The organism is Bacillus sp. FSL K6-2944, assembly GCF_038005385.1.
In the GTDB taxonomy this organism is placed as follows: domain Bacteria; phylum Bacillota; class Bacilli; order Bacillales; family Bacillaceae_G; genus Bacillus_A; species Bacillus_A cereus.
The window spans coordinates 1-115,343 of the sequence record NZ_JBBOTE010000005.1 but is presented as its reverse complement, the minus strand read 5'-3'; the positions used below and the strand labels follow the sequence as shown (position 1 = coordinate 115,343).

Below are 115,343 nucleotides of genomic sequence, written 5' to 3'. Positions count from 1 at the left end.
TTGATTGCGAACAGACTGATTCTGTAAATCCACCTGTTCTTTTTTTATCATGTGCATGGCTTCTACTCCTGCAAGAATACATGTAGCTGTGCCAAAAGATTTAAATCCTAACATAGAGTGTACACGTTTTTTAATGAACCGGTGGTCTTGCTCCACTACGTTATTTAGATATTTTATCTGCCGAATTTGAGTGCCTAACGGCACTTTTTTCTCGTTCTTTAATTTGGTGATAGCAACTGGATAAGCAGGATTTTTATCAATTGTAATTGTACGAGGTTTTGAGGCATGAAAAGATTGCAAAGCTTTCTTAAAGAATCGCTTTGCAGCCTTATGATTTCTAGTTTTACTAAGATTGAAGTCAATCGTATTTCCCTCAGAATCAACCGCACGGTATAAATACATCCATTGCCCTTTTACTTTTATATACGTTTCATCCACTCGCCATGAATCATTTGTTTGTTTAAGATGACATCGGATACGTTTATCCAGTTCCGGTCCGTATTGATGGACCCAGCGCATAATCGTTGTATGAGCTAAAGATAATCCAAAAATAGGAGCATATGATGTTTGTCTAATTGCCTATAATAATCCTTGAATTTTTGCTATTTTGCGTTCTACAACAAGAACCCTGTGATTAAGCCTAAAAGTAACTCAAAACCTTTAGTTATCCGGATTTTTCACGCTATGCTTTTCTTATTCCCTCTTTTCGAGGGGAGGGGCAAAAAACACCCAAATACGATTGCATTAGTTGTTAATTTTCCCTAATTCATCTAAAAAGGCTGGTCGATTGTGATACGTTTGTTTTAATTTCTCAATGAATTCTCGTACTAATTTTTCATCTCCTACACGTTGATAGGTTTGTATGATCTGACAAATATTTTTATACATCTTTCTGTCCCGAGCCACTTGAGCCAAATCTTGCATATGTGTGATAAAAATCTGATGTGTTTCAGATGGGTAATCCGGCAACAAAGATTCATATAGATGTAGAATGGTCGCAGGATGTTTGTGACAATAGGCTAATAATTTGTTTGGTAAGCGTTCCAATATTAGAATGGATTCATACATATGCGATCGGTATGCTGTTGATTCGAATGTAGAAAGAATGTGTTCCCGTATTTCTAACCAAGATGATGGGTCATACAGTATTTTCAGTTTTTCATAATATGTAAAGTCATCTTTAAGAACAAATGCTAACCCTAATTGACGTTGGTTTTCTATATCTCCCAGATTTTCATAGGCTTTATACCGATATGTTTTCCATTTCTTCAAAAGCCCTAGAGCATTTTTATCCTGCTGTTCCCCGTCTAAGCACAGTTTTATAACTTTTTCATACTCACATAGGTGAAAAGCATGTTGAATCGCCTTTTCTCGAAATTCACTATATTGCAGATTGGTTTGTATAAATGCTTCTTCTTTGCTACTTCCATCATATAATTGAATTAACTGTAACTGTATTTTTTTACATTGAGAAGTACGATAGGTACCACTCCACCCTTCTTTTGAATTGGAGGATATCATTTGTTCTAATGTATTATCCAATTGCCTCCGCCATTCTGGATTCGTACAAAAATAAATACATATGTTCAACAGAGCAAATTCCCATTCATTCCAGTCGGCATGACGCTCATGGGATGCCTCTTGTAAAAGTATCTGGAAAATCTGCTGTTGTGTTGATTCACTCATTGTATCCATATAGGTACTTACGATATGGTCTATGCTTGCTATACTTTCGTCAATGATACCACCAACTATACCATCTGAATCATCACATCCTTGCAACATGTCGATCATCATGGATAGTACGATGATACACATATGAACAGCTTTCACTGTGTCTCCATCTGTTGCTGTTTGGTCGACTTTCTCTAAGACTAATTCGGCACCTTGTACTGCATAGCTCACATCCCTGTACTCTATAAACCCCCTATCTTGTACAGCATGAATATATTCATTTATAATTTGTGAGCAACTGTTTACATCGTCATGAGCAGGGGCGTGTTGAAACAAGAGTTTCGTTTCCATTTCAGGATATTGATTCACCATATCACAAATAATCGTTACCAATTCTTCGTTGCTCTTCTGTAACAGGGCATGCCGGATATCATATGGTTGTATGCGGGAATCCTTATTTGTTTTATAGTCTCTTATAGCATAAAGTACAGCAACTTGATGCTTACAATATATTCCATGCGTATAAGGACAATTACAAGTTGTATGTGTAATGAAATTATCTGAGTCTAAATCCACTGCAACCTGATAACGTTTCGAACCAACTACTGTCATTCTATAAGCCGATTGCGCAGTATTTTGGGTGGTACCAATCTTCCCTTGTTGAAAGTATGTATAACCTCGTTGCAGAATCATATCGTCTATGTAGTCCTCAAAATTAGAAATATGCATGGTATTCGTTCCCCTCCTAATTTATAAATCTCTCTTCTTATGAAAAATCAAAAATTATTTTTATTTTCGTTGTATCCTCTTTTTTATAAAAATATGCAATTTTGGTACAAAGTTTAAAAACATAAACCAACGGAGAATGAAGATCGATGTTTAGGACGAATCCCTTTTTTCCTGAACACGGCGCTATGTTGTGGGCTGAACGGCAACACCATGTTCTTTTAGAGGGATTCGATATAAATAGCGAATCTCCTCGGAATTTGTATGAATCATGACGAATCAAACATTTGTTTAAAAGCAATAGTTTTACTTATACAATTTATGCGTGCAACAGCAATCAAAACCTATCAAGGGGATTCTCTTCACGTGTATCACGTCTTCGCCAAATTTTGCAAGATATGATTAAGTATAATAAATATCTACTAAGGGGACAGTTACACACTCCTTATATAATTAGGAAGAAACTTGATTTTTTCTTTCAAAGTGTCAATCATTTTTATCCATATATATCCTCGTTGCTCGCCCCTCATATTCTTTGACTAATTTATAAAAAGAAGAACGCTTTATATTATATTTTCTCATTGCCCCGACTGCTGTAATCTCTCCAGACTGCCATTCCCGGTATGCCTCAATAAATTGATCTGTAATTTGTACCGGTGGTCTTCCTAAATGTTTTCCTTTTTTCTTTGCTAATGCAATCCCTTCCGCTTGTCGTTGTTTAATATCATTTCTTTCCTTTTCTGCAAAAGCGGATAAAATGGTCAGGGTTGCTTTTTGTACAGCTTGCTGAATCACATCGTTTGTACTTTCGCCATTATAATTCACATTAATAAAGGGCTCTTTAATAAATTGCAAATTAATACGCTGTTGTTCAAAATAACGAAATTCTTCTAACACATCATTCATACTACGACCTAACCTTGTCAAAGAATCAAAAACAATTGTATCGCCTGAACGAGCTAATCGTTTTAACATTTGATAATTTTCTCTCTTCATATTTTTACCAGATTGCTTATCAATAAAAATATCCCGATCTTCTATTCCAAGATATTTCATATTTTCAATCTGACGTTCTTCATTTTGGTCTTTACTGGAAACTCTGACATATCCAAACTTTTTATCTTGCAACATTTTCACCTCAACCATAATTATAGCTCATTTATATCTGTAAAGGTATATAAAAATTAAAGATGTCTGTAAAATAAAAAACTAACTTTTATGGACGTGCCTTTCCCTATGTTTCTATGTATCTGAAAAAGTACACCTTTACGAACTGTTAAATAAAAAAGAACAGACTATTGAAATAGTCTGCCCATAGGTAAAAGATGAAATGAAAGTTACGCAAATATATAGTATAATAAATTTCTAAATAATAAAAGGTATTAACAAAAAAAGAACGGTTCTATTGGCATAGTCCGTCCTTCGAGAAGGGAATAATGACAGTTATTCTTCTTAAGTATACTTAATAAAACAGAAAATTCAATCTATTATATATTGAGAAAATATTCATCTTCTGAAATAAGGTGGTTGTTATGAATAAAGGCGATGCCATTTTAAGATTGCTATCAGAAATTAAGTTGGAACTTAAGGAAGTAAAAGAACAGGTGGAACAAATGCAAATAAAGTTAGATACATTCAAACAACAAAGTCAAGTGAAGAACAAAGTAGAGCAAAAGAAACAAAAAACAAAGATAAACGCTGATAAAAAAGATAAGCAATATTGGAAATATCCAGCTAAAATGAAATAACAAATTGAACAGTGCCTTCCCATGATATATAATGAGTATGCACCATTCTTTTATTCAGTTGTGGGAATGCGAGAATGATACAACCGTAGACGTCTCTTATTTCCTCCTATACTTTCCACACATGAAATGTAAAGGAGTGCTTGTGTATATGATTTTTTTATATCGATTTGACGTAAAGGAGAATCATATTCATTTTGTTTTAAATGAACAAATCGCTGCTGATATGCTTCCGCAATATGATGTCCTGTTGAAACCATTAGTGACATTTTTAGCTGAAACGTTACAATTGTATTGCTCGTTAAGTGAGCAACCCACTTTGTTAACAAGTAAAATACAGGACAGCGGTGAAATAGAAGTAATGTCAAATCAAGAATTAGGACAATGTATAGATGGATATATAAAAGACCGCATGATTTTGAAAAATGGCAAACGAATTGCCGATATTTTAATGGAAATTCGGAATGCTCATACCATATACCACTAAACTTAGAGGACTAGTTATAGATGTGAAAATATTCAATTATAAAATGAATAGAACAGAATGCTTTTTTATTTTTCCATAGTAACATGAAAAAATAGAAGTAAGTTGGATACACATAGATATAGAAGACAGGAGAGGGGTTATAGTGGACAAATCATGGTCTGGAAATTCTACACAATTATTACAAGAAATTGATTGGAAAATGAGCCGAATTGAGTCTATCCTTCAGCAGGTTTCTGTCGACGGATTAATAGAAGAAGCATATGAGATTCACGAGATGCTTATAAAAGTGTCCCAGTTATTGCTCATCTTACAACAAGACCTCAAAATGACACCACTGGCAAAAGGACTAAGTTTACAACTCCAAAGTATACAGGAACAGTACAATCGATTGTTTAGTAAGGGAGAAATATCTCTAGACATTTCAGAATAATCTGACAATAACAGAGAGACATCTCATGCGATGGGATGTCTCTCTGTTATTGTTCCAAAATATGGCGTACTTCCGACATATCCATATTGGTAAACTTCGAAATATCTTCTATATCCATGCCATTTTTATGCATGCCTCGGATAAGTTGGATTTTTCCTTCTTGAATCCCTTCTTCTTTCCCAACTTTTTTCCCTTTTTCCATACCTTCTTCTATACCAACCTCACGAGCATGTGCTAATTTCGCTTGTTCATCAAATAACACTTTTTCACGTGCTTCATATGCGAGACGGAAAGAGCTACTCTGACTCATATTTTCCCATTTGTGGATTGCCTTCTGTAACATTGGATCTTGTTTCATGGCGATATCCTCCAACGTGTGGGTTAAATGTTCATCTTCGTGCGCTGGTAGTAAAAGTAACCAACGAGCGAATTCATTTTCCCACGGATTAATTTTTTCTTCTCTCCATTGTCTTACTAGCTTTGGAATCTCGATGAAATGTATTTCTAGGTCTTCAAGTAACACTTCCTTCTGTTGCCTGCTCCAAAATTGTCCGACTGTATGCATATCATCATAATGAGGAAAGAGCTTAAAATCTAATAGATTGATGGCAATCGTTTTTCGCAAAGAGCGGTAAGGCATACCCTGCTCTAATTGGGATGTATATAACTTACTCCAATAATACAGGGAGCGTTTCACAATTTCTTGTGTATTTCGCAACTGAATTTCAATATTAACTTTTGTTTCATCTTGAAGTGTCGCTAATATATCTAGTATGGATAATTTATCTTCTTCGTATTCTTTATGGAGGTGTGGGTCTTCAATTTTTAGCGATACTATCGGTATAGATAAGGATTCATGCAAGATTGCATTTAAAAAAGAAATCAGTAATTCCTCTTGTCCCTGTACACCAAATAATTGCTTAAAAGCATAATCAACTCGTAAATTCACTAAAGGTTGATTCATAGAGTGAGTCACCTTTCTTATTTCGTATTCTGTCTTTTTTGTTATTCCCCTTTTTCGGGGGAATGGGCAAAGAAAGTATATATCTATTGTAGCGGAGGAAGGAGAGAAGAAGCAACCTTTGTTTTGGGTGTTTTATTTTATTCTTTTTATTATGATACGTGAAATTTTATAAACCTCTTGTATATGCACTTATTCTCACTGATTTATATCCCTTTCTACCTGAAATATTTACTATCCATCTTTTCATCCCCTTATCTATTCGGATGGATGCTTTTTATCTTTCAAGACCTAAATTGTGTTCGGCGCTTTCTTCTCTTTCGTTATAGAGGAATCTGAGCATTCGTTTTTTATCACCCTCGGCTAATAAATTGGATTCAATTGTCATTTATTAGGTGATATTCAAGTGAACAGAACATTATCCTGTACATCCTGAATTACATGTGAATCGTCAAATGGGCCGAACAGTAATACACCGCTCGTTGCTTCAACTCTTCGTACGTGCATAATCTTTGTTTCTCAAATAATTTCGGATGTTTCTGTCTATAGTATTGGAACAATTCTTCTCCATTATTTCGTATACGATACCGACGCGTTTCTCTAATTGTACCTTTGATTTCTTCCGGATCAAATTGTCCTAGAATTTGTAATGCTTGTGAAGAGGGAATTTCTTTCCCTGTCACATAGGCATGGATAAAAATGATTTCTTTTATTGTGATATACGTGTAATATAAATTCCCACCCATAGAAGCCCCCTCTTCTCGTTTTATTTTTATATCCGTACATAACTAGGCAGATACACGAAACTAGCTGTTTAGCCCATCAGTACGTAAAGCGCTTGTTTCACTTGTTTATCGTCCACTCGATAAAATACTTCTGTTCCTTTGCGTTCATGTGATAACACTTTATGATTTCTCATTTTATGGAGATGTTGTGAAACCGTAGATTGCGGCAATGTTAAAATCTGTTGTAATTCGGTCACATTTAAAGTCTGTTTCCTGACTAATTGATGTACAATTTGTAGACGGACAGGATGTGCCAATACTCTCAGTATTTCCGCACCTCGTTCGAGTTCATAATCAAGATCGTTGAGCTCCATATAAAAAACATTTGTCATCTTCTTTCGCCTCATTCTTTGTTCAGGGTATTTTCTTATATACACGTGTTTTCATTCGCAAAGAATCTAACATGTTACACGTACAAACTATCTTGCACCGTTCTCTTTCTCCCCTTATACTAAAATAAATACAATTTACAATAAGAGGTGCTATATGAATAAAACAGAATTAATTACGCAAGTAGCAGTCAAAACAGGACTAAAAAAATCACATGCCAGTTTAACTGTAGATACCCTATTAGAATCCATTCAACACGTGTTGCAAAATGGTGACAATGTCCAACTAATTGGATTTGGGACATTCGAGGTCCGAGAACGTGCTGCACGAGAAGGACGGAATCCAAGTACGGGAGAATCTCTTATCATTCCTGCGAAAAAAGCACCTGCCTTTAAAGCCGGTAAACAATTAAAAGAAGCAGTAAACAACTAAATATGTATCTGTCTGTCTATCTATCAGACTACAGAAGCATGAAATCATTGGGATTCATGCTTTTTTTATAATCGAATCGTTGAAATCGCATGTTTATAAATCAGATGATTTTTATCATCGAATTCTACCAAAATAGAAAATGCATCATATTCTTTTACAATTCCTTTCATATGAAATCCATTGATTAAAATCAAAGAAGTGACCTTCTTCTTTTGTATGACTTCTTGTAATAACCGTTCCTGCATCGATACGGTATTTCTAGCTCTTTCTTTTAAAATAGGTTGTGATTTTTTCTCCATCCTGCATTCCCCCCTCGTATTCTCAAACTCTTTCCAGATACTGTTCTAATTCCTCCAGAAGCTGTTTCGCTCCTTCTGGACTCAACGTCAGCTGTCCGTCCGCTAGTTTGATGTTCTGGGAAGAAATTTCTCCTGTTACAAGACACGTACCGTCCGATTTATATTTCTGTAAAATTACACTTTCCTCTTCTACAAATATTTCTATGGCATCTTTTTCGTGGATATCAAGCGTACGCCTTGTTTCCCTTGGTATCACAATCCGTCCTAACTGGTCTATTCTTCGTACGATCCCTGTTGATTTCATCCTTCTGTTTTTCTCCTTTTCAAATAGAATATTTTCTCTCTTGTTACCGTTTTTATTCGGGTGAAATGTATGTATACTTTATAACATATTGTTTACAACACGGGAAGCTATTCATGTCTACATCCTATATTTCCTATTTACCAAAAAATTAAGAAGAAACAAGAAACACTTCGGAAATTAACAAAACTATATGGATTCACACATCCGTTAGTGGTCGCCTATAATCAAGAATTAGATCCATTAGTCGTTCTTGCCATGCGCTATCTTTCCTCTTGATGAAGGAGAAATTCGAATTCTTTATACACATGTCTCCTCTATTTTACCATACTTTTTCATAGAATGGTTTTTATAACCATTTTCGCATAAAATTTTTCTTTTTGTACATCCTAACATGACAATCCCATCCTACTACTGTTATTTGCACCAAAACTACATCTGTTTCGTTGGATTGTCATTGCTTATTTTTCCTTAACTCCATTCAAAATGAGGGCAAGACATGTCAAATATACATCGTTTTGTCCTTATTTTATGATTTCTCTCAAAAATAAAATGGAATACATCACCTAGAAAACGTATAAAAAAAACAGATTTCACATATAGTAAAAACAGCAATTCCATCCTACATCTATAACAATTGTATACCGATTATCTGACACAATCGACATTGGAATTGCGCTTTCTCCCGAAAGGCTTACGGACACAGAAAGACGTACTGTATTTCAGTACGTCTTTTCTCATACATCCCTATTTACCTTAACAAATCGGCGTTCCGATTCTTTCATTTTTTAATCGAATCTGTTCCTCTTCTTCGATTCTTCTGTTTTCTAACTCACTTTCTAATTTCCGATACCACTTTCCCTTTTTACGTGTGAAATACGTCTTTACTTCTACATACGGTATCCAAATATCACGTGCCTGCATTCGTTCCATCACACTATCTATCATATACTCTTCTTCAAAGCGTTTAGGTTTTCGCAAATACACGGCGATAAAACCTCGATATTCTTCTTGTAGCCATTCTGCGATCAAATTCTTCTGATTCTGCTTCAAACGTGACCATTTCTTGTTCGTTTGGAGAATTTGACCATTCACGATATCATGATTTTTCATCGTTCTCCCTCACTTTTCTCACCGTTATTTATTCTTTTATTATACCATATTCTCATTTTTTTCAATGACAGACTATGCAACTATACCCCAAAAGGCTAACAGTTCCGCAAGGAACAGGTCGTATTTTCTTCCGTTTCTCTTCAGAAAATCTCCACCTTTGGAGAGGGCCACTTCACCTTGTTTCGCAGCCCTCTCCATCCTTGCCCAACTCTTTTCGGCACGTCAACGTATCGTTGCGGTTCTGGTGCAAAAAAGCGAAATGATTTGAAAATGCTCTTTCAAACTTGGCAATACTGGTGCTATTACTAAAAAAAGGTGTGTGATCAGTATGGAAAAAGAAAATATATTCAAATGGAAACAGTATCAGCCTGATATCATTGTATTAACCGTACGTTGGTACCTGCGGTACAACTTAAGTCTTCGTGATTTAGTGGAAATGATGGAGGAAAGAGGATTATTCTTAGTACATACAACAATTATGCGATGGGTGCATCAATATGGACCAGAATTAAATGAGCGTATTCGAAAACATTTGAAACCAACCAATGATTCTTGGCGTGTGGATGAAACATACATCAAAATCAAAGGAGAGAAAATGTACTTATATCGCGCGATTGATTCTGAAGGAAACACGATTGATTTTTATTTAAGTCGTAAAAGAGATGCGAAGGCTGCCAAACGTTTTCTAAAGAAAGCCTTGGCTTCTGTTCATGCCACAAAACCTCGTTCGATAACTGCTGATGGCGATAAAGCCTATCCTGTTGCAGTACGTGAACTAAAGGAAGAAAAGTGTATACCACACGGTATACCACTTCGTGTAAAAAAATACTTAAACAATATCATTGAGCAAGATCATCGGTTTATCAAAAAACGGATTCGGAATATGCTAGGATTGAAATCATTCCCTACAGCTATAAAAATGATTACTGGAATAGAAGCTATGCATATGATCAAAAAAGGACAAACTCTCCAAGGGGAGAAGTCTGTCCAAAAGCAGATATATCTTATCAATGAACTCTTTGGTTTAACAGCATAAAGTTCCATTCCGTTAGGAATCTTCTATTCTTTTTTCACATTCCACTATTGTTGCACCAGAACCCTATTAAATAAGTAGCTCAATTAATCTTTCATTCAACTGGCACTTTTATCTGCCAAACACTATTTATTTCTTTATCATTTTAAAAACATTTTAACCAAGGGAAATAAAAATTCCCTTGGTTATTAATTTTATTATATGATCAACCATCTAATTTTTTTGTTTCTTTCTTCTTCCAAAGCTTTCCTGGCCAAAATGCAAATCGTCCTAGAACCACTGTAATAGCAGGGACAAGAAGCGGCCTTACAATGAATGTATCTAATAGTACCCCTATTGCCGTAACAAGACCAAATTGAACAAGTACTTGAATCGGTAAAGTAGCTAACACCGCAAATGTTCCAGCTAAAATTAAACCAGCAGACGTAATAACGCTACCTGTTTGAACAACTCCGTTTTTGACTGCTTCAAGGTGTGGCTGGCTTCTTTTATTCTTCCATATTTCAGAAACCATAAATATATTATAGTCCTCTCCTAACGCTACCAAGAATACAAATGAATATAGAGGGATTGCTCCTTGTATTGCGGGAGCATCCATACCATAGTGAAGTAATAGCCAGCCTGCTCCTAATGCAGAGAAGAAAGATAATACAACTGTTAAAATTAAATAAATCATTGCAACAATAGAACGCAGGTACACAAGTAATAATAATGCGATAATACCAATCATAACAGGGATAATTACATCTTGATCACGCTCGGTAGTTTGTTTTGTATCATATAATGAAGCTGTCTCTCCCCCAATCCATATATGATTCTCAGCATTATTTATTTCAGATTTTTTCAGCATTTGTTTCAAACTTTTCCTTAACTCAGGGATTTTATTCATGCCTTCAATTGAATATGGATTTTCTTGTAAGGAAACCTCATACATTTGTAATTGACTATTGTATTTCCCTTTTATAGGTTCCGTTACTTGATCTACAAAAGAAAGTTTTTTTAATTCTGTTGTGACAGGTATGTCCTGCTCTTTTGTATCAACAACAATTTGTACTGGTGCTAATTCTCCAGGTGAAAAATGATCTGATATTAAATCAAATCCCTCACGTGATGGCATGTCTTTAGGAAATGATTCTAATAAATCGTACGTAAAATGAATTCGTGGAACAAAAGATGCCAAGCCACCCAATAGAAATAGTGTCAGCAGAATAATAGTCCACGGTTTACGTATCACAAGGTCTCCAAGTTTTCTGCTCAGAAGTCCTTTCGATTCCTTTACCTTAATCACTTTCTTTTTCTTCCTAGCACGTTCTCCATTCATCTCATTCGTTCTTGGTATGAACGGAAAAAATGCTACTCTTCCCAAAATAGCTAATAATGCTGGTAAAAGCGTCAATGAGGCAACCCCCATAAGAAACACAGCCACACTAAATGGCACTGCAAATCTATGGAAAGAACCAATATGAGCAAGTAAAAGGGTACCCAATCCAACTACCACTGTAAGAGCGCTCATGATAATTGCGCCACCCGATTCTTTAATAGCAAGTTGCAGCGCTTTAAATTTATTTCGTTCTACTAATAAAAACGCTCTATATCTCGAAATAAGAAATAAACAATAATCAGTACCGGCTCCAAATAAAAGTACAGTCATAATTGAAATTCCTTGTGCATCAGCGGTAATCCATCCTTTATCTGCTAAAAAGCCTAAAGTTGGACTAATTACCCCATAAGCAAATCCAACTACAATTAAAGGTAAGATTGCTAAAAGTGGTGAGCGATACAGAAGAATAAGTAAAACTAGAACAAGTAACACTGTTGCAACTAGTAATTTCACATCAGCCTGACTGAATAAGCTTACTGCATCAGTCTGAATACCAACTGGCCCTGAAAGACGAACATGCAGACCAGAATCAGAAATGTCTCTTTTAAAAGGATCATCTGCCAAAGTATTCTTTATAACACGCTGCAATTCATTCATATTCTCTTGAAGAATAGCTGTTCCTGCTGTTGTGTTGAAAAATACAGGAGTTACAAGAGATGTACCATCTTCTGAAACACTCTTTGCTAATGCTTGCTGTGGTATGGTATCAAATGGTGGTAACATTGATTGATCTTTTAATGGTGTATTTTTAAGTTGTTTGTAAGTATCTTGAATTGCCTTAAAGTCATTTTCTTTCAAACCCTTGTCTCTATGCCAAACGATAAGAGCAGGGTTTCCAGCATCATTAGGAAACTCTTTTTTAATTAAACGACTAGCTTGTTGTGATATAGCATTTTTAGGAAGGTTTGGAGCTGTCTCATCCTCAACGGTATTAACTGCTGGCCATGTAAATGATAAAACAAGGGTTAATAAGACCCATACCAAAATAGTAATCCACCTTGCTTTTGGTCCCCCAACCAATTTCCCCCAAGTATATAGAGAATGCTTTTTCATTGTAATCCACCTTTCTAACTAAACTTTTTTCATTAATTATATATACTAGTTAGTTAATTAATCAAGAACTATTAGGTTAATATGCTATAATAGTTGTAACTTCGAAAAGTCAGGAGCGAACACAATTGGAACAAAAACTGCGTCCTCTGGGAAGACCACGTCAAAATAAGAATACACTCCCTACAAAAAATAAAATTGTAAATACTGCCACAAAATTATTTTTAAGCAAAGGATATCAACTTGTTTCTATGGATGATGTTGCTAAAGAATGTGACGTGACAAAAGCAACTGTTTACTATTATTATGCTACTAAGGCTGATCTTTTTACGGATACAATGGTTCAAATGATGTTTCGAATTAGAGAAAATATGTATAGGATTCTTTCAACAAATAAGCCTCTTAAAGAACGCTTACTTGATGTTGCAAAAATCCATTTAACCACTACAATGGACATTGATATAAAAAGCTTTATGAGGGATGCAAAGATTTCCCTGTCTGATACGTACTTAAAACAAATGCAAGATGCAGAAGATAAAATGTATGAAGTATTGGCACAAACCATAGATAAATCAATAAAAGAAGGAGAAATCCCTAAAAATCACTCGCTTTTAAGTGCCCATGCCTTTGTTGCTTTGCTGTACGTTGGAGGATACAGAGATGTTAATCAAAAGCCCCTAATCCCTAATATAGAAGATTTTGCAAAACAACTTGTTGATTTTTATTGGACTGGATTAAGTAAGTAGGAATGCTTCATGATGATCTTTTCTATAATACTCTCCTTTATCTATTTAAAAAAAGCGTCTTGTATTTCACAGGCGCTCTTTTTTATCAATAACAATTCATTTCGGTACAATTTTAATTAATTCCTCTATTATTATTTAAGATTTTAATTCTTCAAATCCATAAACCAACACTTTTTATCATTTGAAAAATAATTAATCAACTTGCAAGAACGAACTTTATGATAACTATCTTGTAACTACTCAGCCACCTTTCGGTGTCTTTTTTAAATTTTACTAGTTTCATATGCCTCCCATTTGTAAATACTGAGTATATCAAACAGGGGAGGTGAATCTTATGGTCGATCGAAAAATTATTTTAGATACATATAAAAAAGGACCTGAAGCTGTTATTTCTTTATTTGAAGAAACATTTTCTAAGTTAGAAAAACGTATACAAGAACTAGAAAATGCTTCAAAAAAAAACTCCAAAAATAGTCATAAGCCACCTTCTACAGATGGTTTGGGTAAGCCCGTTACAAAAAGTTTGCGCAAACCGTCTCATCGTCAAACGGGTGGCCAGTTGGGCCACAAGGGACATACTCTTGGTTTGACAGCGACTCCAGATCATACGATTACACATTCTCCTACATATTGTACTTGTTGTCATACTTCCTTGAACCACGAGCCTGTAAAAGGGTATCGCATTCGCCAAGTGTATGACTTACCACCTATTCAGATCGAAGTGACAGAACATAAAGTAGAACAGAAAGAATGCCCACATTGCCATTCTATCCAAGAAGCCCAATTTCCTTCGACAGTATCTCGTCCTGTTCAATATGGTCCAAATATAAAAAGACTGATTCCCTATTTAACGCATTATCAATGCATTTCTTTGAAGCGAACAAAAGAATTCTTTCAGGATTGTTTTGGACATTCTATAAGCGAAGGAACCCTGGTAAATCATACACAGGCTTTCGCTTCTCAATTGCAGCCATTCATAAAAGAAGTAAAGGAAAAGATTCTGCAGTCTCCTGTTGTCCATTTTGATGAAACTGGTATGCGTGTAGAAAACAAAACACAATGGTTACATACTGCCAGTACACCGGAGGTGACATTGCAACATATTCATCAAAAACGTGGAAAAGAAGCAATGGATGCTGGAGAAATCTTGCCATCTTTTTCTGGAATTGCGATGCATGATGGTTGGAAATCGTATGATGCGTATACAGATTGTCGTCACGTTTTATGTAATGCCCATCTCTTACGAGATTTACAAGGAATTATAGATAGTACTGGAGAACAATGGGCACAACAGATGCAGAAATTTCTAACGCAAGCGTTGACGATGAAAAAGCAATCCGAAGGTACCATGCCAAAAGCGACGCAAAAGAATCTGTTTATTATGTATCAATCCATATTGAAAGAACAACAGATTCTTTCCACGAAACAAAAGAAGAAAGGAAAGCAGACGCCTTCTCAAAATTTATGGAATCGCTTCGTCAAGTATTCTGACAGAATTCTAGCGTTTTTAGAACATCCAGCCATTCCATTTGATAACAATCAAGCAGAACGGGATATTCGGATGACGAAAGTAAAACAGAAAGTGTCTGGGACTTTCCGAAGTAAGAAAGGCGCAGAATCTTTTTGTCAGATACGAAGCTTTATGAGTACCATGAAAAAACAAAAACAATCGGTCTTACAAGCGATAAACCAAGTCATAGAAACTAGAACGGTTCCTTGGAATAACACGACTTCATAAGAGAATTTCTCTATTTGGCATAGATTCTTTCTCTGATTGGAGTATTTTCTTTTCATGTTTTCGAATCGGAAACATGTATTTGGCCTGTTTTTTTATTTGAAGAAGCTGAGTAGTTACAAAAAAATGTAGAGGAAAAATGGAATCCGCATGTATTTTCTGATATATTAAAAAAACTAAAAAATGAAACAACGAAAGAAACGACGGAACAGCAAACAGAAGGAAACAAAAAACAGACAACTCTACAAGAAAAGGGAAAAGAAAACGAGACTGCGAAAGACAAGAAAATTGAATTTTCAATGAACGGTGTAAAAGAGCTAAACAACAAAATAAAGCAAGAACAAAAAGATATAGCAAAAGAAAAGCACAAAAAGCAATCCATGAGTCGATAGAAAAGAAAAACGATGGATATGTTCATGATCTATCGTTTTTCTTTTCTATCTTTCGGAAAGGGATGGAGTATGATGGATGCAAAAGTGACGGAGATCTGCTATCAAATCGTATGTGTATTTGAAAAAAGTTTCTTGGAACATTTCAAAGAACAGGAAGATGGAAAGATTACATTTTTTTCTTTTGATTTGGAAGATACAAACCGACAGTTTCCTACGCAATCCCTCACATATACTTCTTATAAAAATTTGTTTGAAGAACAATATAAAGATGCATTTTTGACAAGTATCGCATCGTTAGACGAGAAAGAGCTACGTCACACATTAGGCACTGGTACATTGGAGACGATGATAGCGAAAAATGCAATCATTCAAATGCAGTATGAAGAAATCACAAAAGAACGGGATGTAGATAATGATGGAACACCTGACCGCATAGATATAGACGATACAAAAAATGCTGTTCAAACTGGTGGAGACTTGGACAAAATCAAAAACGCAACCAGTAAAGAAATACAAGAGGAAAATGAAAAATGGACAGGGGAGAAAACAAAGAAAAATCGTCACGATAGGGGGATTTAATCATGCGTGTATCTTTAAATATTGTAAAATGGTCACTACGAACCATATTAAAACTATTGATATTCGCCGTTATCATTTCATTTGCGATCATTAAACTTGTGTTCTTTGTAATACTAGTCATCTTTTCACTTGGGGCTTTTGCTTCAAAGATGCATAAATTTTGATACCATATGATGGTTCAAACTGTTTCTTATACATAATATGTATTCCATTTTGAGTAGCCATTCTTAGCTACTCTTATTTTCAGATTTTTTGTATTCAATTAGGCTTAGTGACAGGTGAAGTAAGGAGCCCATTAGGTATAATTGTAGTATGAGAGATGATTCTACGATATAGGAGGCGTTTGTTTGAAAATTAGTGCCTATCCACTTTCTTATACCATCGTAGCACCCAGCGGAGAAATGTACCCGACGCAAGAAGTGGTCATGTATACAGCTTCACAAGAACGTGCGATTCAATTACTAGGGGTAAACCCAGCATCTCCGAGCAAATCGGTAATTTTGTAATTTTCAGAATATTTTATGGGATGGGATTTGATTAAAATCTAATTTATTTCAACAGAGCTCTTAATCCTTCGATTTCATCTTCCTTTGTTCCAATTTCTCTTTTAATTCGTTCTTGTTCCCAATGTTCTTCTATAACCTTGTTCATGTATTTTTGTTTGTTATATTCTCTTTTACATGACCAACAACACAAGAGATTTGTCTTTGGAATACCATCTACAAAAATTGTGTCAAAATTGGATATATGTGTTTGTTCACCACAATTCATACACCGTTTTACCACACGGTACTTATCATTCTTTTTTAATTCGTACTTTTTTGATAAATATTTAACCCTTCTTACGCTTATACTTAGTGCTGCGGCAATATCAGCTTGTGTGCCCCATGTATATATAGTTCTTAGTATTTCTTCTTCTGATTTCCCTTCCTCTTGAAACTTTATCACATTTTTTCTCAAAGGATGTGTCAATATAATTTCCTCCTACTATGTTTGTACTTTTAGTTTGAAAAAGTACATTTTTTTCATAGTCTAGGCAAAGTAAAACAGGAACATACATCGAACTCTGTTCTAAATTAACATTTTACATTATGTGATTTCGTCACAGAAGAGTCATTCTGTGCCACTTTTTGTTATAATAGCTTTGAAATATATTAAATTTGGAGGTATTAAGAGTGAAAAAAAGTGACATAGAACTCGGAGGGTTCGAGAAATTTCTTTTTGAGCAAGGGAAACGTCCCAATACTGTACATGATTATTCTCGTCATATTTGTAATTTTCATCGATGGTTAGTTACTGAAGGTAGCTCAATTCACGACATTACGCGTTATGATATTCAACAATATATCAATTTTTTATCCATTCAAGGAAACCAAGCAACAACCATTACACCGAAATACAGTGCTATCGTAGCTTATATGAAGTTTGTCGGAAAAGAAGAACTTCTAAATCATATAAAACGACCAGAAGTTAGGCATATTCGTAATATTTCTCCGAAATCCTTATCTAAAAAGCAGAGAAATCGATTATTGAGAGAAGTTGAGAAGTCTCAAAACCTTAGGAATATCGCTATTGTTTATACAATGCTTTATACAGGTGTTCGAGTATTTGAACTTGTGGCTTTAAACCGTGATGATGTTGAAATGAAAGAACGGTCTGGATTTATAATTATTAGAGATGGTAAAGGTGGTATTTCAAGAAAAATTCCTTTACCAGCAGAAAGTCGTTATCATCTACAAAACTATTTACAAAAACGAACAGACTTGGAAGTTCCGCTGTTTCTTTCTAATTTTAGAAAACGATTATCTAAACGATCAGCCCAAAGAATATTTGAACAATACGGCATTGGTGCACACATGCTCAGACATACATATGGACGTGAACTTGTGGCTTCTGGTATTGATCTTGCAACAGTTGCTGATTTAATGGGGCACAATGATGTGAATACAACCAAACGCTATGCAGCTCCTTCAATGAGTGACTTAGAGCAAGCTGTTGAAAAAATATTTAATAGTTAGGATGAATGAAATGAAACAACATTGGAATTTAGATCGAGAAATTACTTCTTTTATACTGAGTTCTGAAGAACTAAAATTAGTTAATGCTAGATATAAACTAACTAGAATCGGTTTTGCAGCTTTACTTAAGTATTTTCAATTGTTTCATCAATTCCCAACGAAAAAAAGTCAAATTCCATCTGACATGCTACACTTTCTTTCTAAACAATTAAATCTTTCTTTAAATTCTTATCACACTTACATTCTTGATTCTAAAACAGCTAGAAAACATAAACAAGAAATACTTGATTTTTTTGGTTTCAAAGAAGAACAAGATAAAGACCGAGAATTCATTCGAACATGGCTCTATAATCGGATCTACGAATATAATTTAGATGCTAATCTATTGAGAAAACAGTTATATATCAAATATCGAACAGAGAAAATTGTAGCTCCTCCCGAGTGGCAAATAAATCAACTGATTCAGCAACTTATTTTTCAGAGAGAACAAGATTTTTATCAAGAAACTTATAATAAACTTTCGGATAGTACTTTGAAAAAAATTGATGATTTACTGGACTACTGGGGATATCTAGAAAGTCAAGAAAGCGGTTCTAATGAAGGTGAAACATCAGAAATCACATTCCGAAAATTAACAATGGGACCTGGACGTTTGAGCCAAGCTACATTATTTAATGAACTTGATAAATTAAAAACTTTGCTAGCTTTAGAGCTACCTATGAATTTATTTTCTGAAATACCACCTAAAGTACTCCAGAAATACAGGTTACGTGCTACTTCTGAAGATAAAACAGAGTTGCAACGTCACAAGAATCCGATTAGGTATACATTACTCGCCACTTTTTTCTGGTTAAAAATAAAAGAATTGAACGACAACTTAATTGAGCTCCTTATTACTTTGATTCATAAAATTGATGGTCGCGCTGAGAAAAAAGTAAAAATGGAAATGATTTTAGAGGTAAAAAAAGTGTTTGGAAAAAATAAAATGTTAATTGATTTACTCGAAACAGCACTTCAAAATCCCGAAGGGACTATAAAAGATACCTTATTTCCAGTCGTAAAGCCACAGATTCTTGAGGATATCGTGAAAGAATTAAAGTATAAAAAGTCTATGTATCAACAAAAAGTTCACTGGAAAATCCGTAATTCTTACAGTAGTTCTTATCGGACAGCCGTAACAGAAATATTAAAATTACTTGATTTTAAATCTAACAATCATCTTCATCAACCTGTTATTGAAGCGATTGAACTTCTACGAAGTTATAATGGTTCCAAACAAATCACATTTTCACCGCATGAAGCTATTCCCCTTGGAACAGAAATCATTCCAAGGAAATGGTATGATTTAGTTGTAACAGAAGATAAAAATGGAGATATACGTGTGAATCGAATCAACTATGAAATCTGCGTTTTACATGCCTTAAGAGATAAATTGAAATGTAGAGAAATTTGGGTTGCTTTTTCTCATCGTTATCGGAATCCAGAAGAGTATTTACCAGCTGATTTTGAGGAAAATCGTATTCAACATTATGAAGAATTAAATCAACCTTTAGAATCTCAAGAGAAAATAGATGACCTACAAAAACAACTACGTGCAAAACTAGATATGTTAAACAATAATATTCCTAAGAATAAAAAAGTGAAAATTTTAAGTAAACACAATGGGTGGATATCAATAGCACCAAATGAATTAAGCCCAGAACCAAAACAATTAGGTCGTCTAAAAAAAGAACTGTCCAACCGTTGGTGGATGACAAATTTGATCGATATTTTAAAAGAGACAGCGCTAAGGACTGGTTTTATCAATCACTTCCAAAGCTTAGCTACTCACGAACGATTAGATCGGGATGAAATCCAAAAAAGATTATTGCTATGCTTGTATGGCATAGGAACAAATACTGGAATTAAACGGGTATCTTCTGGTGATGCCAGTATGCAATATAAAGCACTTTTATATGTGAAGAGAAAGTACATACATGTAGAAAATTTAAGAATTGCAAATCAAAGTGTAGTGAATGCAATTTTAACTGAACGAGCTGAAGCTATTTGGGGACAAGGTACCACTTCTTGTGCTTCCGATTCCTCACGCGTAGTAGCTTACGATCAAAATTTAAGGACACAATGGTTTCCTAGATATCGTGGACCAGGTGTTTCTGTTTATTGGCACGTTGAGGAAAAATCAATGTGCATTTATTCTCAAGTAAACGCACCTAATTCTTCTGAAGTGGCTGCCATGTTACATGGATTACTTAATCATGATACAGATAAAGAGATAGATCGTAATTATGTAGATACACATGGCCAAAGTACAGTGGGTTTCGCCTTTTGTCATTTACTGGGTTTCGAACTGTTACCACGCTTTAAAAATATTCAATCTCAAAAGCTCTATAAAGCATCTGCGACAGATTGTTATGATGATTTGTCTCCTGTCATTGCGAAACGAGCTATTAATTGGGACTTAATTAAGCGGCAATATAACGAAATGGTTAAGTATGCGACAGCACTACGAGTAAATACTGCTGATACAGAAGCCATTTTGAAACAATTTTCTAAGAATAGCTCTCATCCAACATTTTTAGCATTTCAAGAGTTAGGAAAAGTGATTAAAACAATGTTTTTGTGTGATTATTTAGCTTCAGAACAATTAAGAAAAGAAATCCATTCTGGATTGAATACGGTTGAAAATTGGCATTCAGCAAGTGATTTTATTTTTTATGGCCAAGGTGGGAAAATACGTCGTAATGAGCTCGAAGAGCAAGAGGTTGCCATGTTAAGCTTGCAATTAATCCAAAACTGCATCATTTATATTAATACTTTAATCATCCAACAATTACTTAGTGAAGATGAATGGAAAAATCGTTTGGACGAAGAAGATTATCGAGCACTTACACCTATGATTTACTCTCATATTAATCCGTATGGTGAATTTCGTTTAGATATGGATAAAAGAATGGCTATTTAAAAGGAGAACCGGCATCATTAATTATATAAATATTTTCAGAATATTACAAAATTACCGATTTACTCGGAGATGCTGGTTCTACCCCTAAGAGATGGGCATTACATAAAACGTGACGACAATCTGTATACGCATCATACGATTTCCAACCATCATGCATCGCAATTCCAGAAAAAGATGGCAAGATTTCTCCAGCATCCATTGCTTCTTTTCCACGTTTTTGATGAATATGTTGCAATGTCACCTCCGGTGTACTGGCAGTATGTAACCATTGTGTTTTGTTTTCTACACGCATACCAGTTTCATCAAAATGGACAACAGGAGACTGCAGAATCTTTTCCTTTACTTCTTTTATGAATGGCTGCAATTGAGAAGCGAAAGCCTGTGTATGATTTACCAGGGTTCCTTCGCTTATAGAATGTCCAAAACAATCCTGAAAGAATTCTTTTGTTCGCTTCAAAGAAATGCATTGATAATGCGTTAAATAGGGAATCAGTCTTTTTATATTTGGACCATATTGAACAGGACGAGATACTGTCGAAGGAAATTGGGCTTCTTGGATAGAATGGCAATGTGGGCATTCTTTCTGTTCTACTTTATGTTCTGTCACTTCGATCTGAATAGGTGGTAAGTCATACACTTGGCGAATGCGATACCCTTTTACAGGCTCGTGGTTCAAGGAAGTATGACAACAAGTACAATATGTAGGAGAATGTGTAATCGTATGATCTGGAGTCGCTGTCAAACCAAGAGTATGTCCCTTGTGGCCCAACTGGCCACCCGTTTGACGATGAGACGGTTTGCGCAAACTTTTTGTAACGGGCTTACCCAAACCATCTGTAGAAGGTGGCTTATGACTATTTTTGGAGTTTTTTTTTGAAGCATTTTCTAGTTCTTGTATACGTTTTTCTAACTTAGAAAATGTTTCTTCAAATAAAGAAATAACAGCTTCAGGTCCTTTTTTATATGTATCTAAAATAATTTTTCGATCGACCATAAGATTCACCTCCCCTGTTTGATATACTCAGTATTTACAAATGGGAGGCATATGAAACTAGTAAAATTTAAAAAAGACACCGAAAGGTGGCTGAGTAGTTACGATTTTAAGTACCCTGAATAACTCCTGTAATTCCTTGCACGCCACAAAAGAGAAATCAAGAATGTGACTTCTCTTTTGCTTATATAGCATGAATCGTTTCGATTCCTTTCAATGTACGTGAAGCATGGCGAAGATTTTGAAAGGAATCAAAATCCACTTATTGATTACCCTGAATGGGTTCCGCAAATTTGGAACTCATACTAAAATATTTACATAATCGCTAGTACGTTAAACCCCTTTGAAAAACGATTTCAGTTTTTCAAAGGGGTTTAACGTACTAGGGTTTCTTTGCCCATCCCCCGAAAATTTAGGGAATCGATTAGGAACCCTGATTTTCCTAGTTTAGAGCACTCCCTATTTATCCTCCCTAAATTTAAGTAACACGAGAAACAGAGGACTGTAACAAAATCATCGTTATATCATGAAATCGAAAAACGTGAGCTACTGAGGAAAGTTTAACTTTTCTGTATTTATCTTTGTAAATAGCAATACTCAAATATCCCCGAATTGAGTAAGATAGACGGATTCAGAGACATTCCTCTGTATAGAATTAATCATTAATGTACCCTTTGGGGGATGGGCAAAGATCCCCAAATTGAAACATAACGGCTTTTATGTGCATACGAAACATTGCACCGTTAAGCATCTAAATAACCTTATCGAACAAGATCATAGACATATCAAGCGATGTTTTGTTAAATCCGCAGGATTTCAAAGTCTTCGCCATGCTTCACGTACATTGAAAGGAATCGAAACGATTCATGCTATATATAAACAAAAGAGAAGTCACATTCCAGACTTCTCTTTTTCGACGTACAATGAATTACAAAAATTATTCAGAACTGCTTAAACTACAGCCGTATTTTGTAAGCCGGTTTATATTTTTTCAAATTTTGCAACAGAACCCTTGAGAAGTAGAAATTTTTTTGTTAGTCATTCGGTTCATTTTTCACCCTTCTTTTTTTTAAGTTGATACGCTTACGATTTTGAGTTTTAAAAATAGAATTTCGAAATATATTCTTTTGTATTGGGAGACGGATGAAAGTATCTTTCCAGTCTTGAGATTGATAATGAACAAAATACCCTAAATAATTCACTCCAAAATTTTGCAATTTTACAAGATGGGCACATAAGAAAAGAAATGCAAAGATAATGCCATATAGCCCGAAAATGGCAGCACTTATAATGAATAAAAAACGTAATAGTCGAATAGAAAGACCTAATCCATATTGTGGAATAGCAAAAGAACATAATGCGGTTAAAGCAACTACCACGACCGTTACAGGACTGACTAGCCCGGCTTCTACCGCAGATTGTCCAATAACAAGCCCTCCAACAATGCCCACTGCTTGTCCTCCCGCTTTGGGTAACCTGATTCCAGCCTCCCTTAGACATTCAATGGTACAGGCCATTACAAATGTTTCTATAAATGTTGAGAAAGGAACGCCGCCTCTACTAGATTGAATAAAGATAATCAATTGCCATGGAATAAGACCTGGATGAAAAGAAATAAAAGTGATGTATAAGCCTGGTAATAGTAGTGCCAATAAAAAACAAAATAAGCGTAATAAGCGGAATGCCGTTCCAATCCACCATCTTTCCGTATCATCTTCAGGAGTATGTAATAATAATGCCAAGGTAATGGGAGTGAGTAAAACAAATGGTGAACCATCTAAAATAATAGCAACTTGTCCTTTTAGTAGACCTTGTATAACCCGATCAGGTCTTTCAGTCTGTATCATCTGAGGGAATGGTGAATATGAGTTATTACTAAGAAGTTGTTCTAAACAGCTAGTGTCTAAAATATCATCTATGTCGATAGCACAAATTCCTTCAGTTATTGCGGTTACGAATTTTTTGTTTGTAAGATGATCTAAATAAACTACTGCCACATCACGTTGTGTTTGCACACCTATTGATGATTTTTGTATAGATAAATGGGAAGATTTAAAGTTTCGTCTTAACATAGATACATTAATAGACAGTATTTCTACAAAGCTTTCTTTTGAGCCATGTATGTTACTTTCAGTTGTTGGCTCAGAAATCGCTCGATTCATTATTTTAGAAGTACCTAAGATAAAAGCGATGTCCATATTTTCTAATAATAATACACAGGAACCAGCGAAAAGATGAGAAATGATAGTATCTAATTCAGAAACAATTTGGATATCGCATAATTCAATACGGTTTGTAACGGTAGATACAGTGATATTTTCGTTTTTAGATTGGGGTTTGATTGAATGTTGTAATAATGGGCGCAAGACATAATCTTGCAGCATTTGTACATCTGTGATTGTTTTTAAATAAATCAAAACAGCTTGCCGTGAAAAATCTGGAATATCAAATTCTCGGTATGTGGTATCAAAATTAGATGATAATCGATATTGTAAGTTTTGCAAATTGAGACTTAAATTACAAGATAATGTGGGTGGATGTTGCATAAAATCATGCTTCCTTTTTTGTATATTCATTTATGATATGTTTAGATATAAATTAGTATGTGACTTACTTGGTGTTTTATACCATTCTGGGTTCTGGTGCAAATAAAGGATACATTCCCCAAAAATAATGAGGATTCCTACTGGAATCATTCTTTACGCTGTTAATCCAAATAATTGATGAATAAATTCTTTTTGATTGCGAACAGACTGATTCTGTAAATCCACCTGTTCTTTTTTTATCATGTGCATGGCTTCTACTCCCGCAAGCATACATGTAGTTGTGCCAAAAGATTTAAAACCTAACATAGAGCGTACACGTTTTTAATGAAGCGATGGTCTTGCTCCACTACGTTATTTAGATATTTTATCTGCCGAATTTGAGTGCCTAACGGCACTTTTTTCTCGTTCTTTAATTTGGTGATAGCAACTGGATAAGCAGGATTTTTATCAATTGTAATTGTACGAGGTTTTGAGGCATGAAAAGATTGCAAAGCTTTCTTAAAGAATCGCTTTGCAGCCTTATGATTTCTAGTTTTACTAAGATTGAAGTCAATCGTATTTCCTTCAGAATCAACCGCACGGTATAAATACATCCATTGCCCTTTTACTTTTATATACGTTTCATTCACTCGCCATGAATCATTTGTTTGTTTCAGATGACATCGGATACGTTTATCCAGTTCCGGTCCGTATTGATGGACCCAGCGCATAATCGTTGTATGTGCTAAGGATAATCCTCTTTCTTCCATCATTTCCACCAAATCTCGAAAACTTAGATTGTACCGTAGGTACCAACGTACAGTTAATAAAATTATATCTGGTTGGTAATGCTTCCATTTAAACAAATTGTCCTTTTTCATACTGATCACATCCCTTTTGTAGAGTAATCGTATCCGTATGTCCCAAATTAGAAGATTACTTGCAATTAACCTAACTTTTTTGCACCAGAACCGGAATGTTTATGTAGGAGGTCAAAAGGTTTTGGTAACTACTCAGCCACCTTTCGGTGTCTTTTTTAAATTTTACTAGTTTCATATGCCTCCCATTTGTAAATACTGAGTATATCAAACAGGGGAGGTGAATCTTATGGTCGATCGAAAAATTATTTTAGATACATATAAAAAAGGACCTGAAGCTGTTATTTCTTTATTTGAAGAAACATTTTCTAAGTTAGAAAAACGTATACAAGAACTAGAAAATGCTTCAAAAAAAAACTCCAAAAATAGTCATAAGCCACCTTCTACAGATGGTTTGGGTAAGCCCGTTACAAAAAGTTTGCGCAAACCGTCTCATCGTCAAACGGGTGGCCAGTTGGGCCACAAGGGACATACTCTTGGTTTGACAGCGACTCCAGATCATACGATTACACATTCTCCTACATATTGTACTTGTTGTCATACTTCCTTGAACCACGAGCCTGTAAAAGGGTATCGCATTCGCCAAGTGTATGACTTACCACCTATTCAGATCGAAGTGACAGAACATAAAGTAGAACAGAAAGAATGCCCACATTGCCATTCTATCCAAGAAGCCCAATTTCCTTCGACAGTATCTCGTCCTGTTCAATATGGTCCAAATATAAAAAGACTGATTCCCTATTTAACGCATTATCAATGCATTTCTTTGAAGCGAACAAAAGAATTCTTTCAGGATTGTTTTGGACATTCTATAAGCGAAGGAACCCTGGTAAATCATACACAGGCTTTCGCTTCTCAATTGCAGCCATTCATAAAAGAAGTAAAGGAAAAGATTCTGCAGTCTCCTGTTGTCCATTTTGATGAAACTGGTATGCGTGTAGAAAACAAAACACAATGGTTACATACTGCCAGTACACCGGAGGTGACATTGCAACATATTCATCAAAAACGTGGAAAAGAAGCAATGGATGCTGGAGAAATCTTGCCATCTTTTTCTGGAATTGCGATGCATGATGGTTGGAAATCGTATGATGCGTATACAGATTGTCGTCACGTTTTATGTAATGCCCATCTCTTACGAGATTTACAAGGAATTATAGATAGTACTGGAGAACAATGGGCACAACAGATGCAGAAATTTCTAACGCAAGCGTTGACGATGAAAAAGCAATCCGAAGGTACCATGCCAAAAGCGACGCAAAAGAATCTGTTTATTATGTATCAATCCATATTGAAAGAACAACAGATTCTTTCCACGAAACAAAAGAAGAAAGGAAAGCAGACGCCTTCTCAAAATTTATGGAATCGCTTCGTCAAGTATTCTGACAGAATTCTAGCGTTTTTAGAACATCCAGCCATTCCATTTGATAACAATCAAGCAGAACGGGATATTCGGATGACGAAAGTAAAACAGAAAGTGTCTGGGACTTTCCGAAGTAAGAAAGGCGCAGAATCTTTTTGTCAGATACGAAGCTTTATGAGTACCATGAAAAAACAAAAACAATCGGTCTTACAAGCGATAAACCAAGTCATAGAAACTAGAACGGTTCCTTGGAATAACACGACTTCATAAGAGAATTTCTCTATTTGGCATAGATTCTTTCTCTGATTGGAGTATTTTCTTTTCATGTTTTCGAATCGGAAACATGTATTTGGCCTGTTTTTTTATTTGAAGAAGCTGAGTAGTTACAAAAGTTTTTTTATCTTCATTTCATTGGAAATGTGAAATTTTATATTCTAAAATAAGGGTCATTCCAACTAAAAAGATGATGCCTATGTAGTGAATCGATGGAATAAGGATACAACATAGAATGACTTCTAAGCATAGGGTACTTCTTTTTAAAACTTCGTAATTTAATTTTTTTTTGTCATATAAAGAACAAAGAAATTGTAGATTCGGATACACCATATAAAAATTCCATAATAAGAGCGCGGGTAAACCAAACAAACACAATTCAATTATAAATATATTTGTCATCATTGTATCTAAAGCATGGTTGCCACTAATAAAGATACCTGGAAGAGCTAAGCCAAGTATGAGTACAGTAATAGGAATAATAAAAATATAATAATCGATAAGGAATGTGAAGGGCTGAATGTAAAGATGTTGTTGTTTTCTCCATCGAGATGATTTGAAATAAATAAGAACATTTACGATAAAAAATAGCAAGATAAAGAGTAGTGGCAATATAATTCCTCCTGATGAATGATATCTTCTCAATTTTTTCTTTGCTCTATAAGTATACAAGCATGTTTCAAATAACAGAAAGTTACTTCTTTTGTGTACAGAAAATTGTCGTTTTTGTGACATACAGAACGAAAAAGACTAAGATTTAAATACATCCACAACTAATATGGAATCCTTTATACCAATACTTTTTTTCAAGGAGTGGAAAAAACATTTGTGAATTGCAACATTTTTAATGGCCTTTGCGAACCCATAACTTGTTTTGTTTTTTTAATTTTGTATTGCTATAATTCAAAATGTAGCAACGAATGTTCTACTACAAATACCCAAACATCTGGAAAGGACAACAGAAATTTGCATACTAAAAATAATATTTCTACTCGTATTATATCTCTTGATATTCTTCGTGGCTTTGCTTTGATTGGAATGTTAATTATACACGCCGCTGGGTTGTCAAAAAAACAAGAAATCCCGATGTATTCTATGGATTTTTACTTGGATATTTTTAATAACATGTTTATTCATTTTAAGTTCGTTTCTATTTTTTCATTTTTATTTGGCGTTGGATCTTATTTCTTTTTTTTACGCGCGCAACAACGTGGATTGCATAGTTATCATCTTTTTTCAAGGCGATTAATTACGCTGCTTCCTATAGGGATTATATCGATACTGATTTGCCCTCAGATAACTCCTATTTTAATCATCTATAGTTTATTCGGATTTAGCTTACTTCTTTTCTTTAGACTAATGTCTAGAATGATTCTACGCATTGCGGGATTAATCATAACATGTAATATACTATTAGTAATGGGAGCTATGGTATTGGGAGGCCCCTCCTCCAAAAGTTTTAATATTTCTGTTCAAATAATTTGTTACGCTGTCACTTATCTATCTGTAATTTTTAGTATGATGCTATTAGGACTATATGTAGGGAAAATTAATCTTTTTCAGCAATTATCACAACAAACGGTCATGATCAAAAAAATTCAGAAGATGTCATGTTTTCTCAGCTTACCTCTAATTTTAGGAGGTCTATGGACTATTTATATAAACCCAGATATAGAGCATAATATTTCTTTTCAAGGACTATGTTATATAACGGCTTACCCCTTATCAATATTTTATTTGTCTTCCATCATTCTTTTATATAATAAAGACCATTCTTTGTATATTTATAAACCGCTCAGTTATGTAGGACGGATTTCATTAACGACTTATATTGGGCATGCATTGCTTCTTAAACTTCTTCCTTTATTGTTAGGTTGGACATCTGGCTACACACTAGTACAAAGCTTGATACTCTCCTGCATTATATTTACTATGCTAATTATTTTTAGTTTTATTTGGTTGCAGAAATTTAAACAAGGTCCTATCGAGAAAATTTGGCATCTATTAACATTTGGAAACAAAGCAAGAGCATAACATGAGGGGATTTCACAATTTATCCATTTTTATATTTAAAAATGGATATACAAGATCAAATTCAATAGTTTTACCTAATGAAAATTTAACAAAAAGGGATGTAGAGACGTTTTTATTTTCCACATCCCTTTTTAATTGGAAAATATTCGTATATGGCCCCATATTTTCCTTTTGGTTGTCATACCCCACATTGCATTGCAAATTGTAAATGGGGGAAAGAAGTATACCAGTTAGGAAAGCATTTGTCTGGGGAGGAAAATGTGAGAGCAAAGAATGCAGAATGGAAATGGGATCAATTGTGTGAGGATACATGCTAATATGTATGGAAGGAAGTAAATTTGTTTCAATACGATGAACATAAGCCGTATGCTAGCCAAACGAAGCCAAAACCTGAGCTTAGGTTTTGGCTTCGCAACATATGATGCATGCAAACTTAGGTGTTATTTTTTTATATTAATTTTTCCAATGGTATTAAATTCATCATCAGATTGTAAGGAACGAGTTAGTTCATTACAACGTAAAATTTTCCCATCTTTTAATTCCAAAATCGCTATGATTTCTACGACACCACGATTCCCATTTTTCTTCTTTACATGAATCTCATATCTTAGCGTTGCTGTCTGCTTCTCTTCATCAAATAAAAAATCGTAAAAAGGTGACAATGCCAGTGTGTCTACTATACTTTTTAAAGTTTCCATATGAGTATGAAACCCTTGTATATTCACCTCTGTACCATCCGTAACTTGCATATAGGGTTTCTTTACCCATCCCCTCGAAAAGGGGGAATAGCAAAAAAATAGTGGCAAAACCCTTATAAATAAAGGATTTCAATTTCTTTTTAAAATAAATATGTCAAAACATATACAGTTTAATTGACGTGTTTCAAATATTATTAAGTTGTATTTTTGAAATGGGAAATACAAGATTTTTAGCCATATCATAAAGTGTAACTTTTTGACATGATGTATAAATTTCTAATGAGTTAAGCTAGGTCACCCATTTCGGGGATTTGGGCAAAAACACCCAGATTCCACGTTCTTTTAAAACTTCAGAAACATCACGATAGCTGAAAAAAAAACAACAGTAGTAGCCGATGGTTATCAAAAGAATATCTTTTTCGAATGGTTTTCTTTTAAAATATTTCATGTGTGATCCTTCTTGCTTCTTTTTTCTAGAGTGTAGCCTCATTTAAAAAACTTTGCAACAGAACCAAACCATCTATGCTATATACAAACAAAAGAGAAGATATTTCAGATTTCTCTTTTTTGACATACAAAAAATTACAGAAGTTATGCAGAACCAAACTTTGCAACAGAATCCTGTATCCTATATATGTAAGTCGAATCCTTGTAAAAATGAAAGCGTTTAAACAAACTTTCTCAAAGGTTATTTTCGTATTCTTCGCCGTCCCCTTACCTTGTTATAATCAAGGTAGATTCAGAAAAAACATTTCACAAAGGGGGCTTATATGTATGAAGAAAAAATATTATAAAGTATTGGCTATCTTTCCATTAGCATGTATGTTAAGTACACCCATGCTAGCAGCACCCGTTTCTACCTTTGCGGCAGAAACACAAAACGAACAAGGAACAAAAGCTATTGATAGGGCAACATTTGAACAGGATTTGAAGTATGCAATGACAAGTATACCCGCGATTATTCAACCTAATGGTACTGGAAAAATATACAATCCATTTCACACCACCAATCCAGCTATAATTAATATGGTATTTTCTTTAGAAAACTTTAAAGATGTCACTGCTACAGAAACAAAAGATATAACAACAGCGGACGATATGCAAGAAGCAACGTATGAAAATGTCACAGATTTAAACCAAACACATATCACACCGTCTAAAACGATTACCAATACAGATTCCTTTACGTATTCCAATTCAGAAGGAGCAAAATTAGGTGTAGAATTAGATCATACATTCAATGCAAACGTAAGTATCCCAGGTGTAGGAGGGGCCGGTGGCTCTACAACGGAAAAAGTGTCTACTGAATTCTCTTATAATCATACAAGCTCGAATACAACCAGCCATACAGAACAAATTACAATACCTTCTCAGACTATCGTAGCGGCACCACATGGAACGACACACTATATAGGGAAAGTACAACGGGTTGAATTTTCTGGAACAACGGAGAATACAGGCTATATTACAGGTACTATAGAAGCTGAGACAAATTTCCGTAAAGCTACCGAATATGGTCCAGGGACCGGTCCTTATGATTATACGCAAAATGGAAAAGAAAAAGTAGATATCTATGATGTATTTAAACAAGCGCTTACAAATCCAGCTTATAGGGGCTTACCAAATTATATAGAATTAGATAATGTAAATAAAAGAGTCATTTTAAAGCAACCAATTACTTCTACCTTCACAGGAAAATTAGGGTTTAAATCTGATGCGAAAATTGAATTTATACCAAGTGATCCAAATAAACCAAAAGTTCAAATGTCTTTAACCGACTATCAAAACCCTGAGAAACGTGCTCAATTATTAAAATAACGAAAAAAAGATTTTATTATGCATGAGAATGGTTCTGTTGCAAAGTTAAAAAAGTATAACTAGGTCGATATAGTAAAGATAGAATTTAAGCAATCATCATTAATTGTTGTACTTCTTGGTATGACGAAAAGGCGAAGTCTTGTGAAAGACTTCGTCTTCGTTTGTAAAGGGCATGAAGAGCCTCAATCCCTTTTATTGTACGTGAGGCATGACGAATACTTTGAAACCCTGCGGATTCAGCAAAACGTCGCTTTACATGCCTATGGTCTTGTTCAATGATATTGTTTAAATATTTTTTCACACGAAGTGGCGTACTGTGTAATACACACTTTTCTTCTTTTAGTTCACGTATCGCAACAGGATAGGGGTATGGCAACATCGCCATCAAGCTAAGGAAAAAGAGATACCCCCAAGCCGAAAAAAATAGGGGTATCTTTTTTCATATATTTAATTCTATTTCTTTGTTCATGCAACAAAATTTATACTTTTTTCCGCTATTACAAGAGCAATTCTCATATATATTTTCTGGCTGTTTACAATCTTTGAGTGCTTTTTTTAAATCTGATACATGGGTGTTTTTGCCCAAATCCCCGAAATGGGTGACCTAGCTTAACTCATTAGAAATTTATACATCATGTCAAAAAGTTAGACTTTTTGACATAGCTAAAAACCTTGTATTTTTCATTTCAAAAATACAACTTAATAATATCTGAAATATGTCAATTAAACTGTATATGTTTTGACATATTTATTTTAAAAAGAAATTGAAATCCTTTATTTATAAGGGTTTTGCCACTATTTTTTTGCTATTCCCCCTTTTCGAGGGGATGGGCAAAAACACCCACCATGGTGGCATCCATGATACGAATACGTTTAAAATAATTGTAACTACTCAGCCACCTTTCGGTGTCTTTTTTAAATTTTACTAGTTTCATATGCCTCCCATTTGTAAATACTGAGTATATCAAACAGGGGAGGTGAATCTTATGGTCGATCGAAAAATTATTTTAGATACATATAAAAAAGGACCTGAAGCTGTTATTTCTTTATTTGAAGAAACATTTTCTAAGTTAGAAAAACGTATACAAGAACTAGAAAATGCTTCAAAAAAAAACTCCAAAAATAGTCATAAGCCACCTTCTACAGATGGTTTGGGTAAGCCCGTTACAAAAAGTTTGCGCAAACCGTCTCATCGTCAAACGGGTGGCCAGTTGGGCCACAAGGGACATACTCTTGGTTTGACAGCGACTCCAGATCATACGATTACACATTCTCCTACATATTGTACTTGTTGTCATACTTCCTTGAACCACGAGCCTGTAAAAGGGTATCGCATTCGCCAAGTGTATGACTTACCACCTATTCAGATCGAAGTGACAGAACATAAAGTAGAACAGAAAGAATGCCCACATTGCCATTCTATCCAAGAAGCCCAATTTCCTTCGACAGTATCTCGTCCTGTTCAATATGGTCCAAATATAAAAAGACTGATTCCCTATTTAACGCATTATCAATGCATTTCTTTGAAGCGAACAAAAGAATTCTTTCAGGATTGTTTTGGACATTCTATAAGCGAAGGAACCCTGGTAAATCATACACAGGCTTTCGCTTCTCAATTGCAGCCATTCATAAAAGAAGTAAAGGAAAAGATTCTGCAGTCTCCTGTTGTCCATTTTGATGAAACTGGTATGCGTGTAGAAAACAAAACACAATGGTTACATACTGCCAGTACACCGGAGGTGACATTGCAACATATTCATCAAAAACGTGGAAAAGAAGCAATGGATGCTGGAGAAATCTTGCCATCTTTTTCTGGAATTGCGATGCATGATGGTTGGAAATCGTATGATGCGTATACAGATTGTCGTCACGTTTTATGTAATGCCCATCTCTTACGAGATTTACAAGGAATTATAGATAGTACTGGAGAACAATGGGCACAACAGATGCAGAAATTTCTAACGCAAGCGTTGACGATGAAAAAGCAATCCGAAGGTACCATGCCAAAAGCGACGCAAAAGAATCTGTTTATTATGTATCAATCCATATTGAAAGAACAACAGATTCTTTCCACGAAACAAAAGAAGAAAGGAAAGCAGACGCCTTCTCAAAATTTATGGAATCGCTTCGTCAAGTATTCTGACAGAATTCTAGCGTTTTTAGAACATCCAGCCATTCCATTTGATAACAATCAAGCAGAACGGGATATTCGGATGACGAAAGTAAAACAGAAAGTGTCTGGGACTTTCCGAAGTAAGAAAGGCGCAGAATCTTTTTGTCAGATACGAAGCTTTATGAGTACCATGAAAAAACAAAAACAATCGGTCTTACAAGCGATAAACCAAGTCATAGAAACTAGAACGGTTCCTTGGAATAACACGACTTCATAAGAGAATTTCTCTATTTGGCATAGATTCTTTCTCTGATTGGAGTATTTTCTTTTCATGTTTTCGAATCGGAAACATGTATTTGGCCTGTTTTTTTATTTGAAGAAGCTGAGTAGTTACTATTTTTGTTCACACGCACTGGAAAATGGTTTTGATGTACATGAAGTGGCACATATAGCCGGTCATTCTAATATACACACTACATTACTGTATACAAACCCATCTCGAACAAGAATGTTAGATAAATTGAACCTACTTTGAAACAGTAGGTTTTTTCTATTTTATGTAAATCATCTGACGGACTAGAGCATGAACCGTCTCACTACCCCTAGAAGCCATGCATATGATAAAAAAAGAACAGGTTGATTTACGGAATCAGTCTGTTCAAAATCAAAAAGAATTTATTCATCAATTATTTGGATTAACAGCGTAAAGAATGATTCCAATAGGAATCCTCATTATTTCTTGGGAACGTATCCTTTCTTTGCACCAGAACCGAAATTTGTAAAAAGAAAACGCAAATTTTCAGGGGCAGATTTAGCTACCATTTGTATTTGGATTAGCCAAAGGGTGGCCAGTGATTCTTTAGTCCGATTATGTAGTAGGCTTCATGCAGTTACAGGTACTGTACTTAGCCCGGAGGGCTTAAATAAACGATTTAATGAAAAATCAGTGTTATTTTTAAAACATATCTTTTCTTTATTATTACAACAAAAAATCTGTGAACAGACTCACATTTCTAATCAACTTCTTGCTCATTTTCAACGCATTCGCATCATGGATGCCACCATGTTTCAGGTACCTAATACGTTGGAGCATATATACCCTGGTTCAGGTGGATGTGCGCAAACAGCTGGAATCAAAATTCAATTAGAATATGATTTACATAGTGGACAATTTCTTAATTTTCAAGTGGGGCCTGGAAAAAATAATGATAAAACATTCGGCACAGAATGTTTAGATACGTTACGACCAGGCGATTTATGTATTCGTGATTTAGGGTATTTTTCATTAGAGGATTTAGATCAAATGGATCAACGGGGAACATATTTTATTTCACGCTTAAAGTTAAATTCAAATGTATATATCAAAAATCCTAATCCTACATTTTTTCATAATGGTGCACTCAAAAAACAGACAGAATATGTAAAAATCAACTTGCAAATGATGATGGAGCGCTTGTTACCTGGTGAAACTTATGAAGTAGGTAATGTTTATGTAGGAGATCAAAAAGTTTTGTTTGCCCGACTCGTTCTGTATCGTCTAACAGAAAAACAATTACGAGAACGACGAAAAAAACAAATGGAAAGTGAAAAGAAAAAAGGAAAACCATATTCGAAAAAAAGTAAAATATTATCTGGGTTGAATGTATATGTAACTAACACTCCGTGGGAGTGGGTTTCGATGAAGCAAGTCCATGAACTATACTCTTTACGTTGGCAGATAGAAATAGTTTTTAAAACGTGGAAATCATTGTTTCATATAGATCATTGTCGCACGGTTAAACAAGAACGAATAGAGTGCCATTTATACGGGAAACTGATTGCTATTTTCTTATGTTCTTCTACCATGTTTAAAATGCGCCAACTTTTGTTACAGAAGAAGCAAAAAGAATTAAGTGAATATAAAGCGATTGGAATGATTCAAGATCACCTATTTCTCCTCTATCAAGCCATACAAAACACCCAAGAGATAACAAAGCTTCTGGTTCACCTGTTCCACCTTCTAGAGAAAAACGGGCGGAAATCTCACAGATATGAGAAGAAAACTGTCTTTGATATCATGGGTGTCCATTATGAGTATAATATAGCTAGGGAACAAAAGAAAGCTGCATAATTTTAAAAATAAAACTCGTTAGAGTTTATTTAGTATGCGGATTTTTAAGAACAATCAATCTGTTGAACAGTTTATAACCCTTTTGAAGGGAATTTCAGTTTATTTGTTCTCTTAAGTTGATGGGCATGTATCGTGAGGCCTATTTCACTGTTTTGTACCATAACCGAGGGAAGCATGTAATGACATTTTTTGAATAAAATAAAGCCCTCTTTTTCAAAAAATCCTATGTTCATGTCATCAAAATATAAAATATGACCTTTCCCTAAAGTTATTTTTATGTTTGTTAGAACCTTCCGGATTCGTTATCTTTAGTAAGTCAATGAAAAGTAACTTTGGGAGGAATCATTTTATGAAATTAAACAAAATCATGTATGGAACACTATTATCTACCACACTATTAAGTAGTCAATATGTGATGACTACGCCAACATATGCTGCTGAAAATACAGGTGTGGTCTGGGAAGATAAAAACAAAAATGGGAAGATGGATGAAGGGGAATCCGGAATTGGCAATATTAAAATGGATTTATTTACGATTAATGGATCTTTAATGAAAAGCTCTACAACGGATTCACAAGGGAAGTATTCTTTTGGTGATGTGGCCGATGGGAAGTACTATGCGAAAGTAAACGTTCCACAAAATTATCGCTTTTTTGGAACCAGTCCTTATTTTGGTAGTGATGGATTAACGAAATACATAACTGTAACTCAAAATAATTTAAAAAATTTAAATGCAGGGTTGGTGAAAAGTGAAACACCACCTCAAGTAGAGCATGGTTTATTAGGAGAATACTATACAGGGGTATTTTTTAATAATAAAGTAATGGAACGTGTAGACAAAAATATTACTATTAGCGATTTACCCGACGCATTAGGAAAAGTCCCAGAAAATTTTTCAATTCGCTGGACTGGAAAAATTAAAGCGCCTCAAACAGGGGAATATAAAATTATTACCAATTCTGATGATGGTGTACGTGTCTATATTAATGATGAAGCTGTAATTGATGATTACAATGTAATGTCAAAAACAAAACATACTAGCCGATCTATTTCTTTAAATAAAGATGAATTATATAATATTAAAATAGAGTACTTCAATGGACCTGGTGCAAGTATAATGGAATTATTATGGTCTATTAATAATGGACCTGAACAACAAATTTCAAGTGATAGTTTATACTCTAAGTAATTTGAAAACACGAAGGTTCCTATAAACCGGCATCCTTGAGTGAATCGGTAATAATATGAAAACTAAACATGGAAAATGATTTATATATACATGATATAAGGATCTGATGCAAAAAATATAATATTTGTGCAATGAAACTTTAAACCTTGGACATACTGATAGTATTACTCTACAAAAGGTGTGTGATCAGTATGAAAAGGGACACTTTGTTTAAATGGAAGCATTATCAACTGGATATCATTGTATTAACTGTACGTTGGTACCTACGGCACAATCTAAGTTTTCGAGACCTGGTGGAAATGAAGAACGAGGATTATCCCTAGCTCATACAACGATTATGCGCTGGGTCCATCAATACGGACCGGAACTGGATAAACGTATCCGACGTCATCTTAAACAAATGATTCATATCGAGCAGATGAATCATATATAAAAGTAAAAGGGCAATGAAGGTATTTATACCGTGCGGTTGATTCTGAGGGAAATACGATTGATTTTTATTTAAGTCGTAAACGAGATGCGAAGGCTGCCAAGCGTTTTCTAAAGAAAGCCTTGGCTTCTTTGTCATGCCACAAAGCCTCGTTCGATAACTGCTGATGGAGATAAGGCCTATCCTGTTGCGATACGTGAACTAAAGGAAGAGAAATGTATACCACTTCGTGTGAAAAAATATTTAAACCATATCATTGAGCAAGATCATCGATTTATCAAAAAACGGATTCGGAATATGTTTGGATTGAAATCCTTGCAAACAGCTACAAAAATGATTGCTGGAATAGAAGCTATGCATATGATCAAAAAAGGACAAACCCCCCAAGGGGGGAGGTCTGTCCAAAAGCAAATGTATTTTATCAATTAAATCTTTGGTTTAACAGCATAAAGTTCCATTCCGCTAGGAATCTTTTTCTTTTTTTCATATCTCACTGTATTTGCACCAGAATCATTTTCATGTACTAACCAAGAATGAGAATTTTGAATATGCCGTTTATAATCTTCAACTGTAATTTCTCGTTTACCTTGTTCCAAAAGATACGTTCCAAACACTTCAAGTTCTATGTCACTTTTTTTCAAACTTAACCTCTTTTTTTATTATATTCAGTCTTATTTTAACAAAAAGTGTCACAGAATAATAGTTCTGTGACACTTTTTGTTAGTGCATCTTTTCAAGAGGATATGGCATGGCAATATCTAAAATTAAGTTGTTACTTTGAATGATTAAATCATTTAGACGTTTGAGCTAAAAGTGAAACCACTTTAATAGTCATGATAATTTTCTGAATATTTAAAAATGTCCGTTTTACTCGGAGATGCTGGTTCTACCCCTCATACGTATCAATAGCGGAATGAATCATTCGTTTTAAACTACCTTTAGAAGGTGGTTCTACTTTCCATTTGCGATAAGCTTGATCAGATAAATCTTCCATATCATGTGTAAGTTGTACTTGTTCTTTTAGCCATTGTATCAATTGGAGATTATCTTTTGAAGTGATCTCTCTGAAACCAAAGAGATCACGAATGATTTTTCGATGATCTGTATAACTTCTTTCTTTTCCGCCCCATCTATAATGTTCAAAAAAATCTTCAGGTAACGCATCTATTTGATGTGCTAAATGTTGAACAATATCTTTTGAGATATCTTGTTTTTCGCTTGGAAAACGAGCTTCCTTTTGAAAATATTTTAGTAAGACAGCAAATCCCAGCCGATTGGCGTTTGTTTTTTTACTCAATACTAAATGACGTTCATTTGGTAACAGCATATAGTTCTCTAATAATTCTTCTTCAGTCCAACTTTTTTTCAATATTTCCCCTCATCTCATTACGTTTATTTAATAAATAGTATAATTGAGAGAGAGCATAGCCTTCAAGAACACCCTGTTTTACTATTACTGGAAAAAATCCTGCGGACTAGAGCAGCTACCCTGTCACTACAGCCTGATAGTACTGTGGCGACACCTCAATATTACCTTTGTAAAAGCCCATTATGAGGGAGGCAATATACAGTTTCCCCTTTATACTTAAGTAAGTAGGTTACTAGTATCCTACTTTATCCATACATAGAAACGGAGGAGTTTATATTGCGAAAACGTTATAAAAAGTTAGCTACTATTATACCGCTTACAAGTATGTTAAGTATGTCAGCGATTGCGGTTACACCGGCCACATCTTTTGCAGCGGAAACACAAAAAGCTGATGTTTCATCATCACAGGAGGGATTGATTCAAGGTTACCAAATGGAAAATGGTAAGATGACTCCTGTGTATAAAAACAAACTTACTAAATTTGATACGGATGGTGATGTGGACCCAGGTCTTCCATTACTCCCAGAAAATCCATATAATCCAATTCCAGATCATGGAACGGCATATGTTGAATCGACAGATATAGGAGATACTGTTTATTTTGAGCCATTTGCTAATACAATTGATGGTGGGGTATTAGGTGGTAAAAATATTAGGTTTCCTTCCGTTATTCCTTCAAAAAAATATCCAACGATAGGATATTTTGTTCAAAAACAAGCGAACGGACAAATTAGAGATGGATATTATAATCCAGAGGATTTATCTCTGATTACAGATTCAAATCATTTATCAGATTACGGATATACACAAGCCCAAATCGATCTGGTTCAAAAGGACCTGAATCAAACATATAGTGTGATATGGGACGGCACAAGTAAACTAAAACGAGAAACAAACTATAAACTGCTTCCAGATGCTTCGGGTCTGCAGAATGATGCAGCTGCATTCGGTTATAATCAAACGTTAACTTCGGGTGTATCAACAACGAATATGTTTGGATTCGCAACAACAGCTGGATGGAAGATGGGGATAAAAGTGTCGGTTGTTCCTCTTGTTGCAGATGTTACTTCAGAGATTAGCGCCAGTTTAACAGCTAGTTTTCAGCATACTGTAAATGTTACAAAACAAACGAGTTCGCAAGTTAAATTTGATATATCAAGAGTAGATAACCCTGACTATAAGTATAATGATTATGCGGCGGCTGTATACAAAATACAGTCAGATTATACACTGTTACCTGGTAAAGGATTATCATCTATTGTGGGGTCGCAAGAACTACAATACGATAATGCTCCACGTATAGCTGGATTAGCAAATACAAATTACGCATATGAAGGCTCAAAATATTACTTCACAGTAACACCTGGATCACACAAGAAAAGTGTGTAATTAAAAAGCGCAGATTACGCAACCTGAGTTCTATATTTATATGGACTCAGGTTGTTTAATTTCTTTTGAAATCTTTGATGATTATAAAAAGGGTTTCTTTGCCCATCGCCTCGAGATGGGGGAATAGCAAGAAATTTAGTGATAAAACCCTTATAAATAAAGGATTTTAATTTCTTTTTATAATAAACATTTCAAAAACATATACAGTTTAATTGACATGCTTCAAATGTGGTTCTGGTGCAAATAAAGGATACATTCCCAAAAAATAATGAGGATTCCTACTGGAATCATTCTTTACGCTGTGAATCCAAATAATTGATGAATAAATTCTTTTTGATTGCGAACAGACTGATTCTGTAAATCCACCTGTTCTTTTTTTATCATGTGCATGGCTTCTACTCCCGCAAGCATACATGTAGCTGTGCCAAAAGATTTAAAACCTAACATAGAGCGTACACGTTTTTTAATGAAGCGATGGTCTTGCTCCACTACGTTATTTAGATATTTTATCTGCCGAATTTGAGTGCCTAACGGCACTTTTTTCTCGTTCTTTAATTTGGTGATAGCAACTGGATAAGCAGGATTTTTATCAATTGTAATTGTACGAGGTTTTGAGGCATGAAAAGATTGCAAAGCTTTCTTAAAGAATCGCTTTGCAGCCTTATGATTTCTAGTTTTACTAAGATTGAAGTCAATCGTATTTCCTTCAGAATCAACCGCACGGTATAAATACATCCATTGCCCTTTTACTTTTATATACGTTTCATCCACTCGCCATGAATCATTTGTTTGTTTCAAATGACATCGGATACGTTTATCCAGTTCCGGTCCGTATTGATGGACCCAGCGCATAATCGTTGTATGAGCTAAAGATAATCCTCTTTCTTCCATCATTTCCACCAAATCTCGAAAACTTAGATTGTACCGTAGGTACCAACGTACAGTTAATAAAATTATATCTGGTTGGTAATGCTTCCATTTAAACAAATTGTCCTTTTTCATACTGATCACATCCCTTTTGTAGAGTAATCGTATCAGTATGTCCCAAATTAGAAGATTACTTGCAATTAACCTAACTTTTTTGCACCAGAACCCAAAATTGTATACATCTCAAATTGAAAAGGGAATACCGTATCGTTCTCTTCGTAAAACAATTGCGATTAACTTATTAGATTTTTATCTGTTTCCAGATTATGAAGATCTGCATACAGTTGGTCAATTTTGGAGTCAACAACAAAAACAAGTATTACTTAATGATTTGGAGATTCACTTCATTGAGATTCCAAAGTTACTGCAGCAATGGAGGGAAGAAAAAATTAATCCGTGGGAAAATGAATTCGCTCGATGGCTGTTATTGCTACCAGCACATGAGGATGAGCATTTGACTCACACATTGGAGGATATTGCGATGAAACAAGATCCGATGTTACAAAAGGCCATGAACAAGTGGGAAGACATGAGTCAAAACAGTTCTTTCCGATTAGCTTATGAAGCCAGGGAAAAGGTATTATTTGATGAACAAGCGAAATTAGCACATGCTCGTGAGGAAGGAAAAGAGGAAGGAAAGATGCAGTTAATTCGTGGAATGCATAAAAATGGTGTATCCATAAAAGATATTGCAAAACTTACTGGATTACAAGAAACCGAAATACAACGATTCTTGGGGACGTAATTTTTTTATATAGCAATTTATTTTACCCTTACAAATATTGTTAAAGCTCTCTTTCTATAAGAGGGCTTTAATTTTATATAAGAAAACAAAGATTCATCAATTATACTCCTCATTTTTCTTCTGTGGCTCCAAAAGGAAAGAATCGTTGCCGTAACCTTATAGAGTTAAAGTATGTAAGTTTTACGTATTAAATGGAAATAACATTAGATATCGTAAAAAAATTAAAAGGAGAGAATACTCTTGAAGGATAATATTGCAAAACGTTGTATTTTATCTATTCAATATAATAAACTTGACGATTCTTTTTTTGCGTTTTCCATTACTGATGTTAAAAGTGATATATATAAAGACTGGAAAACAGAAATTACTTTGTCTGGAAATATTATCACTGAAAGATTAGTAGATGATTTTGAAAATCCCTTCTGGAATCCTGCAGAAGGGACCGTTTTTATTGGATTGAAAAAGCAGATGCTAAGTGTCAAGCTAATGCAAAGATATGACCAACATACTGAAGATGAATGCTTCTTAATCCCCGTTCAAGATTTTTCATATATTACTTCAATACTAAAAATACAATGGGGTATGTATTTAGTTAGAGTCTGTTTTTATAACAATCAAGGGGTTGTCATACATGCCAGAGAAATTAACACCAGCATTAGCAAAGATAACATCCAAGCGAGAGACATGTTGCATAAATTCTTCTTTGAAATTAATCCTGCTTTGAGTAAATGGAAAACCCTTTTAGGAGAAGGAGCGTATTGTAATGAAGGACAAATTTATATTGTATAGAGACCCAAAAGAACGTGGTTTTTTTGAAGAGAAAGAAGAATTCATGTATCCGCATTTGTTTATTGATGCCTGTGATATTAAAGATAATTTGCACATGAATTGTAACGCAGTATATGTATTGTTTGAATCAAAAGCTCATTACCCTAATACACCACTTTATATAGGTAAATCATCAAAAGTTCGTGATAGGATGCTTTATCATTTAAAAGGATATGAACCTACAACACGTTTTTATGCAAGAAGAGGACTAATAAATTTTGTACTAATTTATTTTGAGATAGGATCTTATACGTATGAATATACTAACTTAATTGAAAAACAATTGATAAGGGATTACAAGCCTTTGTTAAATACACAGTACATTAAATCCTTCCAGGAAAAAAGAATGAGAATGGAATAAGGGGATTTTTGCCCAACCCCTCCAAAAGGTATATTAGCTCGGTAGATTCCCTAAAATCTGAAATTTAGGGAATCCTTTAGGAATCCCCATTTTCCTAGTCTAGAACGTTCCCTATTTATTCTCCCTAAATGCAAGGTTATAATCAAGAGAAAATCTACAGGAAAGAGGAATTTAAATGGGGAATGTTTATGGATATGCTCGCGTGTCAGCTGCACATCAAGATTTAGAAATACAAATCGAAGAATTACAACGATATGGTGTCGATAAGCTATTTTGTGAAAAGATATCAGGTAAGAATGTGAATGACCGTACAGAATTTAAGCAGTTACTAGAAGTAGTGCAACCCGGTGATACTGTGGTTGGTTACAAATTAGATCGAATGGGACGATCCATATCTGATGTGTTGAAGACCTACGAATCATTTACTAAGAGGGGGATTCATCTCGTTTGCATATCTGACGGGATTGACACACGCCGGAACAACGATATTATGACCAAAGCAATGATTACGCTGTTGGGGCTGTTCGCGGAAATGGAACGTAATTTCATTCGTGAGCGGACGATGGCCGGTAAACTCAGAGCGAGGGAACATGGAGTAAAGTTTGGACGTAAAGGAAAAAACAAGGATTTAGTAGATCATGCCATTGATCTTTGGAAAACGAGAAAGTACACGATTAAGCAAATCGAGAAAAAGACGACTGTAACAAAATCAACATTATATCGTGAGATTGAAAAACGTGGGCTAATGAAAGAATCTTAACTTCGCTGTATCTATTCTTACGAATATAATCACTAAAATGTCTCTGAATCGAGTAGGGCAGACTGATTCAGAGACATTTCCTTTTATGGAATAAATCCTTAATGTACCTTTTGGAGGGGATGGGCAAGAAACCCCATCTTGTTGTTCATTTCAGTTCCTCCCTCTTTATAAACAAAATTCAAAAGTGCCTAAAAATATACAGGAATGAGTGATTTCTTTTGATAGTACTATCATGATAGATTCTTTGGTTATGAACTTGATATTCACTTTGATAACTACCTTGGTAAAGAATATTCGATTCTGATTGTCTGATATGCACTTTCAAAATTTGTCTATTTAAATAAACTTTGCTACTGTCCACAAATCCATAAAATTTAATGATAAAATATAAAAGGAAAGTTTAATCAATTCAGAAAACTAGAGAGGGGAAAACAGCTATGTCACTTTTACAGCAACATTTTGAAGAAAGACGTGAATTTATTTTTACCCGTTTAAAACAACCACACTATGTGGATCAGAGCATTGAAAAAATTCGACAGGCTCAAAAAGAAATCAAAAATACAATCCGCGCAATTAAGGATATGTTTCTTCTGGATAGAACAACAGATCCTTGTTTACCGGATATAGCTCAAGTTTCTCTTCAACACATTATCAACTCCGATTCACTTGAGAATATAAAAACCCTCGTTCTTTCATCTGTTAGAAAATTAGATGATGAAACGCGAGCAAACATATTAGATGAGACACTCAGTGTTGTAAATAAAGTTACGAATTTAGAACGTACTGTCTTTGTTATGATGTTTAACTCAAAAGAACAACTCCTTATGGATTTTTACAAAAAAAAGCGTAGATCACAAACAGAGCTTCATTTTGATGTTGCGGATAAAGAGGGATTTGACCTGGAGTTTTATCAAACACGTATTGAGGAATTGCGGAATGATATTCGTGTGGTAGCATTTAAAAAATTCTGTTCTAATGAACCAACGCCAGATGATTTAGAATCCTTTAAAGAACGTTATGAAACGGCCATATTGCCAAAAGTACAAGAGATTGTTTCTCTCATTGAACCAAGTCTCATAGGGTTAGATGTATTTTTGAACCCAGTGATTGGATACGGTACGAATCAAATTACATTAGATGACATGATAGAAAAATTAAGTAAAAATCTTACGTTACTTCATAAATTATCAAAAACCGAGTATTGTCCAACCGTTGAAATGACTGCAAAAGAATATGCTTTTTTAGAAGCCATGAATGATTCTAAAAAAGTAAAGGAGTTGCAACGATCCAAATGATTACTATTCAAGATGAAGTATATCAGCAAGTAATAGAAGCTAAAAAAGAAGTTACAATTATCTTATTGAAGGGTTTTAGAGTAACTGGACAAATTATTGCGGTGAATAGGTTTACAATTTTAATTAATGTTGATGGTAAACAACAATTGATATATAAACAGGCTATATCGACCGTAGCTGTATAAAAAATACATAGTTATTGCAGGGATTAGATTATATATTATGAAAAAAAGAACCCTTCATAAGGATTCTCATTGAGAAATTAACAATGAAATTGAATTTTCTGTCTTATTAATTTAAAATAGAGTATGAGCTGTATGAGTTTTCTGTCATCGAAACCCTTGTACGAAAGAGAGATAGGATTATTCCTATCTCTCTTTCGTATTATTATTGAAATCTCATTCCAGAGTGTTATAACATAAAAAAGGGAATTGAGTGGTGAAAGACTCCATTCCCCTGAATTGCTCATTTGTCAACAAAATACCTGGTAAAGGAATCCTGCGTTTATTGTAGGATTCTTTTACTTTGTCTTCAGCAGAAAATGCAATACGGTATAGGCCATCTTTCTTGCTGAACATCCTCTTTTAAGTGCTAATTGTAGGAATAACTTTTGTTGGAATTTCGATAGTTCGATTTCTACAAAATGTTGAAATGCATGATATTCACGAACTGGAGTATCTTCCATTTAATAAAAGATACATGATAGCTAAGTTCTATATGTACTATTTTGGCAATGTCGATCCAGATTGTGTAATCTGAGGCTGTACATGAATACGAATTTGACAGGTAGAGAAATATTGTTTGCCATTCTCCCAATCATTCTCTATTTCTTTCCATTTTTTGAAGTCTTGTCGTTGGTACTTGTCTTCAATTCCGATGACATCTAATTTATATTGTGTTTGTAGACGTTTGGTTGTCGTTTGTAGTTGTTTTTTCATTTCGTTTGCTAATACCTGCTGGAGCTGTTTCATGGAATATTGGTGAGCTAGAGAGGAATGCATCTCCGCAATTTTTCCATCTAATTTCACATATATATCGACCTTAGGGTGCGTGGGGTTTGTCACATCGAGTTCCATGCGTTGGTGTACACGATGAAACTCATAGGTAATACGTTGTTTGTTCATCGGAACAGTAACAATCCCTCTTACTTTTGAGCTAGTCATATACTGTAAGGCGGCAGTATCTTGTGCGTTTAACATTGCAACCAAGCGATTATCGGTACCTTTAAATAAGGCAGAGCCACTTAATTCTACGCCTTGTTTTGTACGAAATACAACGGGAAGGACAAAACTTTTCTTTGCGATGATTTTACTGTGAATATCGCCAATTCGCTTTTTCTCTATCATTTGTGCATTTTTTTGTGTATGTTCCGATAGCATCCAAATATATTTTGCAGGTAAATATTCAGGACCTGCGTTTTGAGCTAAAATATGTGCTGCACGACCCTTAGCCACAAATAGCCGAATATTTCTTCTCATCGCTTCATCACGTGTATATACATCCAAAATATTTTGTAACATATAGGGTGTTCGTAATACTTCTTCAGAAAAAATAATGACTTGTATGTGTGGGAAAAATAAAGGACGACTAATTTTCTTTGCAATCATGCGGAAATGTGCAAAAATACTTTCTCCTGTAGAACTTAGATTAATATAATTTTTTTGTGTAGCTGTGCCACGTTCGGAAGCACTGAATGTATTGGGTAATACCATTTGATAGGTGCCTTTAATGGCCGCATGTGAGGATTGATCATAGGCAGCACCAACAACAAATCCTAATTCTTCGATTTCTCTTCGTTCCGCACACGCACATAATAGACAAAGAAGGGAACCTGCAAAAATGAGTTTCAGAATCGCTTTCATATACACTCCTTCTGTTAAGAATTGGTATGTATACTAGCGTGTGTTGTTTGAAATATAAATATGTAAGAAAATAAAAATATGACGCACATAGAATTGGTTCAGACAATAAAAATGGAGTGATTGTATTTGTCACCTATCCTATGGGGCCAATGTAAAGGGATTCAAGTAAAAAATTATTGGTATATTATTGTACACCCACACTCATATGATGTTTAGCATTGTACTACATATAAGAATGAGATACAGAAACAATCCCATGAGAAGTATATATTTCATATAAGTTGTATCATAAAAATCGCTCAACAAAATGACACCTACAATTGTAATCAACATAATAGACAATAATACGACTGGATGCAAATAGAGCGGGTTTTTGGTTACATAGATGACGTAACAAGAAAAAGAGATCATGAATAGTAAGAAAGCAACGAAATTAGATTTATACATACAGAATTCCTTTCTCAAAAAATGTATACAAATATTGACGAATTGTAGCGAATCCGTATGGATTTCGTACGAAGGATGCCGAATCAAACGTTTGTTTAAAATATAAAGGTCGGGATAGAAGTCCTCTATAGTTGATACATCAACAATTTACCATCAAAGAAATCCCCTTGATAGTCAGTTTGTATTCGCCATATATTGCAATTGAACCATAGGATAGTAACAAATATGAAAAAAGATTGAGCGCATTCGCTCAATCTTCCAAATGACAGCTTACCACAGCTTATAGAATATAATAGCAAACATGTATCTGTTTGTCTTAATACTTCTATTTTTTCGTATATTCAAATACACTCAATGTATTTTTACGTATCTTACCTTTTTCAATATCTGATTTTTTTAAGTCATATTGATATAAAGCGGATTCACAATCCCCATACATTGGATTTGGGAACATAATAAACTTTTCTCCAAATACTTCGTGCATCTCTTCTACCGCTTGATTTCTATCTTGTACAGATTTTTCATCAAATCCAGTAAAATCAGATAAATTATCTCCAAAGAATAAAACAATATCATGTTCTGACGCAACTTTTTTTCTTCGCTCTTCCTTCCCTTTTTCTTCTTTGCCTTGCAATAAGACATGCTCTTTATCAGCTTGCGGGATATTCAGTTTCTGTAAGTTTTGTAAAGTAGCATCTAATTGACTCTGTTTGCGATTTGAAATGTAGTAGATCGCCACACCTTTTTCATTTGCATATTGTAAAAAGGAAACGGCGCCAGGAAGAGCTTCTGCTTTCGCTTGTTGAATCCATTCTTCCCATTTATAGGGATATTCTTTTCTTGTTTTCACGGTCATAGCTTGATACGGACTATTATCCACAACTGTTTCATCTAAATCTAAAACGATGGCAGCCTTTTTCTCGGTACCTTTGGCAAGTGCTGTGTCTAATTTCATTTTCCCTATATTATATCCTTGATGATAGAGCGCTTTGACTTCTCCGGCCGTTTGATACCAAGCATCGGCCATCACTTGTTGTTCGGTTAGTGAAGATGGTTGTTTCGGCTGTGTTTGTAGTGACTGACACCCTATAAGAGAAAGAGAAAAAAGTGTTAGAGCTATACTTGTTTTGAAAATGGGTTTCATTGTGTATAACACTCCTATATGTATGTTTTGTATGGTATGCGCTTACTTTACGGGAATTATATTAAAAATACAATGCTCTTTTATTAGAAAAACACCTTCGGTCATTTTAAGGGGCCTTATAGGATTATGTATTTGTTTTAATTCATTTATATATTTTTCTACTCCGCGTAAATTTAAAGCGTTTATTAGTCAATCTGAAGAGTTTGTTTCAAGTGAGTTCGTATACAGTTGGTACACAAAACCATTCGTTTCATATAGATTGGTTGTATCAACATGATCAAAGCTAAAATATATCATGATAATCAGATCATCGATCTGTTGTTGTTCATTTTCAACTGCATTCCTCCCCATTCCAATCCCCTTTAACGTTAACCTTGCTACGTAAAAAAACTTTGATATAACTTCGGTTAACTTAGTTAACATGGGTTAACCCATTTGAATCAAATAAAAGACTAGTTTAGGTAGAAACCAAAACAGGACAAATTCCATGAAAAAATGCAAACTGTATATACATTTGGATTTTTCTTCAAATAAAAATAATATTCATATCATAATATGCAAACGTCTTACATATTATTGTGTAATTATTACAATTGGTATAGAATACAAAAAAAGTATCACTCTTTTTCATTCATTTTTCAGCTTGCACATGAGGAAGTTATTGCGTAATCATCTTCTCGCAGAATATAGCAAGGGAGAGTGTTGGTATGTTTAACCACTCGCTATTTAGGGATTCTAAACCATTACTACAAGAAATCGATCGAAAAATGAGTATAATGGAGTCTATACTGCTACTTCATTCCACTTCTGGCTATGTGGATACAAAAGAAGTATATAAGGTTCACCAAATCCTTTTAGAAATGTCGAACTTGTTGCTGATTTTGGAACAAGAGCCTACGATGGCATCACTTGCAAAAGAGTTAAATCTACAACTACAAACCATCCAAGAACAGTACAATAAAATCATTGGTATAAGCTAAAAACAGCACTTTTTAAAGAAGAAATGAAAATATCCTCATTCTGATACGAATGACATGTAACTATAAAAAACAAAAAGACTTGGATACAAATCCAAGTCTTTTTGTCAGCAAGTACATACTCGTCTAGAACAGGTAACACACTACTTGAAATCTTTGTTCGTATAGCAAACAATAAAGATTCCAGCAATGGGATGTTTCTTTTTACTTCTTATATATCTTTACCCTGTTCCTTTCATTGAAGAATCATCTATATCTCTGCGAGAAGAACCAGGTCTAAAATATCATATATGAAATAAATCTTTTTTAATCATTTTTCACCTGCAATGTCATAAACACTATACTCTCTTTCGTTCATTTGTACAGATATAACCGAGGCGAAAATCATAAAATCTATGTAAGGATTCTGTTGCTCCAGCAAACTCCAGTATGAATGGAATTTCTTTTTTGGATTGATAATAAATTTGTTTTGCTTGCGGTATTTTCCCGTCTGTTTGTATTCGTTTTAAGCCTACACCCAATTCACGATGTAACACACGAGCTATGTTGTTCAATACATCCACAGATCCATGTATGCGTAAGCGCGCACGTTTATATATTTTTCCTTTACCTTGGCCATGTACAGTTCCTAAATCATGTAATAGGCCTCACGATACATGCCCATCAACTTAAGCATTTTTACTACCCCCAAGTACAAAAAAACGTTATTCTTTCTTAATAGACTATAAGGAAGGGTGACGTTTTTTTATGAATCTCTCGATTCAAGAGGAGTTGCAGCCATTTGCAGAAGAATTACAGCGCTATATCACACCTGATTTTTTGGAAGAACTCGCAAGAGAGATGAAATTTGTAAAGAGAAAACGCATATTTTCAGGATTAGATTTAGCTACCATTTGTGTTTGGATTAGCCAAAGAGTGGCCAGTGAACCTTTAGTCCGATTATATAGTAGGCTTCACGCAGTTACAGGTACTGTACTTAGCCCCGAGGGCTTAAATAAACGCTTTAATGAAAAATCAGTGTTATTTTTAAAGCATATTTTCTCTTTGTTGTTACAACAAAAAATCTGTGAGCAAACTCATATTTCTAATCATCTTTATAATTATTTGTAACTACTCAGCTTCTTCAAATAAAAAAACAGGCCAAATACATGTTTCCGATTCGAAAACATGAAAAGAAAATACTCCAATCAGAGAAAGAATCTATGCCAAATAGAGAAATTCTCTTATGAAGTCGTGTTATTCCAAGGAACCGTTCTAGTTTCTATGACTTGGTTTATCGCTTGTAAGACCGATTGTTTTTGTTTTTTCATGGTACTCATAAAGCTTCGTATCTGACAAAAAGATTCTGCGCCTTTCTTACTTCGGAAAGTCCCAGACACTTTCTGTTTTACTTTCGTCATCCGAATATCCCGTTCTGCTTGATTGTTATCAAATGGAATGGCTGGATGTTCTAAAAACGCTAGAATTCTGTCAGAATACTTGACGAAGCGATTCCATAAATTTTGAGAAGGCGTCTGCTTTCCTTTCTTCTTTTGTTTCGTGGAAAGAATCTGTTGTTCTTTCAATATGGATTGATACATAATAAACAGATTCTTTTGCGTCGCTTTTGGCATGGTACCTTCGGATTGCTTTTTCATCGTCAACGCTTGCGTTAGAAATTTCTGCATCTGTTGTGCCCATTGTTCTCCAGTACTATCTATAATTCCTTGTAAATCTCGTAAGAGATGGGCATTACATAAAACGTGACGACAATCTGTATACGCATCATACGATTTCCAACCATCATGCATCGCAATTCCAGAAAAAGATGGCAAGATTTCTCCAGCATCCATTGCTTCTTTTCCACGTTTTTGATGAATATGTTGCAATGTCACCTCCGGTGTACTGGCAGTATGTAACCATTGTGTTTTGTTTTCTACACGCATACCAGTTTCATCAAAATGGACAACAGGAGACTGCAGAATCTTTTCCTTTACTTCTTTTATGAATGGCTGCAATTGAGAAGCGAAAGCCTGTGTATGATTTACCAGGGTTCCTTCGCTTATAGAATGTCCAAAACAATCCTGAAAGAATTCTTTTGTTCGCTTCAAAGAAATGCATTGATAATGCGTTAAATAGGGAATCAGTCTTTTTATATTTGGACCATATTGAACAGGACGAGATACTGTCGAAGGAAATTGGGCTTCTTGGATAGAATGGCAATGTGGGCATTCTTTCTGTTCTACTTTATGTTCTGTCACTTCGATCTGAATAGGTGGTAAGTCATACACTTGGCGAATGCGATACCCTTTTACAGGCTCGTGGTTCAAGGAAGTATGACAACAAGTACAATATGTAGGAGAATGTGTAATCGTATGATCTGGAGTCGCTGTCAAACCAAGAGTATGTCCCTTGTGGCCCAACTGGCCACCCGTTTGACGATGAGACGGTTTGCGCAAACTTTTTGTAACGGGCTTACCCAAACCATCTGTAGAAGGTGGCTTATGACTATTTTTGGAGTTTTTTTTTGAAGCATTTTCTAGTTCTTGTATACGTTTTTCTAACTTAGAAAATGTTTCTTCAAATAAAGAAATAACAGCTTCAGGTCCTTTTTTATATGTATCTAAAATAATTTTTCGATCGACCATAAGATTCACCTCCCCTGTTTGATATACTCAGTATTTACAAATGGGAGGCATATGAAACTAGTAAAATTTAAAAAAGACACCGAAAGGTGGCTGAGTAGTTACAAGAATTTATTCATCAATTATTTGGATTAACAGCGTAAAGAATGATTCCAGTAGGAATTGTCATTATTTCTTGGGAATGTATCCTTTATTTGCACCAGAACCAAACCATTCGTTCCATATAGATTGGTTGTATCAACATGATCAAAACTAAAATATATCATGATAATCAGATCATCGATCTGCTGTTGTTCATTTTCAACTGCATTCCTCCCCATTCAAATCCCCTTTAAAGTTAACCTTGCTACGTAAAAAACTTTGATATAACTTCAGTTAACCGAAGTTATATCAAATAAAAGAATATTTCAGGTAAAAACCAAAACAGAACAAATTCAATGAAGAAATTCAAGCTGTATATACATTTGGCTTTTTTTCAAATGAAAATAATTTTTATATCATAATATACAAATGTCTTGCATATTATTGTGTACGTACGGTAATTGGTATAGAATACAAAAAAAGCATCACTCTTTTTCATTCATTTTTCAGCTTGCGCATGAGGAAGTTATTGGGTAATCATCTTCTTCTCGCAGAATACAGTAAGGGAGAGTGTTTGTATGTTTAACCAATCGCTATTTGGGGATTCTAAACCATTACTACAAGAAATCGATCTAAAAATGAGTATAATGGAGTCTATACTTCTACTTCATTCTACTTCTGACTATGCGGATACAAAAGAAGTATATAAGGTTCATCAAATCCTTTTAGAAATGTTGAACTTGTTGCTGATTTTGGAACAAGAGCCTACGATGGCATCACTTGCAAAAGAGTTAAGTCTACAACTACAAACCATCCAAGAACAGTACAATAAAATCATTGGTACAAGTTAAAAACAGCACTTTTTGAAGAAGAAATGAAAATATCCTCATTCTGATACGAATGACACGTAACTATAAAAAAAGACTTGGATACAAATCCAAGTCTTTTTGTCAGCAAGTACATATTCGTCTAGAAGGCTTAGTGACAGGGTAGCTGCTGTAGTCCGCAAGGTGGTTTCCAGTTATAGTAAAAAATATGGGTTTATCATTAACATAATTGTTTGCTTTTTTACAAAAAGGTTCATAACTCTTAAAGTTTTGAACCTAAATTTTATATGCAGGAATTACAGGGTTTCGCTCGATGTCATAACTTATGTTTATAAACAGCAAAAAATTGAATGACTTTTGATAAAATACCGTATGCTTCAAAATATGCAATCTTATTTTACTTTTAATGGAAATCATTCTGCGGAGTAGAACAGATAGCCCATATGGTGAATTTCATTTAGATATGGATAAAAGAATGGCTATTTAAAAGGATAACCAGCATCATTAATCAAAGAGTTATATTCATAAAATTCAAAAATATATTTCGCTCGAAGATGCTGCTTCTACCGCTCATAGATTTTAGACAGATACAAAGATTTAGCGTAAACGCAAAATCTCTTTTTGTAATATATTTCCGATTTCTTTTAGCATGAGTGCTGGGGGACTATTTTCTACAACATGTTCACTTAAATAAGTATCGAAATATAGTATGTACCCGTTTTCTTTTTGAAATACTATTTTCCCGATTTCTCCAAAGGTTTCATGGTCAAATATATAGTGAAAACTGGATTCTTCTAATTTTCTACGCACCGTTACTCCTTCAGGTAAACGTAATTTTTCACCATAAATGGCATTTGGATTTTCTATAGTGAATTTTTTTCCCAATATTTCTGAAATACGATGGTTGATTCCTACCAGGATCTCTTCCATAAGAAGAACATCCATCCCTTGCGAATGTGATTGGCAAAATAAAATAACTTCTTTTAAATTTTCATGTGCAGTTATAAGTTCTTCTTTTGTAATCATGTCAATTTCTTCTTCATAGTCTATCATCATTATGAAAAGCATTTGAACATCTTCATCAATACCGACTACAAGCGTATCTAGAACGTTTTGTGAGATAGATTTCATTGTCGTAACCACCTTTGTTTATAAATATAATTATAAAGATAATTTAATTCGAATCTTCAGCTTGTTCTTCACCGTGACCAAATAAATTTAAATATTCATCAAAAAAGTCGTAGATTACAAAAACTTGATAACCTTATAATTTCATCTGTATAAGTCGTCTTCATTCGTATCCATTCGCTCCATTCTATATTGTTAATGTGCGCTCAATGCATTGTTTATTTGATGTAAAAGCTCCAAACGCCCATTTCGTAAACGCATATATTCATTCTCCTTATTCAAGTGATAGCCACTTCTTTTGTCTAACTCATAATAGGGGACGATAACGTTTTACGCAAGACTGCATTCAAAAATCCCATTAATTGCTGTCTTCATTTCCTTGGGTTCCAAATAATTGCTTAAAAGCAAAATCAATACGTAAATTGATGCAATTATTCATTCCGAGGCCTCTCTTCTTAGCATTTCATACCTCTATCATATCAAATTTATTTCAAAAGAACGAACTGATGAAACACAACTCATCTATTCATAATGAAGGGAGACAAATAGTAGAATAATACACTAAAAATGATTATATCAGCTGTGTACGAACGATTCATACATCCAAAATCGACTATTATTTTAAATATGCAAAATTTGGTCGTTATCTAGCGAATCTCTCCAGACTTTGTACAAATCATGACGAATCAAACATTTGTTTAAAAAGAGGAGTTTCTATCAATGCCATTTATATATGTCATAGCAAGCTCATTCTGTCATACAAATATCCTTGACAATCATCGCGTCTTCGTCAAATTTTGCAAAAGATGATTGGGAATACTAGGTATGAGCTAAAGTTCCAATTACAATCCTTATATAATACGAAGAAACTCGATTGTCTTTTTTCCATATAAATCTCGATTGCTACTTTAACAAAAGGGTCGAGATGGAAAATGATTATATTTGGTTCTGGTGCAAAATTTAAAAAAATAAAGAACGGATTATAAAGTGGCGTTTGAGTTTAAGCAACCGCTACTAATTTTTGTAGTGCATCGTACGCCGAAAAAACGGAGTCTAATTCAAGACTTCGTCTCTGTTTATATATAGCCTGAATCGTTTCAATCCCCTTTATAGTACGAGAAGCATGACGGATACTTTGGAATCCAGAAGATTTGGCAAAGCGTCGTTTTACATGTCGATGATCTTGTTCAATAAGATTATTATGATATTTGATGGTACAGTGTTTGGTATGTGTATAATAATCGTCTTTCTTCAATTTTTTGAATGCACAAAGTAAAGCCGGAGCCTTGTCTGTCGTAAGAACCGATGGTTCTCCAAAAGCTTTGACGAGTCGCTGCATAAACATATAAGCCGCTTGATGATCACGAGTTCTACGAAGTTGAATATCCAAAGTATGCCCATCTCCATCAATTGCACGATACAGATAGCGCCACTCCCCTTTAACTTTGATGTAAGTCTCATCTAAATGCCAAACAAGGTGTGTCGTTTTGTTTTTCTTTTTCCAGATTTGATAAATCAAATTGCCATATTCATGAACCCAACGCATGATCGTCGTAGGGTGAACGGATATGCCACGTTCTTTCAAGATTTCAGGAACATCACGATAGCTTAAAGAAAAACGACAATAATAGCCGACGGCTATCAAGATAATGTCTCTCTCGAATTGTTTTCCTTTAAAATATCCCATATGTTATGCTCCTCATCTCATTTTTTCTACAGTCTAGCTCAGCTCCAAAAACTGTGCAACAGAATCGTCTCAATTCACTTAATACTTTTTCGTCCAATTCATTTCTGCATTGACAGCAAGTATATAACATTTACGTTAATGTAAATACACTACAGAAAGCCAAAGTCCAGTAATTAAACTTAATCACTGGACTTTGGCTTTCTCAATTCTTTTCAGTACTAGCCCCTTCTCCGCCAAAAAACAACTCACTTTTATTGGTTCTGGTGCAAATAAAGGATACATTTCAAAGAGCAATGGGGATTCCTATCGGAATCGTTCTTTACGCTGTTAATCCAAATAATTGATGAATGAATTGTTTTTGATTTTGAACAGACTGATCCCGTAAATCAATCTGTTCTTTTTTTATCATATGCATGGCTTCTACTCCCGCAAGAATACATGTAGCTATACGAAAAGTTAAGTCCTAACATGGATCGTATACGTTTTTATGAAACGATGGTCCTGCTCTACGATGTTATTTAGATATTCTATCTGCCTGATTTAAATGCCTAACGGCAGATGTTTCTCTTTCTTCAACGTTGTGACAGCAATTGGATAAGCAGGGTTTTTATCAACTGTGATTGCACGAGGTTTTGAAGCATGAAAAGACTGCAAAGCTTTTTTGAAGAATTGGATTTCGCCTTTTCCGTATACAATGAACTACAAAAATTAATAGCTACTGCATAATTATTCCCTCTTATTTCTCCACCCGTTTATGCTTTTTTCACACTTTGCAACGGAACCGTATAATTTTTAAAATTTCTCAACGTATGAAAGCTAGTCACTACTAATCCATTATTGTATGGTGGTATATGTCACACACAATCATTTATTGGAGGGATTTTCAAAGATGAAATTGAGAAAAAAGAAACCCATCGTGATTTCTAGTATTCTCGCTTGTTGTAGTTTTATGATAGCAACGCCCCATTCTACTGCAGAGGCAAGACATCAAAAAGTAGGAACGGAACAAGTGCAAATGGAAGGACATGTGATACAAAACACAATGACAGTAAATCTGCCGTACACGTTAAGTAGTGAAGTAATCACAATTATTCAGGGTAATCCCCAATATATCCAGTTAAACCGAAAACAAATCCATTTCACACAACCGGGAACATATATCATTCAAACCAAGGGATGCCTAGGAACGGTCGATAGGTATGTATTTGAAATTACAAAATAAAAGAACGTGATCCATGTATCAAAAATTTTAAACATATTTATTTTCCTTTTACCTGGTATTTCAATGGATGATACGACAATCGGAAACCGAACGGGAACACATCAATACAAACCAATATATTGCCCTCGTCGATTCTTAGAATCGGATAAAAACATTCTAACTTCAAAAATAATGAAAGAATCTTAAAAAAACTGGGAGGTAATCACTTTATGATAAAGAGAGTGAAAAAAATAATTACAATGGCTTTATTATGTATGGTAGTAACTGGAACAATTTTTTCATTCTGTACGGGAGCATTGGCTGAAGAAATGAAGACGAAGTCGCCCTCCTATCAAACTATTACAGAAATAAAGGATTGGGGCGCAGTGATAACAAAGGTGATTGTCAATGTAGGTAAAATGGTTCCTGCTAAATCTGTTACAACAGATACGTTTAAAGTACATGTGACTAGAAGTGACAATCGCTTAGCAGATCCTCTGTTGGAGAAAGGGTACCGGAAAGTGACAAGCGCTTATGTCGCGGACAAGAAAGGGAATCCTGCTGATAAAAGAGGAAGCCATGTCGTGTTAGAAATGGAAATTGGTCCGTCTCTATCTTTAGGATCACCAATGCATTTTGATGAGCAATCATTTTCAAAGGACTGGATTCATAGTAAGTATAGAATTACGCAACAAAAAGATATTGTGACACCAGGTGGGAAAATATCAGGACTACTTATTGATACCTATGCAGGTGGATCCATAGATTTAGTAGATAAATTTTCAACAGGGAAAGCTACTTATGATGATGTTACGTTAACATATGCAGATTTTAAACCCGCTACAGATTATAAGAAAAATCCTTTAATTATTTGGTTACATGGTGGAGGGGAAGGGGGAACAGATCCCACAGTTCCACTTGCTGCAAATAAAGCGGCCAACTTTGCATCCAGTCATATACAATCTTATTTCGATGGTGCGTATGTTTTAGTCCCGCAAACCCCAACCTACTGGATGGATGGGGTTACAAGGGGCGGTGATGGGACTTCCAAATATGAAAAACCTCTTATGAATTTGATTCAAGATTATCTTGCTCTACATAAAGATATTGATCCTAACCGAATTTATATTGGTGGGAATTCTGCCGGCGGTTACATGACAATGAATATAATCCGAAAGTTCCCTAAATCTTTTGCAGCTGCCTTTCCAACATGTGAAGCGTTAAGTGATCGACTGATTTCTAATGGAGATATCCAGCGCATGAAAGATATTCCGATTTGGTTTGTTGCCGCTAAAACAGATACAGCTATACCGGTTCAGGATTTTGTCATTCCGACATATAATCGTCTGATAAATGCTGGCGCAAAAAATGTGCACTTGTCCTTATTTGACAACGTTGTTGACACGTCAGGTTTGTACAAAAAAGAAGATGGCACACCATACGAATATGATGGACATTGGTCATGGATTTACGTATATAACAATGAAGTATTTGATGGTAAAATGACTCTAATGGAATGGTTAAATAATCAATCATTAAATCATAAATAAAGAAGGAATATCCCCGAAAAATACTGAAGTAGAAATCATCTATCAAAAAAGAATCGTATACGTTATCCAGACCTAAATCACGAAAGATTATATTACATCGTAGGTATCAACCATATAGTTAACAACGTGATAGCTGGTCGATAATGTTTCTACTTAAACGTCTTTTTTTCTCTATACGAATCACACATCTTTTATAGGGGGCCCAGTTAGATATTTTAACACACTGCATGAATAGCTTAGTGATGGACCATTATTAAAGTAAGATCATACAAGTGTTGTAACCGCCTGTTAAAACATCCATTTTGACTTATCTAGCATGTTTAAAATTCGGAAATTTCCGTCATAAACATTAGTTTTTTGAACCAGAACAGTAATTAATGATAGCAAGCTTAAATAGACTAATAATGTTTTTATATAAAGGAGGAATAGACAATTGAAAACAGTTAAAATGATTTGTTTAGTTGTATGGAGTATATTACCATTCATTGCGTTATTTACTTTTTCATTGCCGTCTTATGCTCAATCTGTACCAACATGTGATGGTAAAACCGCTACGATTATTGGAACAGCAGGTGATGATGTAATTCAAGGAACAAGTGGAACTGATGTGATTGTAGGATTAGATGGGAACGATCGTATCTCTGGGTTAGAAGGAGATGATATTATCTGTGGTGGAAACGGAAATGATACAATTTATGGGGAATTTGAAAATGCTACTGGTATCTTTCTAGGTGGAAACGATCGTATTTTTGGTGAAAGTGGGAATGACATATTGATGGGGGATTTTTATAATTTTAATACGCTTCTTGCTGTAGGCGCTGCGGCTGGTAATGATTATATAGATGGCGGTTCCGGTGATGATATTATTAGTGGGGGTGTGATGAATTTTAATGTTACTACAGCTGTTACGGACCTAGGATCTAGTAATGATATTCTAAATGGCGGGGAAGGAAATGATACCATGTATGGCTGGACGAAGACATTTACTACTACTCTTATAGGTACCGTATTAGTGAATGATGGTCAAAATACGTTAGATGGGGGTCCTGGTGAAGACATTATGTATGGTGATTTTGAAACTTTGAATGGAAATCTAACTACTATTAATGCTTTGCGTGATACAATTAATGGTGGAAGTGGAGATGATAGGATTTATGGTGATGTTAAGAATGGTAATGTAAATATAACACCTACGCTAAATGGAAATAATGATACGGTTGATGGTGGGAATGGTTTTGATCAAGGGGATGCTGGACCTGGTACAGATACTTGTACGAATACCGAAGGAATTTTGAATTGTGAATAGTAAGATAGAATTCGTTTTGGGCTATGACAACATCGTCATCCTCCCTTGTACGTCGAAAAAGAGAAGTCTGGAATATGACTTCTCTTTTGTTTATAAATAGCATGAATCATTTGGTTCTGGTGCAAAAAAATTAGGTTAATTGCAAGTAATCTCAAAACCTTGGACATACTGATAGTATTACTCTATAAAGGTGTGTGATCAGTATGAGGGGTAGAACCAGCATCGCCTAACAGGCCTCACGATACATGCCCATCAACTTAAGGCTTTTTACTACCCCCCAAGTACAAAAAAACGTTATTCTTTCTTACATAATATAAATGAGAAAGGGTGACGTTTTTTATGAATTTCTCGATTCAAGAGGAGTTACAACCATTTGCGGAAGAATTACAGCGCTATACCACACCTGAATTTTTGGAAGAACTCACAAGAGAGATGAAGTTTATAGAGCGAAAGCGCAAGTTTTCAGGATCAGATTTAGCTACCATTTGTATTTGGATCAGCCAAAAAGTGGCCAGTGATCCTTTAGTCAGATTATGTAGCAGGCTTCACGCAGTTACAGGTACTGTACTTAGCCCTGAGTGTTTTGTGCAAGCGGAAAATACAGAGAGTTGCAGCGAAAAGTGCAGAGGCTAGCAGCTCGATTTTTTAAATGGTAATTTTAGTATTTCCAGAAGACAACGCATTGCGTAAACGATAGCTTTCTCCTGTAAATGCAATAATGTGGGCATGATGGACCAAACGGTCCACCAATGCCGAAGTCAATCGATTATCACCAAACACTCGATTCCATTGACCAAATTCTAAATTAGAAGTAACTATCACACTTTTTTGTTCATAACAGTCGGCAATAATATGGAATAGGAGCTCCGCTCCTGGTTTTTGAAACGGTACATAACCTAGTTCATCTAAAATTAATAGATCACATGATTCAATTTGTTTTTTTATACGAGTTAAATTCCCCTGTTTTAAAGCTTCTTCTAATATACCTACTAAATCCGCTACTCGGAAAAACTTCACTTGATATCCTTGTTCACAGGCCTTTAAACCTAACGCTCTTGCTAAATGTGTTTTACCAGTTCCAGGAGATCCAAGTAATAAAAGGTTCTGTTTTCCTTCACAAAATCGCAACTCACTAATATGTTCTTTGCTTGTCGTAGAAGGTAAATGAATTTGTTCACCCCATTCATAATCTTTTAACCACTTTAGCTCTCTAAACTTTGCTTTTTTTATTAAAGTTGATACTTTCTTACTTTGTCGAGCTTCAATTTCTAAGTTTAAAATATCCTTTAAGAATTGTTCTTTATTTTCAAATACAACATCATCATAATGCTCTAAAATAGAACTCAAATGGAATACTTTACAAGCTTCTTGTAGATTTCTATGTATCATAGTGAGAATGAGCTCCTCTCTAATGTTGGATAGAGTTTGCGGTCATATTGTTCTAAATCCGTTTCATAATCTACTAAAACGGATGGTGTGTGTTTCTCTTGGTTCTGGTGCAAAAAATCGAAATGATTTGAAAGTATTCTTTCAAACTAGACTATACTGGTACTACTACTTAAAAAAGGTGTGTGACCAGTATGGAAAAAGAAAATATATTCAAATGGAAGCATTACCAGCCCGATATTATTTTGCTAACAGTACGTTGGTACCTACGGTACAACTTAAGTCTTCGTGATTTAGTGGAAATGATGGAAGAACGAGGATTCTCCTTAGCCCATACAACCATTATGCGCTGGGTTCATCAATATGGACCAGAATTAAATGAACGGATTCGAACACATTTGAAATCAACCAATGATTCTTGGCGAGTGGATGAAACATACATCAAAATCAAAGGAGAAAAAATGTACTTATATCGTGCGATCAATTCTGAAGGAAACACGATTGATTTTTATTTAAGTTGTAAACGAGATACGAAGGCTGCCAAGCGTTTTCTAAAGAAAGCCTTGGCTTCTTGTCATGCCACAAAGCCTCGTTCGATAACTGCTGATGGAGATAAGGCCTATCCTGTTGCGATACGTGAACTAAAGGAAGAGAAATGTATACCACAGGGTATACCACTTCGTGTGAAAAAATATTTAAACAATATCATTGAGCAAGATCATCGATTTATCAAAAAACGGATTCGGAATATGCTTGGATTGAAATCCTTGCAAACAGCTACAAAAATGATCGCTGGAATAGAAGCTATGCATATGATCAAAAAAGGACAAACCCTCCAGGGGGAGAAGTCTGTCCAAAAGCAAATGTATCTTATCAATGAAATCTTTGGTTTAACAGCATAAAGTTCCATTCCGCTAGGAATCTTTCGTTCTTTTTTATATCCTTATTATTTTTGCACCAGAACCAAAATATAAAATTAAACGTTCTTCTTTCTATAAATTAGTAAAAGAATATGAAACTCAACTAGCAAAATAACCAATAGATGGGAAGAAACATCATGTTTGTACTTGGCATAGATATTCTATTGGGTTATCTCATTATGGGGATAATCGTTGCATGTATTGTTTGTTATCTCGAATTTAGAGAATAACTTTCTCAATACCAATATATATAATTTCCTGTAAAATACAAGATACTAATACTTTTACTAAATTCAGATGATCTTCTCCTTAAACACCACGGATGTGGTGTTTATTTTTTTATATAAAAAAGCCCCAAAGGGGCAAATGAATGAAAACAAATAACAGACAATCATATTCTATCACGTTTTCAACATGTTAGAAACGATAAACTACATAAATGCTTTTAACAATTGTGTAACTAATGGAGCAACTCCTCCAATGAATGTTAAGACTGCGATTGCAATTGACATCTCAATTCCTCCCCTTTGAAACTTTTTCTTTTTGCCATATTTGCTTTATCTTATACGATTGATGGAGCGTTTGTCATATGTAACTTTGCATATCTCCATTCCACACTTTTCGAACTATATGAGAAACAAGCAAGTAGTTCTTGGATAAAACCCACCTTTTTGTTATGAAATAATATAAAAGAAATTAATACCGTTTATTCTACATATAAACCAATTGCAGCAACAATCGCTTCCGAAGCATATTCCCATTTTCCATCTGTTAAAGCTCCTAATTGTTGGCCAATTTGTGATAGGAGATCTGGTGTAATCGGAACGCCAAAATATTGAGCAATGATTGCACCAATAGGTGCTGTAATTTTTGTCCATCCACCACGATCGATTTTAATTTCTAAATTTTTGATTACCCCATCTTCTTTTACAAAGCGATAATAGACTTGATCATCTAAACGAAAACTTAAATGATGTGAAATTTGACCATTTACGATAGTTTGATTGCCTAGTTTCGAAATGTAAGCTGGTTTCACATTAAATTCATGGTCAAATACTTTTAATTTTTTTATTTCAGGTCCTAACAAAGCAGCTTGAACCGCTTTATCGAGATTATTCATAGGAATAGCATCTAGATTTTTCGTTTGTTCAATAAAATGGGGTGAGAATACATGAAATGCTTCTACGACTTGTTGCGTGGTCGTTTCTTTTTCTGCAGCAAATACGAATGTAGATGAACCTGTTACTAACATCGCTGCTAAAGCTGTAGCACTGATTACCTTATATCGTTTCATACTTATATTCCTCCTCTTTTCCCTTTTTATTTGCGAAACATATCAAATCATGTCATACGAAAGGGTTGGAAACATCATATCACAGCAGGAAATAAATTAAAAGTAAATATTCTGAAATTTCACAATATATTTCGTGCGCTATAAGAAAAGATTTTTAATTTTCGACTCACCCATTCTTTTCCAAAGGAGATTTTGTTCTCATATAGAATTTGTACACCATATCAATTTTTAAGAGGAGTGATTTTCATTGACAGAAATCGTAAAAATTGAGGAACTCAACACATTCTTGCCATTGGCTTCTTTAGAAGCACTACCTGTGGAAGAACAAAAGATGCGACTACAATATTGGAAAGAGCACTTTTCAATCAAAGAAATCTTAGAAGGATTAGGAACCTATAAAAATAAACTCTATGATTTGTATAAAAAACATGAAATTACAACCCAAGGGCACATGCAGGCAAAACGAAAAGGAAAAGGGAAAGAAGAGACTACTCCCAAAGAAGATACACCTAGCAATCTACAATATACTCATTCCACCGAACTAGCTCAAACGCAAATACTTCCACCAACCATTCCCATACAAGAAGTACCCGTAATACCAGAAACTGAACCGACAACAATTCCGTCAGCACCGATAGAGTCTTCTATTCCAGAATCCTTTCATATCCACTATACAGGTCGTAAATCAAAACAGAAAGTCATTCACCAATTACAAGCCCTTGCTACTCTGTTAGAAGAAGAATCACACGAGCAATATCAATTTTCCATTCAAATCGAAACAGCATGTTTAAAATAAAACAGACAAAGGATGCACACACCTATAATTTTCTTAACCTTTTGTATAAAGTACAACTTATATGAGAACACTGTTAATCATCCATAATATGTATTCCATTTTGAGTAGCCATTATTAGCTACTCTTTTTTATTACGTACTGTTCACTTACAACACTTTTTCAAATGAGATATCGCTTTATATTAGGATACAGAATATTTTTGTATCGTTTCTAGGACAGCTGACACAATGCTTTGCATATGCTGATGCAATTCCGTTACTTGTACCAACAACTTCTCTCTTTTATAGGTTGTCATGTCTCGCATCAATTCTACAGAAAGTCTTTGTATTTCTTGATATGCTTCTGAGCTTTCAAATGCTACTGTCTCTATATACGCTAATTTGGGAAATGAATTGCACTGTTCCTGTTTCTTGCTCTCCCATTGCTGAAATACATATTGAATCCATAGCTTGATTTCTTCTTGCATGAGCATAATTTTCTGTATTTGCTCTTCTTTTTTATTTCCCCTCATTACAGCCACCCCATTCTATTTCCACTTCAAAAAATCCTTCAAATTCATTTTTGAACTCTTTTATTTTAAGATTCCCCTTGTATCTAAAACATATAGCTCATTCACCATGGAATCATATTCTCTTCGTGTGATTTGCTTGCTATACAACTGAATCAATAACTCCTTATGCGCTTTTGAAAATGCCATTTTGTCAATCCATTTTGGATACATACAATACCTCTCTCCCTATCTGTTTAAACATGCTGTCACATTGTATGATTGTATCCTGCTATTCAGATTCTAGCAATCTATAAACAACGAACTCTTACACAATCTCCCGAATCATCTTTCATTTTCTTTTCTACGGTGCTGGTGTTTAGATTGCTCTTGTTTCTTTTCTTCTATCTCTTGTTCCTTCCCTATACTTCCATACAATACATTTCGATTTTCTGTCATGCGTGACAACTTATCCTGTAATTCAGATTCATTTGTTATACCATAATTCTTTTTGAGATAATTCATATCACGTTTTGCAACATCATACTCTTTAAATTCATGATAACGTTCTTGTTTAAATGCCTTTTTATTTTCAGCTTTTTTATAAGCAATAATCAAAGGATGACTCTTTTTATAAATATGGAAACACCCCTTCATTTTATTTAATCTAAAAATCTCATGATCTATACCTAAAAGTTGCTTTTCAAAACTGTCCATTAACGCTTCTTTCGTTGCTTCCAGTTCATCTAGTTCCGAAAGGGACACATTTAGCTGATACATCTTAGAACTTAACTCATGTAGATAATGAATATTTTGTTTCGTAGCCCACTTTTGAAGTCCCTTATTCTCTTTAAATTTCTCATGTGATTTGTCTATCCAATGTCTGTTCATGATACTTGTTTGAATGGGTGAATAATCTTTGTTTTCTATTCTAAACTGTATAGAGGATGCAAGGTAATGAAAACCCAATGTTTTTGTCCGCATAAACTTTCCTGACTTTGGATTCAAAAATGATAAATATTTCCCCTGCTTATGCTCATATCCTTCTTGTTGCATAAACCTTAAAAATTCATGGAATGAATTTGATTTTGATATGTTTTTATCAATCATTTCTTCTAAACTTCCTTTGAAAGATTTCTTCTTTGCTCTAGCTACATACTCGTTAAAATCTACATACTTGTTCCTTCCCTTTCTCCCTTCTTCAATGATGGACAAACCATACTTTTCCGAGATTTTATCATTTTCTTCTCGTAATCGGTCTAACGTATTCACACGCTTAGAATCAAACATTTTTAATGTAGTAAAATCGATATCATTAAAAATAATATGGTTGTGTAAATTCTCTGTTTCTATATGTGTAATCACTGCATATTGATGATTGCCTTTTAAATAATTATCAGCAAATTCTACACCATATTGATGCACTTGTTCTGGTGTCAGATTATCGTCGCTATCAAACGATTGAATAATCATTCTGGCACGCACATCTTTACTACAATGATTCTTTTCATTATAGTCAACGAAAACACTTTTAAAATCCCTATCTATCGTTTCTATCGAACACTCATACGAGGTAACCAATTCCTCATTCGTTTTATGTTCTTGCATACCGTAACGAATGAGCGCTTGTAAATTCATGACCTTTTGTATTTTAACAATTGACATTGATATCAATCCCTACCTAATAAATTTCATATTCATCTAGTATATCTTTTAATTCATACCAATCTTTATCTTCAAAAATTTGATCCAGTTTAGCTAACTTGAATTTTAACTTTTGTGAAAACATAAAAATCTTATCTGCAAATTCTATGAGTCGATTATCCTCTAATGTATACAGCGTATCTCCATATACATATTGCCACACATATTCTGCCACTCCTTTACTTTGTGCTGGCGAGTTTTCTATACTTGCTATGATATACATAAAATCTTCTTTTATCTTTTCATATACTTCTTCTAATACTAATTTTTTTGGGAGTGGAATTTGATTTTCTGATAAGGATTCTATTAATTGTTTCTTCTGTTTTTTAGTCAAACTATCGCTAGTAAACTTGGTTTTCAAATCCAATAATCGATCATATTCTTTCTGAATGATTTTGATAATTTTTTTCTGATTCACTTTAAGAAAATCCATATCCTGATCCGTGTAAATGCCATCTGTATGAATCCTTCTAATTAAGCTATTTATATTCTTACCAATGTAATTTATTTCTTTCGTCAAATCCCTATATACTTTCATATCGACTTCCAGTCTGAAATGTGTTTTTGCGCTGTCAATAAGAAACGCAGATACCGTTTTATAACCTAATTCTTCTGCTTTATTTTTTATCATTTCTTTATCTTGTTCATCTAAAGTTATTTGTAGATATGTTTTATGAATAAATGTCATAATTTCACCACCAGTTTTATAATTAATCGAGCGAAGCGACAACCGTTTTGAAAGCCTCAAAATTACATTTTTCGTCTTTCAAAACGGTAAAGGTTCTAGGAAACTTCCTAGCAAGTCAAAAACAACATTTTTGGGGATTACCATGGTAATCCCATAGCTTGCCTTTTCCTAAAACCTCAGTAATTCTTTCTGAAAATTATATCATCTTTGACCGAAAAATGGTATGATTTATAGAAGAACTGACGAAAGGCAGGGAATCGATATGGTGACTGTAGACGAGAATACACGGATTGCGATGGAAATCGTTGCACAATCCTTAACAAAATTACTCGAGAACAACGAGAATCAGCCTCAAGATTACATCCTAGATAACAATACAAAAGTCGGGAAACAAAAAATTAGCGACCTGATAAAAAAACATGCACAAAGTGGGGGCGTCATTGCTTTAGATGAAAATTTGACAAAGCAACAATTGCAAGATTATCAAAAAGAGCTAAAAAATTAGGCGTAGATTTTTCTGTAGTGAGAAACGGTAAAGAGGATTATTCCTTTTTCTTTTCCGCAACACAGGCAAATGTCATTGAAAAAGCATTAAAAAATATAGTAGAACGAAAAATAGTTGTCTTAAACAAAGAAGAAGTCAAACAAGCAGAACAAGATTTGAAAGAAGTTCGTCAACAGGTAACACCAGACCAAGCCAAAAAAGTAAAAGAAGTCTATGATAACCTATCGACAGCTGACCAAAACAAACCAAAAGAAACAAACATATCGTACAATCGTTTATCCAAACAAGAAAAACAACTGTACAAAAAATTAGAAGAGCTAGATGCCGTCAAAAAAGGGTTATAGTAACTACTCAGCTTCTTCAAATAAAAAAACAGGCCAAATACATGTTTCCGATTCGAAAACATGAAAAGAAAATACTCCAATCAGAGAAAGAATCTATGCCAAATAGAGAAATTCTCTTATGAAGTCGTGTTATTCCAAGGAACCGTTCTAGTTTCTATGACTTGGTTTATCGCTTGTAAGACCGATTGTTTTTGTTTTTTCATGGTACTCATAAAGCTTCGTATCTGACAAAAAGATTCTGCGCCTTTCTTACTTCGGAAAGTCCCAGACACTTTCTGTTTTACTTTCGTCATCCGAATATCCCGTTCTGCTTGATTGTTATCAAATGGAATGGCTGGATGTTCTAAAAACGCTAGAATTCTGTCAGAATACTTGACGAAGCGATTCCATAAATTTTGAGAAGGCGTCTGCTTTCCTTTCTTCTTTTGTTTCGTGGAAAGAATCTGTTGTTCTTTCAATATGGATTGATACATAATAAACAGATTCTTTTGCGTCGCTTTTGGCATGGTACCTTCGGATTGCTTTTTCATCGTCAACGCTTGCGTTAGAAATTTCTGCATCTGTTGTGCCCATTGTTCTCCAGTACTATCTATAATTCCTTGTAAATCTCGTAAGAGATGGGCATTACATAAAACGTGACGACAATCTGTATACGCATCATACGATTTCCAACCATCATGCATCGCAATTCCAGAAAAAGATGGCAAGATTTCTCCAGCATCCATTGCTTCTTTTCCACGTTTTTGATGAATATGTTGCAATGTCACCTCCGGTGTACTGGCAGTATGTAACCATTGTGTTTTGTTTTCTACACGCATACCAGTTTCATCAAAATGGACAACAGGAGACTGCAGAATCTTTTCCTTTACTTCTTTTATGAATGGCTGCAATTGAGAAGCGAAAGCCTGTGTATGATTTACCAGGGTTCCTTCGCTTATAGAATGTCCAAAACAATCCTGAAAGAATTCTTTTGTTCGCTTCAAAGAAATGCATTGATAATGCGTTAAATAGGGAATCAGTCTTTTTATATTTGGACCATATTGAACAGGACGAGATACTGTCGAAGGAAATTGGGCTTCTTGGATAGAATGGCAATGTGGGCATTCTTTCTGTTCTACTTTATGTTCTGTCACTTCGATCTGAATAGGTGGTAAGTCATACACTTGGCGAATGCGATACCCTTTTACAGGCTCGTGGTTCAAGGAAGTATGACAACAAGTACAATATGTAGGAGAATGTGTAATCGTATGATCTGGAGTCGCTGTCAAACCAAGAGTATGTCCCTTGTGGCCCAACTGGCCACCCGTTTGACGATGAGACGGTTTGCGCAAACTTTTTGTAACGGGCTTACCCAAACCATCTGTAGAAGGTGGCTTATGACTATTTTTGGAGTTTTTTTTTGAAGCATTTTCTAGTTCTTGTATACGTTTTTCTAACTTAGAAAATGTTTCTTCAAATAAAGAAATAACAGCTTCAGGTCCTTTTTTATATGTATCTAAAATAATTTTTCGATCGACCATAAGATTCACCTCCCCTGTTTGATATACTCAGTATTTACAAATGGGAGGCATATGAAACTAGTAAAATTTAAAAAAGACACCGAAAGGTGGCTGAGTAGTTACCTGTTAGATAACAAGTTGCTCCATTTTTCAAGAGAAGACGTTGGTCTGTCAATTCCTTTCCTTCAAACAATCGCTCCTGTCCGTTTTCATCAAATACTTGAAACAAAACATCGACACTCATAGAGCTCACGTCTTCTCCTTTATTCACAATTGGTTCGTTTGGTATGAATACATAGTCATACCCTAATCGATATTTCACCACTATACTTCATCCTTTCTTTGAATGATTGTAGTTACTTTGGCTGTACAGGTGTTGGAAGATTACCATCGTACTAGCCCCTTAATATATATGTTTAGTTTCCAAAAACCAGTAATTCCATTTGAAATGTTAGTTTTTTTTACTATAATGAATAAAGAATAATAAATATGATACTATTATTAATTTGTTTTCTATTGCTTTTTCACTTTATAATAAGTAGGAATAAAAAAATGTTCTACTGGCTTATTAAAAGCTTCTGAAATTGCCTTAGCACGAATTGCATTGACGCCCACAGTTCCTTTTTCAATAGCATACAATACTTGGGGTTTTATATTTAATTGTCTACCTAATTGTAATAAAGACAGTTTTTTGGCGTTACGTTCTTGTATTAACATTAACTTCAAAAACCTCCTTTCTTTGTAATTATTGCTAAGTATACATCACTTTTCAAGTGGTGTATACTATAAAATACCAAATTTTTATTACAAATTACTAAAAATCTGAAAATAACAACAGAACGCTAAGTTTAACTCTGTTTTTTACTACGACAAAATATCAACTTAATATATGAAAGGATGTTTTAACTTGCCTATTTTCAATGACCGCTTAAAAAAACTTCGACAACAACAACGTTGGACAATGAAGGAATTAGCTGAAGAAATAAATAAATTTGTAGATTCACCCTTTAGTGTTTCTTCTGTTTCCAATTGGGAAAATAAAGGTTCAGAACCTCCTTATAATATTCTATGTGCTATTGCTAAAGCGTTTAATGTTAGTTCTGATTATTTAATAGGGCTTAGTGATCAAGAAACTAATACTAATATCCCTTCTTTACAATTAAATGAAAATGCAAAAAAGGAAATTCAATCAACAATCAAAACAGATCAAATACAACAAGATATACAGGTAAAAGTCCAACACATCCAGGAGCAACTTGGCGTTTTATCGCCAGAAAAAAAAGAACTGTTAGATAAAGAATTAATTGAATACCTAAATTTTTTCGATTATAAATACAATATGCTATACAAGGAATTTTTAAGCTTCACTAATTATATACAACGAGAAATACACGCTCCTTAAAAATCAGGGCGTGTATTTCTCCACATTATAATAACATGTAACAATAAGCTTCTGAGTAAAAAATACTATTTTATAGATTGCTATTCCATAATAATAGAGATAAAATAGAGACGTGCTATTTTTATTTCAAATAAAATTCACCAAATAAAAAACCCTACTTCTCAGACCCTTTTAATTGATATCTCAGTTTGGCGGCTGAATCAATTAAAAAATCACACTGGGAAAGCAGGGGGTTTATCGCAACATATTTAATTACAATGAAATTATATCATATGTTAAATATGTTGTGAATAAAAAAACCTCTGTTTTCCAACATTTTCTGTTTGATGAGTGGGAATACTATAGGAGGTTTTTTCTATGGAAACTGGTTTTGAAAACATAACCGCTATGGATCTAACTAGCGATATTGATTTGGACAAACGAACTTTCAAGACAAACATGAAATTTAGCAAAAAAAATAAAACTTCAAAATACCTCATGCATGGGCCAAAGTTTTTTGATGAGCTTCGTATATATTTAATTAAAAATAACGAGCTTGGAGAATTTGCTTTGTCTTCATCCGCATTAGCCACTTACATTTTACTTCATTTTAAGGTAAATGATTTAGGGCGACTTCCTCGCGATTTCAAACTATCTACTATCGCGAACGAATCTGATATTCCCTATACAACTATTCATACAGGTTTCCAAGCTTTACTTCATTCTGGACTTGTTAAAGAAATTTTTATTAACGGAAAAATTCCAGTGTATGAAATTTGCAACTATGCAAGATTCAATCGTACAGCAAAAGAAACAAAAGATAATGATGGAAAACTTTCATATTTTCGAATCCCTAACTTATTGTTAGAAACTTCTATTTTAAAAGAGTTAGTTTCCCATCGTGACAGCAAAGGTATCATTGAACTTTTAAATCTATGTAATAATTTCACTCGTGAACTTGAACTTAAGAGTAAAGATTCCATTGAAAAATACACGTTACCTCGCAACATGGACGGCTTAAAGAAACGTTTAGGACGAAATGCAAAAAAAGTTCGTAACTACATAGAGATTATTTCACCAATCTTTAAATTTGATGCTGCTGCAAAAAAGATTAGAAACCCACGTAAAGGGCGGATAGCACGCATACGTGAAAAGATCCAACAAATTGTTATCACTCAATTTACAGTTAACATCAATTCTGCATGCGTGATTGAAAATGATCGAGCTGAAATTAGACAAACAGAAGCTAAAATGCGTAAAGAAGCAACAGCCCGTCTTGAATCCATTGGCATAGCATTAACCAATAAAGATCGTAAAGACATTGTTGTTTCTTATAAAGGAGAAGTATCACGAATCGCTACATATATTAAAAACAAACAACTTCGTGATGATTTTATGACTTATACCATGAGTTATGCAATGGATCAATGTGAAAATTTCTTATCACTTGGAGAAAAAATAAAATCAATCGGTGGCATGATACGAGCAAAACTGCGTGAATCGTTTGTGCCATGGGCGGAACGATATTTAGACGATGATACACGTCATACACTTGTACTGGAACTTATTTCTCATGATATAGATGTACCTAATGCATTCCGACTTACTTAAATTTTAAAAATGAATAGATTATAAGCCTTGTTCAAAAAAATTACTAAGGACAGGGCTATTTGTCATGTTGAAATAAAATAGACAATCTTTCTATTACCCTATAATTCTAAAAATCAGTAAGGCCATTTTTCCTCCCTAACTGTTTTTTTATATTCTTGTATACTAGATTACGCTTAAATACTTGTGGAATTGTTAATAAATCTATAATTCAATTGTGTAAACCTTAGTATATTGTTATAAAGTTTGTGTGAATCTGAATAGTTTGTAGTTGTAGTTATGGATAAGTTAGTATTCCGATTCAATTTTTTAGACAATTCATCTAACCTTAGAGCCACAAGAGTTTCCAATCTTTTCTTTTCATCTATATAGTATTTGTATTTTTTATATTATTATTGAAGCTTTTATATAGTAATTGATATTATTACTTAATAAATAAATATATACATAAACAAATGAAAAATTAATAAAAAGCATATTTTTCATACATTTAAGAGTTTATAGGGAACTTTGACAAAACTCGTAAATAAAATTAAAACTTTTAGGGAAATTCAACTAGTTTTAGCGAAGCACAAGGGTGTACATACTTCCCCCAGAATTGCTACAGCAACTGACTTAATCTCTAAAACCTTAATTAGGAGTTGATTGTATGAGTCAAGTAATCTCATTACAACGTCCACAACAAAATTGTAAACATTTAAAACAATAGTGAGAACACAATGAACAACGTGGACAAACAATGTAAACAAGTTAAGCAACCTTAGAACGCCTCTTCATCAATTGACATAGCAAATGAGATAGTAAAGATCCAGGAGGAAATGGAAGCATTAGAAACAACAGAAGCAAAAAAAGAAAAGATGGCGGCAATGCTGGAAGTAAATCAACCAAGCCCCCTTCCAAGATTGGAAGGGACTCGCTCGGCGTTTGCCTAGCAAACAGGTTCTAGCTTTTGGGATAGACGCATCTGTTCATTCCTTATTTTTGTTCGATTAATATGGGGAATGACTACAATTTATTAGGAACAACCTTCATGAAATTATACATTTACATACTCCCTGCATTCAAAAAACTTGCACGAAATAAAACGTGTAAAAACGGAATAAAATTTATACTCATTTCATGGAAAATAAAAATAGAATCTTTAATAAGATTTATTCCTTTTTCACAAAAAAATAAAACATAAGTATAATAAAATTTATTGCATTTGTGTTTTAAATGGAATAAAATTGATGTATAATAAGGATATAAGAAGATGATGAAATAAAATTTATTTTTTATAGTTGTTATTTAGAATAAAAATGGTAGGAGGAACTGAAATGACGAATGAAAATATTAGTGTGGTAGAAAAAAATAAAGTGAATGTGGAAGCTGATCTCGGAAATAGTAATTTAAAAATTTTTATTAATGATGAATACGTAACTGTACCGAATGTCTTTCAACGTATTCATGGGGGAATGGATGCCTATGAATCTGATGAAAATAAGAATGTATTAAATTTATTGGAGAATTTATATGTTCATGTATCTAGTAGTGCAATTAAAAGGAATGGAAGTTTTTTAATCGGGAAACGTGCCATGCAAAACTCTGAAAAAATGAAAGCGATGAATATTAAGATTGCCAATAAACATGAAGAAGATCTTCCGATTATTAATACATTGAGTGTTATTGGAGCAAAAATGATTCAAAAAGTATATAAAGAGACAAAAGCGATTCCTGATGTATTGAATATAGATATAGATTTAATAACTGCTATTCCTGCAAGTCAGCATACCCCTAAGACAGCTCAATTCCTTGTGAACAGATTTACAGAGAATAAACATGTAGTAATCATCTATGTCGGTGACAGACCTATCACAGTACAAATTGAATGCTCTAGAGTACGGGTTACAAAAGAAGCAATGGCAGCATTATATGCGATTACGGAAGCTCCAGATGAAATGTTCAAAGAGTTTCAAGAACTATATAAGGATCGTTTAGATAACAAAGAGATTAAAGGAGATTTCTTTAAAGATAAAAAAATTTTACATACAGATATTGGCGAAGGAACAAGTGAGTATATTTTTACCGATGGTTTAAGTCCAGTCTTAGACAGTTGTTCTGGTGAAAGAAGAGGAATTGGCCATGCAATTGAAGAAGCATGTGCCTTATTAAATAAGGAAAGAACAACTAATTTTAAGAGACAGCAATTTACTGAAATTCTTTTAAATAAAAATGATAAATACTATGAGGATGCATCCGAATTTATATACAATACAAGATTCGAACAAGCGGAACTAATCCAAGAGGATGTAGAAAACAAATTCACGAATGATACAGGCGGTCAGGCTGAGGTGTTAGCTGTGTACGGAGGTGGTAGTATCTCGTTGAAAGAAGAATTATATGATGAATTATTAAGGTTGTGTAAAAGAACGGGTATGATGTTATTATATGTTCCAGAAAAATATGCAATAGAATTAAATCCAAAAGGTATGAATGTTTTGAGAAAAATCATTGATTAAAAAAACAAATATCAAAGTAGAAAAATACGTCATATATGTAAAAAGGTGAGTTGAAATGAAACAAGAACAATATAATTGGAAATTTAAAAAGATGACAGGTGATCCAAGTTTTAAAGAGTGGCATAGTAACCAAGATAATATCTCACACTCATTGAATACATTGGTTAGCTTTATCATTCGTTTAATTGGAACAGGTGATTTAGGAAGTTTCGATAATCAAACAAAACTGCAACAAGTTTTATTACTACAAGATGAATCATTTATTAATGCCGTTGCGAAGAGAGTTAATACTCGTTCATCAAGTAGCTTTGTTGATACAGGTCAGGAAAGAATAGATGAAAAAACAGTATTAAAAGAAATGAGTACAGAAGCTTCGAACCAGCAAATTCAAACAATAGAACAAGAAGCTCAAAAGATGATAAAAGAAGAACATTCAACAGAAAACAATAATCTAGAAACATATGAAGAAGTAAAGAAAAATGCAAAAAACTTTTTTTAAAAAATAGAATTGTCATGTATTATAAATTAGACTTTTTACTACAATACCTAGAATATAAAGAAATGTCTTGTACTTTTGTTTTACGAGGTTGAAAAGTGGAGATTAAAAGCAATTCAATCCATCAGGCATAAGTGGAATACTGAAAAAAGAAAAAATGGTAGATAATTAATAGTAGATGTATATAAATTATGTGAAAAGTATGAAGAGTTAACAAAAGAATTGGATGATATAAAAAAATGACTTTATTATGTTTTAAACGACTTTTTTGTCATCCTACACTAATTAAAGAGAGCACAGAAAATCCACTCCTTTAGGGGGGGAAGGTGTTTTTTTATGTCAAATTGTGAAAGCCCACGGGTTTAGTCGTGGGCTTTCACAATTTTCATTTGGTTGCCGAAAAGATTTTTAATATCATTAATAGTGATATCAGTTCTAATTTTTTTTATTGGAATAGAATGTTATTATCTATTGAAGATTCGATTTGGGATAATGACACTAAGCATTGTAATAGGTGGTATAGGTATAGCAGGAGCCTTAGTATATAATATTTTGGAAATTGTATTATAAAGAGTATTTATATGACATAGGAGAATAATTAACCTCCTATGTCTCCGTGTGAATATTGAATTAAAACCTTATCTGTATATTTATCAGTATTCTTTGTTTGTTTAGTTTGAACTCCAATACCTAATGTTAGCGATAAAGCTATTAAAATCCCCAGAGCTTTTGACTTTTTATTCATATTAATCCTCCCTTTTTTTGAATTTCATTTCTTGTTTTACTTGCGGCTTGAAAAAACTCACATGCTTTTAAATGATTCAATTCATCTAGGTATTTATGAGCTAATAGTTCTTGATATTCTAAAGTATAATTTAAAAGGTTATTTGAAGTAAAATAATTAAGAGCCTTTTGAATCAAAGGTTCGAGTGCCAGGGCAGGAATCTTATCATTAATCCCTTTTAATATTTCAAAATGTAGAGGATATTCTTTATTCTTTAAGTAAATACAAATGTTTAAACCACGCTCAATACGTTCAGAAGCGTCTTGATGACGTTTAAGTTTCATAAGCTCTCTTGCTTCAATAAATAATGCTCTGAAATTATTTAAACTTTTTTGATTAACTTCAGCAAGACATTGAATAGCTAAACTTGGTTTGTTTTGTTCACTATACATTAAACCTAAATTATGTTTTACCATTAAAATATGCCCATCCTCTTTGAGATCATAAAACGTATTTAATGCGCGTTTGTAATATTTTTCTGCCTGTTCATATTTTTTTAAATGAGTCCAAGATAGCCCAAGTATATTATTACAAAAAGCAATATTTAATTCGCAATGCTCAGACCCTAAGAATGTTTCTTGAGCTTTTTGTATATGCTGAATTGATGATATTAGTTGAAAATCTCTATGCAACATAGAACCAAATGTGTAATGGAATTCAGCAATATCTAACTTGTCGGTACAGTAAATCAGCTTAGATTCTGTTATAATCAAGTGTTCTTCAGCTTTATTATAGTTTCCAATTGTCGTGTAATACATTGATTTGAATAAATGGTAGTAGTAAGACATAATTCCATTATCAGGAGTAGGAAAAGAGTCGATATCTTTAAAACTTTCCTGAGTCACTTCAAAACGATTGATGAAGACATTATAACGAAATTGAATAAGGGCATAATATAGCGATAAATCATTAGAATAATGAAAATCCTTTACTTTAGGTTTAATACTTTCGTTAAATTGTACGGCTTTATTAAGATTTCTAGAACGGATTGCTAAGTACCATTCATTTAATAGTTCATTTAGTTGTTCATTTCCCTTTAATTGAACGTTCATATAATCCTCCTACATAAATATTCCAATCTAGTGTGTGAAAATAACATCAGTTGTGAAATGTTTTTCGAATTTTCTTCCGATTAATATTGGTATATTAAATGATAGCAAAAAAAGAATCGGATTTGCATCTGTAAAAATATTTCTCAGCAAAATTTCTTTATAATTTAAAATTTTCAGATTTTTAATACATTCATATTCCTCCAATCCATTCAAAAATGATAATGTTTTCCCTGCATATTAAACTAGTCTTGCGCATTAGAGAAATGATAAATGAATGATAAATTTTCCTGTTTTTGAACTTTGTACAAGTATAATAAAAGATATCCAGATATATTATGTATATATGCATATCCATTATTTACTAGGTTTTGTTTGTATTTGCTGTTTTTTAGGCTGAATATTTATATGTATCCATAGAGATAAGATTAGACATTGTATATATGGTGGCGTATATTCGAAAGTTCAATAACATGTATTGTGAATTAGAAATCACTATATGCCTGCTTTATTTACGCCTACTCAACCAATGAAGAAAATAGAATTTGATTTTGAAGATCACCTAAAGAAAAAGAATAGCTTTTTTGCTGTTTTTAGTGGTACAAATTCAAAATATAAAATTTTACTCATATATATCTAGAGAACCTAGAAATTTATATGGATGGTGAGGATGTATGAGTCAATATCAAATGTTGTACAGCACACCGTATCTCTATTCTTCTCGTACCTTGCAACAAATGTACAAAAGTACAAGAAAAGAAGAGGATATAACAGCGATACAGGAGCACATGCTACGTCATGACGTGTATCTGGACCGACAGTACCGAGGTTATTATTATTTAAGTCAAAAAATTGAAGGAGATTTATATGATGATGAACATCCTGTATCTTGGAATGAGTTATTAGAAGATTATCAGTTATTTAAGGATTCCCAAGGTAATTTATCTATTCAGCCGAAAGGATGGAGATAACATGACCATTGTGGGCGAATTAGGGATTGTATATGGCGTAACAGGGGTAACAGTTATGGGTATTAAATTGCTGAAAAGAAAAGGGCTTCACCTTCCCGATTGGGTGCTACGTGATATGCTCGATGTATTTCTACGCTAGTATTCTATCGGGTAGTTGATGGGAACTGTCGTAGTACATTTGAACAACCTTTTTATGATATTCCTGATAGCCCCAACTACCTCTAAGGAGGTAAGGAGTTTATGTTTTCACTTTTGGTGATTCCAGTTACTTTTTTAACAGTAGCGTATTTTTACAAGGGAAAAGAAATGAGTGATAAGAAGAAAATCAAAGCATTTTTTGAAATTACGAAAGTGTGTGTACAGCATAAAGGAGAAATGCAGTACCCTGTATTTTTGAAACAAACAGAGGATAATAGTAGTACCACGTTTGTCTATTGGCTGCCATTAGGTGTGCCGAGTCAGCTCATACAGAAGTTAGCGCAAGTATTAGAGGAAGGTTTGCATAAACCCGTTATGATTTCCTTTCAACGACGGGAGCTGTTTATACGGGTATTCCAGCAATGTATTCCTGAAAAATGGCATTGGTCCAATGAATTGTTACGAGAGAAGACATGGAACGTCATCATGGGAAGAGCGTTAGATCGAATGATTTATCATGATTTTGAAAAAACACCGCATATGTGCGTGAGCGGGATGACTCGTTTTGGCAAAACGGTTTTTCTCAAGAATGTGATGACGAGCTTAATTTTACAGCAGCCAGATTACGTGAAGTTCTATGTGATTGACTTAAAAGAAGGATTGGAATTCAGCCCTTACAAGGACTTGGCACAAGTCGAAGAAGTGGCGGAGAATCCCATGCAAGCCTTTGACATGTTGACACGAATTCGTGAAAAGATGGTGGAACAGGTTGTTCATATGAAAGACTCGTATTTCACGAATATTGTAGATACGCCCATCAAGGAGCGTTATTTTATCATCGTCGACGAGTCAGCGAATCTTTGTCCGACACAGGGATTACCCAAAAAAAGGAGGGATATGCTCTATATGTGTCAAGAAATGTTATCGGAAATAGCGAGGATTGGCGGAGCATTGGGGTTTCGCTTGATTTTTTGTACCCAGTACCCGACTTCTGATACCTTACCAAGGCAGATTAAACAAAATAGTGATGCGAAGATTGGATTCCGTTTACCGACCGTAGTGGCTTCACAAGTGGCGATAGATGAAAGTGGATTAGAAGAACTTCCATCCATACCAGGGCGAGCGCTTTTTAAAACGGATCGTGTAGAAGAAATCCAAGTGCCTTATTTACCTAGCAAGGAAATGTGGAATGTATTAAAACAGTTTAAGGTGGTGAAGAAAACTGAAACACCAAAAAATGAAACAAAAAGCGAGACAAATCAAGATTTTATCGAGTTTAAGTAAGTTAGAATTTGCTTCTAGAAGGCAACTCCAAGCCATTCATTGTCTCGGTAGTATCAGAAATGCAAATCGTATCCTGAAGGATTTAAGACCGTATTGTCATGTGACTTCGCACAACCGAGAGCACGTGTATTATCTAAATAAGAAAGGGCTTGCTCTTCTAGGAATAGATGCAAAAGAACGAAAAAAGAAACATCAACTGGAACATATCTTATTACGCAATGAAGCATGGATGTGGCTAGATTTTCCTGATTGGAAAATAGAGCAAGTCATCACTCTGCGCTATCAAGGAGAAGAAAAAACAATTGTCCCAGACGCATTTTTCACAAAAGATAATATTCCTTATTTTGTAGAAATAGATCGGCTACAGCATATGAAGGTAAATGAGAAGAAAATACAGTATTATGCGTATCTCACTCACATATATCAGAAGCAACAGCAGGTAAAACCGATCATCGTCTTTTGTACGATATCGGATTGTAGGGAGAAACAATTACTGAACTATGCTGTGAAACATAATGTATATGTGCAGACATATTTGCTACAAGATGTGGTATAAAGGGAAAATCTATAGCCAAAAGTCACTATAATCTACATTTTTATTTGTTAATTTCTTTAAAGCTTTAATAATTTTATTACTATTCTTTAAGGATGGATGAAAAGCGTTGCCCTTACACAAACGGCTAATAGTACCTCTACTTACACCACTCTGGTCAGCAACTTCTTGTTGAGTAAGTTGGTGTTTATCTAAAAACTTTCCAAATTTACTACGGGGTTTCCCAAAATCAAACCAATTCATTGTCATCACCTCAATTAATCTAATAAATTATTACTAGCTTGTCCTAAAGTTTAATATTTAAAACATGTCAACCAATTAGCATGTTTTTAAATGAGAATGCATATAATTAAGCAACAGGTAAAAAATTATGTAATTATTTTGTGGAATATAGCATACATATTAATAGCAACAAGTTGCGAATATACATGAAGCATAAATTGCAACTTGTTGTAAAGGGTATGCTAGTAAAATAAAAAGCGAAAATTCTTACTCTCGCAAGGGGTTTCGCTTTTTGTATGAAGTGAGGAATTGGAAGTAGATAAGAAGAAAACTAATACTTTCACGTGCTATAATGTGAAAACATGTAAAATAAAAGGGAAACATCTGAAACAAGGGGTTTCTTCTGTCGTATTGTCGATATTTGCTGTATAATAGGGAAGATCAATTAATATGACTTCCAATATGCGGAGTTTAACATGTTTCACTTTTTTCATAAGTAGCTTCAATAATAATCAAAATCCCTATGGATAGCAGGCACACAATACTGACGTTGTATGGTATGCCTGCTCTTTTTTTAGTATAGGTAAGGCGTAGCAAAGCACACAGTCTTGGCAACGGAATGGCTATAGAATAAGAGAGTAGTGGCGAGGTATGTAAAGGGAATCCCCTTGAACGTCACATGCATGTTTCATGCGATTCCAAGGGGGTTTTGTGTAGGAATACATGATGGATTTTCCAGTATTCCTCTATATGAGTATATGATACAATCAAGGTGTTCCGTATATTCCATTATATTGAACACCCATAGCAAATGCCTACAAGCAGGAGGCATTTGTTTCGATTTTTCCCTTCAGGTAAGCTAACGACCTGAAGGGTTTTTATCGTTAGAAAAGGGACAGTTGGATGGGTTCGTGTTCTTCTTTTTCTTGATTTGTACAAGAGATATGTCGATGGTAGCCCGCCCCTAATCTTCGCTGAATTTCGTCATCTAGTAGGGGTAGAACCAGCATCTCCGAGTAAATCGGTAATTTTGTAATATTCTGAAAATATTTATATAATTAATGATGCCGGTTCTCCTTTTAAATAGCCATTCTTTTATCCATATCTAAACGAAATTCACCATACGGATTAATATGAGAGTAAATCATAGGTGTAAGTGCTCGATAATCTTCTTCGTCCAAACGATTTTTCCATTCATCTTCACTAAGTAATTGTTGGATGATTAAAGTATTAATATAAATGATGCAGTTTTGGATTAATTGCAAGCTTAACATGGCAACCTCTTGCTCTTCGAGCTCATTACGACGTATTTTCCCACCTTGGCCATAAAAAATAAAATCACTTGCTGAATGCCAATTTTCAACCGTATTCAATCCAGAATGGATTTCTTTTCTTAATTGTTCTGAAGCTAAATAATCACACAAAAACATTGTTTTAATCACTTTTCCTAACTCTTGAAATGCTAAAAATGTTGGATGAGAGCTATTCTTAGAAAATTGTTTCAAAATGGCTTCTGTATCAGCAGTATTTACTCGTAGTGCTGTCGCATACTTAACCATTTCGTTATATTGCCGCTTAATTAAGTCCCAATTAATAGCTCGTTTCGCAATGACAGGAGACAAATCATCATAACAATCTGTCGCAGATGCTTTATAGAGCTTTTGAGATTGAATATTTTTAAAGCGTGGTAACAGTTCGAAACCCAGTAAATGACAAAAGGCGAAACCCACTGTACTTTGGCCATGTGTATCTACATAATTACGATCTATCTCTTTATCTGTATCATGATTAAGTAATCCATGTAACATGGCAGCCACTTCAGAAGAATTAGGTGCGTTTACTTGAGAATAAATGCACATTGATTTTTCCTCAACGTGCCAATAAACAGAAACACCTGGTCCACGATATCTAGGAAACCATTGTGTCCTTAAATTTTGATCGTAAGCTACTACGCGTGAGGAATCGGAAGCACAAGAAGTGGTACCTTGTCCCCAAATAGCTTCAGCTCGTTCAGTTAAAATTGCATTCACTACACTTTGATTTGCAATTCTTAAATTTTCTACATGTATGTACTTTCTCTTCACATATAAAAGTGCTTTATATTGCATACTGGCATCACCAGAAGATACCCGTTTAATTCCAGTATTTGTTCCTATGCCATACAAGCATAGCAATAATCTTTTTTGGATTTCATCCCGATCTAATCGTTCGTGAGTAGCTAAGCTTTGGAAGTGATTGATAAAACCAGTCCTTAGCGCTGTCTCTTTTAAAATATCGATCAAATTTGTCATCCACCAACGGTTGGACAGTTCTTTTTTTAGACGACCTAATTGTTTTGGTTCTGGGCTTAATTCATTTGGTGCTATTGATATCCACCCATTGTGTTTACTTAAAATTTTCACTTTTTTATTCTTAGGAATATTATTGTTTAACATATCTAGTTTTGCACGTAGTTGTTTTTGTAGGTCATCTATTTTCTCTTGAGATTCTAAAGGTTGATTTAATTCTTCATAATGTTGAATACGATTTTCCTCAAAATCAGCTGGTAAATACTCTTCTGGATTCCGATAACGATGAGAAAAAGCAACCCAAATTTCTCTACATTTCAATTTATCTCTTAAGGCATGTAAAACGCAGATTTCATAGTTGATTCGATTCACACGTATATCTCCATTTTTATCTTCTGTTACAACTAAATCATACCATTTCCTTGGAATGATTTCTGTTCCAAGGGGAATAGCTTCATGCGGTGAAAATGTGATTTGTTTGGAACCATTATAACTTCGTAGAAGTTCAATCGCTTCAATAACAGGTTGATGAAGATGATTGTTAGATTTAAAATCAAGTAATTTTAATATTTCTGTTACGGCTGTCCGATAAGAACTACTGTAAGAATTACGGATTTTCCAGTGAACTTTTTGTTGATACATAGACTTTTTATACTTTAATTCTTTCACGATATCCTCAAGAATCTGTGGCTTTACGACTGGAAATAAGGTATCTTTTATAGTCCCTTCGGGATTTTGAAGTGCTGTTTCGAGTAAATCAATTAACATTTTATTTTTTCCAAACACTTTTTTTACCTCTAAAATCATTTCCATTTTTACTTTTTTCTCAGCGCGACCATCAATTTTATGAATCAAAGTAATAAGGAGCTCAATTAAGTTGTCGTTCAATTCTTTTATTTTTAACCAGAAAAAAGTGGCGAGTAATGTATACCTAATCGGATTCTTGTGACGTTGCAACTCTGTTTTATCTTCAGAAGTAGCACGTAACCTGTATTTCTGGAGTACTTTAGGTGGTATTTCAGAAAATAAATTCATAGGTAGCTCTAAAGCTAGCAAAGTTTTTAATTTATCAAGTTCATTAAATAATGTAGCTTGGCTCAAACGTCCAGGTCCCATTGTTAATTTTCGGAATGTGATTTCTGATGTTTCACCTTCATTAGAACCGCTTTCTTGACTTTCTAGATATCCCCAGTAGTCCAGTAAATCATCAATTTTTTTCAAAGTACTATCCGAAAGTTTATTATAAGTTTCTTGATAAAAATCTTGTTCTCTCTGAAAAATAAGTTGCTGAATCAGTTGATTTATTTGCCACTCGGGAGGAGCTACAATTTTCTCTGTTCGATATTTGATATATAACTGTTTTCTCAATAGATTAGCATCTAAATTATATTCGTAGATCCGATTATAGAGCCATGTTCGAATGAATTCTCGGTCTTTATCTTGTTCTTCTTTGAAACCAAAAAAATCAAGTATTTCTTGTTTATGTTTTCTAGCTGTTTTAGAATCAAGAATGTAAGTGTGATAAGAATTTAAAGAAAGATTTAATTGTTTAGAAAGAAAGTGTAGCATGTCAGATGGAATTTGACTTTTTTTCGTTGGGAATTGATGAAACAATTGAAAATACTTAAGTAAAGCTGCAAAACCGATTCTAGTTAGTTTATATCTAGCATTAACTAATTTTAGTTCTTCAGAACTCAGTATAAAAGAAGTAATTTCTCGATCTAAATTCCAATGTTGTTTCATTTCATTCATCCTAACTATTAAATATTTTTTCAACAGCTTGCTCTAAGTCACTCATTGAAGGAGCTGCATAGCGTTTGGTTGTATTCACATCATTGTGCCCCATTAAATCAGCAACTGTTGCAAGATCAATACCAGAAGCCACAAGTTCACGTCCATATGTATGTCTGAGCATGTGTGCACCAATGCCGTATTGTTCAAATATTCTTTGGGCTGATCGTTTAGATAATCGTTTTCTAAAATTAGAAAGAAACAGCGGAACTTCCAAGTCTGTTCGTTTTTGTAAATAGTTTTGTAGATGATAACGACTTTCTGCTGGTAAAGGAATTTTTCTTGAAATACCACCTTTACCATCTCTAATAATTATAAATCCAGACCGTTCTTTCATTTCAACATCATCACGGTTTAAAGCCACAAGTTCAAATACTCGAACACCTGTATAAAGCATTGTATAAACAATAGCGATATTCCTAAGGTTTTGAGACTTCTCAACTTCTCTCAATAATCGATTTCTCTGCTTTTTAGATAAGGATTTCGGAGAAATATTACGAATATGCCTAACTTCTGGTCGTTTTATATGATTTAGAAGTTCTTCTTTTCCGACAAACTTCATATAAGCTACGATAGCACTGTATTTCGGTGTAATGGTTGTTGCTTGGTTTCCTTGAATGGATAAAAAATTGATATATTGTTGAATATCATAACGCGTAATGTCGTGAATTGAGCTACCTTCAGTAACTAACCATCGATGAAAATTACAAATATGACGAGAATAATCATGTACAGTATTGGGACGTTTCCCTTGCTCAAAAAGAAATTTCTCGAACCCTCCGAGTTCTATGTCACTTTTTTTCACTCTTAATACCTCCAAATTTAATATATTTCAAAGCTATTATAACAAAAAGTGGCACAGAATGACTCTTCTGTGACGAAATCACATAATGTAAAATGTTAATTTAGAACAGAGTTCGATGTATGTTCCTGTTTTACTTTGCCTAGACTATGAAAAAAATGTACTTTTTCAAACTAAAAGTACAAACATAGTAGGAGGAAATTATATTGACACATCCTTTGAGAAAAAATGTGATAAAGTTTCAAGAGGAAGGGAAATCAGAAGAAGAAATACTAAGAACTATATATACATGGGGCACACAAGCTGATATTGCCGCAGCACTAAGTATAAGCGTAAGAAGGGTTAAATATTTATCAAAAAAGTACGAATTAAAAAAGAATGATAAGTACCGTGTGGTAAAACGGTGTATGAATTGTGGTGAACAAACACATATATCCAATTTTGACACAATTTTTGTAGATGGTATTCCAAAGACAAATCTCTTGTGTTGTTGGTCATGTAAAAGAGAATATAACAAACAAAAATACATGAACAAGGTTATAGAAGAACATTGGGAACAAGAACGAATTAAAAGAGAAATTGGAACAAAGGAAGATGAAATCGAAGGATTAAGAGCTCTGTTGAAATAAATTAGATTTTAATCAAATCCCATCCCATAAAATATTCTGAAAATTACAAAATTACCGATTTGCTCGGAGATGCTGGGTTTACCCCTCTTACGAGATTTACAAGGAATTATAGATAGTACTGGAGAACAATGGGCACAACAGATGCAGAAATTTCTAACGCAAGCGTTGACGATGAAAAAGCAATCCGAAGGTACCATGCCAAAAGCGACGCAAAAGAATCTGTTTATTATGTATCAATCCATATTGAAAGAACAACAGATTCTTTCCACGAAACAAAAGAAGAAAGGAAAGCAGACGCCTTCTCAAAATTTATGGAATCGCTTCGTCAAGTATTCTGACAGAATTCTAGCGTTTTTAGAACATCCAGCCATTCCATTTGATAACAATCAAGCAGAACGGGATATTCGGATGACGAAAGTAAAACAGAAAGTGTCTGGGACTTTCCGAAGTAAGAAAGGCGCAGAATCTTTTTGTCAGATACGAAGCTTTATGAGTACCATGAAAAAACAAAAACAATCGGTCTTACAAGCGATAAACCAAGTCATAGAAACTAGAACGGTTCCTTGGAATAACACGACTTCATAAGAGAATTTCTCTATTTGGCATAGATTCTTTCTCTGATTGGAGTATTTTCTTTTCATGTTTTCGAATCGGAAACATGTATTTGGCCTGTTTTTTTATTTGAAGAAGCTGAGTAGTTACAGGTTTTGTTTGCACGCCTCGCTTTGTATCGTCTAACCGAAAAGCAATTATGGGAACGACAGAAAAAACAAATGGAGAATGAAAAGAAAAAAGGAAAAGCGTATTCTAAGAAAAGCAAAATATTATCTGGAATGAATGTATATGTAACAAACACTCCGTGGGAGTGGGTTTCGACGAAGCAAGTCCATGAGCTACATTCTTTACGCTGGCAGATAGAAATTGTTTTTAAAACATGGAAATCATTGTTTGATATAGATCATTGTCGCACTGTCAAACAGGAACGAATAGAGTGCCATTTATATGGGAAACTAATTGCTATTTTTTTATGTTCTTCTACTATATTTAAAATGCGCCAACTTTTGTTACAGAAGGAACAAAAAGAATTAAGTGAATATAAAGCGATGGGAATGATACAAGATTATCTATTGCTGCTATATCAAGCTGTACAGAAAAACACCCAAGAGATAACAAAGCTTCTAATTCGTCTGTTCCACCTTCTACAACAAAACGGACAAAAATCTCATCGATATGAGAAGAAAACGGTCTTTGATATCATGGGTGTTCATTATGAGTATAGTATAGCTAGGGAACAACAGAAAGCTGCATAGTTTTAAAAATAAAACTCGTTAGAGTTTATTTAGCATGCGTACTTTTAAGAATAATCAATCTGTTGAACAGTTTGTAGCTCTTTTCAAGGTAATTTCATTTTATTTGTTCTCTTAAGTTGATGGGCATGGCGTAAACTCAGCATCTTCGAGCGAATCAATATTTTTGTAATTTACAGGTATTTTTCATGTTTTTGGATCTTGAAATTGGGTTTCTTTGCCCATCCCCCGAAAAAGGGGAATAAGACAAAATATACCAATTGTGTATTAACCGGTGTATTGTATAAGTTAATTTAGTTATGTACTATTAAAAAATGAATCCAAACATGTTTGGGATTCATTTTTATTTTTTTACAGCAAATATTTAAAATTTCACTTGTCACAAAAATGGACGTTTATGTGACAAAATCGATTAGTAAGGTTAATCCTTCAGTTGGATTAAGAAAACTCATGGTTGTCATACATATAGTTGTTTTACCAGCATCAAATGGTCCAGGTAATCCAAAACGTTAACTACTATTAATTTGGAATATTTTGTATCCCCTCCTTTTCGGAGGATGGGCAAGAAACCCCAGATTAGATTCATTTTGTATAAACATATCGTTTTGCCTCGTGGATAAGTGGAATCCATATGATTTATTTGTATATAACAGTATTATTTTACAGTAAACTACGTTTAATAAAGGTTATTTTCTTTTATTTCGTTCTTCCCTGTTCTTGTTATAATTGGACTGAAAATGAAGACGGATGTTATCTACATGTTCTCTTCATTTACATGTCGAACAGAAGGGAGAGTAAAAGATGAAGATAAAAAATATATACAAAGTGTTGGCGACCACCATGCTAGTAAGCCAACTCATGGGTCCCGCGATTTCATATGCAGCTACACAGGATCCTAGTGAACAAACCAAAGACCCAAAAGAAGTGAAACATGGTTTGTTAGCAAATTATTATACAGATGATGCATTTCACAATTTGACTATGTTTACAGTTCAATCTACAGGGAAAACGCAACTCAATACAGAAACGCTACAGGAGGCCTTATCGAAAGATAAGCAACAGTTCCAATCTGGATTTCTTTGCCCATCCCCCGAAAAAGGGGAATAAGACAGAAACTACCAATTAATAGATAATCAACGTAACAAAAAGGTATCATTTTTATATTGTGACAAATTATTTTTGGTACAGTATTTTGTTACGGCTAATTCAACAGCTAAGACATTTCATATTTTTAAATAAAAACTGTAACAAAAACGAACGTTTATGTTACAAATCGAACAACTAAGACTGAACCCTAAAATGGAATATTTTGTCTTAATACCCCTTTTCGGGGGATGGGCAAAAACACCCAATCTGTACGTTGGATGGGCTACATTCAACCGAGTGAAAGTGGCGAATATGAATTTTCTACATCAGATGATTCACATGCAACCATTCAAATCGATGGGAAGGTAATTGTACAAGATGCTCCCATGAAAGAAAAGATGACCCTAGAGAAAGGGAAAACATATGCCATTACGGTAGAATATCACACAGATAAAAATGTAGCTTCACAATTTGAGATGTTGTGGTCTGTGAATGGAAAAGAAAAAGAAGTTGTGCCAGAAAATAATTTAGTCTTACCTAATTTTTCTAAGGATAAAGTTAAACAATTTACAATATCATCCAAAAACAATGTCATGGCAGATGATGATGGGGACGTTACAATCGATTCTGATGATGATAACATTCCAGATGATTGGGAAATAAATGGATATACGGTGAAAAACGGTCTCATTGTAAAATGGGATGACGCGCTGAAAGCACAAGGGTATACCAAATACAAATCGGATCCACTGAATAAACATACTACGGGAGACCCTTATACAGATACTGATAAAGTGTTAGATCATGTGGATGGTGGTATTTTATCAGAAGCAAAAAATCCTATTGTGGCTGCTTTTCCAAAAGTAGGGGTCAATATGGAAAAAATGATACTAACAAAGAATCAAAACGTGTCTCATGATCAAGGGGGGACGGAAACAAATGAATCAAGTCATACCGTTGGAATCTCCACTACAAATAGTACGTCGGAGTCAAATACAATAGGGGCCTCTGTATCTGCTGGCTATCCGTGGTCTGTTTCTGTATCAGCAACTTATTCTCATGATTATACGACGAGTGTATCTGTAGATCAGTCGAATTCTAATACAAGTGGGCATAGTGATGGAAAATCATGGAGCGAAACATTAGGAATTAATACAGCTGAAGCCGCCTTTTTAAATGGAAATGTGCGATATGTAAATATTGGAACTGCGCCCATTTACAATGTAAAACCTACGCTTAATTTTGTTGTAGGAGAAGGCTCTTCTGCACCGACTATCGCAACCGTTATGGCAAAATCCAATACAGTAGCAAACGTGTTAAACCCTGGTACATTTTATCCGTCCACAACACAAGGTCCAATTGCTTGGAATACGATGGATGATTTCAATGCACAGCCTATTAAGTTGAGTTATAACCAGGTACAACAAATAGAACAGGGTGATCCTTTACAAATTCAAACGACACAAACATCTGGAAACTACAAAACATACAATTCAGATGGAGATGCAATTGTGGATGATTCGCAAAAATGGGAAAATGTTATGAACGATATTGAAAATAAAACAGCAGCTATTACGATAAGTACGATCAATGATACGAAAGAAAGGTACATTTCAGCTCGAAAGGCAGCAAACTATGACCAGCAAAGCCAACCAGAAATAACTTTAGGAGAAGCCGTAGAAACTGCGTTTCCAGGAGCAAAAATCGATGGGGATAAGATTATATATCAAAACGTCAATCCAGAAGTTATGAGGATTGGGATGGATCGTCAAACATATGATGAGATACACAATCAAATGAGCCAGACAGGGGATGAAAATATCTATCATGCCAAATTAAAGCAAGGTATGAATATTTTATTCTATCAACTACTGGGTATTCAAAAAGATATAGATGGAAAAACTTATTATTTCAATAATGATGGGTCCAAAAAAACTGGCTGGTTTACAGATAGTAAGGGGAAACAATATTACTTTGATGAAAAAAATGGTGGTGCGGCAGCGAGTGGCTGGTTTAGAGCTAAAGATCAAAATACCTATCCATCAGTTCAATTTAATCATAATTATTATTTTCTTGAAGATGGTACATTAGCTAAAGGAGTACAATCCATTGATGGGATGATTTGTCAATTTCAATCCACTGGTCTATTAAGTGGTCTATTAAAATATGTAGGCCTACAGATGCCATTGAGTGAATTAAGAAATAAAAAAATTACACTCCTACCAGCTGATGAATCTGCTCATCAGATTCTAATCCAGGTGGCAAGTCGTTCAAGCGGGGTATTACAACATGTATATGATTCTCCTGGTGAGAATGCCCTAGGTGAAGTATCACTAGCTGACTGGCTCCCTAAAGATCTGCCAGATGAAAATTATGAGGTAGCAATTGTTTATAATAATACTATCGCTCCCTAAAGATCTGCCGGATGACCTGTATTCGGGAACCATGCTTTATAGATAGTCATAGCAATCCGATGTAGGAAGGTAGTAAGACGAAAGGAGTTATATAAATAATGAAACAAGGAACGATATATAAGGTTTTAGCAACAACCGCGATAGCTGGACAAGTACTGTTGGCGCCGCTTTCAGCCTATGCCGAACAGGTGTTACCTGAAACGAAGCCAACCACAGTGCAACAACAGTCGCTTCCTATGAACCTTGAATCCGCAGGCGGGAATACGGTGCGTGTAACGGCGGATGAAATAGATTTAGATCAAAAACCAGAAAAAGATGTAAAAAGTTGGGAAGACACCGAATACAAAAAAGTAGAAAGTTCACTCTCATCAACAGAAAAAACGAAACTCCGTGACTATATGAAAAACATAGAGGAAATGAACCGCTATGTAAAAGATCATATTTATACGTATGAGTATGACCAAGATACGACGTTAAATAAGTCCATTGAGGATGTAGAGAAAATATTCACAAAGTCTTCTTTGTCTCGTCCGATGGCTGTATATAAGGAGGAAACACCTGAAACATTTGGTTTTTCAGAAAATTTGTACAAAAATGACAGCCCATCTGAAATTTCGTTAGAAAATATAAACAAATTTAAAGAGCAAATTGTAAATCAAACATATAGATTAGATGGGTATACTAAGACAGATCTTACTAGTGGGAAAAATGCAAAGAATCCGATTATCCTTTGTTTACATTTACCAGCCGGTACGCATGCGATGTTGTATAAACCCGAAGAACTTGCTGATATGAATATGTTATTGAAAGATGGTTATGGTATAAAACCTGAAAATGTAAAAGTGATAACGAAACAGGGGAAACAATATGTAAAAGTGGATGCTACAGTAATAGAACCTTTAGATTTTAAAGATGATGCATCAAAAGCGAAAGAATGGGGAGAGAAGCAGTATAAAGCATGGGGAGAGAATTTAACAGAAGACCAAAAAACCAACTTGAATGGGTATATGCTGGGGCAAGAGTATAAAGAGATTAATAAATATCTGTGGGAGCAAGGGCCGGAAAAAAACCCTAATCCAGATTTAGATAAAAAAATTACAAGTATAGAAGGGGCGCTAAAAACGGAACCGATTCCGGAGGATATCACAGTGTATCGTAGAATGGGTGCGGCTGAATTTGATATGTCTTTAACAGACCCAGCTTATAATTTTAATAATCCTGAAAATGTGAAAGCATTCCAAAAAAAATGGGAAGGACAAATAAAAGAAAATTTAGGGTTTCTGAGTACGTCTTTATCCAGTGAAAAAGTAGGAGCTTTTGCAACAAGAAAATTCATATTACGTTTACATGTATTAAAGGGAACGCAAGGTGCTTATGTATCGGGATTAGAAGGTTATCAAAATGAACTCGAAGTCTTATTGAATCCTGGATATAGCTATAAAATCAATAAGATTACTTCTATTATAGATAAAGGGGTTACAAAATTAGTGATAGATGCAAATATTATTCCAAAGTAAAACTGGTAGTAAGTTTGTACCAATCTCTTTTAGGGGGTTCTAAAAGAGATTGGTTGCATATAGATAATAATGGCCTATAAGAGTATCTATCATATTACCAAATATGGGAGTGTGAATGGACCAATAGGGGTCACACGACCGAAAAAAGAAAATTGTACGTTAAGGAATATTTTTACATATTATTAAGGGGTAAAAACACAGAGAAAATAATTTTCCCTGTGTTTTTATTTTTGTTTTATTCTATTTTTCCGTAGTGGCCGTAAGTTTTCAAAATTCAATTCTTGATTTAAATTCCAAATATAATCTCCTGTAAGTGCGATATGTTCCCAACCTAATGGAGAGATGTGCTGAATATATTCCTCTGGAATATGAATACCATTATTCCGTAACGTTTCAATTGCACGAGAGATATAGATAGAATTCCAAGTTACAATCGCAGAAATAATGAGTTGAAGTCCACTTGCACGATGCAATTGATCTTCATAGGATCGGTCACGAATTTCTCCTAATTGATTAAAAAATACAGCTCTAGCCAAAGAATTTTTACTTTCGCCTTTATTTAATTCAACCTGAACTTTTCTTCTGTGTTCAGGATCTTGTATCCACTTTAACATATATAAACTTCTTTCTATTCGGCCGATTTCACGAAGTGCGATAGATAAACTATTCTGTCTAGGGTAAGATGATAATTTTTTTAAAATCAGGGAAGCTGTAACGGTTCCTTGTCGTATAGAGCTAACTAAACGTAATATTTCATCCCAATTTTCACGTATTTTCTTTACCTGAATTGTTCCGCCAACCATGAAGTTAATATGGTCATATATTGTTGGAACAGATAATGTATATATTTTATGATTATCAATCGTTTTAATTCGTGGTGAAAAGCGAAACCCTAACATATGGCACATTCCAAATATATGATCAACAAAACCCGCGGCATCTGTATAATGTTCTTCAATTTGCAAATCTGTTTCATGATACAGTAGCCCATCAATAATATGTGGTGCCTCTTCTGAGGAACTAATAACTTGGACATAAAATGGATGATATTGATCTGATATATGTGTATAAAAACTTAATCCTGGGTCATGACCATACTTACCATTTACTTGTGCTAGGGGACTGGAAGTCCCACCGGCACGAAAAAATTGTCCATCTGAAGATGAAGTAGTGCCCTCTCCCCAATAGGAAGAAAAGGGTTGTTTATGATGAAAATTTGCAATATCTCCAAGTGCTTTCGTATAGCTTTCATCTCTTATATACCAATCTGCTATCCAAGCTAGCTGAGAATATGAGATATTTGGACAAGCATCAGCCATTTTACTTAATCCTAAATTAATTCCATCTGATAAGATAGCCGCAAATAAAATTGATTTTTCTTTTGGAGCCTTTTGAGTGTGAAGATGAACAAAGTGTTTGCTAAACTGTGTCCAAGTATCTACTTCTACTAATAAATCTGTTAATTTAATACGCGGCAATAAGTCATACACAAGCCGAGTAATTTCTTCTACATCTTCTGGAACCATCTTTTTTAGAGAAGCGACTTGTATTTTACCTCCATATATCGTTACACCGTGCAAATCTTGATTTGCAAGTAAACAATTGACTTTTGAAAGCTCTATATCTAATTGTTCAAAGCGTTTGTTTAAATATTTCTCTACATCCTCTGTAAATTCCAGGGGGATTTGTTGTGTTTGCTTCATGTGCTGCCAAGTATGGGGTGGTAAAAGATACTCTTCAAAATCTTTATATTGCTTGCTGCCTTTTACCCACATATCACCAGAACGAAGGGTATTCAATAACTCTGAAAACACACTAAATTCATAGTAATGTCGATTTATTTTATCGTCTTGGTACACATATTTCATCCATTTAGACTTTATAAAATCGGTCGGTACATTATCAGGTATTTTTCGTTTTCCAGATTGATTGGCTTCTTTTAATATTTCTAATGCTTGTAATACAGTTTGGCTGGTTGAAGAAGCTTTAAACACATATCTATTGAGTAAACGCGGAGCCATTTTACGAAAATGTCCATAATGATTATCGAGCAAATCTAGATAATCAAATTCTATTGGTCTAGCTAAGCTTTCAGCCTCATGTACAGAGTGGATAAATTTCTCCCAAGATATAATAGATTGTACAGCTTCGAAAGGATCTGTTTCTAATTCTTTTGCTTCAATTAATGCTTTTCCTATTTCGACATAAAGTCTAACTTTTTCATTTATTGATTTCCCATCCTTTTGAAATAGTTTATTATGTTTATTTTCTCCACGGTTAAACATTCGTCCCATTAGTTTTGCAAACATATCTAAACCTTGATCAGTTAAAAAAGCATAGATATGGATAAGGAATGCCATGATCGTTGCATATCGTTTCCTCTCATTAAACCTAGATAAATGTTGTATAGAATAACGAGAGCCCTCACGGACCATTTGTAATAATCTATTCTGATGAATTTCTTTCCCATTATCTAAAGGTAAATCTAAACTTTGAATAAACTCTAATCGATCCAAAATTTCATGGAAATTTTTAAGCGCTATAACCCCCGGTGGTTGACGTAACCAGGATAAAAGTGAACTTTTGTTCTCTTCATGAGTATAAAGTAATGTATCTAGTTGTTCGTATTGATAAGAAGAAAGTCCTTTCGTTAAATAAGGTGGTACAGTAAAACTGGAACACAGTATAGGGATAAATTATTCTATATAAGAGGTGTTTCAGATGAAAAAACAGTATGATGAAATGTTTAAAAAACAATGTGTAGAATTGGTGGTTAAAGAAGGGCGTACAATTTCGAGTATTCAAAGAGAATTTGACCTAGGAAACGGGACCTTAAATGCATGGATAAAGAAATATTCTTCCCCATTTTTGGATAATGAGAAATCTGATATGGAAGAACTACGTTCTTTGCGGAGAGAAATCCAGGCTTTAAAAAAGGAAAATGAATTTTTAAAAAAGGCGGCAACCTTCTTTGCCAGCAACCAAAACTAACACGCTTTCAATTTATCAGGCAATATCATCACATATTTGGAGTGCGCTGGCTTTGCCATCGATTACAAGTTTCTGTTAGTGGTTTTTACGATTATACTCATCGTAAGCCCACTGAAAATCAGAAAAAACGTAAAAAGACAGCGGCTTATGTTGTCATGCAATTTAAATGTTTAAAAGGTAGAATGGGCTATCGAAAACTGTACCGTTACCTTGTAAATAAAAACGTAATGGTGAGCTTATTTCAAGTGAGACAAGCTTTATGTGAAGCTGGATTAAAGTCAAAAGTTGTCACCTATTATAAGAAAAGAAAGCACGAACATCATACATTTCCAAATGTATTAGAGCGATCCTTTAAACCTGGCAAGAAAGACGTTCCGACTGTTGTATGTGATATCACAGAATTTCGTTTAATGAATGGGATGAAAGTATATTTTTGTGCCGCATTAGATATTAGCACCCGTCGGGTGCTTGGTTATTCGTTGGATACTCACCAGGATGCTCAATTAGTAAAAGACACAATTCAGCAAGTTAAACAAGCTTATGAAAGTCAAAAAAGAATCCTATTTCATAGTGATCAAGGATCTCAGTTTGCCAGTTATAAGGTTACTGATTTTTGTAATCAGGGGTACCGCCACATGCCCATCAACTTAAGAGAACAAATAAAATGAAATTCCCTTCAAAAGGGTTACAAACTGTTCAACAGATTGATTATTCTTGAAAATCCGCATACTAAATAAACTCTAACGAGTTTTATTTTTAAAATTATGCAGCTTTCTTTTGTTCCCTAGCTATATTATACTCATAATGAACACCCATGATATCAAAGACCGTTTTCTTCTCATATCGATGAGATTTCCGTCCGTTTTTCTCTAGAAGGTGGAACAGGCGGATTAAAAGCTTTGTTATCTCTTGGGTGTTTTGTATGGCTTGATAGAGGAGAAATAGGTGATCTTGAATCATTCCAATCGCTTTATATTCACTTAATTCTTTTTGCTTCTTCTGTAACAAAAGTTGGCGCATTTTAAACATGGTAGAAGAACATAAGAAAATAGCAATCAGTTTCCCGTATAAATGGCACTCTATTCGTTCTTGTTTAACCGTGCGACAATGATCTATATGAAACAATGATTTCCACGTTTTAAAAACTATTTCTATCTGCCAACGTAAAGAGTATAGTTCATGGACTTGCTTCATCGAAACCCACTCCCACGGAGTGTTAGTTACATATACATTCAACCCAGATAATATTTTACTTTTTTTCGAATATGGTTTTCCTTTTTTCTTTTCACTTTCCATTTGTTTTTTTCGTCGTTCTCGTAATTGTTTTTCTGTTAGACGATACAGAACGAGTCGGGCAAACAAAACTTTTTGATCTCCTACATAAACATTACCTACTTCATAAGTTTCACCAGGTAACAAGCGCTCCATCATCATTTGCAAGTTGATTTTTACATATTCTGTCTGTTTTTTGAGTGCACCATTATGAAAAAATGTAGGATTAGGATTTTTGATATATACATTTGAATTTAACTTTAAGCGTGAAATAAAATATGTTCCCCGTTGATCCATTTGATCTAAATCCTCTAATGAAAAATACCCTAAATCACGAATACATAAATCGCCTGGTCGTAACGTATCTAAACATTCTGTGCCGAATGTTTTATCATTATTTTTTCCAGGCCCCACTTGAAAATTAAGAAATTGTCCACTATGTAAATCATATTCTAATTGAATTTTGATTCCAGCTGTTTGCGCACATCCACCTGAACCAGGGTATATATGCTCCAACGTATTAGGTACCTGAAACATGGTGGCATCCATGATGCGAATGCGTTGAAAATGAGCAAGAAGTTGATTAGAAATGTGAGTCTGTTCACAGATTTTTTGTTGTAATAACAAAGAAAAGATATGTTTTAAAAATAACACTGATTTTTCATTAAATCGTTTATTTAAGCCCTCCGGTCTAAGTACAGTACCTGTAACTGCATGAAGCCTACTACATAATCGGACTAAAGAATCACTGGCCACCCTTTGGCTAATCCAAATACAAATGGTAGCTAAATCTGCCCCTGAAAATTTGCGTTTTCTTTTTACAAATTTCATCTCTCTTGCTAGTTCTTCCAAAAAATCAGGTGTGATATAGCGCTGTAATTCTTCTGCAAATGGTTGTAACTCCTCTTGAAGCAAGAGATTCATAAAAAACGTCACCCTTTCTCATAGATTATTAAGAAAGAATAACGTTTTTTTGTACTTTGGGGTAGTAAAAAGCCTTAAGTTGATGGGCATGGCCTCACCATACCATTTCGGGAAAATTGTACGTTTGGACACAATTTGGACACATTTTACCGATTCCGTATTTACGTAGGGAATCGGTAATGGGTGTTAGTATCTATTTCTTGTATATTTTGGAGGGAAAAATATACACATGTATTTTTGAAATTGGATGAGACGTATTTCAATTGATAAAGAACATCCTCCCTTACATATATTCAACTGCGCAAAAAATACGCTCCTTCCATAAAGAAAGAAGCGTATGGTATTTCTTACATCATGAGTGTTCCTTGTAGATCTTAGAGAGTATTATTGTACACCTAAGTTTATTTTTGCTTTTTCTGGAATGTTATCTTTTTTTACTTCTTCCCACGTTTTTACGCCCTTATCTTTATCGTAATACACTTTTAAAAAAGCATCTTTTTTAAGTTTTCTCTCTGCATCAAATACCATTTCTTTTTCTGTACCTTTCTCATTAAATCCCTGTAACCTATACTCGTAACGGTGATTATCTTGTAATTGTCCATCTGTTGTAATTTGTACGTAATAAGAATCTGTTCCCCATTTTTTAATACTGTGACATCCAACCGAAAATACACTTAACATGAGTACAAAACCGAGAACTGTTATATATTTTTTCATGAAATGCCTCCAAATATTTAAAATTGTATGGTTAGGATAGTTATTGTATCCCTATTCCTTTACGCTCACAATCTTATAATAAGAATGAACAGTTAAAAAATAATAGATAACATAGATCAAACTATACACCCCTGTACTAATGATTAATGGTGTGAAAAACATAGGATTTCCGCCTAGTAGAGAAGATCCTAATACTTCTTTTACTCCTAAAGTAGCTACTATGCTATGACAAATCCCTACAAACAAGGGCATGCTGAAGATAAAACCCATTTGTTTTGCAATCGTTCTTTTCACTTCTATTTTTGTAACCCCGATCTTTTGAAGTATCGTATATCGTTCACGATCTGCATGAGCTTCTGCTACTTGTTTAAAGTAAATAATAGAACCTGTGGCCAGTAAAAAAACAAGTCCTAAGAAGAAACCACAAAAGATGAATAAGCCATTCATCATAAGTCCCATGTGATATTGCATGTAAAAACTTTCAAAATTCAGAAGTTCAGGGCCCGATGAGATAGGATCTGTTACTGGCATTGGCATGATTTTCTGTAATTTCTCTGTCAACACAGCACTATCATTCTCATCTTTTACACTCATATTTTTTACAATGCGTAATTCGCCTACCTGCTTTGCTTGGTTATATAATTGATCCGGTATCACAAGTACTAATTCCCCTAAATTTGTGATACGCTGTACCGTTGCGCCTTTAATCGTTACTTCGTGTTTTTCTTGATGGAACGTGAGTGTATCTTTTCTATTGGTAAAATAATGCTCTGTACGCGATGGATCCACACTTGTATTTCCCTCAATTACAAATGCTTCATCCTTAGCTAATGTAAGCAAAGACTTCTTTTCTAATTTCGCAATCTTGTTAAACGAGGATACAGACATCAAGTGATATGGTTCTTTTGAGTCTCCCTTCCAAGGAATCATTTCGAGTTCAAATTGTTTCATGACTGGATGGATTTGTTTTTCTTCCTCTAAAATTGTATTCACTTTCGCATCTAACGCCTCACCCTGTTTTTCATAAGAATAACTGTACGGGGCATTATCTTTCGCGTTTTTAAAAGTATTATAATACATGATACAAGCATTATTCACGGCTGTGAGTGTAACCGCACTAAGTATTGTAATAGCCGCGAGTGATTTCGCATTCCCTTTCATCCGATACAATAGCTGGGAAGTAGTAATGATATGTATGCCATTATAAAAAGAAGACTTCTTATTTCTCACTTTTTGTAAAACAAATACAGTAAAGAACTGAAACAGTAAAAATGTACCCAGCACAGTGGCCAGTAAGATGTATAGCGCAATGGGGAGAGCAGCTGTAGCACCCAGTCCTGTATGTTGTACCGTTTTCATAAACATTAATGCAAAAAAATAGCCTGAACTGATTAAGAAGATGGAACATATCGCTTTAGGTATAGAACCATTTGGCATAGCCTCACCCTGACGTTCTGCAGAAAACAATTCAATTAAGGGAAAACGATATATGACACGATAACCTTGTAATGAAGTATAACTCATAATCAACAAGAAAATAATGGCTGTATCCATAATCGCTGCTAATGGCATCTCCATATGCATATTCAATTCAAGTCCTGTTACGTGTGCTAGTAATTGGAGAAATCCCTTTGACAGTAAGCCCCCAATACCGATACCGATGAGTAAAGCAAACAAACTCATCAGCATGTTCTCAACAAATAACATGCGCGCAATTTGTTTTTTACGAATGCCTAACAAAGAGTATAAGCCCACTTCCTTTTTTCGCTTTCTGATGAAAAATTCATTTGAATAAATCATGAATATAGCTACAAAAATGATGAGCACAACGCTGGAAATTTTGAAAAGTTCTCCTATTCCTTGACCGATTCGTATTCCGGCACTGGTTGCTTGTTCAACTTGTGAGCTATATTGCAATGTTTTGAATACGAAATAAATCATAATACTAAAAATCATGGACGCAACGTATACAAAGTGTCCTTTGAAATTCCGCTGTAGATTCCGAATAGCCATACTAAATAATGTCATCTACCATACCTCCAGAGACCTCCGACATGATGTTGACGACTTGTTGAAAAAATGGTTGATGACTGAGGGATTCACGGAACAATTCTTTATATATTTCGCCATCTTTAATGAAGATGACGCGTTTACAATAACTAGCCGCAAATGCATCATGAGTGACCAATAAAATGGTGGCACTGTCTTGTTCATTCAATGCTTGTATACTTTCTAATAAATCTGTGGCTGATTTCGAGTCTAGTGCCCCTGTTGGCTCATTTGCAAAAATCATACTTGGGTCACGAGATGCAGCACAGCGTTGTTTTTGCCTACCAGACACTTGATAGGGGAACTGATGTAAAATATGATCAATACCAAACTTTTTCGCTATTTCAAGTATACGTCGATTAATTTTAGTCGCCTTTACTTTAGATAATGCTAGAGGTAATGCAATATTCTCTTTCACCGTAAGTGTATCTAATAAGTTATAGTCTTGAAAAATGAATCCTAAATGGTTCCGCCGGAACAATGCTAGTGTATCATCATTCATTTTTACAATATTTTTTCCATTAATTAAGATTTCGCCACTTGTTGCCTGATCAATAGTAGAAAGAACATTTAAAAGAGTCGTTTTACCGGATCCAGAAGGTCCCATAATACCAACGAATTCGCCCTCTTGAATCTGTAAATCGACTCCCTTTAACGCTTTAAATGTAGTTCCACCTGTACTGTATACTTTTTTTATCTGTGTTCCTTCTAGTATGGTTTTCATGTTATTTCCCTCACCCCTTCTTGTAGGGATTCTTCTCCAATGCGAAGTCTGCATTTGAAAAGAATTCCCATTATTCCAAGGACACTTAACACTTTTAACATATCGCTATCTTCCTTTCGCCATTATGATGTGAATATGCATTGTAATTATAGCCTATACAACATACAGTAAAATATCGACTCCCCTTACAGTAGCCTTACATATTTGTAAGGCTATTGATAAAAGGCCCAAAATAAAAAAGCTTCTGTGGCAAATTTTTCAACAAAAGTTTGTAACTACTCAGCCACCTTTCGGTGTCTTTTTTAAATTTTACTAGTTTCATATGCCTCCCATTTGTAAATACTGAGTATATCAAACAGGGGAGGTGAATCTTATGGTCGATCGAAAAATTATTTTAGATACATATAAAAAAGGACCTGAAGCTGTTATTTCTTTATTTGAAGAAACATTTTCTAAGTTAGAAAAACGTATACAAGAACTAGAAAATGCTTCAAAAAAAAACTCCAAAAATAGTCATAAGCCACCTTCTACAGATGGTTTGGGTAAGCCCGTTACAAAAAGTTTGCGCAAACCGTCTCATCGTCAAACGGGTGGCCAGTTGGGCCACAAGGGACATACTCTTGGTTTGACAGCGACTCCAGATCATACGATTACACATTCTCCTACATATTGTACTTGTTGTCATACTTCCTTGAACCACGAGCCTGTAAAAGGGTATCGCATTCGCCAAGTGTATGACTTACCACCTATTCAGATCGAAGTGACAGAACATAAAGTAGAACAGAAAGAATGCCCACATTGCCATTCTATCCAAGAAGCCCAATTTCCTTCGACAGTATCTCGTCCTGTTCAATATGGTCCAAATATAAAAAGACTGATTCCCTATTTAACGCATTATCAATGCATTTCTTTGAAGCGAACAAAAGAATTCTTTCAGGATTGTTTTGGACATTCTATAAGCGAAGGAACCCTGGTAAATCATACACAGGCTTTCGCTTCTCAATTGCAGCCATTCATAAAAGAAGTAAAGGAAAAGATTCTGCAGTCTCCTGTTGTCCATTTTGATGAAACTGGTATGCGTGTAGAAAACAAAACACAATGGTTACATACTGCCAGTACACCGGAGGTGACATTGCAACATATTCATCAAAAACGTGGAAAAGAAGCAATGGATGCTGGAGAAATCTTGCCATCTTTTTCTGGAATTGCGATGCATGATGGTTGGAAATCGTATGATGCGTATACAGATTGTCGTCACGTTTTATGTAATGCCCATCTCTTACGAGATTTACAAGGAATTATAGATAGTACTGGAGAACAATGGGCACAACAGATGCAGAAATTTCTAACGCAAGCGTTGACGATGAAAAAGCAATCCGAAGGTACCATGCCAAAAGCGACGCAAAAGAATCTGTTTATTATGTATCAATCCATATTGAAAGAACAACAGATTCTTTCCACGAAACAAAAGAAGAAAGGAAAGCAGACGCCTTCTCAAAATTTATGGAATCGCTTCGTCAAGTATTCTGACAGAATTCTAGCGTTTTTAGAACATCCAGCCATTCCATTTGATAACAATCAAGCAGAACGGGATATTCGGATGACGAAAGTAAAACAGAAAGTGTCTGGGACTTTCCGAAGTAAGAAAGGCGCAGAATCTTTTTGTCAGATACGAAGCTTTATGAGTACCATGAAAAAACAAAAACAATCGGTCTTACAAGCGATAAACCAAGTCATAGAAACTAGAACGGTTCCTTGGAATAACACGACTTCATAAGAGAATTTCTCTATTTGGCATAGATTCTTTCTCTGATTGGAGTATTTTCTTTTCATGTTTTCGAATCGGAAACATGTATTTGGCCTGTTTTTTTATTTGAAGAAGCTGAGTAGTTACTTAAAATCTAACCAGATTTTGTGAATTATCGTATACTTTTTCGAACTTTGCAACAGAACTTGTTAGCTTAATAGCGATGTGGTGGAACCAAAAATTATTAAAACATATTTCATTATTACTTCACTGCTTTGGCTACAAGTGCTGCGTATGCTTCTGCACCTATTTTGGTTAAATGCACACCGTCAGGTGCAAAGTAGTCTTTCTTTCCAGCACTTGCTGCATACCAATCAACTAGAGTTACATTCGGGTATTCAGATGCCGTAACTTTCAGTCTCTCATTCACGATTGATTCCCATGGACGTGGTACTCTCGTATTAATAAATATGATTTTACGTTCGTTTCCAATTACTTTTATTAATGAGACAAGTTGCTCAGTAGTAAAGGCTCCATTTGTACCTAATCCAATAATGACATAGTTTCCTAAATTCCCTTCATATTTTAACTGTTCAACTACCGGAATCGCTTTTGACAGCTGGCGACCAATTTGCGCATCAATCCTAATATCAGGAAAAGTATTTTTTAAATACGGAGTAATATCAATCATAACGGAATCGCCTATCGCAGTAACCGTGAGTGAATTTTTAGATTGCGCAGAATGTACTTCTCTGGATTCCCCTTGTTTTTGAGACGTCTCTTGATTTGGATTTTCCCAAACTGCAACTGGATGTGGCGCCGATTGTGTTTGTGCTGCCGCCCCCTTATCGTGTTGAGAATGTTCCTTAGCCTTACTAGCTTTGGATAACCCTACGACGGCTATCGACGAAACGGATAATGTACAAATTAAAGCTAACTTAACACCTAAAGTGAAATGTTGAAATCTTAAGTTCCTAAACTGAATATTCTGGAGCGCACCTTGTCGGATTGGTTTTTCAATAAACTTCCATGAAATTTGCGCAATCAATATAATGAGAAGAAATTGAAGGAGTGCTCGTATTAGTGAAAAATCCCCGGCATTTGCCTTTGGAGTCGTTAATGTAAGAATTGGATAATGCCAGAGGTATATGCCATACGATCTTATCCCGATCCAACGTAAAGGTCTAAATCGTAAAAATTGAGCAATACGGCTAGCTGGATGAGCTAGATTTGCCACTAACAATGCTGTTGCAATGGATAAGAGGACCATTCCTCCCTTGTATAGAAATGGATCATATTGATTGGTCTTCCAAAACATAACCAAAATAATAATAAGTGCAATTCCTCCCACGACGTCAAGAATAAAACGTGCCTTTGGAATAATTTTATTTGCAAGCCTCTTGCTTGGCCAAACTAGGGCAAGTACCGCTCCGATAAGTAAGGAAAAGGCCCTCGTATCTGTCCCATAATATATTCTGCTCGGATCAGTTCCAGGTTCATACAAAGTTGCCATCGCTACAGCTGAAGCAAGGGCTCCTAGACAAATTAATAAAATCATACGGGATTGTTTTTTTGTGTAGTAAAGCCCTAAACTAATGATAAACGGCCAAACAACATAGAATTGTTCCTCAACTGCTAACGACCAAAAATGATTCAAGGGATAAAGCTGGTTAAAATTATCAAAGTACGATACTTTATGATAAATATACCACCAGTTACTTACATAAAATAATGCCGCTAATGAATCTCCGCGCATTTTTTCAAGTAAAGAGCTATGAAAAATCGTAATCCATGCCAACGTTATAACGAGCATAACAAGCATTCCTGGAAGTAATCTCCTTGCCCTACTAAGCCAGAATTTTTTAAAATCAATTCTCTTATTTCTTTTCCACTCCATCGCTAGAATATCTGTAATTAAATAACCTGAAAGCACAAAAAATACAGTAACTCCTAAAAATCCTCCAGGCATCCAATTAAAATTAATATGATACAACATAACACCTAGTATAGCTAGGCCCCTTAGACTGTCCAACCCAGCCATATAACGACTACTTTTTTTAAAAGGTTTAGTCATCCTACATTCACCTCTATTTCTTGGAAATTAGGTTAATAATAATGGCACAAAATGATATTAATCCCCTAAAATTGTATAAGCTAAACTATTACAAATAGCATTTCGTAAGAATTTTTTTTAATTGCATGCACAGTAATTATTCAGACTCCCTTAAACGTTAACCATATTTTGCAAATGAGTTTATGTTTTTTCACACTTTGCAGCAAAACCTAAAATCCTACACTTGAAAAAATTGTAGCCCACTATGGTTATTTCGTAGGCATCTTTTTATAAAGATGCCTGGTATTCCATAACTGAAGAAGAATTTATACGTATTTTATCGTATTCGAATATATATGACAATCAAAAATGGTCAAAGAAAAAACACTCTTACGAGTGTTTCCCCTTGACTTGATAACCACTTCAATTTTAATAACATATGATTTTGTAGATGTACATACGGACTTAGCCCATCCTATATCCATTCTATCATAGATGTTTCGTGTTTTTGTTGAGAAAATGATAAGAGGAATGTTTTCATTACACACAGTATCTAGCCATTTAAATAGAATATATTTCTCAATACACTGGCAAAGGTTAAAAAAATGATTTGCCATATATATAAGTACTGTTGGGATGATTTTAAACCAATAAACGATAGGCCAAAAGCTCATACAAGTTAGATACCTTTATATTGGTACAATCCCAACAAGACAAAAAAGAAGAATGGAGGAATAGTTATGAAAACTATTTGTGTTTTTCATGAATCCTTGCCATAGTCAAACCATTTGGTTTCCATACTCTATGAGAAAATCTAAACCATCATGTGACAGTCAACTAGAATTTTTGATTTTTGAAATGGAGGAATTGGATGAAACGTATAGGTAAGATTATGATCATGTTGTTGTGTTGTACGATGTTAGGTTCCGTACATGTTGTACAGGCAAGTTCTATACAAGTTTCTAGCAAATTAATTGTATCTAGGCCGGTTAGTAGCGTAGCGCAAGGTATGCTTGGGAATGCATGGGTACCACCATCTAATCCGAGCCCATATGATTTACATTTACATTCATCGAAAATAAAACGACAATATATGTCCCAAAAACCTTTTCACAAGCCATATCTATATACTTCAAATTTGTTCCCTACACCATTTCAAATCGACCAATCGATTCAACCACCTGATGAGAAACTAAACTTTGCAACGCTCACTGCTACATCAGCCACTCAACAAACATATACGATGGCACAATTACAAGCACTTAGCTATGCAAATCTTGAACAAGTACTGTCAACAATCCGATGGAGTGACATTACGGATTTATTTCAATTTAATACAGACTCTCTGGCATTCTATCAAGATCAAAATCGTGTCCAATTCTTAATTCAAGTATTAGAAAAAAGAGGAAATACGTATACTGCAACAAATTCAAATGGGATAGAGACGTTAGTAGAAGTATTGCGTTCAGGATTTTATTTAGGTTATTACTATAAAGAACTTGCCTATCTCAATGAGCGTAAGTTTCATGATACGTGCTTACCGGCTTTAAAAGCCATCGCAAGTAATCCAGCTTTTCGACTTGGAACAATGGAACAGGATCGAGTCGTGGCAGCTTATGGGAATTTAATTGGAAACGCTTCAAGTAATCCAGAAATCGTGTCGTTAGCGGTTCCGATTTTAAATCAATTTAATCAAAATTTACAGGCGTATGCGAAAGAATATTCAAAAGGAACAGCCATATACAGTCTCTTAAGTGGGATTGATCATGATCTTCAAACGTATTTGTATCAAACTGGTACATCACCTAACCAATCGCCTTGGTATGGGGAAATAAACGCTTTTATCGATGAAATTGGAAAGATAGCATTATATGGTCAAGTCAATGCCGATACAGCATGGATGATTAATAATGGGATTTATTACACAAGTAGAGTCGGTGTCTTTCATACTACGCAACAAAAGGGGTTACAAATGATTACGAATGCATTACAGGTATATCCCTATTTAAGCGAAGCGTATCTAACTGCCGCTCAACAAATCAATGAAAGATATAATGGAAAGGACTTCAAGGGAATCCCCATTCAGTACAAACAAATACAAGAAGAAGGTAAGAAAAAATATATACCGAAAACCTACACATTTGATAATGGATCCATGATTATCAAAACTGGGCAACAAGTAAAGGAAGAGAAAGTGAAAATACTCTATTGGGCGTCTAAAGAAGTACAAGCACAATTTTATCGTGTGGTGGGGGCAGATACGCCATTAGAGCAAGGACATCGCGATGATATTTTGACGATGGTGATTTATAATAATCCAGAAGAATATCGGTTGAATCGTTTATTATATGGGTATGACACGAATAATGGTGGGATGTATATTGAACAAGATGGAACCTTCTTTACGTATGAGCGAACGCCACAGGATAGTATCTTTAGTTTAGAAGAGTTATTTCGTCATGAGTATACACACTATCTTCAAGGACGTTATCTCGTTCCAGGGTTATTTGGTGAAGGGAAGCTCTATGAAAATGAGCGTTTAACTTGGTTCGAAGAAGGTGGTGCAGAATTTTTTGCTGGATCTACCCGTACCCATCAAGTTGTACCAAGAAAAACAATCGTTCAACAGTTAGCGGTGAATCCTTGGAATCGATACACTTTACAGCAGACGTTATACGCCACATATGGAAGTTGGGAGTTCTATAATTATGCATTTGCCTTGCAGTCCTATCTGTATCAAAATCGGTGGGATTTATTTTCTCAATTGCACCATATCATAAAAAATAATCAAGTGATACAATATGATCAATATCGTGAAACAGTAAGTAAGAATCTGACACTCAATACAGCGTATCAAAACTATATACAGATGCTAATTGATCATCAAAATGAATATACCGCTCCAACTGTTTCAGATGAGTATTTACAACAACCAACAGCAAAGTCTTTGACGGAAGTGCAAAAGGAAATCACCCAAATCATACCACTTCAAAGCACCAATATGACAGAGCAACAATCTGACTTCTTTCATACGTTTACCTTACGAGGTACGTACACAGGAAAGAAAACAGCAGGTGTTGAGTCCGATTGGAGAAATCTAAATACTGTATTAGATACCATACTGGAACAGTTATCTACGAAATCTTGGAATGGCTACAAAACAGTGACAGCCTATTTTACAAACTACCGAGTCAATACCAATAATCAAATAGAATGTGAGATTGTTTTTCAAGGCATTGCAAATAATATAGTAGAATCCAAAGAACCAAATGAATCCATTCAAGAGGCAACGCCACTACCTTTTCGAACAAATTTTAGAGGTCACTTTGATGCAAATAATTCCTTAGATATTTATCAATTAGATGTGCAATCACCAGCCAAATTGGCTATTGAGGTTACCAATCAAAATCAGATTCAAATGAATTGGATTCTATATCATGAAAAGGATTTAAAAAATCCAGTAGCGTATGCCAAGTTTCAAGGACAACGATTATTTGAAACGTATACGGCACAACCGGGGAAATATTATTTGTATGTATATAGTTATGATAATCAATCAGGTGGGTATCAGGGGCTTGTTACAATAGAATAGAAAAGGTTTGAATCGCTATTCTTGTACAGTATGGAGTGTATATCCATACTGTTTTTTAGTTTTCTCCTCTTTTTTATAAATTTATTTCTCAACTTCAAAGGATTGCATCTTTTTTACTCGTTTTATATGATTCACATAGAGTTTTGTTGTGGAAACCTTGGAATTACCCCATTATTCGTTCACTTACCTATTTTGCAGAAAGTAAAACAGGTAAGCTAATAAACTATATGTACTACATTCTATTCTGAATTGTTACATAATGAAAAATATAGGAGGGTTCTTATGAGTAAAAGAAAAAAATGGTGTAGTAGTTTATTCATCCTGTTAGCCATACATTCTATACCAGGTATGTCTGCACAAGCTGATGAGCGACATGTACAACATACCTATAGCACACAAGATGAATATCTATATATGGGAACGACCTTTTTACAGTTACAAGACATGTTTCAACAAAATGGAAACGTATATTATCGATTAGCACCACCAGGTGCAATGGATGCACCAGCCCCAGTTGCATTACCGCCTCATATTGGAGAGAAGTATCTGATACGCCCAGATTCTTTGCAAGGATGGGTAATTCAAACCTATATGAAGCAAAAGGAAGTTTTGCCAGGAAGATGGGTACAAGAAAGAAAATTAGATTTTTATAATCAATTTAGACAGTATCAAGGAACTGCGTATCACCAATATACAGTTCCCCTATAAGATGACAAATAAAGCCGTTTATTTATCCAGTCCATATAAGAAATAGCCGTATGATTTTGTTCGATATATTACAATAAAAAGTCCCTAATAGTTTTTATACCTAAAATACAATCAAAAAATAACTCGGCACAAAAGTTCCGAGTTATTTTTTGATATCTAATGGTGGACTTGAACATTTATGTATGAAGAAAAATTATTGGAATTAGAAATGCTAAAACAACAGTAAGAGAAAAGGAATGTCATTCAGGTGGAGTTAATAATGGACGTATTCAAACAAGAGATGGCCGAATAGATGTTTAAAGGAATGTACCATTGTTTATTTTCTCTTTTTTATAGACCATAAAGCTTTTTTGCAGATACGGTACATACACTGTGTTCTCCTTTTGTCTCCCATTAAAAGAAGAAACGTTAAAAAGGAAACATTCGTTGTTTTGTGCATCACACTTGCGTTCATATTTGCACAAAGATTTTGATAGTATGTAATAATTTCCATTTGAATGTGGGGAAGTGTACATAGCCACTCCTTGAGAACACCCTATATAGATTGAATCCTTATAGTGTATTCTCTTTCTTTTGATATTGTGTCTTCAAACAAAACAACAAAAAGAGTATAGGAATATAGATATAAATTAAGTAAAATGTAAAATGTGAAGTTTGTGTAATAAATGTATTAATACTATGCCGATCTTGGAGCAAACAGGCGATGATAATATTCAAACCCAACAAGATCAGTAACGTATATCTTTGACGAATCCCCGCTATTTCTCGCATACCCCGTGTACAAGCCCAAAGGGGTAAAATGATACTTGTCACCATCTGCCAAGCGTATGTTGATACCATAAGGGTTTCAAACCTTTGTAGGAAAGGAAATGTAATCACTTGAGAAAGTGACAGTTGGGACCAAATGAGATGCGAAAGTTGTTTTTCATTAAAACATGCCAATGCAGAAACAAAAGTTAAGACATATAACAGATTCGAAAACAGCAAACCATATTGTGCGAATTTATGAGATTCTTTAGGAGTGTGAAGAAAAGGAAAAATCATAAGAATGATTTCGGAACCTGCCATCGTATAAACGGATTTGTGCATCGCATCCGCAATATCCAAATAAGAATGATTCAAAATAGGTGTAAAATCCGCCCAATGCCCATATAATCCTAAACAGTACACACAGAGAGCGGCATAAAATATGGATACAAATATAGAGGCAATACAGATTGCAGTCATTACCCGAAATCCTGATGAAATAATGTAATATACTAAAATAGACAAAATAATCGCAAGTATAAGAGTAGAAGCAGTAGGAAACATCCATACTTGTACGATTTCAATATAAGTTCGTAAGATAGAGGTACTTACAATAAAGAAATAAACGAGAAATAGGAAATTTAAACACGTTCCGATAAATCCGCCAAACATATACGTTTGAAGTTTTAAAATGCTTCCTTTAACCCAAGAGAGCATACGATACATCATCCACATTAAAATATGTAAAAAAACCCCTGCCAGTACGACTCCAATCCAGCCATCATATCCTGCTTTTTTTGCGATAATTCTAGAATACCCCGGTACACCAGCTCCAAATTGCGCACTATGTATCAAAAAGAAGATATAAATTGGAGATACTTGATATGCCTGATTAATCTTCATTGTTTTTAACTCCCGCTATATGGTATATTATCCAAATAAAAAATAAACGACAAATGCTTTCCTGATAGATGTGTTATATAGAGGCGGCGCTATTTGGGCAATGTCGATTCAGATCGTGTAATCTGGGGTTGTACGTGAATACGAATTTGACAAGTAGAGAAATATTGTTTGCCATTCTCCCAATCATCCTCTATCTCTTTCCATTTTTTGAAGTGTTGTCGTTGATACTTATCTCCAATTCCCATGACATCTAATTTATATTGTTTTTGTAGACGCTTCGTCGTCGTAGTTTGTAGTTGTTTTTTCATGCTTTTTGCCAATACCTGATTGAGCTGTTCCATGGAAAAGTGGTGATTTAGGGATGGATGAAGCTCTGCAACCTTTCCATCTACTGTTACATATATATCGAACTTAGGGTACCTGGGATTTGAAATATTGAGTTCCGTACGCTGGTGTACACGGTGAAATTCATAGGTGATGCGTTGTTTGTTCATAGGAACAGTAACAAATGGAAATTATTCCCCTTACTTTTGGGTCAGTTATATATTGTAAAGCCGCTGTATCCGTTTCATTTAACATGGAAACTAAACGATTATCCTTGCCCCTAAATAGGGCAGAACCACTTAATTCTACTCCTTGTTTTGTTCGAAATACAACCGGAAGGAAAAAGCTTTTCTTTGCAATGATTTTACTGTGAATATCGCCAATTCGCTTTTTCTCCACCATTTGTGCGTTTTTTTTCGTATGTTCCGATAACATCCAAACGTACTTAGCAGGTAAATATTCAGGGCCTGCGTTTTGTGCTAAAATTGGTTCTGCACGCCCCTTTGATACAAATAACCGAATGTTTCTTCGCATCGCCTCATCACGTGTATATACATCTAAAATATTTTGCAGCATATAGGGTGTTCGTAATACCTTTTCAGAAAAGATAATCACTTGTATATGTGGAAAAAATAAAGGACGACTAATTCTTTTGGCAATCATGCGGAAATGTGCAAAAATACTTTCACCTGTAGAACTTAAATTTATGAAATTTTTTTGTGTAGCTGTTCCACGCTCTGAGCTATTAAGTGTGTTGGGTAATACCATTTGATAGGTTCCTTTAATGGCTGACTGCGGTACTTGATCATAGGCAGCGCCAACAACAAATCCTAATTCTTCGATTTCTCTTCGTTCCGCACAAGCACACAATAGACAAAAAAGAGACCCAATAAAAATGAGTTTCAGAATAGCGTTCATATCTACTCCTTATGTTAAGAATTGGTATGTATAGTAGCGTGTGTTGTTTGAATCATAATTATGTAAAAAAGAAAAAATATGACTAGTATCAAACAAAGTTCATGCAATAAAAATGGGGTGATTCTATTGTTTATCTATAAGATCTCACCATACCATTTTGGGAAAATTGTACGTTTAGACACGATTTGAACAAAAATAACCAATTCTTTATACGTTAAGAAGACGAAACATTAGCGCTTTTGAGAAAGAGAACAAAAATAAGGAAAAATATATAAAATAAGAAAATTTTAGTCTTACATTTCATTATGAAACATATATATAATAATATGGGAGGTTCCTGTTCCTCCCGTTGCACCTGTGTGTGTGAAAAGTAGGGCTACTATTTATACGTATATAAATATGGCTCTACTTTTATAAGTTTTGTACATAATATAATTTTGAAAAAGGTGGTACACCATATATTTCATCTGATTGTTCTTCTTGTTTAAAAAATGGACATAATATCCAGTTTTTAACGGAGGGTAAAAAAACGGACACTCAGATTCTTTTTTAACAACACAGAAGGAAGGAGTTAATACATTTTACATACCCGAAGAAAAAAACGACATATACAACGCGAGGGGGCGTATAAAGGATAGTGAAAATTTTAGGGAATGGTTTAAAATTTCACGTATCATAGTGTTTTTAAAAATAAAAACCAATAAAAAACTCACAAGGGTTGCTTCTTTCCCCTTTTCTCCGCTACAATGGATATATACATTCTTTGCCCATCTCCCCGAAAAAGGGGAATAACAAAAGACATACAGAAGAAGAAAGGTGACTCACGCTATGAATCAACCTTTAGTCAATTTACGAGTCGATTTTGCTTTTAAGCAATTATTTGGTGTACAAGGACAAGAGGAATTACTGATTTCTTTCTTAAATGCAATCTTGCAGGAGTCATTATCTACACCGATTGTATCCTTAAAAATTGAAGACCCACACCTCCATAAAGAATATGAAGAAGATAAATTATCCATACTAGATATATTAGCGACACTTCAAGATGAGACAAAAGTCAATATTGAAATTCAGTTACGAAATACACAAGAAATTGTGAAACGTTCCTTATATTATTGGAGTAAATTATATACATCTCAATTAGAACAAGGGATGCCTTATCGCTCTTTGCGAAAAACGATTGCCATCAATCTATTAGACTTTCAGCTCTTTCCTCATTATGATGATATGCATACCGTCGGACAATTTTGGAGCAGGCAACATAAGGAAGTGTTACTTGAGGACCTAGAAATACATTTCATTGAGATTCCAAAGCTAGTAAGACAATGGAGAGAAGAAAAAATTAATCCGTGGGAAAATAAATTTGCTCGTTGGTTACTTTTACTACCAGCGCATGAAGATGAACATTTGACCCACACGCTGGAGGATATCGCCATGAAGCAAGATCCAATGTTACAGAAGGCAATCCACAAATGGGAAAATATGAGTCAGAGCAGTTCGTTCCGTCTCGCATATGAAGCAAGGGAAAAAGTGTTATTTGACGAGCAAGCGAAATTAGCACATGCTCGTGAGGTCGGTATAGAAGAAGGTATTGAAAAAGGAAAAGAAGTAGGCATTCAAGAAGGAAAAATCCAACTGATCCGTAGCATGCATAAAAATGGCATGGATATCGAAGATATTGCGAAGTTTACGAATATGGAACTGTCGGATATACGCCATATTTTGGGACAATAACAGAGAGGCATCTCGTGTAGGGATGTCCACTTGTTATTGTCTGATTATTTAGAAATTTTTAATTGTATTTCTCTCCTACTAAACAATTGATTGTACTGTTCCTGTATACTTTGGAGTTGTAGGCTTAATCCTTTTGCGAGGGATGTCACCTTGGGGTCTTGTTGTAAGATGAGCAACAATTGGGATACTTCTATCATCATTTGATGGATCTCATCTACTTCTTCTGTCTGCCAATCCCCAAAAATTTGTTGAAGGATAGACTCGATGAGGCTCATCTTTTGATCTATTTCTTGTAATACCTGCGTAGAATCACTAGGCCATGATTTGTCCACTCTCATCCATCCCCTGTCTTCAGCATTTACGCTTAACATACTCATATTTCTATGTCATTTTGACGGAGTAGGAGAAACAGACATCTGTCCATTTCCCCTACGGAGGTTTGAAAAACGTCAATTATCTATTTTCAAATGGGATCCTTCGATTGAAAAGGAGTATATATCTTACTAGTCCTATAGACTTAGTGATATACAGTATGAGCATTCCTAATTTCCAGTAAAATATCCGCAATTCGTTTGCCGTTTTTCAAAATCATGCGGTCTTTTGTATATCCATCTATACATTGTCCCAATTCTTGATTTAACATCACTTCTATTTCACCGCTGTCTTGTATGTTACTTGTTAGCAAAGTAGGTTGCTTACTTAAAGAGCAATACAATTGTAATGTTTCAGCCAAAGATGTTACTAATGGTCTCAACAAGACATCATATGGCGGGAGCATATCCGCAACGATTTGTTCATTTAAAACAAAATGAACGCGATTCTTCTGTACATCAAATCGATATAAGAAAATCATATACACAAGCCTCCTTTTACATATCCTGTGTGGAAATTATAGGAGGGGAATAAGAGTCATATACAGTTGTATCATTCCCTCATCCCCATAACCAAATAAAAGAATGGTATATAATCATTATATATCGTGGGAAGGCACTGTTCAATTTGTTATTTTATTTTGTAGTGACAGGGTAGCTGCTCTAGTCCGTAGGTCTTTTTCTAATAATAGTAAAAAGGGGTATTCTTGAAGGTTATGCTCTCTCCCAATTATACTATTTATTACATAAACGTAATGAGATGAGGGGAAATATGGATTTCTCTTCTAATATCTCATTTTCACTAGATAAATAATATTGTTATACTAAATGTTTTAGTTCGCTAACCTTTTTTATCTTTCTAATCTTAGTGTGATTACACCATCTAATTCTGAAGTACCAGGTACTGCTACCGGCGTACTAGCTGAAATCCGATTTGAAGAAATAAGGTTCCCCCAGACGTCACTATATGTATTTACCACTCCAGTAGTATAGAATCTTTTAGCTTCAAAACCAATGAC

Annotated in this window: 101 protein-coding genes and 18 pseudogenes (1 of these 119 running past the window's edge); 60 read left to right on the top strand and 59 right to left on the bottom strand. The window is 34.5% G+C overall.

The genetic code is table 11. The features are described from left to right. The 3 genes from MHH55_RS33100 to MHH55_RS33090 form a co-directional block, all read right to left on the bottom strand. Window positions 1–576, bottom strand: partial view of an IS6 family transposase gene (locus MHH55_RS33100; RefSeq protein WP_445661838.1) — the 5' portion only. The gene continues 39 nt to the left of window position 1, outside the view; 576 of the gene's 615 nt are visible here — the first part of the coding sequence; the start codon lies at window positions 574–576; its stop codon lies off the left edge, out of view. Between the two features lie 168 nt (window positions 577–744). Beyond that, entirely contained in the window at window positions 745–2,403 is a 1,659-nt protein-coding gene (locus tag MHH55_RS33095) for an SWIM zinc finger family protein (protein ID WP_233936927.1), read from the bottom strand. A gap of 483 nt (window positions 2,404–2,886) precedes the next feature. Then, window positions 2,887–3,546 carry a recombinase family protein gene (locus MHH55_RS33090; protein ID WP_100910708.1) on the bottom strand — a complete coding sequence of 220 codons (660 nt, stop codon included), beginning with the start codon at window positions 3,544–3,546 and terminating at the stop codon, window positions 2,887–2,889. A 386-nt stretch (window positions 3,547–3,932) separates the two neighbouring features. Between MHH55_RS33090 and MHH55_RS33085 the strand changes: the two genes are divergently transcribed. From MHH55_RS33085 to MHH55_RS33075, 3 genes are all read left to right on the top strand, one after another. After that, entirely contained in the window at window positions 3,933–4,148 is a 216-nt protein-coding gene (locus tag MHH55_RS33085; protein WP_078188144.1) for a hypothetical protein, read from the top strand. Between the two features lie 148 nt (window positions 4,149–4,296). After that, window positions 4,297–4,632 carry a hypothetical protein gene (locus MHH55_RS33080; protein ID WP_176116748.1) on the top strand — a complete coding sequence of 112 codons (336 nt, stop codon included), beginning with the start codon at window positions 4,297–4,299 and terminating at the stop codon, window positions 4,630–4,632. A 142-nt stretch (window positions 4,633–4,774) separates the two neighbouring features. Continuing rightward, window positions 4,775–5,062 carry a hypothetical protein gene (locus MHH55_RS33075; RefSeq protein ID WP_078188146.1) on the top strand — a complete coding sequence of 96 codons (288 nt, stop codon included), beginning with the start codon at window positions 4,775–4,777 and terminating at the stop codon, window positions 5,060–5,062. 46 nt (window positions 5,063–5,108) lie between these two features. On the opposite strand, the gene MHH55_RS33070 is transcribed toward MHH55_RS33075, so the two are convergent. From MHH55_RS33070 to MHH55_RS33060, 3 genes are all read right to left on the bottom strand, one after another. Beyond that, window positions 5,109–6,026: an Rpn family recombination-promoting nuclease/putative transposase gene (locus tag MHH55_RS33070; RefSeq protein WP_100910707.1), complete on the bottom strand. Its 918-nt coding sequence runs from the start codon at window positions 6,024–6,026 to the stop codon at window positions 5,109–5,111. 434 nt (window positions 6,027–6,460) lie between these two features. Beyond that, entirely contained in the window at window positions 6,461–6,769 is a 309-nt protein-coding gene (locus tag MHH55_RS33065; protein ID WP_340882300.1) for a hypothetical protein, read from the bottom strand. 68 nt (window positions 6,770–6,837) lie between these two features. After that, entirely contained in the window at window positions 6,838–7,140 is a 303-nt protein-coding gene (locus MHH55_RS33060; RefSeq protein ID WP_078188149.1) for an ArsR/SmtB family transcription factor, read from the bottom strand. Between the two features lie 154 nt (window positions 7,141–7,294). On the opposite strand from MHH55_RS33060, the gene MHH55_RS33055 reads away from it, so the two are divergent. Continuing rightward, window positions 7,295–7,570, top strand: coding sequence for an HU family DNA-binding protein (locus tag MHH55_RS33055; protein ID WP_078188150.1), 276 nt, complete (start codon window positions 7,295–7,297; stop codon window positions 7,568–7,570). 65 nt (window positions 7,571–7,635) lie between these two features. Here the strand turns inward: MHH55_RS33055 and hfq (MHH55_RS33050) are convergent, their stop codons facing one another. Together hfq (MHH55_RS33050) and MHH55_RS33045 are read right to left on the bottom strand one after the other, a co-directional pair. After that, entirely contained in the window at window positions 7,636–7,869 is a 234-nt protein-coding gene (gene hfq / locus MHH55_RS33050) for an RNA chaperone Hfq (protein WP_078188151.1), read from the bottom strand. A gap of 22 nt (window positions 7,870–7,891) precedes the next feature. Further along, window positions 7,892–8,173: an AbrB/MazE/SpoVT family DNA-binding domain-containing protein gene (locus MHH55_RS33045; protein WP_078188152.1), complete on the bottom strand. Its 282-nt coding sequence runs from the start codon at window positions 8,171–8,173 to the stop codon at window positions 7,892–7,894. Between the two features lie 87 nt (window positions 8,174–8,260). Between MHH55_RS33045 and MHH55_RS36620 the strand changes: the two genes are divergently transcribed. Then, complete coding sequence (locus MHH55_RS36620; RefSeq protein WP_416135373.1) at window positions 8,261–8,449, top strand: Spo0E family sporulation regulatory protein-aspartic acid phosphatase; 189 nt, start codon at window positions 8,261–8,263, stop codon at window positions 8,447–8,449. Between the two features lie 477 nt (window positions 8,450–8,926). Here the strand turns inward: MHH55_RS36620 and MHH55_RS33040 are convergent, their stop codons facing one another. Then, entirely contained in the window at window positions 8,927–9,283 is a 357-nt protein-coding gene (locus MHH55_RS33040; protein WP_000788501.1) for a hypothetical protein, read from the bottom strand. A 328-nt stretch (window positions 9,284–9,611) separates the two neighbouring features. Between MHH55_RS33040 and MHH55_RS33035 the strand changes: the two genes are divergently transcribed. Beyond that, the gene (locus MHH55_RS33035; protein ID WP_100910607.1) at window positions 9,612–10,319 is read left to right on the top strand and encodes an IS6 family transposase; all 708 of its coding nucleotides are present in this window, start codon (window positions 9,612–9,614) and stop codon (window positions 10,317–10,319) included. A gap of 202 nt (window positions 10,320–10,521) precedes the next feature. On the opposite strand, the gene MHH55_RS33030 is transcribed toward MHH55_RS33035, so the two are convergent. Further along, window positions 10,522–12,750, bottom strand: coding sequence for an MMPL family transporter (locus MHH55_RS33030; protein ID WP_078188088.1), 2,229 nt, complete (start codon window positions 12,748–12,750; stop codon window positions 10,522–10,524). Between the two features lie 125 nt (window positions 12,751–12,875). Here MHH55_RS33030 and MHH55_RS33025 point away from each other — a divergent pair, with 125 nt between their 5' ends. From MHH55_RS33025 to MHH55_RS33005, 5 genes are all read left to right on the top strand, one after another. Then, window positions 12,876–13,493, top strand: a complete 618-nt coding sequence (locus MHH55_RS33025; protein ID WP_078188087.1) for a TetR/AcrR family transcriptional regulator — start codon at window positions 12,876–12,878, stop codon at window positions 13,491–13,493. Window positions 13,494–13,827: 334 nt separating this feature from the next. After that, a complete protein-coding gene (tnpC, locus tag MHH55_RS33020) occupies window positions 13,828–15,231 on the top strand; it encodes an IS66 family transposase (RefSeq protein WP_100910632.1) in 1,404 nt (467 codons plus the stop codon). Between the two features lie 458 nt (window positions 15,232–15,689). Continuing rightward, window positions 15,690–16,199, top strand: coding sequence for a hypothetical protein (locus tag MHH55_RS33015; RefSeq protein ID WP_254849834.1), 510 nt, complete (start codon window positions 15,690–15,692; stop codon window positions 16,197–16,199). Between the two features lie 2 nt (window positions 16,200–16,201). Further along, complete coding sequence (locus MHH55_RS33010; RefSeq protein ID WP_176116758.1) at window positions 16,202–16,363, top strand: hypothetical protein; 162 nt, start codon at window positions 16,202–16,204, stop codon at window positions 16,361–16,363. A gap of 183 nt (window positions 16,364–16,546) precedes the next feature. Next, window positions 16,547–16,705 carry a hypothetical protein gene (locus tag MHH55_RS33005; RefSeq protein WP_176116756.1) on the top strand — a complete coding sequence of 53 codons (159 nt, stop codon included), beginning with the start codon at window positions 16,547–16,549 and terminating at the stop codon, window positions 16,703–16,705. A 43-nt stretch (window positions 16,706–16,748) separates the two neighbouring features. On the opposite strand, the gene MHH55_RS33000 is transcribed toward MHH55_RS33005, so the two are convergent. Then, window positions 16,749–17,171: a hypothetical protein gene (locus MHH55_RS33000; RefSeq protein ID WP_176116714.1), complete on the bottom strand. Its 423-nt coding sequence runs from the start codon at window positions 17,169–17,171 to the stop codon at window positions 16,749–16,751. Between the two features lie 203 nt (window positions 17,172–17,374). On the opposite strand from MHH55_RS33000, the gene MHH55_RS32995 reads away from it, so the two are divergent. Both MHH55_RS32995 and MHH55_RS32990 read left to right on the top strand, forming a co-directional pair. Further along, complete coding sequence (locus tag MHH55_RS32995) at window positions 17,375–18,217, top strand: tyrosine-type recombinase/integrase (RefSeq protein ID WP_078188028.1); 843 nt, start codon at window positions 17,375–17,377, stop codon at window positions 18,215–18,217. A 10-nt stretch (window positions 18,218–18,227) separates the two neighbouring features. Next, on the top strand, window positions 18,228–21,179 hold the full coding sequence (locus tag MHH55_RS32990; RefSeq protein WP_078188030.1) for a Tn3 family transposase: 2,952 nt from the start codon (window positions 18,228–18,230) through the stop codon (window positions 21,177–21,179). Between the two features lie 85 nt (window positions 21,180–21,264). Here MHH55_RS32990 and tnpC (MHH55_RS32985) read toward each other — a convergent pair. Continuing rightward, window positions 21,265–22,173 (bottom strand): annotated as a pseudogene (tnpC, locus tag MHH55_RS32985) (IS66 family transposase); the annotation flags it as partial. Between the two features lie 57 nt (window positions 22,174–22,230). Continuing rightward, window positions 22,231–22,417, bottom strand: a pseudogene (locus MHH55_RS32980) (hypothetical protein); the annotation flags it as partial. Between the two features lie 450 nt (window positions 22,418–22,867). Here MHH55_RS32980 and MHH55_RS32975 point away from each other — a divergent pair. Next, a pseudogene (locus tag MHH55_RS32975) lies at window positions 22,868–23,125 on the top strand (DDE-type integrase/transposase/recombinase); the annotation flags it as partial. 79 nt (window positions 23,126–23,204) lie between these two features. Here the strand turns inward: MHH55_RS32975 and MHH55_RS32970 are convergent. Then, on the bottom strand, window positions 23,205–24,716 hold the full coding sequence (locus tag MHH55_RS32970) for a spore germination protein (protein ID WP_176116733.1): 1,512 nt from the start codon (window positions 24,714–24,716) through the stop codon (window positions 23,205–23,207). A gap of 153 nt (window positions 24,717–24,869) precedes the next feature. Then, window positions 24,870–25,576, bottom strand: a pseudogene (locus MHH55_RS32965) (IS6 family transposase). A gap of 226 nt (window positions 25,577–25,802) precedes the next feature. On the opposite strand from MHH55_RS32965, the gene tnpC (MHH55_RS32960) reads away from it, so the two are divergent. Then, window positions 25,803–27,206, top strand: a complete 1,404-nt coding sequence (tnpC, locus tag MHH55_RS32960) for an IS66 family transposase (RefSeq protein ID WP_100910632.1) — start codon at window positions 25,803–25,805, stop codon at window positions 27,204–27,206. Window positions 27,207–27,344: 138 nt separating this feature from the next. On the opposite strand, the gene MHH55_RS32955 is transcribed toward tnpC (MHH55_RS32960), so the two are convergent. After that, on the bottom strand, window positions 27,345–27,821 hold the full coding sequence (locus MHH55_RS32955) for a hypothetical protein (protein WP_078187962.1): 477 nt from the start codon (window positions 27,819–27,821) through the stop codon (window positions 27,345–27,347). Between the two features lie 354 nt (window positions 27,822–28,175). Here MHH55_RS32955 and MHH55_RS32950 point away from each other — a divergent pair, with 354 nt between their 5' ends. Continuing rightward, window positions 28,176–29,243 (top strand): DUF418 domain-containing protein, encoded by a 1,068-nt coding sequence (locus tag MHH55_RS32950; protein ID WP_078187961.1) that lies wholly within the window; start codon window positions 28,176–28,178, stop codon window positions 29,241–29,243. Window positions 29,244–29,683: 440 nt separating this feature from the next. Here the strand turns inward: MHH55_RS32950 and MHH55_RS32945 are convergent, their stop codons facing one another. Next, complete coding sequence (locus MHH55_RS32945; RefSeq protein ID WP_233936923.1) at window positions 29,684–29,992, bottom strand: nuclear transport factor 2 family protein; 309 nt, start codon at window positions 29,990–29,992, stop codon at window positions 29,684–29,686. A gap of 244 nt (window positions 29,993–30,236) precedes the next feature. Next, window positions 30,237–30,389 (bottom strand): annotated as a pseudogene (locus MHH55_RS32940) (IS6 family transposase); the annotation flags it as partial. 326 nt (window positions 30,390–30,715) lie between these two features. Between MHH55_RS32940 and MHH55_RS32935 the strand changes: the two are divergent. Then, on the top strand, window positions 30,716–31,759 hold the full coding sequence (locus MHH55_RS32935) for an ETX/MTX2 family pore-forming toxin (protein WP_176116697.1): 1,044 nt from the start codon (window positions 30,716–30,718) through the stop codon (window positions 31,757–31,759). A gap of 85 nt (window positions 31,760–31,844) precedes the next feature. On the opposite strand, the pseudogene MHH55_RS32930 reads toward MHH55_RS32935, so the two are convergent. From MHH55_RS32930 to MHH55_RS32920, 3 genes and pseudogenes are all read right to left on the bottom strand, one after another. Continuing rightward, a pseudogene (locus MHH55_RS32930) lies at window positions 31,845–32,114 on the bottom strand (DDE-type integrase/transposase/recombinase); the annotation flags it as partial. Window positions 32,115–32,198: 84 nt separating this feature from the next. Continuing rightward, window positions 32,199–32,345 carry an SEC-C metal-binding domain-containing protein gene (locus MHH55_RS32925; protein WP_139362551.1) on the bottom strand — a complete coding sequence of 49 codons (147 nt, stop codon included), beginning with the start codon at window positions 32,343–32,345 and terminating at the stop codon, window positions 32,199–32,201. A 220-nt stretch (window positions 32,346–32,565) separates the two neighbouring features. After that, window positions 32,566–32,694, bottom strand: a complete 129-nt coding sequence (locus tag MHH55_RS32920) for a hypothetical protein (RefSeq protein WP_282082077.1) — start codon at window positions 32,692–32,694, stop codon at window positions 32,566–32,568. 51 nt (window positions 32,695–32,745) lie between these two features. Here MHH55_RS32920 and tnpC (MHH55_RS32915) point away from each other — a divergent pair, with 51 nt between their 5' ends. From tnpC (MHH55_RS32915) to MHH55_RS32895, 5 genes and pseudogenes are all read left to right on the top strand, one after another. Further along, complete coding sequence (gene tnpC, locus MHH55_RS32915) at window positions 32,746–34,149, top strand: IS66 family transposase (protein ID WP_100910632.1); 1,404 nt, start codon at window positions 32,746–32,748, stop codon at window positions 34,147–34,149. Between the two features lie 325 nt (window positions 34,150–34,474). Further along, window positions 34,475–34,579, top strand: a pseudogene (locus tag MHH55_RS32910) (IS6 family transposase); the annotation flags it as partial. 53 nt (window positions 34,580–34,632) lie between these two features. Then, a pseudogene (locus tag MHH55_RS32905) lies at window positions 34,633–35,982 on the top strand (IS4 family transposase); the annotation flags it as partial. Between the two features lie 349 nt (window positions 35,983–36,331). Then, a complete protein-coding gene (locus MHH55_RS32900) occupies window positions 36,332–37,171 on the top strand; it encodes a PA14 domain-containing protein (protein ID WP_176116703.1) in 840 nt (279 codons plus the stop codon). 191 nt (window positions 37,172–37,362) lie between these two features. Next, window positions 37,363–38,030 (top strand): annotated as a pseudogene (locus MHH55_RS32895) (IS6 family transposase). On the opposite strand, the gene MHH55_RS32890 reads toward MHH55_RS32895, so the two are convergent. Further along, the gene (locus tag MHH55_RS32890; RefSeq protein WP_139362556.1) at window positions 38,027–38,242 is read right to left on the bottom strand and encodes a hypothetical protein; all 216 of its coding nucleotides are present in this window, start codon (window positions 38,240–38,242) and stop codon (window positions 38,027–38,029) included. The pseudogene MHH55_RS32895 and the gene MHH55_RS32890 overlap by 4 nt on opposite strands. Window positions 38,243–38,493: 251 nt before the next feature. Next, window positions 38,494–38,970: pseudogene (locus MHH55_RS32885) on the bottom strand (DUF4158 domain-containing protein); the annotation flags it as partial. Between the two features lie 276 nt (window positions 38,971–39,246). On the opposite strand from MHH55_RS32885, the gene MHH55_RS32880 reads away from it, so the two are divergent. Then, the gene (locus MHH55_RS32880; protein ID WP_078187999.1) at window positions 39,247–40,359 is read left to right on the top strand and encodes a hypothetical protein; all 1,113 of its coding nucleotides are present in this window, start codon (window positions 39,247–39,249) and stop codon (window positions 40,357–40,359) included. A 294-nt stretch (window positions 40,360–40,653) separates the two neighbouring features. Here MHH55_RS32880 and MHH55_RS32875 read toward each other — a convergent pair whose 3' ends face one another. After that, entirely contained in the window at window positions 40,654–41,361 is a 708-nt protein-coding gene (locus MHH55_RS32875) for an IS6 family transposase (RefSeq protein WP_233936647.1), read from the bottom strand. A gap of 88 nt (window positions 41,362–41,449) precedes the next feature. Here MHH55_RS32875 and MHH55_RS32870 point away from each other — a divergent pair. The 6 genes and pseudogenes from MHH55_RS32870 to hfq (MHH55_RS32845) all read left to right on the top strand — a co-directional run. Beyond that, a pseudogene (locus tag MHH55_RS32870) lies at window positions 41,450–42,031 on the top strand (Rpn family recombination-promoting nuclease/putative transposase); the annotation flags it as partial. A 240-nt stretch (window positions 42,032–42,271) separates the two neighbouring features. After that, complete coding sequence (locus MHH55_RS32865) at window positions 42,272–42,820, top strand: hypothetical protein (protein ID WP_078187648.1); 549 nt, start codon at window positions 42,272–42,274, stop codon at window positions 42,818–42,820. Beyond that, a complete protein-coding gene (locus MHH55_RS32860) occupies window positions 42,795–43,220 on the top strand; it encodes a GIY-YIG nuclease family protein (protein WP_078187649.1) in 426 nt (141 codons plus the stop codon). The genes MHH55_RS32865 and MHH55_RS32860 overlap by 26 nt, the downstream gene beginning before the upstream one ends. 175 nt (window positions 43,221–43,395) lie before the next feature. Next, a complete protein-coding gene (locus MHH55_RS32855) occupies window positions 43,396–43,980 on the top strand; it encodes a recombinase family protein (RefSeq protein WP_078187650.1) in 585 nt (194 codons plus the stop codon). Between the two features lie 437 nt (window positions 43,981–44,417). After that, window positions 44,418–45,275: a hypothetical protein gene (locus MHH55_RS32850; protein ID WP_078187651.1), complete on the top strand. Its 858-nt coding sequence runs from the start codon at window positions 44,418–44,420 to the stop codon at window positions 45,273–45,275. Further along, window positions 45,272–45,460: an RNA chaperone Hfq gene (hfq, locus tag MHH55_RS32845; protein ID WP_078187652.1), complete on the top strand. Its 189-nt coding sequence runs from the start codon at window positions 45,272–45,274 to the stop codon at window positions 45,458–45,460. Before MHH55_RS32850 ends, hfq (MHH55_RS32845) begins: the two co-directional genes overlap by 4 nt. Before the next feature lie 537 nt (window positions 45,461–45,997). Here hfq (MHH55_RS32845) and MHH55_RS32840 read toward each other — a convergent pair. From MHH55_RS32840 to MHH55_RS32830, 3 genes are all read right to left on the bottom strand, one after another. Further along, on the bottom strand, window positions 45,998–47,137 hold the full coding sequence (locus MHH55_RS32840) for a Ger(x)C family spore germination protein (RefSeq protein WP_078187653.1): 1,140 nt from the start codon (window positions 47,135–47,137) through the stop codon (window positions 45,998–46,000). A gap of 772 nt (window positions 47,138–47,909) precedes the next feature. After that, entirely contained in the window at window positions 47,910–48,728 is an 819-nt protein-coding gene (locus MHH55_RS32835; protein WP_078187655.1) for a 5'-nucleotidase, lipoprotein e(P4) family, read from the bottom strand. 189 nt (window positions 48,729–48,917) lie between these two features. Further along, window positions 48,918–49,079 carry a hypothetical protein gene (locus MHH55_RS32830; RefSeq protein WP_340828929.1) on the bottom strand — a complete coding sequence of 54 codons (162 nt, stop codon included), beginning with the start codon at window positions 49,077–49,079 and terminating at the stop codon, window positions 48,918–48,920. 356 nt (window positions 49,080–49,435) lie between these two features. On the opposite strand from MHH55_RS32830, the gene MHH55_RS32825 reads away from it, so the two are divergent. Then, complete coding sequence (locus MHH55_RS32825) at window positions 49,436–49,708, top strand: hypothetical protein (protein WP_078187656.1); 273 nt, start codon at window positions 49,436–49,438, stop codon at window positions 49,706–49,708. Window positions 49,709–50,043: 335 nt separating this feature from the next. Here the strand turns inward: MHH55_RS32825 and MHH55_RS32820 are convergent, their stop codons facing one another. After that, window positions 50,044–50,259 carry a hypothetical protein gene (locus tag MHH55_RS32820; RefSeq protein ID WP_176116673.1) on the bottom strand — a complete coding sequence of 72 codons (216 nt, stop codon included), beginning with the start codon at window positions 50,257–50,259 and terminating at the stop codon, window positions 50,044–50,046. 193 nt (window positions 50,260–50,452) lie between these two features. Between MHH55_RS32820 and MHH55_RS32815 the strand changes: the two are divergent. After that, a pseudogene (locus MHH55_RS32815) lies at window positions 50,453–50,809 on the top strand (IS4 family transposase); the annotation flags it as partial. 119 nt (window positions 50,810–50,928) lie between these two features. Here the strand turns inward: MHH55_RS32815 and tnpC (MHH55_RS32810) are convergent. Beyond that, on the bottom strand, window positions 50,929–52,332 hold the full coding sequence (gene tnpC / locus MHH55_RS32810) for an IS66 family transposase (RefSeq protein ID WP_100910632.1): 1,404 nt from the start codon (window positions 52,330–52,332) through the stop codon (window positions 50,929–50,931). 128 nt (window positions 52,333–52,460) lie between these two features. Further along, the gene (locus MHH55_RS32805) at window positions 52,461–52,649 is read right to left on the bottom strand and encodes a hypothetical protein (protein WP_078188158.1); all 189 of its coding nucleotides are present in this window, start codon (window positions 52,647–52,649) and stop codon (window positions 52,461–52,463) included. A 339-nt stretch (window positions 52,650–52,988) separates the two neighbouring features. On the opposite strand from MHH55_RS32805, the gene MHH55_RS32800 reads away from it, so the two are divergent. Further along, window positions 52,989–53,261 (top strand): hypothetical protein, encoded by a 273-nt coding sequence (locus MHH55_RS32800; RefSeq protein ID WP_078188157.1) that lies wholly within the window; start codon window positions 52,989–52,991, stop codon window positions 53,259–53,261. Window positions 53,262–53,834: 573 nt separating this feature from the next. Here MHH55_RS32800 and MHH55_RS32795 read toward each other — a convergent pair. The 4 genes and pseudogenes from MHH55_RS32795 to MHH55_RS32785 form a co-directional block, all read right to left on the bottom strand. After that, the gene (locus tag MHH55_RS32795; protein WP_340882279.1) at window positions 53,835–54,368 is read right to left on the bottom strand and encodes a hypothetical protein; all 534 of its coding nucleotides are present in this window, start codon (window positions 54,366–54,368) and stop codon (window positions 53,835–53,837) included. A 302-nt stretch (window positions 54,369–54,670) separates the two neighbouring features. Next, window positions 54,671–54,804 (bottom strand): annotated as a pseudogene (locus MHH55_RS36615) (PD-(D/E)XK nuclease family transposase); the annotation flags it as partial. Window positions 54,805–55,365: 561 nt separating this feature from the next. Then, window positions 55,366–56,052 carry an IS6 family transposase gene (locus MHH55_RS32790; protein WP_078187750.1) on the bottom strand — a complete coding sequence of 229 codons (687 nt, stop codon included), beginning with the start codon at window positions 56,050–56,052 and terminating at the stop codon, window positions 55,366–55,368. 319 nt (window positions 56,053–56,371) lie between these two features. Further along, window positions 56,372–56,721 (bottom strand): annotated as a pseudogene (locus tag MHH55_RS32785) (DDE-type integrase/transposase/recombinase); the annotation flags it as partial. Between the two features lie 220 nt (window positions 56,722–56,941). Between MHH55_RS32785 and MHH55_RS32780 the strand changes: the two are divergent. The 3 genes from MHH55_RS32780 (at window position 56,942) to MHH55_RS32770 (ending at window position 60,109) form a co-directional block, all read left to right on the top strand. Next, complete coding sequence (locus MHH55_RS32780; RefSeq protein WP_078187749.1) at window positions 56,942–57,274, top strand: hypothetical protein; 333 nt, start codon at window positions 56,942–56,944, stop codon at window positions 57,272–57,274. Between the two features lie 209 nt (window positions 57,275–57,483). Next, complete coding sequence (locus MHH55_RS32775; RefSeq protein WP_078187747.1) at window positions 57,484–58,803, top strand: prolyl oligopeptidase family serine peptidase; 1,320 nt, start codon at window positions 57,484–57,486, stop codon at window positions 58,801–58,803. 433 nt (window positions 58,804–59,236) lie between these two features. Continuing rightward, window positions 59,237–60,109, top strand: a complete 873-nt coding sequence (locus MHH55_RS32770; protein ID WP_078187746.1) for a calcium-binding protein — start codon at window positions 59,237–59,239, stop codon at window positions 60,107–60,109. A gap of 35 nt (window positions 60,110–60,144) precedes the next feature. Here the strand turns inward: MHH55_RS32770 and MHH55_RS36610 are convergent. Then, window positions 60,145–60,222, bottom strand: a pseudogene (locus MHH55_RS36610) (IS6 family transposase); the annotation flags it as partial. 226 nt (window positions 60,223–60,448) lie between these two features. Here MHH55_RS36610 and MHH55_RS32765 point away from each other — a divergent pair. After that, window positions 60,449–60,718, top strand: a pseudogene (locus tag MHH55_RS32765) (IS4 family transposase); the annotation flags it as partial. 36 nt (window positions 60,719–60,754) lie between these two features. On the opposite strand, the gene istB reads toward MHH55_RS32765, so the two are convergent. Then, entirely contained in the window at window positions 60,755–61,498 is a 744-nt protein-coding gene (istB, locus tag MHH55_RS32760; protein WP_176116684.1) for an IS21-like element helper ATPase IstB, read from the bottom strand. A 191-nt stretch (window positions 61,499–61,689) separates the two neighbouring features. Here istB and MHH55_RS32755 point away from each other — a divergent pair, with 191 nt between their 5' ends. Next, the gene (locus MHH55_RS32755; RefSeq protein WP_078187744.1) at window positions 61,690–62,397 is read left to right on the top strand and encodes an IS6 family transposase; all 708 of its coding nucleotides are present in this window, start codon (window positions 61,690–61,692) and stop codon (window positions 62,395–62,397) included. A gap of 724 nt (window positions 62,398–63,121) precedes the next feature. Here the strand turns inward: MHH55_RS32755 and MHH55_RS32750 are convergent. Beyond that, the gene (locus MHH55_RS32750) at window positions 63,122–63,715 is read right to left on the bottom strand and encodes a methyltransferase (RefSeq protein WP_176116744.1); all 594 of its coding nucleotides are present in this window, start codon (window positions 63,713–63,715) and stop codon (window positions 63,122–63,124) included. 241 nt (window positions 63,716–63,956) lie between these two features. Here MHH55_RS32750 and MHH55_RS32745 point away from each other — a divergent pair, with 241 nt between their 5' ends. Then, entirely contained in the window at window positions 63,957–64,505 is a 549-nt protein-coding gene (locus MHH55_RS32745) for a hypothetical protein (protein ID WP_233936958.1), read from the top strand. Window positions 64,506–64,686: 181 nt separating this feature from the next. Here MHH55_RS32745 and MHH55_RS32740 read toward each other — a convergent pair whose 3' ends face one another. The 3 genes from MHH55_RS32740 to MHH55_RS32730 all read right to left on the bottom strand — a co-directional run bounded on the left by MHH55_RS32740 (window position 64,687) and on the right by MHH55_RS32730 (window position 67,384). Next, window positions 64,687–65,016: a hypothetical protein gene (locus MHH55_RS32740; protein WP_043935167.1), complete on the bottom strand. Its 330-nt coding sequence runs from the start codon at window positions 65,014–65,016 to the stop codon at window positions 64,687–64,689. A gap of 321 nt (window positions 65,017–65,337) precedes the next feature. Continuing rightward, window positions 65,338–66,657 carry a relaxase/mobilization nuclease domain-containing protein gene (locus MHH55_RS32735; protein WP_233936956.1) on the bottom strand — a complete coding sequence of 440 codons (1,320 nt, stop codon included), beginning with the start codon at window positions 66,655–66,657 and terminating at the stop codon, window positions 65,338–65,340. A 16-nt stretch (window positions 66,658–66,673) separates the two neighbouring features. Beyond that, window positions 66,674–67,384, bottom strand: coding sequence for a hypothetical protein (locus MHH55_RS32730; protein ID WP_233936955.1), 711 nt, complete (start codon window positions 67,382–67,384; stop codon window positions 66,674–66,676). Between the two features lie 262 nt (window positions 67,385–67,646). On the opposite strand from MHH55_RS32730, the gene MHH55_RS32725 reads away from it, so the two are divergent. Both MHH55_RS32725 and MHH55_RS32720 read left to right on the top strand, forming a co-directional pair. Beyond that, window positions 67,647–67,889, top strand: a complete 243-nt coding sequence (locus tag MHH55_RS32725) for a hypothetical protein (protein ID WP_233936953.1) — start codon at window positions 67,647–67,649, stop codon at window positions 67,887–67,889. Then, window positions 67,856–68,233, top strand: coding sequence for a DUF3801 domain-containing protein (locus MHH55_RS32720; protein ID WP_233936963.1), 378 nt, complete (start codon window positions 67,856–67,858; stop codon window positions 68,231–68,233). Before MHH55_RS32725 ends, MHH55_RS32720 begins: the two co-directional genes overlap by 34 nt. A gap of 116 nt (window positions 68,234–68,349) precedes the next feature. Here MHH55_RS32720 and tnpC (MHH55_RS32715) read toward each other — a convergent pair whose 3' ends face one another. The 3 genes from tnpC (MHH55_RS32715) to MHH55_RS32705 all read right to left on the bottom strand — a co-directional run bounded on the left by tnpC (MHH55_RS32715) (window position 68,350) and on the right by MHH55_RS32705 (window position 70,449). Further along, a complete protein-coding gene (tnpC, locus tag MHH55_RS32715) occupies window positions 68,350–69,753 on the bottom strand; it encodes an IS66 family transposase (protein WP_100910632.1) in 1,404 nt (467 codons plus the stop codon). Between the two features lie 67 nt (window positions 69,754–69,820). Further along, entirely contained in the window at window positions 69,821–70,057 is a 237-nt protein-coding gene (locus tag MHH55_RS32710; protein WP_254849781.1) for a hypothetical protein, read from the bottom strand. Window positions 70,058–70,245: 188 nt separating this feature from the next. After that, entirely contained in the window at window positions 70,246–70,449 is a 204-nt protein-coding gene (locus MHH55_RS32705; protein WP_016112096.1) for a helix-turn-helix domain-containing protein, read from the bottom strand. A 190-nt stretch (window positions 70,450–70,639) separates the two neighbouring features. Between MHH55_RS32705 and MHH55_RS32700 the strand changes: the two genes are divergently transcribed. The 4 genes from MHH55_RS32700 to MHH55_RS32685 all read left to right on the top strand — a co-directional run bounded on the left by MHH55_RS32700 (window position 70,640) and on the right by MHH55_RS32685 (window position 75,718). Further along, window positions 70,640–71,134 (top strand): helix-turn-helix domain-containing protein, encoded by a 495-nt coding sequence (locus MHH55_RS32700; RefSeq protein ID WP_078187536.1) that lies wholly within the window; start codon window positions 70,640–70,642, stop codon window positions 71,132–71,134. Window positions 71,135–71,491: 357 nt separating this feature from the next. Continuing rightward, window positions 71,492–72,724, top strand: coding sequence for a hypothetical protein (locus tag MHH55_RS32695; protein ID WP_078187537.1), 1,233 nt, complete (start codon window positions 71,492–71,494; stop codon window positions 72,722–72,724). 1,313 nt (window positions 72,725–74,037) lie between these two features. After that, complete coding sequence (locus MHH55_RS32690) at window positions 74,038–75,219, top strand: ParM/StbA family protein (protein WP_078187539.1); 1,182 nt, start codon at window positions 74,038–74,040, stop codon at window positions 75,217–75,219. Window positions 75,220–75,274: 55 nt separating this feature from the next. Further along, window positions 75,275–75,718, top strand: a complete 444-nt coding sequence (locus tag MHH55_RS32685) for a hypothetical protein (RefSeq protein WP_078187540.1) — start codon at window positions 75,275–75,277, stop codon at window positions 75,716–75,718. Between the two features lie 595 nt (window positions 75,719–76,313). Here MHH55_RS32685 and MHH55_RS32680 read toward each other — a convergent pair. Both MHH55_RS32680 and MHH55_RS32675 read right to left on the bottom strand, forming a co-directional pair. Beyond that, entirely contained in the window at window positions 76,314–76,460 is a 147-nt protein-coding gene (locus MHH55_RS32680; protein WP_176116656.1) for a hypothetical protein, read from the bottom strand. Further along, entirely contained in the window at window positions 76,457–77,551 is a 1,095-nt protein-coding gene (locus MHH55_RS32675) for a response regulator aspartate phosphatase (RefSeq protein ID WP_078187541.1), read from the bottom strand. The genes MHH55_RS32680 and MHH55_RS32675 overlap by 4 nt, the downstream gene beginning before the upstream one ends. Window positions 77,552–78,222: 671 nt before the next feature. Here MHH55_RS32675 and MHH55_RS32670 point away from each other — a divergent pair. The 4 genes from MHH55_RS32670 (at window position 78,223) to MHH55_RS32655 (ending at window position 80,497) form a co-directional block, all read left to right on the top strand. Next, window positions 78,223–78,519 (top strand): hypothetical protein, encoded by a 297-nt coding sequence (locus MHH55_RS32670; RefSeq protein ID WP_078187542.1) that lies wholly within the window; start codon window positions 78,223–78,225, stop codon window positions 78,517–78,519. A gap of 1 nt (window position 78,520) precedes the next feature. After that, window positions 78,521–78,658 (top strand): hypothetical protein, encoded by a 138-nt coding sequence (locus tag MHH55_RS32665; protein ID WP_176116658.1) that lies wholly within the window; start codon window positions 78,521–78,523, stop codon window positions 78,656–78,658. A 101-nt stretch (window positions 78,659–78,759) separates the two neighbouring features. Then, entirely contained in the window at window positions 78,760–79,941 is a 1,182-nt protein-coding gene (locus tag MHH55_RS32660) for an FtsK/SpoIIIE domain-containing protein (RefSeq protein ID WP_078187543.1), read from the top strand. Continuing rightward, the gene (locus MHH55_RS32655; RefSeq protein WP_078187544.1) at window positions 79,880–80,497 is read left to right on the top strand and encodes a replication-relaxation family protein; all 618 of its coding nucleotides are present in this window, start codon (window positions 79,880–79,882) and stop codon (window positions 80,495–80,497) included. Before MHH55_RS32660 ends, MHH55_RS32655 begins: the two co-directional genes overlap by 62 nt. 9 nt (window positions 80,498–80,506) lie before the next feature. Here MHH55_RS32655 and MHH55_RS32650 read toward each other — a convergent pair whose 3' ends face one another. The 3 genes from MHH55_RS32650 to MHH55_RS32640 form a co-directional block, all read right to left on the bottom strand. Then, window positions 80,507–80,737 (bottom strand): helix-turn-helix transcriptional regulator, encoded by a 231-nt coding sequence (locus MHH55_RS32650; RefSeq protein WP_078187545.1) that lies wholly within the window; start codon window positions 80,735–80,737, stop codon window positions 80,507–80,509. 1,058 nt (window positions 80,738–81,795) lie between these two features. Further along, on the bottom strand, window positions 81,796–84,747 hold the full coding sequence (locus MHH55_RS32645; RefSeq protein ID WP_078188030.1) for a Tn3 family transposase: 2,952 nt from the start codon (window positions 84,745–84,747) through the stop codon (window positions 81,796–81,798). A 10-nt stretch (window positions 84,748–84,757) separates the two neighbouring features. Beyond that, window positions 84,758–85,600, bottom strand: a complete 843-nt coding sequence (locus MHH55_RS32640) for a tyrosine-type recombinase/integrase (protein WP_078188028.1) — start codon at window positions 85,598–85,600, stop codon at window positions 84,758–84,760. Window positions 85,601–85,803: 203 nt separating this feature from the next. Here MHH55_RS32640 and MHH55_RS32635 point away from each other — a divergent pair, with 203 nt between their 5' ends. The 6 genes and pseudogenes from MHH55_RS32635 (at window position 85,804) to MHH55_RS32610 (ending at window position 92,550) form a co-directional block, all read left to right on the top strand. Then, window positions 85,804–86,226: a hypothetical protein gene (locus MHH55_RS32635; RefSeq protein WP_176116714.1), complete on the top strand. Its 423-nt coding sequence runs from the start codon at window positions 85,804–85,806 to the stop codon at window positions 86,224–86,226. An 84-nt stretch (window positions 86,227–86,310) separates the two neighbouring features. Then, a pseudogene (locus MHH55_RS32630) lies at window positions 86,311–86,811 on the top strand (IS66 family transposase); the annotation flags it as partial. Between the two features lie 116 nt (window positions 86,812–86,927). Then, window positions 86,928–87,536: pseudogene (locus MHH55_RS32625) on the top strand (transposase); the annotation flags it as partial. A gap of 798 nt (window positions 87,537–88,334) precedes the next feature. Then, entirely contained in the window at window positions 88,335–88,640 is a 306-nt protein-coding gene (locus MHH55_RS32620) for a hypothetical protein (RefSeq protein WP_340882251.1), read from the top strand. Window positions 88,641–88,867: 227 nt separating this feature from the next. Further along, window positions 88,868–91,033: a binary toxin-like calcium binding domain-containing protein gene (locus tag MHH55_RS32615; RefSeq protein WP_340882249.1), complete on the top strand. Its 2,166-nt coding sequence runs from the start codon at window positions 88,868–88,870 to the stop codon at window positions 91,031–91,033. A gap of 98 nt (window positions 91,034–91,131) precedes the next feature. Beyond that, window positions 91,132–92,550, top strand: a complete 1,419-nt coding sequence (locus MHH55_RS32610; protein ID WP_078187774.1) for an ADP-ribosyltransferase — start codon at window positions 91,132–91,134, stop codon at window positions 92,548–92,550. Between the two features lie 224 nt (window positions 92,551–92,774). On the opposite strand, the gene MHH55_RS32605 is transcribed toward MHH55_RS32610, so the two are convergent. Further along, window positions 92,775–95,234, bottom strand: coding sequence for a Tn3 family transposase (locus MHH55_RS32605; RefSeq protein ID WP_438284859.1), 2,460 nt, complete (start codon window positions 95,232–95,234; stop codon window positions 92,775–92,777). A 37-nt stretch (window positions 95,235–95,271) separates the two neighbouring features. On the opposite strand from MHH55_RS32605, the gene MHH55_RS32600 reads away from it, so the two are divergent. Both MHH55_RS32600 and MHH55_RS32595 read left to right on the top strand, forming a co-directional pair. Continuing rightward, window positions 95,272–95,541 (top strand): transposase, encoded by a 270-nt coding sequence (locus MHH55_RS32600; RefSeq protein ID WP_098139883.1) that lies wholly within the window; start codon window positions 95,272–95,274, stop codon window positions 95,539–95,541. 245 nt (window positions 95,542–95,786) lie between these two features. Next, complete coding sequence (locus MHH55_RS32595; RefSeq protein ID WP_233936925.1) at window positions 95,787–96,209, top strand: DDE-type integrase/transposase/recombinase; 423 nt, start codon at window positions 95,787–95,789, stop codon at window positions 96,207–96,209. Window positions 96,210–96,303: 94 nt separating this feature from the next. On the opposite strand, the gene MHH55_RS32590 is transcribed toward MHH55_RS32595, so the two are convergent. The 4 genes from MHH55_RS32590 to MHH55_RS32575 form a co-directional block, all read right to left on the bottom strand. Then, window positions 96,304–97,737: an IS4 family transposase gene (locus MHH55_RS32590; protein WP_340882244.1), complete on the bottom strand. Its 1,434-nt coding sequence runs from the start codon at window positions 97,735–97,737 to the stop codon at window positions 96,304–96,306. A 384-nt stretch (window positions 97,738–98,121) separates the two neighbouring features. Next, complete coding sequence (locus tag MHH55_RS32585) at window positions 98,122–98,454, bottom strand: YxeA family protein (RefSeq protein ID WP_078188051.1); 333 nt, start codon at window positions 98,452–98,454, stop codon at window positions 98,122–98,124. 51 nt (window positions 98,455–98,505) lie between these two features. Continuing rightward, entirely contained in the window at window positions 98,506–100,482 is a 1,977-nt protein-coding gene (locus MHH55_RS32580) for an FtsX-like permease family protein (RefSeq protein WP_078188052.1), read from the bottom strand. Further along, the gene (locus MHH55_RS32575) at window positions 100,469–101,227 is read right to left on the bottom strand and encodes an ABC transporter ATP-binding protein (protein ID WP_078188053.1); all 759 of its coding nucleotides are present in this window, start codon (window positions 101,225–101,227) and stop codon (window positions 100,469–100,471) included. The genes MHH55_RS32580 and MHH55_RS32575 overlap by 14 nt, the downstream gene beginning before the upstream one ends. 373 nt (window positions 101,228–101,600) lie before the next feature. Here MHH55_RS32575 and tnpC (MHH55_RS32570) point away from each other — a divergent pair, with 373 nt between their 5' ends. Beyond that, on the top strand, window positions 101,601–103,004 hold the full coding sequence (tnpC, locus tag MHH55_RS32570; protein ID WP_100910632.1) for an IS66 family transposase: 1,404 nt from the start codon (window positions 101,601–101,603) through the stop codon (window positions 103,002–103,004). 232 nt (window positions 103,005–103,236) lie between these two features. Here the strand turns inward: tnpC (MHH55_RS32570) and MHH55_RS32565 are convergent, their stop codons facing one another. Beyond that, a complete protein-coding gene (locus MHH55_RS32565; protein ID WP_078187508.1) occupies window positions 103,237–105,048 on the bottom strand; it encodes an acyltransferase family protein in 1,812 nt (603 codons plus the stop codon). An 850-nt stretch (window positions 105,049–105,898) separates the two neighbouring features. On the opposite strand from MHH55_RS32565, the gene MHH55_RS32560 reads away from it, so the two are divergent. Together MHH55_RS32560 and MHH55_RS32555 are read left to right on the top strand one after the other, a co-directional pair. Further along, on the top strand, window positions 105,899–108,619 hold the full coding sequence (locus tag MHH55_RS32560) for a collagenase (protein ID WP_078187507.1): 2,721 nt from the start codon (window positions 105,899–105,901) through the stop codon (window positions 108,617–108,619). A 282-nt stretch (window positions 108,620–108,901) separates the two neighbouring features. Then, window positions 108,902–109,327: a hypothetical protein gene (locus tag MHH55_RS32555; RefSeq protein ID WP_078187506.1), complete on the top strand. Its 426-nt coding sequence runs from the start codon at window positions 108,902–108,904 to the stop codon at window positions 109,325–109,327. Window positions 109,328–109,879: 552 nt separating this feature from the next. Here MHH55_RS32555 and MHH55_RS32550 read toward each other — a convergent pair. The 3 genes from MHH55_RS32550 to MHH55_RS32540 form a co-directional block, all read right to left on the bottom strand. Continuing rightward, window positions 109,880–110,977: a GerAB/ArcD/ProY family transporter gene (locus tag MHH55_RS32550; RefSeq protein ID WP_078187505.1), complete on the bottom strand. Its 1,098-nt coding sequence runs from the start codon at window positions 110,975–110,977 to the stop codon at window positions 109,880–109,882. A gap of 89 nt (window positions 110,978–111,066) precedes the next feature. After that, window positions 111,067–111,471, bottom strand: coding sequence for a Ger(x)C family spore germination C-terminal domain-containing protein (locus MHH55_RS32545; protein ID WP_340882240.1), 405 nt, complete (start codon window positions 111,469–111,471; stop codon window positions 111,067–111,069). After that, window positions 111,446–112,219 (bottom strand): Ger(x)C family spore germination protein, encoded by a 774-nt coding sequence (locus MHH55_RS32540; RefSeq protein ID WP_340882238.1) that lies wholly within the window; start codon window positions 112,217–112,219, stop codon window positions 111,446–111,448. The genes MHH55_RS32545 and MHH55_RS32540 overlap by 26 nt, the downstream gene beginning before the upstream one ends. 828 nt (window positions 112,220–113,047) lie before the next feature. Here MHH55_RS32540 and MHH55_RS32535 point away from each other — a divergent pair. Next, on the top strand, window positions 113,048–113,953 hold the full coding sequence (locus MHH55_RS32535; protein WP_233936926.1) for an Rpn family recombination-promoting nuclease/putative transposase: 906 nt from the start codon (window positions 113,048–113,050) through the stop codon (window positions 113,951–113,953). Between the two features lie 44 nt (window positions 113,954–113,997). Here the strand turns inward: MHH55_RS32535 and MHH55_RS32530 are convergent, their stop codons facing one another. Both MHH55_RS32530 and MHH55_RS32525 read right to left on the bottom strand, forming a co-directional pair. After that, entirely contained in the window at window positions 113,998–114,291 is a 294-nt protein-coding gene (locus MHH55_RS32530) for a hypothetical protein (RefSeq protein ID WP_078187503.1), read from the bottom strand. A 179-nt stretch (window positions 114,292–114,470) separates the two neighbouring features. Then, window positions 114,471–114,806 carry a hypothetical protein gene (locus MHH55_RS32525; protein ID WP_176116654.1) on the bottom strand — a complete coding sequence of 112 codons (336 nt, stop codon included), beginning with the start codon at window positions 114,804–114,806 and terminating at the stop codon, window positions 114,471–114,473. Between the last annotated feature and the right edge of the window lie 537 nt (window positions 114,807–115,343).

Coding starts and splice junctions, on each gene's coding strand:
- MHH55_RS32670 (WP_078187542.1), top strand. CDS start 78,223: ATGAGTCAATATCAAATGTTGTACAGCACACCGTATCTCTATTCTTCT.
- MHH55_RS32535 (WP_233936926.1), top strand. CDS start 113,048: ATGAATCAACCTTTAGTCAATTTACGAGTCGATTTTGCTTTTAAGCAA.
- MHH55_RS32840 (WP_078187653.1), bottom strand. CDS start 47,137: ATGAAAGCGATTCTGAAACTCATTTTTGCAGGTTCCCTTCTTTGTCTA.
- MHH55_RS32875 (WP_233936647.1), bottom strand. CDS start 41,361: ATGAAAAAGGACAATTTGTTTAAATGGAAGCATTACCAACCAGATATA.
- MHH55_RS32800 (WP_078188157.1), top strand. CDS start 52,989: ATGTTTAACCAATCGCTATTTGGGGATTCTAAACCATTACTACAAGAA.
- MHH55_RS32850 (WP_078187651.1), top strand. CDS start 44,418: ATGTCACTTTTACAGCAACATTTTGAAGAAAGACGTGAATTTATTTTT.
- MHH55_RS32830 (WP_340828929.1), bottom strand. CDS start 49,079: ATGGGGAGGAATGCAGTTGAAAATGAACAACAACAGATCGATGATCTG.
- MHH55_RS32650 (WP_078187545.1), bottom strand. CDS start 80,737: ATGAATTGGTTTGATTTTGGGAAACCCCGTAGTAAATTTGGAAAGTTT.
- MHH55_RS33030 (WP_078188088.1), bottom strand. CDS start 12,750: ATGAAAAAGCATTCTCTATATACTTGGGGGAAATTGGTTGGGGGACCA.
- MHH55_RS32990 (WP_078188030.1), top strand. CDS start 18,228: ATGAAACAACATTGGAATTTAGATCGAGAAATTACTTCTTTTATACTG.
- MHH55_RS33035 (WP_100910607.1), top strand. CDS start 9,612: ATGGAAAAAGAAAATATATTCAAATGGAAACAGTATCAGCCTGATATC.
- MHH55_RS32560 (WP_078187507.1), top strand. CDS start 105,899: ATGAAACGTATAGGTAAGATTATGATCATGTTGTTGTGTTGTACGATG.
- MHH55_RS32695 (WP_078187537.1), top strand. CDS start 71,492: ATGGAAACTGGTTTTGAAAACATAACCGCTATGGATCTAACTAGCGAT.
- MHH55_RS32665 (WP_176116658.1), top strand. CDS start 78,521: ATGACCATTGTGGGCGAATTAGGGATTGTATATGGCGTAACAGGGGTA.
- MHH55_RS32615 (WP_340882249.1), top strand. CDS start 88,868: ATGGGCAAAAACACCCAATCTGTACGTTGGATGGGCTACATTCAACCG.
- MHH55_RS33080 (WP_176116748.1), top strand. CDS start 4,297: ATGATTTTTTTATATCGATTTGACGTAAAGGAGAATCATATTCATTTT.
- MHH55_RS32795 (WP_340882279.1), bottom strand. CDS start 54,368: ATGAAATCTATCTCACAAAACGTTCTAGATACGCTTGTAGTCGGTATT.
- MHH55_RS33065 (WP_340882300.1), bottom strand. CDS start 6,769: ATGGGTGGGAATTTATATTACACGTATATCACAATAAAAGAAATCATT.
- MHH55_RS32705 (WP_016112096.1), bottom strand. CDS start 70,449: ATGTTAATACAAGAACGTAACGCCAAAAAACTGTCTTTATTACAATTA.
- hfq (WP_078187652.1), top strand. CDS start 45,272: ATGATTACTATTCAAGATGAAGTATATCAGCAAGTAATAGAAGCTAAA.
- MHH55_RS33060 (WP_078188149.1), bottom strand. CDS start 7,140: ATGACAAATGTTTTTTATATGGAGCTCAACGATCTTGATTATGAACTC.
- MHH55_RS32565 (WP_078187508.1), bottom strand. CDS start 105,048: ATGACTAAACCTTTTAAAAAAAGTAGTCGTTATATGGCTGGGTTGGAC.
- hfq (WP_078188151.1), bottom strand. CDS start 7,869: ATGGAGAAAAAATCACAACCTATTTTAAAAGAAAGAGCTAGAAATACC.
- MHH55_RS32735 (WP_233936956.1), bottom strand. CDS start 66,657: ATGTCAATTGTTAAAATACAAAAGGTCATGAATTTACAAGCGCTCATT.
- MHH55_RS32585 (WP_078188051.1), bottom strand. CDS start 98,454: ATGAAAAAATATATAACAGTTCTCGGTTTTGTACTCATGTTAAGTGTA.
- MHH55_RS32675 (WP_078187541.1), bottom strand. CDS start 77,551: ATGAACGTTCAATTAAAGGGAAATGAACAACTAAATGAACTATTAAAT.
- MHH55_RS32790 (WP_078187750.1), bottom strand. CDS start 56,052: ATGGGATATTTTAAAGGAAAACAATTCGAGAGAGACATTATCTTGATA.
- MHH55_RS33095 (WP_233936927.1), bottom strand. CDS start 2,403: ATGCATATTTCTAATTTTGAGGACTACATAGACGATATGATTCTGCAA.
- MHH55_RS32620 (WP_340882251.1), top strand. CDS start 88,335: ATGAAGATAAAAAATATATACAAAGTGTTGGCGACCACCATGCTAGTA.
- MHH55_RS32540 (WP_340882238.1), bottom strand. CDS start 112,219: ATGAACGCTATTCTGAAACTCATTTTTATTGGGTCTCTTTTTTGTCTA.
- MHH55_RS32545 (WP_340882240.1), bottom strand. CDS start 111,471: ATGAACAAACAACGCATCACCTATGAATTTCACCGTGTACACCAGCGT.
- MHH55_RS32945 (WP_233936923.1), bottom strand. CDS start 29,992: ATGCAAGTTACGGATGGTACAGAGGTGAATATACAAGGGTTTCATACT.
- MHH55_RS32970 (WP_176116733.1), bottom strand. CDS start 24,716: ATGCAACATCCACCCACATTATCTTGTAATTTAAGTCTCAATTTGCAA.
- MHH55_RS32740 (WP_043935167.1), bottom strand. CDS start 65,016: ATGAGGGGAAATAAAAAAGAAGAGCAAATACAGAAAATTATGCTCATG.
- MHH55_RS33015 (WP_254849834.1), top strand. CDS start 15,690: ATGATGGATGCAAAAGTGACGGAGATCTGCTATCAAATCGTATGTGTA.
- MHH55_RS33085 (WP_078188144.1), top strand. CDS start 3,933: ATGAATAAAGGCGATGCCATTTTAAGATTGCTATCAGAAATTAAGTTG.
- MHH55_RS32645 (WP_078188030.1), bottom strand. CDS start 84,747: ATGAAACAACATTGGAATTTAGATCGAGAAATTACTTCTTTTATACTG.
- MHH55_RS32550 (WP_078187505.1), bottom strand. CDS start 110,977: ATGAAGATTAATCAGGCATATCAAGTATCTCCAATTTATATCTTCTTT.
- MHH55_RS32755 (WP_078187744.1), top strand. CDS start 61,690: ATGGAAAAAGAAAATATATTCAAATGGAAGCATTACCAGCCCGATATT.
- MHH55_RS32680 (WP_176116656.1), bottom strand. CDS start 76,460: ATGAATAAAAAGTCAAAAGCTCTGGGGATTTTAATAGCTTTATCGCTA.
- MHH55_RS32525 (WP_176116654.1), bottom strand. CDS start 114,806: ATGATTTTCTTATATCGATTTGATGTACAGAAGAATCGCGTTCATTTT.
- MHH55_RS32660 (WP_078187543.1), top strand. CDS start 78,760: ATGTTTTCACTTTTGGTGATTCCAGTTACTTTTTTAACAGTAGCGTAT.
- MHH55_RS33090 (WP_100910708.1), bottom strand. CDS start 3,546: ATGGTTGAGGTGAAAATGTTGCAAGATAAAAAGTTTGGATATGTCAGA.
- MHH55_RS32775 (WP_078187747.1), top strand. CDS start 57,484: ATGATAAAGAGAGTGAAAAAAATAATTACAATGGCTTTATTATGTATG.
- MHH55_RS32530 (WP_078187503.1), bottom strand. CDS start 114,291: ATGAGAGTGGACAAATCATGGCCTAGTGATTCTACGCAGGTATTACAA.
- MHH55_RS32610 (WP_078187774.1), top strand. CDS start 91,132: ATGAAACAAGGAACGATATATAAGGTTTTAGCAACAACCGCGATAGCT.
- MHH55_RS33040 (WP_000788501.1), bottom strand. CDS start 9,283: ATGAAAAATCATGATATCGTGAATGGTCAAATTCTCCAAACGAACAAG.
- MHH55_RS33045 (WP_078188152.1), bottom strand. CDS start 8,173: ATGAAATCAACAGGGATCGTACGAAGAATAGACCAGTTAGGACGGATT.
- MHH55_RS33010 (WP_176116758.1), top strand. CDS start 16,202: ATGCGTGTATCTTTAAATATTGTAAAATGGTCACTACGAACCATATTA.
- MHH55_RS32780 (WP_078187749.1), top strand. CDS start 56,942: ATGAAATTGAGAAAAAAGAAACCCATCGTGATTTCTAGTATTCTCGCT.
- istB (WP_176116684.1), bottom strand. CDS start 61,498: ATGATACATAGAAATCTACAAGAAGCTTGTAAAGTATTCCATTTGAGT.
- MHH55_RS33070 (WP_100910707.1), bottom strand. CDS start 6,026: ATGAATCAACCTTTAGTGAATTTACGAGTTGATTATGCTTTTAAGCAA.
- tnpC (WP_100910632.1), top strand. CDS start 32,746: ATGGTCGATCGAAAAATTATTTTAGATACATATAAAAAAGGACCTGAA.
- MHH55_RS32580 (WP_078188052.1), bottom strand. CDS start 100,482: ATGACATTATTTAGTATGGCTATTCGGAATCTACAGCGGAATTTCAAA.
- MHH55_RS33055 (WP_078188150.1), top strand. CDS start 7,295: ATGAATAAAACAGAATTAATTACGCAAGTAGCAGTCAAAACAGGACTA.
- MHH55_RS32575 (WP_078188053.1), bottom strand. CDS start 101,227: ATGAAAACCATACTAGAAGGAACACAGATAAAAAAAGTATACAGTACA.
- MHH55_RS32590 (WP_340882244.1), bottom strand. CDS start 97,737: ATGAATCTCTTGCTTCAAGAGGAGTTACAACCATTTGCAGAAGAATTA.
- MHH55_RS32805 (WP_078188158.1), bottom strand. CDS start 52,649: ATGGGGAGGAATGCAGTTGAAAATGAACAACAGCAGATCGATGATCTG.
- MHH55_RS32600 (WP_098139883.1), top strand. CDS start 95,272: ATGAAAAAACAGTATGATGAAATGTTTAAAAAACAATGTGTAGAATTG.
- MHH55_RS32835 (WP_078187655.1), bottom strand. CDS start 48,728: ATGAAACCCATTTTCAAAACAAGTATAGCTCTAACACTTTTTTCTCTT.
- MHH55_RS32555 (WP_078187506.1), top strand. CDS start 108,902: ATGAGTAAAAGAAAAAAATGGTGTAGTAGTTTATTCATCCTGTTAGCC.
- tnpC (WP_100910632.1), top strand. CDS start 25,803: ATGGTCGATCGAAAAATTATTTTAGATACATATAAAAAAGGACCTGAA.
- MHH55_RS32935 (WP_176116697.1), top strand. CDS start 30,716: ATGAAGAAAAAATATTATAAAGTATTGGCTATCTTTCCATTAGCATGT.
- MHH55_RS32725 (WP_233936953.1), top strand. CDS start 67,647: ATGGTGACTGTAGACGAGAATACACGGATTGCGATGGAAATCGTTGCA.
- MHH55_RS32920 (WP_282082077.1), bottom strand. CDS start 32,694: ATGAAACTAGTAAAATTTAAAAAAGACACCGAAAGGTGGCTGAGTAGT.
- MHH55_RS32690 (WP_078187539.1), top strand. CDS start 74,038: ATGACGAATGAAAATATTAGTGTGGTAGAAAAAAATAAAGTGAATGTG.
- MHH55_RS32855 (WP_078187650.1), top strand. CDS start 43,396: ATGGGGAATGTTTATGGATATGCTCGCGTGTCAGCTGCACATCAAGAT.
- MHH55_RS32900 (WP_176116703.1), top strand. CDS start 36,332: ATGAAATTAAACAAAATCATGTATGGAACACTATTATCTACCACACTA.
- tnpC (WP_100910632.1), bottom strand. CDS start 69,753: ATGGTCGATCGAAAAATTATTTTAGATACATATAAAAAAGGACCTGAA.
- MHH55_RS32685 (WP_078187540.1), top strand. CDS start 75,275: ATGAAACAAGAACAATATAATTGGAAATTTAAAAAGATGACAGGTGAT.
- tnpC (WP_100910632.1), top strand. CDS start 13,828: ATGGTCGATCGAAAAATTATTTTAGATACATATAAAAAAGGACCTGAA.
- MHH55_RS32730 (WP_233936955.1), bottom strand. CDS start 67,384: ATGACATTTATTCATAAAACATATCTACAAATAACTTTAGATGAACAA.
- MHH55_RS32825 (WP_078187656.1), top strand. CDS start 49,436: ATGTTTAACCACTCGCTATTTAGGGATTCTAAACCATTACTACAAGAA.
- MHH55_RS32860 (WP_078187649.1), top strand. CDS start 42,795: ATGAAGGACAAATTTATATTGTATAGAGACCCAAAAGAACGTGGTTTT.
- tnpC (WP_100910632.1), bottom strand. CDS start 52,332: ATGGTCGATCGAAAAATTATTTTAGATACATATAAAAAAGGACCTGAA.
- tnpC (WP_100910632.1), top strand. CDS start 101,601: ATGGTCGATCGAAAAATTATTTTAGATACATATAAAAAAGGACCTGAA.